Annotated in this window: 79 protein-coding genes, 2 other RNA genes and 4 pseudogenes; 60 read left to right on the top strand and 25 right to left on the bottom strand. The window is 53.3% G+C overall.

Annotation, left to right across the window (positions count from 1 at the left end; all coding sequences use genetic code 11):
- Nucleotides 1-86 precede the first annotated feature (86 nt).
- Nucleotides 87-215: a hypothetical protein gene (locus DPQ22_RS09255; RefSeq protein WP_256371532.1), complete on the bottom strand. Its 129-nt coding sequence runs from the start codon at nt 213-215 to the stop codon at nt 87-89.
- 469 nt (nt 216-684) lie between these two features.
- Here DPQ22_RS09255 and DPQ22_RS02005 point away from each other — a divergent pair, with 469 nt between their 5' ends.
- Nucleotides 685-963 (top strand): DUF1153 domain-containing protein, encoded by a 279-nt coding sequence (locus DPQ22_RS02005; RefSeq protein ID WP_150212918.1) that lies wholly within the window; start codon nt 685-687, stop codon nt 961-963.
- A gap of 425 nt (nt 964-1388) precedes the next feature.
- On the opposite strand, the gene DPQ22_RS02010 is transcribed toward DPQ22_RS02005, so the two are convergent.
- Complete coding sequence (locus DPQ22_RS02010; protein ID WP_150212919.1) at nt 1389-1778, bottom strand: flagellar export protein FliJ; 390 nt, start codon at nt 1776-1778, stop codon at nt 1389-1391.
- A gap of 531 nt (nt 1779-2309) precedes the next feature.
- Between DPQ22_RS02010 and ctrA the strand changes: the two genes are divergently transcribed.
- The gene (gene ctrA / locus DPQ22_RS02015) at nt 2310-3017 is read left to right on the top strand and encodes a response regulator transcription factor CtrA (protein WP_150212920.1); all 708 of its coding nucleotides are present in this window, start codon (nt 2310-2312) and stop codon (nt 3015-3017) included.
- Nucleotides 3018-3197: 180 nt separating this feature from the next.
- Here ctrA and DPQ22_RS02020 read toward each other — a convergent pair whose 3' ends face one another.
- Entirely contained in the window at nt 3198-3878 is a 681-nt protein-coding gene (locus DPQ22_RS02020; RefSeq protein WP_246681433.1) for a histidine phosphotransferase family protein, read from the bottom strand.
- Between the two features lie 307 nt (nt 3879-4185).
- Here DPQ22_RS02020 and DPQ22_RS02025 point away from each other — a divergent pair, with 307 nt between their 5' ends.
- From DPQ22_RS02025 to DPQ22_RS02035, 3 genes and pseudogenes are all read left to right on the top strand, one after another.
- Entirely contained in the window at nt 4186-4722 is a 537-nt protein-coding gene (locus DPQ22_RS02025; RefSeq protein WP_246681438.1) for a DUF1134 domain-containing protein, read from the top strand.
- Nucleotides 4723-4799: 77 nt separating this feature from the next.
- Nucleotides 4800-5729 (top strand): hypothetical protein, encoded by a 930-nt coding sequence (locus tag DPQ22_RS02030; RefSeq protein ID WP_150212921.1) that lies wholly within the window; start codon nt 4800-4802, stop codon nt 5727-5729.
- 197 nt (nt 5730-5926) lie between these two features.
- Nucleotides 5927-7220 (top strand): annotated as a pseudogene (locus tag DPQ22_RS02035) (NCS2 family permease).
- A 124-nt stretch (nt 7221-7344) separates the two neighbouring features.
- Here the strand turns inward: DPQ22_RS02035 and DPQ22_RS02040 are convergent.
- On the bottom strand, nt 7345-8688 hold the full coding sequence (locus DPQ22_RS02040) for a CCA tRNA nucleotidyltransferase (RefSeq protein WP_150212922.1): 1344 nt from the start codon (nt 8686-8688) through the stop codon (nt 7345-7347).
- 173 nt (nt 8689-8861) lie between these two features.
- Between DPQ22_RS02040 and DPQ22_RS02045 the strand changes: the two genes are divergently transcribed.
- The 4 genes from DPQ22_RS02045 (at nt 8862) to DPQ22_RS02060 (ending at nt 16455) form a co-directional block, all read left to right on the top strand.
- The gene (locus tag DPQ22_RS02045; protein ID WP_150212923.1) at nt 8862-10028 is read left to right on the top strand and encodes an AAA family ATPase; all 1167 of its coding nucleotides are present in this window, start codon (nt 8862-8864) and stop codon (nt 10026-10028) included.
- Nucleotides 10028-10927: a DUF58 domain-containing protein gene (locus tag DPQ22_RS02050; RefSeq protein WP_150212924.1), complete on the top strand. Its 900-nt coding sequence runs from the start codon at nt 10028-10030 to the stop codon at nt 10925-10927. The genes DPQ22_RS02045 and DPQ22_RS02050 overlap by 1 nt, the downstream gene beginning before the upstream one ends.
- 67 nt (nt 10928-10994) lie before the next feature.
- Nucleotides 10995-14054, top strand: coding sequence for a DUF4159 domain-containing protein (locus tag DPQ22_RS02055; protein WP_150212925.1), 3060 nt, complete (start codon nt 10995-10997; stop codon nt 14052-14054).
- Between the two features lie 82 nt (nt 14055-14136).
- A complete protein-coding gene (locus tag DPQ22_RS02060; protein WP_150212926.1) occupies nt 14137-16455 on the top strand; it encodes a hypothetical protein in 2319 nt (772 codons plus the stop codon).
- Between the two features lie 135 nt (nt 16456-16590).
- Here the strand turns inward: DPQ22_RS02060 and DPQ22_RS02065 are convergent, their stop codons facing one another.
- Complete coding sequence (locus DPQ22_RS02065; protein WP_150212927.1) at nt 16591-16860, bottom strand: hypothetical protein; 270 nt, start codon at nt 16858-16860, stop codon at nt 16591-16593.
- A 268-nt stretch (nt 16861-17128) separates the two neighbouring features.
- On the bottom strand, nt 17129-18118 hold the full coding sequence (hemF, locus tag DPQ22_RS02070) for an oxygen-dependent coproporphyrinogen oxidase (RefSeq protein ID WP_150212928.1): 990 nt from the start codon (nt 18116-18118) through the stop codon (nt 17129-17131).
- Nucleotides 18119-18361: 243 nt separating this feature from the next.
- Here hemF and DPQ22_RS02075 point away from each other — a divergent pair, with 243 nt between their 5' ends.
- From DPQ22_RS02075 to DPQ22_RS02095, 5 genes are all read left to right on the top strand, one after another.
- Nucleotides 18362-20266 (top strand): ABC transporter ATP-binding protein, encoded by a 1905-nt coding sequence (locus tag DPQ22_RS02075; RefSeq protein WP_150212929.1) that lies wholly within the window; start codon nt 18362-18364, stop codon nt 20264-20266.
- A gap of 74 nt (nt 20267-20340) precedes the next feature.
- Complete coding sequence (petA, locus tag DPQ22_RS02080) at nt 20341-20949, top strand: ubiquinol-cytochrome c reductase iron-sulfur subunit (RefSeq protein WP_150212930.1); 609 nt, start codon at nt 20341-20343, stop codon at nt 20947-20949.
- A 136-nt stretch (nt 20950-21085) separates the two neighbouring features.
- Nucleotides 21086-22354: a cytochrome b gene (locus DPQ22_RS02085; protein ID WP_150212931.1), complete on the top strand. Its 1269-nt coding sequence runs from the start codon at nt 21086-21088 to the stop codon at nt 22352-22354.
- Nucleotides 22354-23268 carry a cytochrome c1 gene (locus tag DPQ22_RS02090; protein WP_150212932.1) on the top strand — a complete coding sequence of 305 codons (915 nt, stop codon included), beginning with the start codon at nt 22354-22356 and terminating at the stop codon, nt 23266-23268. The genes DPQ22_RS02085 and DPQ22_RS02090 overlap by 1 nt, the downstream gene beginning before the upstream one ends.
- Before the next feature lie 82 nt (nt 23269-23350).
- Nucleotides 23351-23890 carry an adenine phosphoribosyltransferase gene (locus DPQ22_RS02095; protein ID WP_150212933.1) on the top strand — a complete coding sequence of 180 codons (540 nt, stop codon included), beginning with the start codon at nt 23351-23353 and terminating at the stop codon, nt 23888-23890.
- Nucleotides 23891-24246: 356 nt separating this feature from the next.
- Here the strand turns inward: DPQ22_RS02095 and DPQ22_RS02100 are convergent, their stop codons facing one another.
- Together DPQ22_RS02100 and DPQ22_RS02105 are read right to left on the bottom strand one after the other, a co-directional pair.
- Nucleotides 24247-25050 (bottom strand): cytochrome b, encoded by an 804-nt coding sequence (locus DPQ22_RS02100; RefSeq protein ID WP_150212934.1) that lies wholly within the window; start codon nt 25048-25050, stop codon nt 24247-24249.
- 688 nt (nt 25051-25738) lie between these two features.
- On the bottom strand, nt 25739-26566 hold the full coding sequence (locus tag DPQ22_RS02105) for a cytochrome b (RefSeq protein ID WP_150212935.1): 828 nt from the start codon (nt 26564-26566) through the stop codon (nt 25739-25741).
- A 454-nt stretch (nt 26567-27020) separates the two neighbouring features.
- Here DPQ22_RS02105 and DPQ22_RS02110 point away from each other — a divergent pair, with 454 nt between their 5' ends.
- Nucleotides 27021-28076 carry a DUF475 domain-containing protein gene (locus tag DPQ22_RS02110; protein ID WP_150212936.1) on the top strand — a complete coding sequence of 352 codons (1056 nt, stop codon included), beginning with the start codon at nt 27021-27023 and terminating at the stop codon, nt 28074-28076.
- A gap of 19 nt (nt 28077-28095) precedes the next feature.
- On the opposite strand, the gene DPQ22_RS02115 is transcribed toward DPQ22_RS02110, so the two are convergent.
- Nucleotides 28096-28716: an isochorismatase family protein gene (locus tag DPQ22_RS02115; RefSeq protein WP_150212937.1), complete on the bottom strand. Its 621-nt coding sequence runs from the start codon at nt 28714-28716 to the stop codon at nt 28096-28098.
- A 128-nt stretch (nt 28717-28844) separates the two neighbouring features.
- Here DPQ22_RS02115 and DPQ22_RS02120 point away from each other — a divergent pair, with 128 nt between their 5' ends.
- Nucleotides 28845-30242: a UDP-glucose/GDP-mannose dehydrogenase family protein gene (locus DPQ22_RS02120; protein WP_320411409.1), complete on the top strand. Its 1398-nt coding sequence runs from the start codon at nt 28845-28847 to the stop codon at nt 30240-30242.
- A gap of 862 nt (nt 30243-31104) precedes the next feature.
- The gene (locus DPQ22_RS02125) at nt 31105-32961 is read left to right on the top strand and encodes an ArnT family glycosyltransferase (RefSeq protein WP_150212938.1); all 1857 of its coding nucleotides are present in this window, start codon (nt 31105-31107) and stop codon (nt 32959-32961) included.
- A gap of 234 nt (nt 32962-33195) precedes the next feature.
- On the opposite strand, the gene DPQ22_RS02130 is transcribed toward DPQ22_RS02125, so the two are convergent.
- The 3 genes from DPQ22_RS02130 to DPQ22_RS02140 form a co-directional block, all read right to left on the bottom strand.
- Entirely contained in the window at nt 33196-33537 is a 342-nt protein-coding gene (locus DPQ22_RS02130; RefSeq protein ID WP_150212939.1) for a lipid-A-disaccharide synthase N-terminal domain-containing protein, read from the bottom strand.
- Nucleotides 33538-33586: 49 nt separating this feature from the next.
- Complete coding sequence (locus DPQ22_RS02135) at nt 33587-34342, bottom strand: glycosyltransferase family 2 protein (protein ID WP_150212940.1); 756 nt, start codon at nt 34340-34342, stop codon at nt 33587-33589.
- A 237-nt stretch (nt 34343-34579) separates the two neighbouring features.
- Nucleotides 34580-34900 carry a hypothetical protein gene (locus tag DPQ22_RS02140; RefSeq protein WP_150212941.1) on the bottom strand — a complete coding sequence of 107 codons (321 nt, stop codon included), beginning with the start codon at nt 34898-34900 and terminating at the stop codon, nt 34580-34582.
- A 165-nt stretch (nt 34901-35065) separates the two neighbouring features.
- Between DPQ22_RS02140 and ettA the strand changes: the two genes are divergently transcribed.
- The gene (gene ettA, locus DPQ22_RS02145; protein ID WP_150212942.1) at nt 35066-36715 is read left to right on the top strand and encodes an energy-dependent translational throttle protein EttA; all 1650 of its coding nucleotides are present in this window, start codon (nt 35066-35068) and stop codon (nt 36713-36715) included.
- Nucleotides 36716-37147: 432 nt separating this feature from the next.
- Here the strand turns inward: ettA and DPQ22_RS02150 are convergent, their stop codons facing one another.
- Both DPQ22_RS02150 and DPQ22_RS02155 read right to left on the bottom strand, forming a co-directional pair.
- Nucleotides 37148-37510 carry a DUF2293 domain-containing protein gene (locus DPQ22_RS02150; RefSeq protein ID WP_150212943.1) on the bottom strand — a complete coding sequence of 121 codons (363 nt, stop codon included), beginning with the start codon at nt 37508-37510 and terminating at the stop codon, nt 37148-37150.
- Nucleotides 37511-37614: 104 nt separating this feature from the next.
- A complete protein-coding gene (locus DPQ22_RS02155; protein WP_320411411.1) occupies nt 37615-38349 on the bottom strand; it encodes a glycoside hydrolase family 25 protein in 735 nt (244 codons plus the stop codon).
- 351 nt (nt 38350-38700) lie between these two features.
- Between DPQ22_RS02155 and DPQ22_RS02160 the strand changes: the two genes are divergently transcribed.
- From DPQ22_RS02160 to DPQ22_RS02300, 30 genes and pseudogenes are all read left to right on the top strand, one after another.
- Nucleotides 38701-39078: a hypothetical protein gene (locus tag DPQ22_RS02160; protein ID WP_150212944.1), complete on the top strand. Its 378-nt coding sequence runs from the start codon at nt 38701-38703 to the stop codon at nt 39076-39078.
- 119 nt (nt 39079-39197) lie between these two features.
- Complete coding sequence (locus tag DPQ22_RS02165) at nt 39198-39944, top strand: peptidoglycan recognition protein family protein (protein WP_190323100.1); 747 nt, start codon at nt 39198-39200, stop codon at nt 39942-39944.
- Between the two features lie 266 nt (nt 39945-40210).
- Nucleotides 40211-40909 (top strand): lytic transglycosylase domain-containing protein, encoded by a 699-nt coding sequence (locus DPQ22_RS09310; RefSeq protein ID WP_320411410.1) that lies wholly within the window; start codon nt 40211-40213, stop codon nt 40907-40909.
- 161 nt (nt 40910-41070) lie between these two features.
- An RNA gene (gene rnpB / locus DPQ22_RS02175) (RNase P RNA component class A) lies at nt 41071-41459 on the top strand.
- A 188-nt stretch (nt 41460-41647) separates the two neighbouring features.
- Nucleotides 41648-42910 carry an Nramp family divalent metal transporter gene (locus tag DPQ22_RS02180; RefSeq protein ID WP_150212989.1) on the top strand — a complete coding sequence of 421 codons (1263 nt, stop codon included), beginning with the start codon at nt 41648-41650 and terminating at the stop codon, nt 42908-42910.
- Nucleotides 42911-43123: 213 nt separating this feature from the next.
- The gene (gene rsmH / locus DPQ22_RS02185; protein WP_246681434.1) at nt 43124-44218 is read left to right on the top strand and encodes a 16S rRNA (cytosine(1402)-N(4))-methyltransferase RsmH; all 1095 of its coding nucleotides are present in this window, start codon (nt 43124-43126) and stop codon (nt 44216-44218) included.
- A complete protein-coding gene (ftsL, locus tag DPQ22_RS08750) occupies nt 44215-44838 on the top strand; it encodes a cell division protein FtsL (protein ID WP_190323096.1) in 624 nt (207 codons plus the stop codon). Before rsmH ends, ftsL begins: the two co-directional genes overlap by 4 nt.
- Nucleotides 44835-46556 (top strand): peptidoglycan D,D-transpeptidase FtsI family protein, encoded by a 1722-nt coding sequence (locus tag DPQ22_RS02195; RefSeq protein ID WP_150212946.1) that lies wholly within the window; start codon nt 44835-44837, stop codon nt 46554-46556. Before ftsL ends, DPQ22_RS02195 begins: the two co-directional genes overlap by 4 nt.
- 85 nt (nt 46557-46641) lie before the next feature.
- Entirely contained in the window at nt 46642-48108 is a 1467-nt protein-coding gene (locus DPQ22_RS02200; RefSeq protein WP_150212947.1) for a UDP-N-acetylmuramoyl-L-alanyl-D-glutamate--2,6-diaminopimelate ligase, read from the top strand.
- Nucleotides 48109-48254: 146 nt separating this feature from the next.
- Nucleotides 48255-49751, top strand: a complete 1497-nt coding sequence (locus DPQ22_RS02205) for a UDP-N-acetylmuramoyl-tripeptide--D-alanyl-D-alanine ligase (protein ID WP_246681435.1) — start codon at nt 48255-48257, stop codon at nt 49749-49751.
- 67 nt (nt 49752-49818) lie between these two features.
- Nucleotides 49819-50886: a phospho-N-acetylmuramoyl-pentapeptide-transferase gene (mraY, locus tag DPQ22_RS02210; protein WP_150212948.1), complete on the top strand. Its 1068-nt coding sequence runs from the start codon at nt 49819-49821 to the stop codon at nt 50884-50886.
- A gap of 183 nt (nt 50887-51069) precedes the next feature.
- A pseudogene (gene murD, locus DPQ22_RS09100) lies at nt 51070-51393 on the top strand (UDP-N-acetylmuramoyl-L-alanine--D-glutamate ligase); the annotation flags it as partial.
- Nucleotides 51394-51438: 45 nt separating this feature from the next.
- Complete coding sequence (gene murD / locus DPQ22_RS02215; protein ID WP_246681439.1) at nt 51439-52749, top strand: UDP-N-acetylmuramoyl-L-alanine--D-glutamate ligase; 1311 nt, start codon at nt 51439-51441, stop codon at nt 52747-52749.
- A 389-nt stretch (nt 52750-53138) separates the two neighbouring features.
- Complete coding sequence (locus DPQ22_RS02220; protein WP_150212950.1) at nt 53139-54266, top strand: FtsW/RodA/SpoVE family cell cycle protein; 1128 nt, start codon at nt 53139-53141, stop codon at nt 54264-54266.
- Between the two features lie 67 nt (nt 54267-54333).
- Nucleotides 54334-55461, top strand: coding sequence for an undecaprenyldiphospho-muramoylpentapeptide beta-N-acetylglucosaminyltransferase (murG, locus tag DPQ22_RS02225; protein WP_150212951.1), 1128 nt, complete (start codon nt 54334-54336; stop codon nt 55459-55461).
- 109 nt (nt 55462-55570) lie between these two features.
- Entirely contained in the window at nt 55571-57016 is a 1446-nt protein-coding gene (gene murC / locus DPQ22_RS02230) for a UDP-N-acetylmuramate--L-alanine ligase (protein WP_150212952.1), read from the top strand.
- A gap of 39 nt (nt 57017-57055) precedes the next feature.
- Nucleotides 57056-58030: a UDP-N-acetylmuramate dehydrogenase gene (gene murB / locus DPQ22_RS02235; protein WP_150212992.1), complete on the top strand. Its 975-nt coding sequence runs from the start codon at nt 57056-57058 to the stop codon at nt 58028-58030.
- 679 nt (nt 58031-58709) lie between these two features.
- Nucleotides 58710-59630 carry a D-alanine--D-alanine ligase gene (locus tag DPQ22_RS02240; protein WP_150212953.1) on the top strand — a complete coding sequence of 307 codons (921 nt, stop codon included), beginning with the start codon at nt 58710-58712 and terminating at the stop codon, nt 59628-59630.
- Nucleotides 59618-60640 (top strand): cell division protein FtsQ/DivIB, encoded by a 1023-nt coding sequence (locus DPQ22_RS02245; RefSeq protein WP_150212954.1) that lies wholly within the window; start codon nt 59618-59620, stop codon nt 60638-60640. Before DPQ22_RS02240 ends, DPQ22_RS02245 begins: the two co-directional genes overlap by 13 nt.
- Nucleotides 60637-61971 (top strand): cell division protein FtsA, encoded by a 1335-nt coding sequence (gene ftsA / locus DPQ22_RS02250; protein ID WP_150212955.1) that lies wholly within the window; start codon nt 60637-60639, stop codon nt 61969-61971. Before DPQ22_RS02245 ends, ftsA begins: the two co-directional genes overlap by 4 nt.
- A 63-nt stretch (nt 61972-62034) precedes the next feature.
- Nucleotides 62035-63012 (top strand): annotated as a pseudogene (ftsZ, locus tag DPQ22_RS09405) (cell division protein FtsZ); the annotation flags it as partial.
- A 1156-nt stretch (nt 63013-64168) separates the two neighbouring features.
- Nucleotides 64169-65089, top strand: coding sequence for a UDP-3-O-acyl-N-acetylglucosamine deacetylase (gene lpxC, locus DPQ22_RS02260; protein WP_150212957.1), 921 nt, complete (start codon nt 64169-64171; stop codon nt 65087-65089).
- Nucleotides 65090-65414: 325 nt separating this feature from the next.
- Nucleotides 65415-66188 (top strand): annotated as a pseudogene (locus DPQ22_RS02265) (outer membrane protein assembly factor BamD); the annotation flags it as partial.
- A gap of 382 nt (nt 66189-66570) precedes the next feature.
- On the top strand, nt 66571-68253 hold the full coding sequence (gene recN, locus DPQ22_RS02270) for a DNA repair protein RecN (RefSeq protein ID WP_150212959.1): 1683 nt from the start codon (nt 66571-66573) through the stop codon (nt 68251-68253).
- Nucleotides 68254-68525: 272 nt separating this feature from the next.
- Nucleotides 68526-68735: a DNA ligase LigA-related protein gene (locus tag DPQ22_RS02275; protein ID WP_150212960.1), complete on the top strand. Its 210-nt coding sequence runs from the start codon at nt 68526-68528 to the stop codon at nt 68733-68735.
- Nucleotides 68736-68769: 34 nt separating this feature from the next.
- The gene (gene ligA / locus DPQ22_RS02280) at nt 68770-71010 is read left to right on the top strand and encodes an NAD-dependent DNA ligase LigA (protein WP_246681436.1); all 2241 of its coding nucleotides are present in this window, start codon (nt 68770-68772) and stop codon (nt 71008-71010) included.
- 48 nt (nt 71011-71058) lie between these two features.
- Nucleotides 71059-71865, top strand: coding sequence for a hypothetical protein (locus DPQ22_RS02285; RefSeq protein WP_150212961.1), 807 nt, complete (start codon nt 71059-71061; stop codon nt 71863-71865).
- 204 nt (nt 71866-72069) lie between these two features.
- On the top strand, nt 72070-73101 hold the full coding sequence (locus tag DPQ22_RS02290) for a DMT family transporter (protein WP_150212962.1): 1032 nt from the start codon (nt 72070-72072) through the stop codon (nt 73099-73101).
- 34 nt (nt 73102-73135) lie between these two features.
- Nucleotides 73136-74191, top strand: a complete 1056-nt coding sequence (locus DPQ22_RS02295) for a DMT family transporter (protein ID WP_150212963.1) — start codon at nt 73136-73138, stop codon at nt 74189-74191.
- A 216-nt stretch (nt 74192-74407) separates the two neighbouring features.
- A complete protein-coding gene (locus tag DPQ22_RS02300; RefSeq protein ID WP_190323097.1) occupies nt 74408-75082 on the top strand; it encodes a YrbL family protein in 675 nt (224 codons plus the stop codon).
- Between the two features lie 242 nt (nt 75083-75324).
- Here DPQ22_RS02300 and DPQ22_RS02305 read toward each other — a convergent pair whose 3' ends face one another.
- From DPQ22_RS02305 to DPQ22_RS02320, 4 genes are all read right to left on the bottom strand, one after another.
- Nucleotides 75325-75630, bottom strand: a complete 306-nt coding sequence (locus tag DPQ22_RS02305) for a hypothetical protein (RefSeq protein ID WP_150212965.1) — start codon at nt 75628-75630, stop codon at nt 75325-75327.
- Between the two features lie 466 nt (nt 75631-76096).
- The gene (locus DPQ22_RS02310; RefSeq protein WP_150212966.1) at nt 76097-77989 is read right to left on the bottom strand and encodes an aminopeptidase P family protein; all 1893 of its coding nucleotides are present in this window, start codon (nt 77987-77989) and stop codon (nt 76097-76099) included.
- Nucleotides 77990-78059: 70 nt separating this feature from the next.
- Nucleotides 78060-78941 carry a 50S ribosomal protein L11 methyltransferase gene (locus DPQ22_RS02315; protein ID WP_150212967.1) on the bottom strand — a complete coding sequence of 294 codons (882 nt, stop codon included), beginning with the start codon at nt 78939-78941 and terminating at the stop codon, nt 78060-78062.
- Between the two features lie 78 nt (nt 78942-79019).
- The gene (locus DPQ22_RS02320; RefSeq protein WP_425305137.1) at nt 79020-79583 is read right to left on the bottom strand and encodes an SCO family protein; all 564 of its coding nucleotides are present in this window, start codon (nt 79581-79583) and stop codon (nt 79020-79022) included.
- A 258-nt stretch (nt 79584-79841) separates the two neighbouring features.
- Here DPQ22_RS02320 and DPQ22_RS02325 point away from each other — a divergent pair, with 258 nt between their 5' ends.
- Nucleotides 79842-81560, top strand: coding sequence for a thiamine pyrophosphate-dependent enzyme (locus tag DPQ22_RS02325; RefSeq protein ID WP_150212969.1), 1719 nt, complete (start codon nt 79842-79844; stop codon nt 81558-81560).
- Between the two features lie 73 nt (nt 81561-81633).
- Nucleotides 81634-82407, top strand: a complete 774-nt coding sequence (locus DPQ22_RS02330; protein WP_190323098.1) for a DpnI domain-containing protein — start codon at nt 81634-81636, stop codon at nt 82405-82407.
- 34 nt (nt 82408-82441) lie between these two features.
- Here the strand turns inward: DPQ22_RS02330 and DPQ22_RS02335 are convergent, their stop codons facing one another.
- The 3 genes from DPQ22_RS02335 to ssrA form a co-directional block, all read right to left on the bottom strand.
- Nucleotides 82442-85015 (bottom strand): ATP-dependent helicase, encoded by a 2574-nt coding sequence (locus tag DPQ22_RS02335; protein WP_246681437.1) that lies wholly within the window; start codon nt 85013-85015, stop codon nt 82442-82444.
- A 164-nt stretch (nt 85016-85179) separates the two neighbouring features.
- Nucleotides 85180-85842, bottom strand: coding sequence for an SspB family protein (locus DPQ22_RS02340; RefSeq protein ID WP_150212971.1), 663 nt, complete (start codon nt 85840-85842; stop codon nt 85180-85182).
- A 224-nt stretch (nt 85843-86066) separates the two neighbouring features.
- Nucleotides 86067-86459: a transfer-messenger RNA gene (ssrA, locus tag DPQ22_RS02345) on the bottom strand.
- 107 nt (nt 86460-86566) lie between these two features.
- Here ssrA and DPQ22_RS02350 point away from each other — a divergent pair.
- From DPQ22_RS02350 to DPQ22_RS02390, 9 genes are all read left to right on the top strand, one after another.
- Nucleotides 86567-86878 (top strand): DUF2853 family protein, encoded by a 312-nt coding sequence (locus tag DPQ22_RS02350; protein ID WP_150212972.1) that lies wholly within the window; start codon nt 86567-86569, stop codon nt 86876-86878.
- 271 nt (nt 86879-87149) lie between these two features.
- Entirely contained in the window at nt 87150-87956 is an 807-nt protein-coding gene (locus DPQ22_RS02355) for a thymidylate synthase (RefSeq protein ID WP_150212973.1), read from the top strand.
- 106 nt (nt 87957-88062) lie between these two features.
- The gene (locus DPQ22_RS02360) at nt 88063-88695 is read left to right on the top strand and encodes a dihydrofolate reductase (RefSeq protein WP_150212974.1); all 633 of its coding nucleotides are present in this window, start codon (nt 88063-88065) and stop codon (nt 88693-88695) included.
- Nucleotides 88696-88892: 197 nt separating this feature from the next.
- Complete coding sequence (gene hflK / locus DPQ22_RS02365) at nt 88893-90161, top strand: FtsH protease activity modulator HflK (RefSeq protein WP_150212975.1); 1269 nt, start codon at nt 88893-88895, stop codon at nt 90159-90161.
- Between the two features lie 2 nt (nt 90162-90163).
- On the top strand, nt 90164-91033 hold the full coding sequence (gene hflC / locus DPQ22_RS02370; RefSeq protein ID WP_150212976.1) for a protease modulator HflC: 870 nt from the start codon (nt 90164-90166) through the stop codon (nt 91031-91033).
- A 178-nt stretch (nt 91034-91211) separates the two neighbouring features.
- Nucleotides 91212-92864, top strand: a complete 1653-nt coding sequence (locus DPQ22_RS02375) for a Do family serine endopeptidase (protein WP_150212977.1) — start codon at nt 91212-91214, stop codon at nt 92862-92864.
- Between the two features lie 11 nt (nt 92865-92875).
- Nucleotides 92876-93055, top strand: a complete 180-nt coding sequence (locus tag DPQ22_RS02380) for a hypothetical protein (RefSeq protein ID WP_150212978.1) — start codon at nt 92876-92878, stop codon at nt 93053-93055.
- Nucleotides 93056-93196: 141 nt separating this feature from the next.
- Complete coding sequence (miaA, locus tag DPQ22_RS02385; protein WP_190323099.1) at nt 93197-94138, top strand: tRNA (adenosine(37)-N6)-dimethylallyltransferase MiaA; 942 nt, start codon at nt 93197-93199, stop codon at nt 94136-94138.
- A gap of 321 nt (nt 94139-94459) precedes the next feature.
- On the top strand, nt 94460-95593 hold the full coding sequence (locus DPQ22_RS02390; protein WP_150212996.1) for an ATP-dependent DNA helicase: 1134 nt from the start codon (nt 94460-94462) through the stop codon (nt 95591-95593).
- 269 nt (nt 95594-95862) lie between these two features.
- Here DPQ22_RS02390 and DPQ22_RS02395 read toward each other — a convergent pair whose 3' ends face one another.
- The 3 genes from DPQ22_RS02395 to DPQ22_RS02405 all read right to left on the bottom strand — a co-directional run bounded on the left by DPQ22_RS02395 (nt 95863) and on the right by DPQ22_RS02405 (nt 99335).
- Nucleotides 95863-97167, bottom strand: a complete 1305-nt coding sequence (locus DPQ22_RS02395) for a dicarboxylate/amino acid:cation symporter (protein ID WP_150212979.1) — start codon at nt 97165-97167, stop codon at nt 95863-95865.
- Between the two features lie 290 nt (nt 97168-97457).
- A complete protein-coding gene (locus tag DPQ22_RS02400) occupies nt 97458-98759 on the bottom strand; it encodes a dicarboxylate/amino acid:cation symporter (protein ID WP_150212980.1) in 1302 nt (433 codons plus the stop codon).
- Between the two features lie 162 nt (nt 98760-98921).
- Nucleotides 98922-99335, bottom strand: a complete 414-nt coding sequence (locus DPQ22_RS02405; RefSeq protein WP_150212981.1) for a BA14K family protein — start codon at nt 99333-99335, stop codon at nt 98922-98924.
- 268 nt (nt 99336-99603) lie between these two features.
- On the opposite strand from DPQ22_RS02405, the gene DPQ22_RS02410 reads away from it, so the two are divergent.
- The gene (locus tag DPQ22_RS02410; protein WP_150212982.1) at nt 99604-101109 is read left to right on the top strand and encodes an alanine/glycine:cation symporter family protein; all 1506 of its coding nucleotides are present in this window, start codon (nt 99604-99606) and stop codon (nt 101107-101109) included.
- Nucleotides 101110-101315: 206 nt separating this feature from the next.
- Here the strand turns inward: DPQ22_RS02410 and DPQ22_RS02415 are convergent, their stop codons facing one another.
- A complete protein-coding gene (locus DPQ22_RS02415; protein WP_150212983.1) occupies nt 101316-101726 on the bottom strand; it encodes a hypothetical protein in 411 nt (136 codons plus the stop codon).
- Nucleotides 101727-102317: the final 591 nt, after the last annotated feature.

Below are 102317 nucleotides of genomic sequence, written 5' to 3' on the forward strand. Positions count from 1 at the left end.
ATCTTGACTATCAGCCTGCGGGCGGGGCGCTTATAGTCTGGTTTTCGGCTATCGCAAAACCCTGCCGGTTTTGCGGCTGTGATTTTTTATTGTTTTGGGTCACAAGCGCCCAAAACTGCCGGCCCGCCCGACATGGCCACTACCACGCGGGTCTCGCTCGGCTTTTTAGGCAGGCCGAGGCTGTTTAATAATGTTTCCGTCTGTATCTCAGGCATAATCTTCACTTTTAATCTTGACTATCAGCCTGCGGGCGGGGCGCTTATAGTCTGGTTTTCGGCTATCGCAAAACCCTGCCGGTTTTGCGGCTGTGATTTTTTGTTGTTTTGGGTCACAAGCGCCCAAAACTGCCGGCCCGCCCGACAGCTTTGCCGCCTGCCTGTCTTCCGTCCGCAAACTACCGGCCCAGGGCGCTCCTGTTTGACCGAAACGCCGGCTTTGCTCGGCGCAAAAAGACGGTTTTATTTTATAATATTTCACAAAAAAATAAACCTGTATCTTGTTATCATGTTTATCCTTTTTCAATTATTTTAGCAAGTCTATGTTTTTAAAAGGCAATTTTTGTCGTGTTTTGTCTTTTCCCGGTTTAAGGTTAATGTTTCTTTGCCGGGCCTTTAGCTAAATTTTAAAGCTGAACTGCTAGATTTCAACTCTGAAGTATTTGAGACAAACCAAGTAGAGAGTAGCATGACAGGTCTGACAGGATCCCGCGTAATAAAATATGTTATAGGCCCGGACGGCAGCCCGTTGACTATAACAGATCTGCCGCCGGCCAATACCAGGCGGTGGGTTATCCGGCGCAAAGCGCAGATTGTAGCTGCGGTTCGCGGCGGGCTGTTAAGTTTGGAAGAAGCGTGCGGGCGCTATAAACTGACAGTAGAAGAATTTTTATCCTGGCAAATGTCTATTGATGAATATGGGCTGGCGGGGCTGCGCACAACGCGCATTCAGCAATATCGGCATTAAATTGTTCCAGCCCTGCCGTTTCTGCCCATGTCTTGCACGGGCGAAAACGGCGGGCTTGGCTGACCCGCCGGCGCGGCCAAGCCTTATAAATTGCCGCTTTGGTCTTCTGCCAGGCTGCCTTTTTCCTCTGAAATTATGCCGATACAGACCGCCGGGCTGCGCCTTGACCGCCTTTCCCGATTGGCTGCCCTCTCCGCCATTATCGGCTTTTTAGGCCAAATTGCGGTGCCGCCTGGCCGCCTTTTTCGATAATCATGATTTTGGCGCGCGCAAAAGCATGGCAGCAATATTGCTCCCGGTGATGCCATGCTTTATCCGGCGCGCTGCCGCGGCGGCATAAGGCACCGGTTTATTGGCCTGCCGGCCGCCAGATGCCGCCTGATACAGGCAGTGAAAGGCGGCAAATATTCCGCTTATTCTGCTCTTTAGCCGATCATTGCCCGGCGGCGGATAAATTGTATCTCTTCGGGCGGGGTTATCATTTGGCCTTCGCGTTTTTCCAGTTCCCGCGCTTTTTCCAAATCGCCGTTTGCGCGCTGCAATAATAGCCTGGCTGCTTCTTTTCGCTCTTGCAAATTGTTAATTGAATGCAGCAAATTGTCGCGGCGATTGGCGGCTGCTTTGGCAAAAATAGAATAAGCGAAATGGGTATTATCGACTATGCCGCTTTTGCGCTCTTCCTCTTGAATCTGACTGTTCAAGGCCGCTACCATGCGCTGAAACTCGCGCTCCATTGTTTCCAGTTGCTGCAAATGCCGCTGTTTTTCCCGCAGGTGAAAAGTTTTTAAACGCACAAGGCTTGTCGGCGATTTCATAACGCAATACTCCCTTCGCCTTGTCCGGCCTTTAACACCGGAAAAAGCATAAATAACAGACAAATCGGCCGGGTAAAGCCGGCAGGCTTCCCTGAGCGATTCGCAGATTAACAGGCACAGAGTGTGAGGAAATTATTCCTGTCTCCCTGGTTCAGGCACTATAAATGACGAATTTTAAAACAGGGTAAACATATCCACAGGCGATAAAAAAGCCGGCAATGTTTTTTATGATTCAAAATCAAACGGAAAGCGCGGCACAAAAAATACGGCCGCATTTTTTTGCAGTTTATGGCAAATAAATTTTTAATTCTCTTCCCAAGGGAATCATGATTTGTTAACCTTTTTTCGCCATTCTGGTGAAGCGGCAATGCTTCATATGTATCGTGTCCTGCCGATTGCAAAGGGAATTGCCCCTTTTGACTTCCGGGGTTATTTTTCGTTATTTTATTTGAGAGGCAAAGGGGCGTTATCCCCCTTGAGCTGCTGGTTTGCCGGCTGTTAATACAGGCGGAGGAAAGGGAATCTGACAAAATGCGTATATTGCTGATTGAAGATGATAAGGCAACGGCGCAAAGCATAGAGCTTATGCTGAAATCGGAAAGCTTTAATATTTATACCACTGATCTGGGTGAAGAAGGCGTGGATTTAGGCAAATTATATGATTATGATATTATTTTGCTGGATCTTAACCTGCCGGATATGTCGGGCTATGAGGTTTTGCGCTCATTGCGCCTGTTAAAGGTCAAGACACCTATTTTAATTCTTTCCGGCATGGGCGGGACAGAAGATAAAGTGCGCGGCTTCGGCTTTGGCGCTGATGATTATTTGACCAAACCCTTCCATAAAGACGAGCTGATTGCTCGCATTCATGCTATTGTGCGCCGCTCCAAAGGGCATGCCCAATCGGTTATTGCCACGGGCGATCTCATTGTTAATCTTGATGCCAAAACGGTCGAGATTGCCGGCCACCCCGTGCATTTGACCGGTAAGGAATATCAAATGCTGGAATTATTGTCGCTGCGCAAAGGCACAACCTTGACCAAGGAAATGTTTTTGAACCATCTTTATGGCGGCATGGACGAGCCTGAGCTGAAAATTATTGATGTTTTCATTTGCAAATTGCGCAAAAAGCTTGATGCCGTTGCCGGCGGGCAGGATTATATTGAAACTGTCTGGGGGCGCGGTTATGTGCTGCGCGATCCGGTGGTGCAAACGGCCAATATGCGCCAGACAGCATAATATAACATAATCAAGACCCTCTGCCGCGGCGCCGGGTAATATAGGCTTTTCCGCCCGGTTTTTCGGTAAGTGCCGGCTCTCCCGCAAACCCCGCTTTGCCGGCGGGGTTTCGTTTATCTGCTTGATCGGCCCGGCGCATAGCGCCGCGCCTGTGCCGGCCGGCAAATAATATTTCGCTGTTTATTGCGCCAGAAATTCAATAAATTCTGCCTGTTGGGCAATAGCAAGCGGCATGGCAGTTTGGGCGCTGAGCAAAATCAGCCAGTAAAACTGGATATTATGGGCGCTTATGGCTGCTTTTTGTATCAAACCTTGATAAATTTCGGCAAAGGCTGCGGGCAGGCGCAAAAGCGACCCTTCCACATGCAGCAGGAAAAGCGGCTTTTCCTGTTTTTCTTCAATCAGGACAAAAATTTTCCCGCCGCGCGGAATGCTGCCTGCGGCCGCCACAAGCATATTCAGCAGCAATTTTGCCTTATCCTTGGGCAAATAAGGCATTTTTGTCTGCCAGTGCAATTCCGTTTTGTCACTATCCAGATAATGGCGCGCCAGTTTTTCTGCCTCAAGGCTGCTGACAGCATCGCCGGCGCTGCCGGCTGTGCCATAGGCCAGGCGGGCAAATTGCAACCGGGCCGAGGCCTTGGCTGCCGACAGGCGGATAAGGCTCAATGCTTCTTCATCGCCCAGACCTTCTTCATAAAGCTCCATAGCATTATTGATAGCTCCGACAGGAGAAATAAGATCATGGCACAAGCGGCTGGCCAGTAAAGATGCAAGCTCGGCAGGATCCAGCGAAAAATCAGGTTGAGCCTGTGTCATATTGGACCGGAAAGCAGAAAAAGCGGAATAATCAACAGGCATAAAAATCTCCGATTGTATTTTGAAGGCTCTTCCCATAAAATTTTGTCTGGCGCGGCACCCAGGCTCAATTTATAGGCGATTCCGGGCAGATTTGCCAAGCGCAAAAGGGGGGACAAAGTTCATTTTTCGTAAAACACTCTGTCATATTATGCGGTAAATTTTATGCTTCAAGCAGTTCATGCCGTTCAAGCGGCAGCAGGGGGCGGCATTAGGGGGTGAGCGGAAAAGAGGTGAAGGAATGTCTTATCTGGTAAAATTTATCCGCCTGGGCAGGCTGGGCCTGGTTTTGGCCTGCCTTGCTTGGGTGATGCCTTTCTCTGCCCGGGCGGCGGCCCCTGCCAATCCCGATTCGCAGTCGCCCGGCCAATATTCCATGCAGGAGATTATTGATTCCGGCAATAATTTTTTTGGCAGCACCAGCGGCGGTCTGGCCAAAGCGGTGGAGACTATTTTTAAAAAATACGGTATGCCTAATGGTTATATTCAGGGGCAGGAGGCTTCCGGCGCTTTTATTGTCGGCCTGACTTATGGCGAAGGCATTCTTTATACCAAAAATGCGGGGGATCATAAAATGTTCTGGCAGGGGCCTTCGGTCGGTTTTGATGCCGGCGGTGACGGCTCCCGCGCCATGATTCTGGTCTACAAGCTGAGTAATATTGACACAATGTGGGGGCGCTATGGCGGTGTTTCCGGCTCGGCCTATTTTGTCGCCGGTGTCAGCTTTAATGTCCTTTCGCGCCAGGGCGTGCTGCTGGTGCCGATACGCACCGGCATTGGCGCCCGCCTTGGTGTCAATATCAATTATCTGAAACTGACCCGCAAAGCTACCTGGAATCCGCTGTGATAAAACGCCGCTGTCCCGGGAGCCGGCAAGGAATATTGCGCCTTGGCGGCAGCGGTAAATTTAAGGATTGAGCCGCTATGTTTTCTGTGCAATCTGTCCTCGGTTTTATTCTCGGTTTTGCCGCTGCGGTCTTTGTTCTTATCCTGTGCGCGCCGATAATCTGGCGGCGCGCTTTGTTTCTGGCGCAAAAAGTCGTGCGCACCGAATTGCCGCTATCGCTAAAAGAGGTAGAGGCGGATCGCGATTTTTTGCGCGCGCGCCATGCTGTTATTGTCTGCCGCCTGCAAGAGGAGCTGGCGCAGGAAAGGCGGGAAGATTATGCCCGTAAACTGGCCTTGAGCCAGGCGCGTGAGCGGCTGCAACAAATAGATGCCATGGCGGCGCAGGATAAAGCGCGCCGGGCTGAGCTGGAAAAGCGGGATAAAAAAATTGCCGGGCTGGAAGAAACCTGCCGCAATTTGCAGGAGAAGGCCGATAAAGCCTTGCCGCTGAAAAAGGCTGATTTGGCGGAATTTCGCCGGCAGATAAAAATAATAGCCGCTCAGACAGCAGGGTTTATCGCAGCAGAAGAAGGAGAAAATTCTCCCGTTTTGCATTTTGTCGCACCGGCAGAGGAGGCGGAAACGGCAAAGGCCGCTGCCGCTGCCGGCGGCAAGCCGGGGCGGCGGGCGGCGCTTCGCACAGTAAAGGCGGGAGATAAGCCTGCTTTGGCTAAAAATCTGGCCGCCGCTATTTATGAGCAAGCGCAACTGGTTGCGGCAAAAAGCCCGGTAAAAACAGCAAATAGCGGCGAGGAAAAAGAGACAAGCGCTCTTCTGCCGGCGGCAGCCAATATTTTGCCTGTCGCCAAAGCAGAGGGTGAGGCGCAGCCTCCGGCGGCGGCAAAACCGGCCGGGAGCAAAATAAAAAACAGTAAAAAAAAGGCCGGTTTTTCAGATACAGCCAAAATTGCCAAAACCCGCAGCCGCTTAAAGGCTGAAACTGCCGGCTCGCGGGAAAATTCTTGAAAAACTGCTCATAAAGCCGCTATAAATACTCTTCCTGCCGGCTATTACCGGCGGGGAGAGAGGCACAAACAGGCAAAGCTGCGCTTTGCCTGCGTCAAACGCCGTTGCAACGGCGTTTTGTTTGCCGGCGTACTATATTCCCGGCTACAACCATGCCTGCCTTAAACCGGCAATGGGCCATAAATGCAGGAGAATCCATGCTGGAGAGGCTTTTCCATCTCAGCGTTCATAAAACCACACCGCGCATTGAGTTTGTTGCCGGGGTGACGACTTTTTTGACCATGTCTTATATTCTGGCTGTTAATCCCAATATATTGGGCGCTGCGGGCATGGATAGAGAGGCTGTTTTTGTGGCTACCTGCCTGGCCGCCGCCTGCGGCTCACTGATTATGGCTTTTGCCGCCAACTGGCCTGTCGGCCTTGCTCCGGGCATGGGGCTTAATGCTTTTTTTGCTTATAGTGTTGTGCTTGGCATGGGCTATACATGGCAGCAGGCTTTGGGCGCTGTTTTTGTTTCCGGTCTGGTTTTTATTATTTTGACAGCCACGGGCTTGCGCCGCAAATTGCTTGAGGGGGTACCGTCCTCGCTGCGCAGCGCCATTATTGCCGGTATCGGCATGTTTCTGGCGGTTATCGCGCTGACAACAGCCGGTATTATCGCCCCTTCAACCGCTACTTTTGTAAAATTAGGCAATCTGGCTGATTTTGCGCCGCTTATGGCGCTGCTCGGCCTGTTTATTATTGCCGGGCTGGAAGCCTGGCGTGTGAAAGGCGCCATTCTTATCGGTATTCTGGCCATAAGCCTGCTGGCTTTTATAACCGGGAAGAGCGAATTTCACGGCCTGGTTTCTCTGCCGCCGTCACTGGCGCCCAATTTTTGGCAACTGGATATTAGCGGTATTCTCGGCAAGGGCTTTTTTCATATTTTGCTGGTTTTTGTGCTGGTGGAAGTTTTTGATGCTACCGGTGTTTTGCTGGCTGTCGGCACAAAAGCCGGCTTGCTGGGCGAGGGGGAAAAGGGCAAAAACAATCTGGATAAAGCGCTGTTTGCCGACAGCACAGCCATTCTTGCCGGGGCAGTGCTGGGCACAAGCAGCACTACTGCTTATGTAGAAAGCCTGTCGGGGGCGGCCGTGGGCGGGCGCACCGGGCTTACCGCCTGTATAGTCGGCCTGCTCTTTGTCGCCGCTTTGTTTTTTTTCGCCGCTTATTCTGGCTATTCCATCTTATGCTACAGCGCCGGCTTTACTGTTTGTCGCCTGCCTGATGATGCAGGAATTTGCCGAAGTGGACTGGAAAAATATCAGCAATGCCGTGCCCGCCGCTTTGACAGCCCTGATGATGCCGCTGACTTATTCTATCGCCAATGGTCTGGCTTTCGGCTTTATTTCTTATGTGCTGCTTAAGGCGATGACCGGCAAAAGGCGCGAAGTCGCAGGCGCCACCTGGCTTATTGCCGCTTTATTTATTATCCGCTTTGCTGTGGAATAAAAGGTAAAAGCCGAGCCTTTTGGGGGTGCTCCCCGCTATCTTCTGTGGCTGCCTCCTTCGGCTGAGGCGTGTCTGCTGCCTTTCCGGCGTGACACAAGCTCTTGAGGCGGCTCTTATGCGTCTGCTATAATTTTGCCAGCAAGGCGCCTTTATTCAGACTGAAGCCGGAATCCACCCACAAGCCTTCGAGCCTGCGCCGGGCTTTGCCAATAGCAGCGCCGTGCAGGCCTGTTGCCGCCAGATCGCCGCCGCTTAGCGGAAATTGTGGAATCTCCCAGCTTTGGGCCAGTTCCAATAGTCGGCTATAGCTTTGATAATCCTCCTGCTTGTGATAAACATAGGCTTGGGCTGCCGCCAGGCGCAAATTATCCAGAACGGCCTGCAATTTTGGCGCGTATATTGCCAGCTCGCCGCCGCTTTTTGCCTGGCCTGCGGCTTTATCCTGATTGTCCGTTTTAAAGCTGCCGGCCAGATAAAGGCGCCTTTTCATTGCCGCTATATCTATATCCGGCGCAATCGGCTTGACCGCGGCCCAGTTGGCCAGGCGGCGTTTTTCCGCCCCCGACAGGCGCAGCCTTTTGGCCAGGCTTGTCACCCGTTCCGCCCAGGGCGGGACAAGCGCCATCAGCCGCAGCAAGGCGTCAGCTGCCTCGGTCTCTCCTCTCGCTATTGCCGCTTGTTCATCAGCAATCACGCCCGGCATAATATCAAGGCCCCATTTGGCACTTTCCGGCAGGATAATATCCAGAACACCGCAACTGCGCAGCCATAACAGGCTTCGATATGGGTCGGGCACAGTGAGCAGTTTTTTAAATTCGTCCCATATACGCTCGGCCGAGAGCTGTTTTAATCCTTCTTTTAAGGCAGCAATAGCCATTATGGCGCCTTTATCGGGGCGGCCGCGGCCAAAAGCCGCATAAAAGCGGAAAAATCGCAAAATACGCAAATAATCTTCCTTTATCCGGGTTTGTGCCTCGCCGATAAAACGCACATGGCCGTCTTTTATATCGTCTACCCCGCCGCTATAATCATAAAGCCGGCCATCTTTATCAACATAAAGAGCATTGACGGTAAAATCGCGCCGGGCGGCGTCCAGGCTCCAATCGCGGCAAAAGGCTACTTTGGCGCGGCGGCCGTCTGTGGCAATATCGGCGCGCAAACTGGTTACCTGAAAGCGACTGTTCCTGCTGATAACCAGCACAGTGCCAAATTCCACTCCCAAAGGCACAATGCGAAAACCATGCTTTTGGGCGCGCTCAATCACTCGCTCCGGCGTGGCGGTAGTGGCAATGTCAATATCGGTAACCGGTCGCTGCAACAGCGTGTCGCGTACGGCGCCGCCAACCACACGCGCCTCTTCTCCCGGCTCGGCCAAAGCGGCCAGCAGGTTTTGCAAATCAGGCCGGTAAAGCCAGGCGGCCTCCGGCGTTTTTTGTAAAAAAGCATTATGTGTTGAAAACCGTTTCATGCCGATAATCTTTTCTGCTCAGGCCGGGTTTTATATGCTAATCAAAGCGCACAGGCCGTTTTGCCCGGCAGCCCGATTCCGCCGCCGGCGCGCCGGCTGGCGGGGGCAGGCTTTGCGATTCCCCAGACCCCGCGCTATATTACATTTAGGACAAGCAGGAGCAACAGCAAACCATGGCCGCAACACCCAATTCTGCTAAAACTGCTCGCGTCAAGGCACCGCAGACTGCGCCAAAGGCCAGGTTGTCAAAAACCGCGGCGGCAAAGCCGGCCAAAGCTTCACCGCAGCCTTATGATACGCCGCTATTTGCCGCTGCTGCCCCGCAGGCGGGGGATATTGTCGCCGCGGCTGATAAAGCGCTGGCGCTTTTGGCTGAATTGCGTAAAAATCTTGCTCAGGTGATTTTTGGGCAGGATAAAGTGGTGGAGCAGGTTTTGACGGCGCTGCTGGCGGGCGGCCATGCGTTGCTGGTGGGGGTGCCGGGGCTTGCCAAAACCAAATTGGTGGAAACTCTGGGCATTGTTTTAAGCCTTGATGAAAAGCGTATTCAATTTACGCCTGATTTAATGCCTGCCGATATTATCGGCTCGGAAGTGATGGAAGAAGATGCCAAAGGCCGGCGCTCTTTCCGCTATATTCAAGGCCCGGTTTTTGCCCAGTTGCTCATGGGTGATGAAATCAACCGTGCCAGCCCGCGCACCCAGGCGGCTCTCCTGCAGGCCATGCAGGAATATCATGTAACTATTGCCGGCAAGCGCTATGATTTGCCGCGTCCTTTCCATGTTCTGGCCACACAAAACCCGCTGGAGCAAGAGGGCACTTACCCGCTGCCGGAAGCGCAGCTTGACCGGTTTTTAATGCAGATTGACATTTCCTATCCCGACAGGGAGACAGAAAAGCATATTGCCCTGGCGACAACCGGGGCGGCACCGGCACACCCGCAGGCGGCGCTTGTCCCCGCCCGGCTGGTGGAAATGCAGGAGCTTGTCCGCTATATGCCAATGCCGGAAAATGTATTAAATGCCATTGTGACTCTGGTGCGCGCCTGCCGCCCGCCTGAAGAGGAAGAGACAGAGACAATAAGGCCGGCAGCGGCCTTGCGCGCGGCTGAGACAGGGCAGTTTATTGCCTGGGGGCCGGGGCCGCGCGCTACCCAGGCTTTATCGCTTTGTGTGCGGGCGCGCGCTTTGCTGCAAGGACGCCTGGCCCCTGCTATAGCTGATGTGCGCGCTTTGGCGTGCCCGGTATTGCAGCATCGTATGGCGCTTAACTTTGCCGCCCGGGCGGCCAATATCCGACTGACGGCATTGATTGATAATCTGGCCGGGGGGCTGGAATAATGACTATGGGGGCAAACAGCCGCCGGCCGGTGCTGCCCTCGCTGCTGGCAGAGGCAGGGGCGCAGGCCGCACGGCTGGAACAGGTGCTGTGGCGGGCGCGGCGGCTGGCAGAAACTGTGGCACAGGGGCAGCGCCGGCAGCGCAAGCGCGGCCAGGGAGAAAATTTCCGCCAGTTTCGCCTGTATCAGGCAGGAGAAGCAAGCAGCAGCATTGACTGGCGGCGCTCAAGCCGCGATGATGAATTTTATATTCGTGATAAAGAGCATGAAATTGCGCAAACTGTTTATCTGATGCCGGATTTGAGCGCCTCAATGCACTATTGCTCGCGTCAGGCGCTGTGCTCTAAAGAAGAGCGCGCTTTGCTGTGGCTGTTTATGCTGGCGGAGTTTTTTGTGAAAAGCGGCGAGCGCGTGGCCGTGCCGGGGCTGTTGCCGCCAGGCCTTGGCCGCAATGCCGCCGAAAAACTGGCTGCCGCTTTGCTTGAGTATAAATCCTACCCGCAAACAAGCGGCATAAAGGCAGATTTTGCTGCTGTCGGCAGCAAGGCTCATTGTATTATTATCAGCGATTTTTTGGATAAGGTCGAAGATTGGGAGAGAATTTTTGCCTTACTGGCAGAGAAGGGAGCCCATATCGGCCTGATTATTATTGCCGATCCGGCCGAGACTGATTTTCCCTTTAGCGGCGATACGGTGTTTTGCGACCCCGAAAGCGGAGAGGAAGTCTATTTCGGCCAGGTGCAGACTATGGCCGCCGCTTATAGAGAAATTTATCAGCAGCAGCGGCAGAGCCTGGCCCGGCAGGCTGCAGCTTTTGGCGGAACGCTGCTTGAAGACGAAACCAATGCGCCGCTGCAAAACAGAATAGAAAAACTGGAGAGATTTTTGCAGCGCGATTGACAGATTGCAAATTGCTTTTATGCTTTAAGGCCAGTGTTTTTGGGCGCGAATATTTTCGGGATTGCGTATGAACGGCTTTAGCTTTGCCGCCTCTTATATTTTGTGGGCATTATTGGCTTTGCCGGCTTTATGGTGGCTGTTGCGCCTGACACCGCCCCGGCCGCAAGTGGAAATATTCCCGCCATTGCGCCTGTTGCGCGGCCTGCAGGGGGCAGAGACACAGGCTTTGCGGTGCCCGTGGTGGCTGATAATGCTGCGGCTGGGGCTTGCCGCTCTGCTGATTCTGGCTTTTGCCCGGCCGGTGCAAAACCGCGGCCTGTCCTTTGCCGTGAATGGGGGGCCGGTAATAATAATGCTGGATAACGGCTTTGCCGCTTATCCGCATAAAGACAGGGTCAGAGCAGAGGCACAAAAATTGCTTGCTGCGGCGGCAGCGACAAACAGCCTTGTTTATATTATCCCCACAGCCGGGGCAATGGGGGCAGAAATCGGCCCTTATAGCAGTATTGAGGCAAAATCAGTTATTGACCGGCTGAGCTATTCTGCCATTGCGGTGCGCCGTGATCGCGCCTTTGCCCGGCTGGCGGAAATTGCCGCCCAAAATCCGGGCGGAGCCGGGCTGCATAGTGCCTATCTGACGGACGGTCTGGCCGCGGCAGGAGATAAAAAAGCTTTTGCTTTATTGTCAAACCTGCCTGTCGCCGAGCTGCTGTGGTATCAACCGCAGGTGGATCTTATTGGCATTACTGCGGCGGAAAACGGCGCAGACGGGCTGCATTTCACCGTGATACGGGCGGCTGACAAGCAAGAGGCAAGCGGCCGCCTTGCTGCTTATGACGAAAAAGCGCAAATAGTGGCTGAGCAGGATTTTCATTTTGCCGCCGGGGCAGAGACAGCACAGGGGCTTTTTGCCCTGCCGGCGGAAATTCGCAATGATATTGCCTGGCTGCAACTGCTGCCTGCCGGGCAAAACGGCCGGAGCGGCCTGCATAATGCTGCCGGTTTGCGGCTGCTGGATACAGGCAAAAAGCAAAAAACTGTGGCGATTTTGGCGCCGGCGCAAAGCCGGCTGGCACAGCCGCTTTTATCGCCGCTTTATTATGTCGCCAAAGCATTGGAAAAGGCGCCGCAAGTGGCCGGCGGCAAGGTTTTGCAGGCTGATAGCGGCAGTTTTGAGCAAAATATTGATATGCTGCTTAAGGCCCGGCCGGCTTTGCTGATTATGGGGGATATTGCCGCTATCCCCGCGCCGGCGCAACAGAAATTACGCCGCTTTGTGGAAAAAGGCGGCACTTTATTGCGCTTTGCCGGGCCGGCGCTGGCCAATGCCGATAACAGCAAAGCCGGCAGCGGCCCGGCTGCTGCGGCAGCGGCGGCAGAGAGTTTGCTGCCTGTGCCTTTGCGGCGCGGTGAGCGCAGTTTTGGCGGCGCGCTAAGCTGGGAAAAGCCGCAAAAACTGGCGCCTTTCCCGCCGGACAGCCCGTTTTACGGGCAGGCGCTGCCGCAAGATGTGCTGGTTTTTCGCCAGATTCTGGCCGAGCCTTCGGCCGATTTATTTGATAAAAGCTGGGTCGCACTGACAGATGGCACGCCGTTAGTATCGAGCGCTGCGCTGGGCCGGGGGCGGCTGGTCTTTGTCCATACCGGGTTAGACAGCGGCTGGTCAAACCTGGCTTTATCGGGCTTTTTTGTTGATATGCTGCAAAAACTGGTAGCGATTTCCGGCAGTAGCGGGCGGGTTATGCGCCGGCAAGGTGACGCTGTGCTGGCACCTTATCGTATTATTACCGCAGAGGGCGTATTGGCCGCAGCACCCGATTATATTCGCGCGCTCAAGCTGCAAGAGGCCAAGGCAGAAGCGCCGGATTTTTATCACCCGCCCGGTTTTTACGGCACGCGCAATGCTCTTTATCCTCTTAATCTGCTGGGGGATAAGAGCCGGTTTGCGGCTTTGCCTTTGCCGCTTTTGCCGGCGGTAAAGCCTATGTCTTATGCCGGGCCGGAGACAAATTGGCAAAACCGCTTATTGATTGCCGCTTTTTGCCTGTTTATTATGGATATAATTTTAAGCCTGCTTAAAACCGGTAATATTGGCTGGCGGATTTTTAGACCGGGCCGCCGCAGCAAGGCCGTGGGCGCGGGGTGGCAGGCCGGGCTGCGCCGCAAAATGGGTGATTGGCGCGGCAAAAGCAGGCTAAAAGCTCCCGGCAGCAGTAAATTGCTGTTTATCGGCCTGTTTTTCGGGCTGACTGCCGCTTTTGTCGGTATTATTGCTGCGCCAGTGCCGGCGCAGCCGGCTGCGGCCAAAACAGCACAAATTATTGCGCTAAAGGCGCAAAACAGCGCAGAGCAGGAAGATAGAATATCGGATAAAGCGCCCAGTGCGGTTTTGGCCGGTAAAACGCGTTTGGCCTATGTGTTGACCGGCAAAGCGGAGCTTGATGCTGTCAGCAAAGCCGGTTTGCAAAATTTAAGCCGTTTCATTGAGCGGCGCACCACGATTGAGCCGGGCAATATTGTCGGTATTGACCCGGCCCGTGATGAACTGGCCTTTTATCCGCTGATTTACTGGCCGATTGATGCGCAAACGCCTATGCCGGCGCGGCAGGCGATTGATAATATGGATTCTTATATGCGCCGCGGCGGCACAATTTTGTTTGACACGCGCGATGCTTTGCAAACCGGCCTGCAATTAGACGGTGCCGGTGCCAATACAAGCCGCTTGCGCGCGATTTTGGCCGGGCTTAATGTGCCGCCGCTTATCCCCGCTCCGCCGGAACATGTCATTGCCCGCTCTTTTTACATTATGCCGGATTTCCCCGGCCACTATCGCAATTCGCCATTATGGATAGCCGCCGGCGCCGATTCTGCCGCCACAAATGGTGAAACGCCGCTTATCCGCGCCGGTGACGGTGTCAGCCCTATTTTGATTACCGCCAATGACTTTGCCGGCGCCTGGGCCGATGACGGCAAAGGCGGTTTTTTATTTCCGCTGGTGCCGGACGGTGAGGAACAGCGGCTTTGGGCTTTTCGCGGCGGTTTAAACATTATCATGTATATATTGACCGGCAATTATAAGGCTGATCAAATGCATATGCCGGAATTATTGCGCCGCTTAAGCCCGTAAAACGGCATGGCAAACGCTTCGCGGTAAAACGCCCTGCGGCCAAAAGCTGCGGCACAGATTGAGAAAGTTCAAGGCCTGTTTGATGAGCTATTCCTTGTATTTTGAGCCTGTATTGCGCCTTGTCCCGCTTGCGGCTCTGGCGCTTGCCGGCTGTCTGCCTTTGGCTTTGGCGCTTTATAGGCAAAGCCGCAGTGCCTGGTTGCGGCTTTTAACTTTCGGCTTTTTTATTTGTCTGCTGTTAAACCCGATTATGGTGAAGGAAACAAGCCGGCCGCTTTCCACTATTATTGCGGTGGTGATTGATAATAGCCGGAGCCAGAATTTCGGCACGCGCAAGCGGGATACAGAGCAGGCGCTGGCGGCTCTGAAACAGGGGCTCGGCCGCTTGCCGCAAATTGAAGCGCGTTTTGTGCAGGCAGCGCGGCAGGACAATAATCCAGACAGCGATACTCTATTGGCAACGCGGCTTTTTACCCCGCTACAGGAGGCGCTGGCCGATGTGCCGCCGGCGCGTATTGGCGGAGCGATTATAATAACAGATGGACAAGTGGCTGATATTCCCGCTTTATCGGCAGCAGATTCCGCCGCTGCCCTTGCCGAAGCGCCAGACGAAGGCAATAGAGGATTTGTCGAAGCGTCAGACGAAGGTAAAAGCAGACTTGCCGAAGCGTCAGACGAAGGCAAAAGCAGACTTGCCGCCAGATTGGGTTTTGATGCGCCTGTCAATGCGCTTATTAGCGGCAATGGCCAGGAATATGATCGCCGCCTGCGCTTTATTAAGGCGCCGCGCTTCGGCCTTGCCGGCAAAGAAGTGCCGCTTTCTTTCACTGTGCAAGATGAAGGGGCTATGCCTGCCGGTCTGCCGCCGCCGATAATAGAGCTGTTTGTCAATGGTGAAAAACAGGGGAGCTATCCGGTGCGGCCCGGGGCAGAAACAGCGCTGACCGTCACTCTGCCCCGAACCGGCAGCAATATTATTGAGCTGAAAACGCCTGAAATAGAGGGGGAAGTGACGGCTGTTAACAATCATGCCGCTATTATTATTGACGGTGTGCGTGAAAATTTGAAAGTGCTGCTGGTTTCCGGCGAGCCGCATAACGGCCTGCGTGTCTGGCGGGATTTGTTAAAAAGCGATACCGGCGTTGATCTGGTGCATTTCACCATTTTGCGCCCGCCGGAAAAACAGGATAATACGCCAATATATCAATTATCGCTGATTGTCTTCCCCACGACTGATTTATTTGTCAACCGGCTGAAGGATTTTGATCTGGTTATTTTTGATCGCTATCAGCATTATGCCGTGCTGCCGCTGGCCTATTATGATTATATGGCGCGCTATGTTGAAAATGGCGGCGCTTTGCTTATGGCTGTCGGGCCGGAATTTTCCGGCGGCAGATCGCTGGCTTTAACGCCACTTTCCCGCATTCTTCCGGCGCGACCTACCGGCAATATTTTTGAAAAGCCGTTTTTGCCGCAACTGACTGAGGCCGGCCGGCGCCACCCGGTTACTCAAAATCTGGAGGGCGGCGCCACTACTCCGCCCAAATGGGGGCCGTGGCTGCGGCAGATTGAGGTAGAAGCCGATAAAGACAGTATGGTATTGATGCAGGGGGTTGATAAAGCGCCGCTTATGCTGCTTGCCGCCAAAGGCCGGGGCCGTGTTGGCATGCTGCTTTCTGATGAAGGCTGGCTGTGGGCGCGCGATTATCAGGGCGGCGGGCCTTATGCCTCGCTTTACCGGCGCATGGCGCATTGGCTGATGAAAGAGCCGGAGCTGGAAGAGGAAAACCTGACCGCCAGAGCGCAGGGTTACACAATATTTGTTGAGCGGCGCACCATGAAAGAGGAGACGCTTGCGTCCCCGCCCGCTGCCGCTGCAAAGGATAAAACGGCGCCATACTCTGCGCCTTCCGCATCGGCTGCCAATAGCCCGATTGGCCGGTTTCATATTACTTTGCCGAGCGGCAGGACAATGGAGATACAGCCGCAAAAAGCGGCAGACGGGCTGTATAAAGCCCGCTTTGACAGCCCGGAAACAGGGCTTGTCCGCATTGGCAATGGTGATAAAAATGTAATTGTGCATGCCGGAGTGCCCAATCAGCCGGAATATGAGGATATTATCTCAACGCCGGAGAAGCTTGCCCCTATTGCTGCCGCGACCGGCGGCCATGTGCTGCGGCTGCGGCCAAAAGCACAAGATAATGTGCATATTGGCGCGATAAAATTGCTGAGCGCCAAAGCAGGCCTGAGCACCGCCGCAGCCGATAGTCTGGTTTTGCGCCAAAGCGCGGCCAGCGCCCCGGTGGCGGAAGAGCGGCTGCCGCTTATGCACAATATTTGGGCGCTGCTCATTGGCCTTGGGCTGCTGGCGCTGACCTGGTGGCGTGAAGGCCGCGCGTAAAGCTGAAAAGCCTCTTGATGTAAACAGAGGAGTGAAAACAAATATTTGCAATAAAATCAATAAATAAGATTGATGATAAAGAGTGGCGATTGCGGGGTGCGGCCGGCCGCTGCCGCTGCTTTAATGCAATATATGTTACTTCAAGCGCCACGGACCGCTTTCTCTAATTTGTTCTACAGCACCTTCTGCTTCAAGCTCACGCAGGAGAGCGACTACCCAAAATTGCTGCTGGGAACTAAAAGCTTTAGCGTAATCTCCCCAATCGAGGCCGCAAAGGCGAAATATTTCAGCTTGCCTGATACCTTTACCGTTTTTGTGCCCTTCCGGATATTTTTTCAAAGCCGATAGCGCCAATTCTTTGGCCTTTGAACGAAGCTCAGATCCCTGCTGCTGTAACGCATTCATAATGATATTTTCCTGTTAACCAAGACAGTCATCATATTACCCCTAAAATTTCAACAGCGCATACCCTGTTCCTGAAATATTTTTCTTGTTCCACAGCCGCAAAAACAGGCTCTGCTGGCCAGGATAATTTGACCCGCAGGGCTGCGCTGTTTAGTTTAAGGCCATTTCACCATGGGCGGCAGTTTTGCCCGCCTGAAAAGGAGATTTTCAGGATTAAGAGGCAAAACAAAGGAGAGACTCTCTGCCGCTTTCAGCAGCGGCAAATTTGTTAGGGCCATTTTACCATGGGCGGCAGAGAGGATAAAATCGCCTCTGTATTGCCGCCGGTTTTAAAGCCGAATAAAGTGCCGCGATCATAAAGCAGGTTAAATTCCACATAGCGGCCGCGGCGGATAAGCTGCTCTTCCCGCTCGGCTTCGAGCCATGTTTTATGATAATTATTGCGCACAATTTGCGGATAAACGGCAGCAAAACTGGCGCCGACATCGCGGGTAAAGGCAAAGCGCCGGTCAAAGCTGTCTTTTTCTGCCGAAAACTGCATTTGATCATAAAATATGCCGCCAATGCCGCGCGGCTCACGCCGATGCGGCAAATAAAAATAGTCGTCACACCATTGGCGCATATGGGCATAATCAGCAACAGCTTTGTGCCGGGCGCAGGCTGCCTGCATGGCCTGGTGAAAAATCTGCGCATCGGGATCGGCCTGTGAGCGGCGGGCGGCCAGCATGGGGGTTAAATCCGCCCCGCCGCCAAACCAGTGTCTGGCGGTGAGAATCAGGCGTGTATTCATATGCGCTGCCGGCACATGCGGGCTGCGCGGGTGGGCAATGACCGATATGCCGGAGGCCCAATAGCGCGGATCTTCTTCCGCTCCGGCGATCTGGCTTTGATATTCCGGCGCAAATTCCCCATAAACGGTGGAAATATGCACGGCGGCTTTTTCAAAAACCCGGCCGTGCAAAACCGCCATGACACCGCCGCCGCTATGCTCCCCCGGCTGTTGCCACGGGGTTTTGACAAACCCGCTCGCGGATCGGCCGGCCGGACAGGCTGGCCTGTGGCCAGGCCGCCCTGTGACTGCGCCGGCAAAACAGGAATCTCCCTCAGGCAAGTCAGCCTGCCGGTTGACGGGGTGGCCAGGTTGAAGTTCCGGCAGCGCGGCTGCCTCTTCTTCCAGTTTTTCAAAGGCGGTGCAAATTTTGTCACGCAAGGCGGCAAACCAGTCTTGTGCCTGTTGTTTTTTCTCTTCAATCTTCATAGAGTTTGCGCTATTGTTGGGACAGGCGCGCCCGGCCGGAACCGCCGGCTATTGCGTATGCGCTGTCGTGCCTGGGTCAATACAACCGCTTGTTTAGAATACCTCCAGCATAAAAGCAAGAAAGCCGAAGGAATTCAAACGCAGCTAAAGCTAATTGCCGCTCAAATGCTTGCCGGCGCCGCTTATACCCGGCTCGGCGGCCGAGAGCGGGCACTGTTTCGGCCAGGATAAAGCAGGTGATGTATGTTTCAATGGTTTGAGCAGCGCTTAAACCCCTTTCCCGCAGAAGCGGAAATAAAAGCGGGGAAAGCGCGCCGCCGGGCAAAAGCGACAGCCGGCGGAAAAACCGGGGCTGTGGCCGCTGCCGGATTTGAGACACCGCCGCGCGGGCTTGTTGCTTTTTGCCTCTATTATACGCGCGGTGTCTGGCCGTGGCTCGCCTGCATGTCGGTTTTTACCGCCCTTATTGCGGCAATGGAAGTGCTGCTTTTCGGCTTTCTCGGCCAGGTGGTGGATTGGCTTTCGGCTGAGACTCCGCAGACATTTCTCGCTAGTCAGGGGACAAAATTTATTGCTATCGGCTTTGTCATTCTGGTGGTTTTGCCGCTGATTGTGCTGCTGCATTCGCTGTTTTTGCACCAGACTTTGCTTGGCAATTATCCCATGCGTATTCGCTGGCTTTTGCATAATTATCTGCTGGGGCAATCTCTTGACTATTTCCAGAATGAATTTGCCGGCCGGCTGGCCGCTAAATTGATGCAAACCGCGCTGGCCGTGCGCGAGACAGTGTTAAAACTGTTTGATGTGCTTAATTATGTCATTGTCTATTTTTGCGGCACGCTTATTCTGGTGGCTTTGGCCGATTGGCGGTTAATGCTGCCTTTTATCGGCTGGCTGGCGCTTTATGCCCTGCTTTTGTATTATTTTATCCCGCGTTTGCAACGCGCTTCAACGGCGCAGGCCGATGCCCGCTCAATGATGACCGGGCGGGTGGTTGACAGTTATACCAATATTATGACCGTCAAGCTGTTTGCGCATAATGCGCGCGAGGCCGCCTATGCCAAAGAGGCATTCAAACAGTTTCAGGGCACGGTTTACCGGCAAATGCGGCTCATTAGCCTGTTGTCCAGCGCTGTTTATTTTATCAACTGCCTGTTGCTGTTTATTGTCGGCTTTACCGGCATTTTTTTGTGGCTGCACGGCGTTCTTGCTGTTGGTGCGGTAACAGTCGGCATTGGTCTTGCCTTGCGGCTTAACGGCATGGCGCAGTGGATTATGTGGGAAATGTCGGCTTTGTTTGAAAATATCGGCATAGTGGCAGACGGTATTAACAGTTTGAGCGTGCCGCACCGGGTGACCGACCGGCCAAAAGCCGCGGTGCTGAAAGTGGATAAAGGCGCTATTCTGTTTGATAAAGTGACCTTTCATTATGGCCGGGAAAAGGGCGTGATAACAGGGCTTAATCTGGCGATAAAAGCCGGGCAGAGAGTGGGCATTGTCGGTCGCTCCGGCGCCGGTAAATCCACCCTGGTGAGCCTGCTTTTGCGTTTTCATGATGCGGAAGGGGGGCGTATCACTATTGACGGGCAGGATATTGCCGCAGTGACACAGGAATCCTTGCGCGCCAATATTGGTGTGGTGGCACAGGATACATCGCTCCTGCACCGCTCTCTGCGCGATAATTTGCGCTATGGCAGTGAAAATGCCAATGAGGAGGCCGTGTTACGAGCTGTCCGCCAGGCGGAAGCGGGCGATTTTATTGCCCAACTGGCAGATTATCGCGGTCAGACCGGGCTTGATGCCTATGTCGGTGAGCGCGGGGCCAAACTTTCCGGCGGGCAGCGGCAGCGTATTGCCATTGCCCGGGTTATGTTGAAAAATGCGCCGATTCTGGTGTTGGACGAAGCTACCAGCGCGCTGGATTCTGAGGCGGAATTTGCTATTCAGGAAAATCTGGTGCGTTTAATGCGCGGCAAAACAGTTTTGGCCATTGCCCATCGCCTGTCAACGATTGCGGCTATGGACAGGCTGATTGTCATGGAAAAAGGCAGGATTGTTGAAGACGGCACGCATGAGCAATTACTGGCCAAAGGCGGTATTTATGCATCTTTATGGCGGCGACAAGTGGGCGGCCTGATTGGCGATTAAGGCAATAAAGCTTGCCGCCGGCCGCAAAAAAGCTATACTGCGGGAGAAATGTGACACAATAGCGGGTGTGAGCTATGAGCAGCGAGCAAGATGACAGGCAAAAGGCGGCCGGCGCCGGCCGCGGCGCTGCCTGCCCGGCAGATTATGGCAGCCTTGAGCGGCGTGATTTTTTGCTCTCCAGCCTGGGGCTTGTCGGCGCTTGCAGTGCGGCGGCGCTGGCTGTGCCCTTTATTGCCCAGTTGCGGCCGGATAAAAGCCAGGCCGGCGCTGCGGTGCTGGAGGTAGATATTTCTGCGATTGCGGCGGGCGAGCAGATTACCGTCACCTGGCGCGGGCAGCCGGTAATTATCCGCAATCGCAGCCGGGCAGAAATGGCGGCAGCGCAAAAAACAGCGCCGTCTGAGTTGAAAGACAGGCTGGCGCGCAATGCCAATCTGCCTGCCGGCGCGCCGGCTGATGATGCAGCGCGCTCCGGCGGCAAGGAGCATGAAAACTGGCTGGTTTTTATCAATATTTGCACGCATTTGGGCTGCCCGACACAGAAAGTGGCAGAGGGCTGGTTTTGCCCCTGTCACGGCTCGCGCTATGATATGGCGGCGCGGGTAGTAAAAGGCCCGGCCAACCGCAATATGGCGATACCGCCTTATCGTTTTTTAAGCGATAAAGTAATTGAAATCGGTTAGGCTGCAAAAATGGGTAAAATGGGAATACAGCCCGCGGGTTGGCCGGCGGCGCGGGCAAAACAAAAACGCCCGCGGGTTGGACAGACTGGCCTGACAGAACTAGCCTGTGACGGCGCGGGCAAAACAGGTGGAGGCTATGGCTAAGGAAGATCAGCAGGATTTGCCGGGCGGGCAGCAAAGCCGCCTGATGCGCTTTATCGAGGCGCGACTGCCGGTTTGTTCTTTTTTTCGCCGCCATATTTGCCGCTTTCGCGTGCCGAATAATCTGAATTATTTTTACACTTTCGGCGGTATTTTAACCCTGGTGCTGGTGGCGCAAATACTAACCGGTCTGGTGGTCGCCATACATTATGTGCCGGATACGGCGCAGGCTTTTGCCTCACGGCAAGTGCTTATGCGCGATGTGCCTTTTGGCTGGCTGTTTTTGCCGTGGCACGCGGTTGGCGCTTCATTTTTCTTTATTGCCGCTTATATTCATCTGGCGCGCGGGCTTTATTACGGCTCACACCGCGCCCCGCGCGAGCTTGTATGGCTTATCGGCATGGCTATTTATTGCACCATGATGGCCACAGCTTTTTTCGGCTATGTTCTGAGCTGGGGGTTGATGTCTTCTTCTGCTGCGGCGGTGATAATCGGCCTGTTCAAAGCGGTGCCGTTTATCGGCCCCTGGCTGGGTGAGACGCTGCTGGGCGGTTACAGTATCGGCCAGCCTTTGCTCAGCCGTTTTTATGTTTTGCATTTTCTCTTGCCCTTTATTTTGCTGGCGTTGGTGGGGCTGCATATTGTTGCCGTGCATTATGTCGGGCAAAACAACCCCACCGGCCGGGCTTTGCCGCCGCAGGAAACTCTGCCTTTTATCCCTTATGCTCTGGCCAAAGATTGTCTGGCTATTTGTGTCTTTTTGCTGTTTTTTTGCTGGTTTCTGTTTTATATGCCGGATTATTTTGGCCAGCCGGATAATTTTACCCCGGCGGATACGCTGAAAACCGCGCCCCATATTCTGCCGGAATGGTATTTTTTGCCCTTTTATGCCATGCTGAAGGCGATAAACTTTGATCTGGGCTTTATTTCTTCCACTCTTGGCGGGGCGTTTGTCATGTTTGCCGCTATTGCCGTGCTGTTTTTTGTGCCGTGGCTTGACCGCTCTCCGGTTTATTCGGCCCGCTCACGCCCGCTTTATCGGGTTTTTTATTGGCTGTTTGTCGCTGATATGGTGGCGCTGGGCTGGCTGGGCGCCTGCCCGGCTGAGCCGCTTTATATTGCTTTGGCGCAGGCCGCCACCGCTGCTTATTTCGCCTTTTTTTTGCTGATTATGCCCTTCTTGCCGCGGCTGGAAAAGCGGCTTTATGGCCAAAAGGGCGGACAAGCGGGCAAAGCCGGCGCGCCGCATATGGGGGCAGGCTGATGGGGCGGATTCATAGCGCGGCAAAACGGTTTTTAGTCGGCGCTGTCCTTCGGCAGGGGTGCCGGCGCTGTTTGCTGCTGCTTGTCTGGGCGTGGCTATCGGCGTTTATCGTCACTGCGGCGCGGGCGGAGATTTATTCGCCTTTGGTGCCGCCCCGGCAAAACTGGAGCTTTAGCGGCATTTTCGGCATTTATGACAAAGCGCAATTACAACGCGGGCTGAAAGTTTTTACCGAGACATGCCATAGCTGCCATAGTTTGAATTATGTCGCTTTTCGTGATTTGCAGGCGCTGGGCTATTCAAAGCCGGAGATAAAGGAATTTGCCGCCCGTTTTCGCTATAAAAGCCTGAATTATCGCGGTGAAGAGGTTGAGCGGCCGGGCACGGCGCAGGATTATTTCCTCCCGCCTTATGCCAATGCGGCGCAGGCCGCTTTTGCCAATAATGGCGCCGCGCCGCCGGATTTGTCGCTAATAGCGCGGGCGCGCGCTGTCAGCCGCCCTTTCAGTTTTATTACTGATGTGGTAACGCATTATGACACAGGCGGGGCGGATTATATTTATGCCCTGCTGACCGGCTATCAAAACCCGCCGCCAAATATTACTATAGCAGAGGGGCAATATTATAATCCTTATTTTATGGCCGGCAATTCCCTGGCCATGCCGCCGCTTTTGCAGGACGGGCTGATTGCCTATAATGACGGCACAAAACAGACCGCAGCGCAATATGCCAAAGATGTGACCGCTTTTTTAAGCTGGGCCGCCGATCCGCAACGCGAAAAGCGAGAAAAAACCGGTTTTGCTATCGGTGTTTTTTTGCTTGTACTGGCTGCTCTGCTTTATGGCCTGAAGCGGGAAATCTGGGCAAAAGCGCCAAAATCACAGACCGGCAGGAAAAAACAGCCGGAAGAGTAACAGCCGCTTTGTTGCCGGCAAGGGTGAAGCGCCGGCCAAACAGTAATTAACAGGTGACAGAAGCAAGCTGCCAAGGGGTTTTATGTCGAATTTTGAAACCGAATTGCAAAATTCTATCCGCATTATTGCCGATTACCCGAAAAAGGGAATCCGCTTTTATGATATTACCACATTATTGGGTGATGCGAAAATATTTGCCCGCACTATAGACAGGCTGGCAGAGCCGTTTAAAAACCAGGGTATTGATAAAATTGCCGGCATTGAGGCGCGCGGTTTTATCCTTGGCGGGGCAATGGCCAAGGCGCTGCATGCCGGTTTTGTCCCCATTCGTAAAAAGGGCAAGCTGCCTTATAAAAAAGTGCATATTGCCTATAGTCTGGAATACGGCCTTGACGAAATGGAAATGCACCGCGATTCCATAAAAAAGGGAGAAAAAGTGCTGCTGGTTGATGATTTGATCGCCACCGGCGGCAGCGCTGTGGCGGCGGTGCAGCTTATGAAAAAAATTGAAATTGTCGTTTCTGCCGCCTGTTTTGTGCTGGCTATGCCGGAACTGGGCGGAGTAGAAAAACTGCGCAAGGCCGGGGTAGAGACTCATTCTTTGCTGGCTTTGCCGGCCTAAGGGCCTTAGGCTCTGGTAATTCTTTGCTGCTTGTTTTATCGGCCCGGAGGTTTAAAATTGAGCCGCCTGCTGCGGTTAAATAGCGGTGCGGGCGAGCCGGAACTGGGCGGCTCTGCTTCGATTTGCCGTCTTTGGGCCGGGCTTAATCTATATGCTTCGTCAGGCCTGGTTTTCGCTGTTTCCGGCCTGCCGGCCGGTGGGCGGATCAAAGCTCGCAAGCGCCGCCAGTTCCGTTTTTGCTGTTTCAGGCGCTGTCTTTGCTTCTTCGCTATATTATCCGGGCAGGAAGCCTTTGGGCGGCCCCCTTATCGCGCCGGGAAATTTCGTAACATAGATAAGAGCAGGCTGTGAATAGCCTATTGCCTGATGTGATTATTGGCCGCAGGCGCCGTGATTGGCGCGGCGCCTGGCAGCGCCTGGCCTTCTTGCGCGGGCAGAGTCGCTGTTTGCGCTGTTTCAGCCTGACGCTTTGCGATGGAAGCACAATAAATCACCATGGCGGCCAGACAGAAAACAGCCAGAAACAGCAGCAGGAACACGGTTTTGCTTGCTTTTTGGGCCTGTAAATTGTGGCCTGGCAGCATGCGTGCCATTATCGGTATATGGCTGTAAAACTGGTGTTTTAACGCGCCGCCTATATGCAGAAATAACAGGAAAGCCAGGCTATAAGCCAGCACGAGATGCAGCCATTCAGCCTGCAAATGGGAGAAAAGTGTAAGCTGTGGCGGCAAGAGCGGCCAGACAAAATGGGGATTGCCGAATAACAAAATGGGAAGCTTCCTGGCTGTGGTGGAGCTCACAGCCCAGCCAAGCAGCGGCACCAGAATCATCAGGGCATAAAACAGGAAAGTGGCAATTTGCGTTGCCGCTTTTTCTGCTTTGCCTATTGGCGGCTCCACCGGCGGTTTATAGAGAAAACGCCAGGCAAGGCGCATAAGCGTCAGCAGCAAAATCATAATGCCGAATGTTTTGTGCGATTGATAAAAAGTGAAACGCGATTGATAAAAGGCGGAGGCAAGCATTTCCGGCAGAATAGTATAATGCTTCATTAAATAGCCAAGGCTTAATTCCGCAATAATCAGTAAGGCAATCAGCCAGTGCAACAGCATGGCGCCGTGATTATAGGCGGCAACGGATTGGCGTCCGGGGGCGAGGGACATTATGCTTTCCTTGCAAACGGGAAATTTACCGGCAGCCGGAAAATCATGCCGGATTGTAACAAAGGGAGGAGAATATAACGGGAAAGAGGGAAGCCGCCTAACGCTTCTTTACTTTTATACACATATGTTTTACCCGGCAACAGAGGGGGCGGCTCTTGCCGCTTTCGGCCGGGTTTAAGAGCCGGCTCCGGTAAAAACAATGACCTTTAGCGCCGGCAATCTTGCCCCTGATTCGTAATAGAGAATTAATGTCAGCCGAAACAGTGCGGCCTTTGGCTCTTTATGGCCTGACCTGCTCGCTTATGCTGCCTGACGCATGCCCGCTTTGCCCCGCTCCGCCTCTTTCCCTGCTTCTCTCACCGGCCTGAGAGCCGGAAGCTGAACAATCAGAAGCTCTCAGGCCGCGCGGGCCGGGACGCTGCCAATCTCTTTGCTCTCCATTGCTTCAGAACCCCGCTTGCGGCCTGTTGCTGTTTTACGGGCGCGGCGGAACGGATCCTGGCTATTTCCATTTGGCTGCCGGTTCAAATCGTTCTGGACGGCTTTCTACAAGCAATAAGGTGTATTTTAACATAGATAAATTCACCTGGTTTTTCCGCTTCCGGGTCAAAGCAGACACTGACCTGCCCGGCGCCGATAATGCCGTTTTCCAGCGTGCCGGAAACTTCATTGCGCCAGCGGCAGAAGATTACCTATAATCCGCCGCCTGACCGGCATTGCCAAAACCGGTTGCGGCTGCTGCCCGGGCAGCAGCATCTGCCAAACCCTCCTGCTGTGTGCCGACAAAGCCGAAATAAATCATCACGGCGGCCAGACAGAAAACAGCCAGAAACAGCAGCAGAAAAGCTGATTTCCCCGCTTTTTGAGCCTGTAAAATGTGGCCTGGCACCATGCGCGCTATCATCGGCATATGGTCGTAAAACTGGTGCTTTAAAGCGCCGCATATATGCAGGAATAATAAAAAGATAAAGCTGTAAGCCAGCACAGTATGCGCCTGCTCGGCCTGAGAGTGAGAGATAAACACGAATTGCGGCGGCAAAGGCGGCCAGACAAGATGCGGATTGCCAAATAATAAAGTGGGTATATTTCTGGACGAAGTAGAAACTATCGCCCAGCCGAGCAACGGCACCAGAATCATCAGGGCGTAAAACAGGAAAGTGACAATTTGCGTTGCCGCTTTTTCTGCTTTGCCTATTGGCAGATCCGCCGGCGGCTTGTAGAGAAAACGCCAGGCAAGGCGCATAAGCGCCAGCAGCAGAACAAGAACGCCGAATGTCTTGTGTATCTGCCAGGAAACGGGAATAAAAGACTCCGGTAAAGAATGCGTATGCCGCATCAAATAGCCGAAGACCAACTGCCAGACAAGCAGAAAAGCCATCAGCCAGTGCAGCAGCATGGCGCCGTGATTATAGGCGGCAACAGATTTATATCTGGGGGAAGCGGGCATCAAACTCTCCTCAAACAGGGAAGTTTTGTAGATGGTTGAGAGGCGAAAGAACCCGAAATTGTAATACATAACTGCAAGCCTGCCTAATGGCTATTTTCTGTTATGCACATTTCTTTCAGTCTTTGCCTGTTTTATCTCAGTCTGCCGGTAATGTCCGGGGCAAGAATAATTCTGCCTCAGTTCTGTTTTCCTCTTTGCCTGTATTTGCTGCTTTTTCACGGCTGCTTTATGGGTGGATTTATGATAAATTCAGCCTTGATTGTTCCTTTAATTTGTCTCTATTGCGCAACACGCCGCAAAATATCGGCACGGGCTTTGGCCGGCAAATATTTCTCCGCATTCCCCCGCGGGGGGATTAAAGGCTGCTTCCGTGCCGATAATATTGCCGGCCAAAGCCCTATGGCCGGCCTGGCGGCGGCAATAGGGCCGGCAAAATCATGCGGCCGCGAATTGCGGCCTATAGGATTTATTGCATTTTTGCGCTATATGCTCAGTCTTATAACTGTTTTACGGAGCTTTTCCCTTGGCTATTGCCGGTTATTTTCGCCCTGCTTTTTTCTTTACTGCGCTGGGGCTGGCAATGGCCGCGGCTCTTGGCTGGTTTTATACCGGCCATTGGTTTGGTGCCGGGCGCTTTTTGTTTATTGCCGCAGTTCTGGCAGTGCTGGAAATTTCGCTTTCTTTTGATAATGCCATTGTCAATGCGCGTATTTTGCGTGATATGGCTGAGCCCTGGCAGCGGCGCTTTTTAAGCTGGGGCATTATTATTGCCGTTTTCGGCATGCGCATTGTTTTTCCCCTGCTTATTGTGGCGGCGGCAGCGCATATTAACCCGTTTGCCGCCTTCAGGCTGGCTTTGTTCCGGCCGCAGGATTACGCCCATATTATGGCCGAGGCGCATTTGAGCATTGCCGCTTTTGGCGGCACATTTTTGCTCATGGTCGGGCTGAGCTTCTTTTTTGACAGTAATAAAGATACGCATTGGATAAAGCTGATTGAAACCGGGGCACAAAAAATGGCCAAAGCCCGCGGAGTGGAAACAGCCATTACTATTCTGATTATTATATTTTTTTCCTCTTTTATGGCAGAGGGAGAACAGACGGCTTTTATGACCGCAGCACTTTACGGGCTGCTGACCTATATCGGGCTGGGGGCTTTAGGCGCTTTTCTTGACAAAAGCAAAGAGGAAGTCAACGCCCTGAAAAAAGCCGGTTTAGGTGCTTTTCTGTATCTGGAAGTGTTGGACGCCGCTTTTTCTTTTGACGGTGTGATTGGCGCTTTTGCCCTTTCCGACAATATTTTTATTATTGCCATTGGTTTGGGCATTGGCGCTTTTTATGTCCGTTCCCTGACTATTATGCTTGTCGCCCGGCAAAATCTGCTGCGCTACCGCTATTTGGAGCATGGCGCTTTTTATGCTATTCTGGCGCTGGCTTTGCTGATGTATGGGCAAATTCTGTTCTCCGTGCCGGAGGCGATAACCGGCCTTATCGGCGCTTTGTTTATCGGCGCGGGCTATATATCCTCCCTGCGGTACAGGCGCGACAGCAGCAAGGCTAAAACAGGCAGGGCGGAATAATAGCAAAGGCAAAACCCGCTCAGGCCAGCAGCCCCAATTCTACGCCGTTCCGGCGCATAATAGTTAAAGCGCGTGCATAAGAGCCGTTAATATCTATCGCCTGGCAGGCCGCCAGCGCTACCCGCGCTTTAAACCCCGCTTTTACTGCGTCCAGCGCTGAGCAGCTGACGCAAAAATCTGTCATCAGGCCGCAAAAGCTCAGTTTTTCAAAGCCGCGCTCGCGCAAAAAGCCGGCAAGCCCTGTCGGCCTGCCGCTCGTGTCGCAAAAGGCAGAAAGAGCGTCATAATCGCGGCAGGTGCCCTTGCGGATAATGAGAGCGGCCTTGTCCTGCCGCAAAGCCGGGTGGAAGGCGGCGCCTTCAGTGCCGGCCAGGCAATGTGTCGGCCATAAAATCTGTCGCCCGGCCGCTGTTTCCACAGTGTCATAAGCGGCTTTTCCTGCATGTGCGGCGGCAAAGCTGACATGACCGGCAGGGTGCCAGTCCTGCGTTAAAATAATGTTGTCACAGGTTTCTGTCAGGCGATTGATTTTGTCGATAAAGGCATTATCACCCCCTGCAGCCAGCGCGCCGCCGGCGCAAAAATCATTCTGCACATCAATAATAATCAGCGCTTCATCTGTTTTTTGCCCGCCGGCCATAAATATCTCTCTGCTTTTTGCTGCATTCAGGCTGAAGACTGCATGTTTTCAGGTTTTAATCGGCGAAAAAATCTGTATAAAGGGTAAGAAGTTTACAATAAATTTCGAATCTGGGATAAAGATAGGCGGTGCCTGATTTGGTTGCCGCTGCCGGCCCGGAAATATTGCCGGCGCAAAACCGGTTTGCTGTAAAGGAATTAAAAATGCGTATTGCCGTAATCGGCACAGGTTATGTTGGTTTGGTGTCGGGCGCCTGTCTGGCTGATTTTGGCTTTCAGGTTACCTGCATTGATACAAATGCCGATCTTGTCGCCGCCTTAAATCGAGGGGAATCAATATTTTACGAACCGGGGCTGGCGGAAATTTTGCAGCGCAATATTGCGGCGCAGCGTTTGGCTTTTTCTACAAATATGGCGGCAATTATTGCCGAAGCCGATAGTATTTTGCTGGCTGTCGGCACGCCCTCACGCGATAAAAGCGGCGAGGCGGATATGTATTATATCAATACGGCGATTGAGCAGCTTGTCCCCCATTGCAAACAAGGTGTTGTTATTGCGATCAAATCCACTGTGCTGGTGGGGACTAATGCTGCTTTGCGGGAAAAAATTGCCGTTTTGCGCCCTGATCTGGATTTTTCGCTGGCCTCCAATCCGGAATTTTTGCGCGAGGGCCAGGCCGTGGCTGATTTTACTGCGCCTGACCGGGTGGTTATCGGCGTGAAGGCGGGCGATAATCGCGCGCATGAGGTTCTGGTGCAAATTTATGCGCCTTTGGCAAGCCGCAATATTCCGATTATTATTACCACGCCGGAAAATGCCGAAATGATAAAATATGCCGCCAATGCCTTTTTGGCGCTGAAATTGACCTTTATCAATCAGGTAGCGGATTTATGCGAAAAACTGGGCGGCAATATTGATGAAGTTGCCAAAGCTATCGGCCTGGACAAGCGCATTGGCAGTGCTTTTTTGCAGGCCGGGCCGGGCTTTGGCGGCTCATGCTTCCCCAAGGATACATTGGCTTTTGCCGCCACCGGCAACAAGGCCGGCGCGCCGCAAAAACTGGTGGAAAATCTGATAGAAATCAATCATGAACGGCGGCAGCAGACGGCTCACCGTATTATCGCCGCGGCTGATGCGGCGCAGACAAAACTGGTTGCGGTTTTCGGCTGTGCCTTTAAGGCCGATACAGACGATATAAGGGAAAGCCCGGCCATTGATGTCATTGCTGCTTTGTTGGAAAAAGGGCTGACAGTGCGCCTGCATGATCCGCAGGCGATGAAGGCGGCGCAAGCGCTGTTTCCTGCTGTGCAATGTTGCGACAGCCCTTATGAAGCAGCAAAAGGTGCGGGGGTGAGCGTTATTATGACCGAATGGGATATATATCGTCATTTGGATTTCCAGCAATTACGGCAGGCGATGGAAGGTGATGTTTTGCTGGATATGCGCAATCTCTATTCTCTGGAAGAAATGGCGGTGCGCGGGGTGAAATATTATTCTGTCGGCCGCCCGCCGGTTGCGGGCAGCTAGGTTTTGTTTATCCGGCACGGCAGAGCGGCGCTGATTCATTATCGGTTTTCCGACAGGTGGGGCGTTACACTGTCGCAATTTACGCCGGCAAGGCGGCCTGGCAGTGGTTTTACTGCTGCCTGCCGGTGGTTGCCTGCTGCGAGAGGAAATACGGCATAGAGGCGGTGTTTTGGCGGTAATTTCTTTGTCCCGGCCGGCGGCGGTTATTTATTATCCGGTGTATTGCGGCCGGTTGTTGCAGCCCTGCCGAGCGGGCTCTGTCTTGTATCGCGACCGGTTTGTTGTGGCTATGCCGCGCCTTGCGCCTGACATTCTCATGCTCTATCATAAGGCCTGCGCTGCTGCCGGGCTTTTGCGGGCTTGTGGCTTATGCTTTTGCAAGCTTGTGCCGGTATTATGCTGTTATATACCCGGTCGGTTGCTGGAGAAACACCTTGTATCGGCGCTCCTGGGGCTTATGCCTTGTTCCGGCCGGAGCGGCGGAATCACAAAGAGAGGGAATTATGAAGGGGTTTCCGGCAATGAGGTTCCGGGGCAGCCTGGCGATAATCTGTTTCAGTGAGCCGGCGGCAATGGTGCTGCCGTTTTTGGCCTGCGGAGGCAGAGCCGGGCAGTTACGGCTGTTTCAGCCTGGCCTTTACCTGATTTTGGCGTTTGTTTTTGCCCGGCCGCTCTGGTTTTTGGTTTTATCATCAGTCTGGTTAAAATTATCAAACCTGAAACCTGGATTACCAATATCAGGCGGCCGGGATCGGGATTTTGCTTAAGGAGGCGGAATTATCATTCTGCCGGGAGAGGGTGGGGAGGCTGCTTTGCCCGGCAAAGCGGCAGCGACCTGTGCCGGTAAAGGGAAAGGCTGATTATGGCAGCAAAGCATAAAACAGCGCGGGGAAATGGGTATTTTTTTATTTTTCTCATTGCCTATTTCCTGTTTGAGGCCTGTTTTGTCAGTTTTATCTCTTTGGGCGCAGGGCTTGATGATGCTGAGCTGATTTCTAATCTAAGCTTTTGGAACTGGGGCTATGGCGGGTCGCAACCGCCGCTTTATACCTGGCTGGCTTATGGTCTGACCGCAATTTTCGGCCTTCATTTTACCGTGCTGCAATTTTTGCGCTTCAGCCTGTTAGGTTCAAGCTTTTTTGCGGTTTATCTTGGTTTGCGCCTGTTGCAAATAGCGCGGCCTTTGGCGGCTTTTGCCTGTCTTTCCATGTTTTTATTGCCGCAGATCGGCTGGGAATCGCAGCGCGCTTTGATTCATTCCGTCTTGGGCACGGCCGGTTCGGCCTGGAGTTTTGCCGCTTTTATCTGGTTTGTGCACAAGCCCGGTTATAAACGCGCTTTCAGCCTGGCTGTGGCGATTACAGCCGCGGTTTTGGGCAAATATAATGGTCTGATTTTTATTGCTGCTTTGTTTATGAGCGGTTTTTTCTTGCGCGCCGTGCGCCGGGCCTTGTTGACGCGGTATTTTGTTGCAGCGGTGGCAGCGGCCTTAGCTTTAATGGCGCCGGCACTGGTTTTTATGGTTTTGCACCCCGGAGGCGTGGTGGAGCGGGCAGTAAAATTTCGTGCCGGGCAGGGTGAAAACTGGTTTATCGAGCGTGTTGAAGGTTTGCTGGATTTGGTGCGTGCCGGCCTTGCCTTTGTGCTGCCGGCTTTAATAGCTGCCGCTATTCTCAGCCTGATTATTTGGTGGCAGCGCCGGCGGCGGGCGGGCAATGTGCCGCAGGCCGTGCGGCTGGACAGGCCGGCCTGTGGCAGCAAAGTGCCGGCGAGGAATCCGGCAGGCGAGCAACGGGCCGCAGGCCGTGCGGCTGGACAGGCCGGCCTGTGGCAGCCAGACGCCGGCGATGAATCCGACCAGCGGGCAATGGGCAAGATGCCCGCCTCGGCGGGCGGCAGGCCGGCGGCAGAAAATATGCCTGACCCGGCGGGCTTTATGGCGGCGATAAATCAGGGTAATATTCAGGCCGCCATGCGGTTTTTGCAGGTCGTTTTATTGTGCGCTTTGGCAGTTTGTGCGCTTATGGTGCTGTTTTCCGGCGCTACCCATATTAAGGATCGCTGGTTGCAGCCTGTTTTGTTTCTGGCGCCGCCTTATGCTGCTTTATGGCTGGCGCGGCTGGATATTTCCGGCCGGGCGGCCCGCGCTTTCGGCCTTTTGGGGCTGGCGGCAGCCTTGATTGTGCCGCCAATGCTTTATGCCAATCTCTATGCCCGCGGGTTGGCTGTGGGCGGCGCGGGCGAAACAGATAATGCCCGCGGGAGCGGAGTGGGATCGGACAGGCTGGCCTGCGGCGGCTCGTGTAAGACAAAAACAGTGAACGGCAGGGGCAAAGCAAAAAAAGCGCGTGAGGGTAAAACAAAATTGCCGATACAAAATCTGGATTATCCGGCACTTTATGCCGGCTTGAGCGCTAATGGGCCTATTGCCGCCCTGCTGGCGCCGGATCCGTTTTATGCCGGCAATTTGCGGCTTATTAACCCGCAGATAAAAACCCTGTTTACTGAGACGCCTTTTGCCGCCGAGCGCTTGCAGCGGCCATTGGTTGTTTTGTGGAAAAATACACCGGAATTGCCGCAAAAACTGGTACCGATTATGACCGCAGCGGGGATAGACAGGCACAGCCTGCCGCCCGCCCGCCTGGCTATTGTGCCTTATCGCCTGCAAAAAGGGCAAAATCAACAAAGCGAACGGCTGTATTATATATATTTGCCCTGAAATAAGGCCTGCTGGCTTACCGATACGGGCCCGCCGCATAGTGCCGGCGCTTGCCCCGGGGCACGGCCGCTGCCTGACCGCCGGCTGCCTGCTTCCTTGCCGGCTGAACCTTTTGACCGGCATAAGGCTTGCCTGCCGGAATCCTGTAGACAGTCAGAGCCAGATTGCGCAGCAAAGCATGGGAGTCTGTTACACCGCCGTCTTACGGCTGCCGGCGCTGCCGGGCGGCCATTATCAGGCGGCTTTGGTGCTGTGTTTGTTTTTGCCTTTTCGCTCATTATAAATAAGCCAGATATTGCGCAAATAAACGCAAAAGCCGATACTATTGCCCAAAATAAAAACAGCATTTTTAAGATAAATGGAATAAAGCAGTAACAGGCTGCCGCCAATCAGCGAAAATATCCAAAAGGCGAAAGGCACAACACTTTTTTTGGCCAATTCTGACGCCAGCCATTGCACAACAAAGCGCATGGTAAAGCATAATTGGCCAATAAGCCCCAAAATAGCCCAATTATCCCAGCCTGAAAGAAAAACTTCCCGCAGCCAATCCGCCAGATTTTGCGCAAATTGCGTCATAATAAAATGCTCTTATCCTTTATCTATTTATCGCTTGACCCTGTTTTGCCTAAGGCGCTGTTTTATCCGCTTTTGCTTTTGCCGCGCTCATGGCTGTCTCTTCTGCTTTGGGCAAAATCTTCCCCCGCCGCATAAGCCAGCAAACACCGGCAAGATCGGCAATGCCGGCCAGGCCGCGGTCAAAAATACCATATTTGGATTGGCCGAAACGGCGTGGCCGGTCAATAACATCAATATGCGTGGCAGTATATCCTTCACGCTTGACCAAAGCGGGGAAGTAACGCTGCCAGTTTTCAAAAAACGGCAAACGCCGGAAAATATGGGTATAAACGGCTTTCAGACCGCAAGCCGTATCACGCGTATTATCATGCAATAATTTTTGCCGCAGCCTGTTGGCAAAGCGCGAAGCATATTGCTTGGCGGCAGAATCTGTGCGGCTCTGCCGCTGACCGCAGGCAATGCCGCATTGCGGCCCGGCTGCCGCCAGCGCATCGGCCAGTTGCGGCAGGTAAACCGGGTCATTTTGGCCATCACCGTCAATGGTTAAAATAATATCGCCTTTTGCTGCATAAAGGCCGGTGCGCAGGGCGGCTCCCTTGCCGGCTGATTTGTCGTGGCGAATATAGCGTATCGGCGCGCCGCTTAAAGCTTTGCCGCGGATAAGGTCATAGATATTATCGGTTGAGCCGTCATCAATAAGAATAATTTCAAAACGGCGCCCGTGCAGGGCCGCCATAATTTCATCAAGCAGAAAATCCAGATTTTCCGCCTCATTTTTACAGGGAATAAGAACTGATAATATCATAAGCGGCTTGTAACCTCATTCCGGCCTCGTCACTCGTGACAGGCAATAATAAGTCTGCTTTCCTGCCCGGCCGCGGCCTTGGCTGCTCATCACTCCCGCCCTCACAGCACATCTCCGGCAAAATGCCATAAAAGCAGGTCTATGTAAAACAAGTAAAGCATAATCAGGGCGATTAGGCGCAATTTTACTGCCGGGGGCAAGCAAAAGCCGTTAATATTTTGCCATAATGGGTTTTTATTATATTTTTTTATCAAAAGAAGCAAGAAGTCCCAGCCATTGCCCAATATTTAAAGGCGGGAAGAAGCGGTGGAAATCTGCCTTTTTTTGCTGTAAATAGAACTGTTTTTTATAAAGATACGGGCTGGTTACATCGCTGCCAAGGCGCAATCTTTCATAATAAAGCCGTATTTTCAAGACCTGTAGCCGCAATTTAGCCGATAAATTTGCTGTCAGGCCGTGTGCGCGCCGCCTGTCTTCAGGCGCATAGCCGGCCCTGATCAGCCGCCGCAAAAAATCTTGCGCGGCTTCCCTCTGCGCGTGGCTTAAAGGCTGCGGCATGTGCTCTCTCCCAGAGCCGTTTATCGCGCCGCCTTTAAGCTATTATCGCCGCAAAGCGGCAAAAAAAGCTTGAACGGCCAAGGCTTCTGCTTTATTTTGCCCGGCTTGCACCCGGTTATTTGGCTGCCGGGTCACCTTATCTCAAACAGGTTCACAATCAAAGCTATGGCGCGTCAGTTTATTTATCATATGGAAGGCTTGTATAAAGCCTTCGGCAGCAAAAAAATATTGGAAAATATTCATTTGTCTTTTTACCCTGATGCCAAAATCGGCATTTTGGGGCCGAATGGCGCCGGGAAATCCACCATTTTGCGCATTATGGCCGGGCTGGATAAAGATTATACCGGCGAGGCGTGGCTGGCCGAAGGTGCTGCTTGCGGCTATTTGCCGCAGGAGCCGGAGCTGAAAGCCGGCAGGACTGTGCGCGAAAATGTCATGGAAGGCGTGGCCGATAAAAAAGCGATTCTTGATCGCTATAATGAGCTGATGATGAATTATTCTGACGAAACGGCCGAGGAAGGTGCCAGACTTCAGGATATTATTGACAGCCGGAATTTATGGGATCTAGACGCTCAGGTGGAAATGGCCATGGAGGCTTTGCGCTGCCCGCCGCCTGAGGCGGAAGTAGCGAGCCTTTCCGGCGGGGAAAAGCGCCGCACTGCTTTATGCCGCCTGCTGCTGTCACAGCCGGATTTGCTGCTGCTGGACGAACCGACCAATCATCTGGACGCTGAAACTACCGCCTGGCTGGAAAAATATTTGCGCAACTATAAAGGCGCGGTGCTGCTTATTACGCATGATCGCTATTTTCTGGATAATGTTACAGGCTGGATTTTAGAGCTGGATCGCGGCCGGGGCCACCCCTATGAGGGCAATTATTCTGCTTATCTGGCCGCCAAAGCCAGGCGTATGGCCTTGGCCGGGCGAGAAGAAGAAGCGCGGCAAAGAGCGCTGGAGCATGAGCGTGAATGGATTAACGCCAATCCCAAAGCGCGGCAGGCAAAATCACGCGCGCGCGTTAAAGCCTATGATGAGCTGGTAGCGGCGGCTGAGGCGCGCCGCCCGGGTGAGGCGCAGATTATTATCCCCGTGGGTGAGCGGCTGGGGCAGGTGGTGATTGAGGCGGAAGGCTTGAGCAAAGGCTATGGCGACCGGCTGCTGATTGATAATTTAAGTTTCAAACTGCCGGCCGGCGGTATTGTCGGCGTGATTGGTGCCAATGGTGCCGGCAAGACGACTTTGTTTCGCCTGCTGACCGGGCAGGAAAAGCCGGATAAAGGCATAATCCGCCTTGGTGAGACGGTGCATTTAAGCTATGTTGACCAAAGTCGCGATGATTTGCACGCTGATAAAACTGTGTGGGAAGAAATTTCTGCCGGGCAGGATATTATCAAACTCGGCAAATATGAAATGAACAGCCGCGCTTATTGCGGCGCCTTTAATTTCAAGGGTAGTGACCAACAGCAAAAACTTGGCAATCTTTCCGGCGGGCAGCGTAATCGCGTGCATTTGGCCAAAATGTTGAAAGAAGGCGGCAATGTGCTGCTGCTGGACGAGCCGACCAATGATCTGGATACGGAAACATTGGCTGCGCTGGAAGAAGCGCTGGAAAATTTTGCCGGTTGCGCCGTAATTATCAGCCATGATCGTATGTTTCTGGATCGACTGGCCACGCATATGCTGGCTTTTGAAGGTGATAGCCGGGTGGAATGGTTTGAGGGCAATTTTGCCGATTATGAGGCGGATAAAATCCGCCGTTTGGGAGCGGAAAGTGTTAATCCGCGCCGTTTCACCTATAAGCCGCTGACGCGTTAGGAAGCGGGAAGGCCGCCAATATTGGCGGCAAAGGGGCGCTTGTACGCTTTTTGCCCGCCGGGCCGCGGCAGTCAGGCCGCAACCCGGAACAGTGGCCGCTTTAATTTTGCCCGGGATATAGCCAACCGGAGAAACGAGTCAAACCGCAGGGGTGCGCATGAGCCGTGCAAACAGCGCTTGGGGCCTGGCGGGCGGTGGGCGCGACAAAGAACAGGCGCGCGTGAGCTATGCAAAATACGGGGCACACCGCAATGTGCATAGGTCTTTGGCCAATTTTGGGTCGGATATAGTTAATCAGAAAAATACGAAGCGAGCTGCGATACACCGAGGCATCAGGCGGCTTGACACTAAAATAGTGCCAATCAGGCCTTGAGGCTGTTGCCGGCCATATTATGCCCGGCCGGTTATGAAGGCGGCACCGTGTTTACCGGTTCAGATTTTTCTTTCCTGCCCGCTTTTGCCGCGGTGAACCGGCGCCTTATCCGCTGCGGTTTGCGCTTCCTCAATCATTAAGAAGCGGCCGGCGCGCCATTGCTGCAATTTGCTGTTAATGGCATTGCGGACAAAAAAGCGCGCGGCCTCACTTTCATAATTTTCATCACGCAAGGCATCATAATCGGTATAAATATGGCGGATATAGGCGATAATGGTGAGCCAGACAGCTTTATCCGGCGGCAGATTACGCAAATGCTTTTGCGCTGCGCGGCTGCGAATAGCCTCGGCATCATAAAACGGCGCCTGCGGGATAAAACGGGCCACCGCTTTGGCAATGGCGCTTTGTCTTTTGCTGGTCATATTTCCGGAATTTCCTGCAAAATTTTGCCAAAAAGCAGGCCAGCGCCTGCAAAAGCAGGATATACTTGAAAGCCGGCGCTCAGATACACTTCTTCTCACCCGCTTTATGGCCTTATATGTTGCAGCCAGTCCTGCCACTGCCGGCCATTGCCGGCAAATACGCTAATATCGGCATCACCGACAATGCCGGGAACACGCCCTGTCCCCGTATATTGCCAAAACAGCCAAGGGTGGTTATTGTAGCGCGTATCGGGGTGATCGGCAACAGAACGCAGCCAGAAAGGATAAGTTCTGAAAATTCTCAAATTATTGTCATAGAAAAAATCTACTGTTGTATAAATAATCGGCTTTTTGCCGTAATATTTTTCTACCCCCTGCAGGAATATGCGCATATCTTTATGCACCACTGCCGGGGCGGGGCGGCGGCGGCAAGTGGGGGATTTATGATTCCACTCTATATCCAGCACCGGCGGCAAGGCTGTTTTATCTTTCGGCACATTACGGATAAACCAGCGTAACTGGTCTTTGACCGGCCGGCAGAAATAATAAAAATGATAGGCACCGCGGGCAATGCCCGCCGCTTTGGCGCCCTGCCAGTTTTGGGCAAAATTAGGGTCGGTATGATCGCCGCCTTCCGTTGCCTTGATAAAGACAAAAGAAACATGGCCGCGCGCCATTGCTCCCCAATCAATGGTTTTATTATGGCGCGAAATATCGGTGCCATGTATGGCATAATGCCACGGCTTGCGCCGGCTTAGCCAAATATGCGGCTTTCTGTCGCCAAAGCGGGGAAAGGCAGCGCTGCCTTCTACTCCCTGCATAAGAGAGAAGCCCGGCACCGGCCCGGCTGCTGCCTCCGGCGTAAAAACAGGCTTGGCTGTGGGCACAGCTACAGCTATGGGGGCAGAAATGGTCGATTGTGCCTGTCTTAACTTGTCTTGCGCGATAATAGCCGCTATCTGGCTGTCACCGGCGGCAGAATTATGGGCAAAGAGCACATTGCCGCCCGCCGGCAGAAGCAGGATACAAGTAAATTTCAGCCAATAAGGCTTTAAAAAAAACGAAAACGCAGGATTCACACTTTACCTTTCCCGGGTACAATTACGGCATTGTCTCCTGGCCGAAAAGGGGATTATACTGCCTTGCGCTGTTTTAGAAAATAGCTGTATGAAGAATTTGGGCGATTCTTGATGAAAAAAAATCGGAGCGGGCGGCTTTTGGGGCTGTTTATTATGGTACTACTCGCAATTAGCGGCGTTTTTTGGTTGTTTGGTCTTCCGGGCGGAATATTGGATAGAGCAGCAAAGACAAATACCGGGCAGGCGGGTGGCATTGGCGGCCTTTCAGGGCAAGGGGCGGCGTCTAAATTGCCGGAATTGCCGCCGGTTTTTGCCCGCATGAGCGCGGTCAGGCGACAGCAGGTAATTGCGCAGGCGCAGCAAGATGCTGAGGCGGCGGCGCGCGCCGGCGGCCAGAGCGGGGCACAGGCCGCTATAGCCGGGCAAGCGGCAGCAGCAGCGGCGCAAAGAGCTTTTGCCCGGTCTTTTTCTCCTGGCGGTAAACCCTGAAATTGCGGCTTAAAGATAAGAAACGGGCCGAGCCTTGACTGCCCCGGGCGGGAGAAAAGCTGATGACAGAGAATAGAGCCGGCAGGACAAAGGCGGCCGGGCACGGGCGATCGGCCTTTATGGCGGATTATGCCGGTGCCCAAATCCGCCCTTCGCCCAATTTTGACGACAGGCGGGCGGGCAGCCGGGTCTCTATGCTGATTATGCATTATACCGGCATGAAAACGGCAGAAGAGGCCGAACGCCGCCTGACCGACCCGCAATCTCAGGTTTCTGCGCATTATCTGGTGCGTGAAGACGGCGCAATAGTGCAATTTGTGCCCGAAAGCAAACGCGCCTGGCATGCGGGTGTGGCCTATTGGCGCGGTGAGCGCGATATAAATTCCTGCTCTATCGGCATTGAAATCGCTTATCCCGGTGCGCCGGCATTAAAGCCTTACCCTGCTGTGCAAATTGCCGGGCTAATTGCCCTGGCGCATAATATTCTCGCCCGCCATAAAGGTATAAAGCCGGCTTATATTTTGGCGCATAGCGATGTTGCGCCTGAGCGGAAAACTGACCCGGGAGAAAATTTTCCATGGCGAAAAATAGCACAGGCAGGCATTGGCCTTTATGTGCCGCCCAGCCCTGTCACAATGAATGGCGGCACTATTCTCGGCCTGGGGGCAAAAGGCCGGGCTGTTGCTGAGTTTCAGTCAAGGCTGGCGCATTACGGTTATAATATTTGTGTCAATGGGGTGTTTGACAAGCAGACGGAATGGGTGACACAAGCCTTTCAACGCCGGTTTCGCCGGCAAAAAGTGGACGGTTTAGCCGATATATCAACGCTGAAAACCTTGGAGCGGCTGCTTGTCAGGCTGAAATAGCCCATAGGCTTTATGCCGGATAATGTTATATTTTGGCAAAATTTCCCTCAGGCGGTTGCGGTTTTGCTGTCGCAGTTTTGGCCTTTTGCGCCAAAGGCGGCCAATTTCCGGATAAAATAGGCAATTTATGGTTTTTTAGCGCCGGCCTGTATTTCTTTTCGATTATGTTTTGACGCGGTTCCGCTTTTAGCGCGCTGTTATGGCAGGCCAATATAGCGGGGCCGGGGTTATTATGCGTTGAAAAGAAAATTGCGGGATAAGCGAGTATGACATATTTTTATTTAAAAAGCATAAAGGCGATTGCCCTGGTTGCCGGCCTGGCTGTTGCCGGATCGACTATGTCTGTTGCTGTTGCCGCGCCGCTGCATGAAGCCGGCGGCAATTTTACGGCCGGCAAAAGCGGGGCCAAATCTAAACGGCTGATAAATGGCAAAAACAGAAAGCAGATTGTAACAGCGCCGCGCGAAGCCGGGCAAAAAGACAAAGCGGCACCGGCAAAACGGGCGCCGCGCGGGGCAAGGGCGGCACGGCCGCAAAAGGCGGCGGCACAGGGTTTTTATTATTTGGGCAATGTGCAAAAGCCGCGTCCTTATGAAAAGGCTATTCACCATATGGCGCGGAAATATCATGTGCCGGAAGATTTGATTCACGCTGTGGTGCAGACGGAAAGCGGCTATAATTACCGCACACGCGGCGGTGTGGGCGAAATCGGCCTGATGCAGCTTCGCCCTGCCACGGCGCGGCTCCTGGGCTATAAAGGCTCTGTTCGCGGGCTTTATAATCCTGCAATCAATCTGGAATATGGCACGCGTTATCTGGCTCTGGCGCAAAATTTGAGCGGCGGCAATTTGTGCGGCACAGTGCTGAAATATAATGCCGGCCATGGAGCGCAACGCATGAATCCTGTCTCCTTCCGCTATTGCCAGAGGGTCAAGGCCTATTTATCCGCTGTCGGCTACCGTTAGACATAGCGCCTTGGGTTGGACAGGCTGGCCTGACAGACCAGTCTGTGGCGGCAAGGCGCAGGAGATAAGGCCGTGTTGAGAGATGGCGCGCATTGGGGGGTGGCTGCGGCCGGAATGTTTACCTTGCCGGCCGCTGTTTTTTGCTTTATAGAGACAGGCTGTCAGTCGGCCGGGCAGCCGCGCCAGTCATAGGCCGAAAGGCGGCTGGTGAGGAAAGTCCGAGCTTCGCGGAAATACGGTGCCGGGTAATGCCCGGCGGGGGCGACCCCAGGGAAAGTGCCACAGAAAGCAAACCGCCTGGTTACAGGTAAGGGTGAAAGGGTAGGGTAAGAGCCTACCGCATTGCCGGTAACGGCAATGGCAGGGTAAACCCCGCCGGAAGCAAGACCGAATAGGGATAGAAGCGCCTTTTGGCGCAGGCCGATTTCCGGGCCGCTATCCGGGTTGGTCGCATGAGGCATATGGTGACATATGTCCTAGAGGAATGGCTGCCAAACAGGGCGCTGAGGCGCTTTGTGAACAGAACTCGGCTTACAGGCCGGCTGACCTTGTTTTCCTGTTTTACCGGTGCTGTTTTTGCTTGACAGCTTTGCCTGCCTGCTATTTGTTAAAATCTGTGGTGAAAACCGGCTTTTATAATAGTGCCGCCGGGGCTTTAACCCGGCAGGAGAAAACGGAGTGGCAGAGCAGGAAAAAAAGGCAAAACCGGCTTCATTAAGCCGGCGCACGCATGATAAAATGCAGGAAATCCTGGCAGGCGGCGGCTCTGTTCGCCGCCGGGGCGGTTTGCGCTCATTTTTTTTAATGTCAGGGCCGGCTGTTATTGCTGCTATTGCTTATGTTGATCCGGGCAATTTTTCTACCAATATTCAGGCCGGTGCCGGCTATGGCTACACGCTTTTATGGGTGGTATTGCTGGCTAATCTGGTAGCCATGCTGTTTCAGGCGCTGTCGGCCAGGCTGGGTATTGTAACCGGCGCCAATCTGGCCGAATTATGCCGCGATAATTTTCGCAGGCCGGTGGTTATGGCCATGTGGCTGGTCAGCGAAATAGCAGCCTGTGCGACTGATCTGGCTGAATTTCTCGGCGGTGCTATCGGCCTGTCGCTGCTGTTTCATCTGCCTTTGCTGGTCGGCATGGGCATAACGGCCATTATTACTTATGCTTTATTGCTGTTTGAACGCGGCGGCTTTCGCTCAATGGAGCTGCTTATCGGCCTGTTTCTGCTGATAATTTCCTTATGTTATTTGCTGGAAATGCTGGTGACCCCGGTGCAATGGGGGCAGGTGGGGATTCATGTCCTCAAGCCGGAAATCCCGGATAAACAGGCTTTGCTGATTGCTGTCGGCATTATTGGTGCCACAATTATGCCGCATGCGCTTTATCTGCATTCCGGCCTGACACAAAACCGGGTCAAAACCGAAACTGCGGCGCAAAAGGCGCAGCTTATCCGCTTCTCCAATCGTGAGGTGGTGGTGGCGCTGGCGCTGGCCGGCATGGTGAATATGGCTATTCTCATTATGGCCGCCGGCGCTTTCCACCAGGGTCATCAAGACGTAGCCGAAATTGAAACCGCCTATCATACTTTAACGCCGCTTTTGGGCAAAGCGGCGGCGGCGGCTTTTTTGCTGTCTTTGCTGATTTCGGGCATTTCCAGCTCTATTGTCGGCACAATGGCCGGGCAAATGATTATGCAGGGTTTTGTCGGTTTTCATATTCCTGTCTGGCTGCGCCGCGTCATTACCATGATTCCCGCTTTTATTGTGGTCGGGCTGGGGGTTAACACAACTGAAGCGCTGGTAATAAGCCAGGTAGTGCTAAGTTTTGCCCTGCCGGTGCCGATGATTGCTCTATTACTGTTTACCCGCTCGCCGGCTATTATGGGAGTTTTTGCCAATAATATTTTTACCCAGCTTTTGGCCGTTGCTGCCGCGGCGCTGGTGCTGGGGTTGAATATTGTTCTCATCTGGCAGCAATTACGGCTGCCGCCGCATTGGTAAATTTTGCCGGGCGGCAATATTTCGTTAAAGATAATCAGGGATAATGACCGGGCGAGAGCATTTGTGTCGGCATTCCGGCTGTGTAACGGCAAAGCAGGCATTAAAAGCCGGGCGAGCAATGCCGGTAGTGGTGTTGTGTGATGATTTGTATCGAGTTCCTGCCAGGCCACTTGTTACAGGCAGGCCTGGTGGCGTTCATAAGCGGGGTTGCTCATGACAAAAAATAAAGCGGCTGTGGCGGCAGCCGTGCCGGCGGCGCATATTCCCGTTATGCTGGCTGAAGTGCTGGCGGCTCTGGCCGCTCAGCCGGCCAGAGCGGAGGCGGACACAAAAGACAAAAGCGCCGCTCTGGCAGGCTTGCACATTATTGACGGCACATTTGGCAATGGCGGTTATTCCCGCGCTTTTTTGGCAGCAGGGGCGGACGTGCTGGGGCTGGATCGCGACCCGCAAGCCGTGCGGGTCGGCCGGCAACTGGCTGAGGCTAATAGCGGGCATTTTGCTATTATTGAAACAGAATTTTCAAAGCTTGATAAAGCGGCACAGGCTGCGGGCTTTGCTCCGGTTGATGCGGTGGTGCTGGATATTGGCGTCTCTTCCATGCAGATAGATGAGGCGCAGCGCGGCTTTTCCTTCCGCCGGGACGGGCCGTTGGATATGCGTATGTCGGGGCGGGGGGTGAGCGCGGCGGCGGCTGTCAATAGCCTGAAAAGCGGTGATCTGGCGCGCATTTTTCACTTTTACGGCGAAGAGCGCCATGCCGGCCGCATTGCCCGCATGATTGAGCGGCGCCGCGCTGATAAAGCTTTTACCACGACTTTGGAGCTGGCGCAGGCGGTAGAGGCAATGGGCCTGCACCGATATGAGAAAATTCATGCAGCCACGCGTATTTTTCAGGCTTTGCGCATTTATGTTAATGATGAGCTGGGCGAGCTGGCGCGCGCTTTATTCGCGGCAGAGAGAGTGTTGCGCGCCGGCGGCTGCCTGGCAGTTGTCACTTTTCATTCGCTGGAAGATCGCATAGTCAAACGTTTTTTTGCCAGTCGCGCCGGTGAGCGCCCGGCTTCGCGCCATTTGCCGGCAAAAACTTTGCGTGAGGCCGCCTTTACGCCGCTATTTAAGGGGGCAAAACCGGCAAGCCCGGCTGAGGTCGCGCAAAATCCGCGTGCCCGCTCAGCCAGATTGCGCGCCGGCCTGCGCACGCAAAGCCCGCCGCTGCCGGCGGATTTCAGTATTTTCGGTCTGCCGGAATTGCCGGTTTTAGCCGCGCAAAAGCTTAATAATTGTCTGGCAGGAGGGCAGATATGACTCTTTTCCGCACCAGCGATATTATAATGGTTTTGCTCATGTTGTGCACGGCTTTCTGGACTTATGAAATAAAATATGAAGCGCAAAAGCGCTATCAGGAAGTGCGCAGCCTGGAGCGTAAAATAGAAATAGAGCAGGATACGGCCGCTTTACTGCGCGCCCGCTGGGCACTGGCAACAGAGCCGGCGCGGCTACAGCGCCTGGCAGAACATTATCATGACGCTTTGCAGCTGCAACTGATTGAGCCGCGGCAGATTGTGACACTGGAGGCTGTGCCGCCGCGTTTGCCGGACGCAATAGAAATAGCTATTAGAGACAGTGAGGCTATAATCGGCAAAAATGCCGTGCCCCAAGGCAAAACCAGGGCAGATAATCTGGATATGACAGCGACAGGCAGTGTGCCGCCTACAGGCCGCAACAAGGCCGACAAAACGGCAAGGCAAAGGAAAGAGGCCACTGCCGAAACAGCAAAAATCGGGGCGGAATATAAAAATCAGCTCAGCCGGCCGCCTTATATTATACCGGGCAAGGCCGCTGCGCCCGGGACAGGCCAGCCTGTGGCCGGCGGCGGGCGCACAACAGAAAACGCGCCTGAGGCGGCAGGAGGCAAAGCATTATGAGATTTTGGCCGTTTGGGAAAAAAACTGCCGCAATCAGGCAAAAATCGGCTGCGCGCCTGCAAACCGGGTTTAAAAGCCGCCTGGGTTTTACTTTTGTCATATTTTGCTGCCTTTACGGCGCTATTGCCGCCAAGCTGATTTATTATGGCCGAGCAGGCGGCGAAATAGCCGAGGCCAAGGCGCCGCCGGCGCCGGAGAGCCAGGCGCGCCCCGATATTATTGACCGTAATGGTTTGCTGCTGGCAACCGATATTAAAACCTGGTCGCTGTTTGCCGAGCCGCGCCGTATTATTGATATTGGTGAGACAATAGATTTATTGGCCGGGGTTTTGCCGCAAATGAACCGGCATGAAATAACCGCGCGACTGGAGCGGCGCAACGGCTTTGCCTGGGTTGCGCGCGGCTTGAGCGCCCGGCAAAAAGCAGAGGTGATGGCCCTTGGTATTCCCGGCCTGGGGTTCCAGACGGAAACGCGGCGTTTTTACCCGGGCGGGGCGGCAGCCGCGCATATATTAGGCTTTGTCAATATTGACAATCAGGGCATTGCCGGCATGGAAAAATATATTGACGAAGCCGGTCTTGGCGCTTTGCGCAAGGCCGGGCTGGCCGCGCCCGCGGCACTGGAGCCGGTAGCGCTTGCCATTGATATGCGGGTGCAGGCGGTTGTGCATGATGAGGTGGCCAAAACCATGGCGCGTTACCGGGCCGAGGCTGCCGGTGCCGTGGTGCTGAAAGTGGATACGGGCGAGGTTATGGCCATGGTTTCCATGCCGGATTTTAACCCTAACCGCCCGGTTGAAGCTTTGCAAAAAGACCGGCTGAACCGCATAACCGCCGGCACATTTGAAATGGGCTCCAGCATTAAAAGCTTCACCACGGCTATGGCGCTGGATTCCGGCAAATTTCGCCTGGATAGCAAGGTTGACGCTTCACGTCCGTTACGTTTTGGTTCGCAGCAGATTAAAGATTTTCACGGCAAATATCGGCCGCTGACAGTGGAGGAGGTTTTTCGCTTTTCCTCCAATATCGGCTCAGGCAAAGAGGCAGAGGCTGTCGGCATTAGCGGCCATCGCGCTTTTTTAAAGCGTCTGGGCCTGCTGACCCGCATGCAGACACAATTACCTGAAGTGGCTGAGCCTTTTTCGCCGCGTGTATGGAAAAAGGTGAATTCGGCCACTATTTCCTTTGGTCACGGTTTTGCCACCACCCCTATGCAAACAGCAATCGGCGTGGCCGCGCTGGTAAATGGCGGCTTTTTGCTGCCGCCCAGTTTTTTGCCAGTGTCAAAAGCGGCGGCTGAAGCTGGTAAACAGCAGGTGGTTGCGGCAGAGACTGTGCGCGATATGCGCTATCTTTACAAGCGCAATGCCGATATAGGCACCGGCCGGCGCGGTGCGGTTGACGGTTACCGGGTCGGCGGTAAAACCGGCACGGCCGAAAAGGTGATTAACGGTCGCTATTCCAAGGGCAAGAATTTTAACTCTTTTATTGCCGCTTTTCCTATGGATAAGCCCGCTTATGTGGTATTGACCATTGTTGACGACCCAAAGCCGGCAGCGGGAGAATATTCTACCACGGCAGCGTTTAATGCGGCGCCGCTGGCCGCCGGCATTATTCGCCGTTCGGCAACATTTCTGGGTGTTTTGCCGGATTTCACGGCGCAAAACATGCCGATACAAATAGCCGATATAGAGCCGGCCCGGCTGAGGCGCCGGTAAAAGCAGCGCTTTGGCTGGCGGCTTTATGCCGGCAGGAGCGGGTGCCGACCAGTGATAGTGGCAGGCGGCGGCAGAAAGGGAAGAAATGAAAGTTTCGTATTTGCTGGGTGAGGCGATTGCCGCGGATAAAAGCAAAGCCCTGGCTGAGACAATCAGTATTTCCGGGGTGGCTGATGATTCGCGTAAGGTGAAAGCGGGCTATGCTTTTTTTGCCATTGCCGGCAACAGCACCAATGGCCAGGCCTATGCGCAAGCGGCAGAAAAGCAGGGCGCTGCGGTGATTATTGCCGAAAAAGGCGCTGATTTGGGGGCGCGCGCTATTCCCGTTATTTATGTGCAAAATATTCGCCATTTGCTGGCACTTGCCGCTGCCCGTTTTTACCATAGCCGGCCGCAAATAATAGTGGCGGTAACCGGCACAAGCGGCAAAACCTCTGTTGCCGCCTTTTTACGGCAAATATGGGAAAATACCGGTTTTGCCGGTGCTTCCATCGGCACTATTGGCGTGGTTGCCAAAGATTTTTCGCAAAGCGGGGCGCTGACCACGCCGGGGGCAGTGGAGCTGGCACTGCTGCTGGCGCAACTGGCGCGCAAACATATTACCCATGTGGTGATGGAGGCCTCTTCGCACGGGCTGGAGCAGTGCCGCCTGGACGGAGTAAAGCTGACAGCGGCGGGGTTCACTAATCTGGGGCGCGATCATATGGATTATCACCCGACTATTGAGGCCTATTTCAAAGCCAAAATGCGGCTGTTTGATACGCTGTTGCCGGTGGGGGCAAAGGCTGTTGTCTTTGCCGACAGCAAATATGCCGATAAAGCTGTTGCCCATATAGAGGCGGCCGGGCGCAAGGCTTTGACTGTCGGCCGCAAGGGCAATTTTATCAAACTGAAGCGGGTGGAGCATGAACGCTTTCGCCAATATGCGGAAATTGCGTTTGAGGACGAAATTTATGAGCTGGTTTTGCCGCTGGCGGGTGAGTTCCAACTGGCCAATGCTCTGGTGGCGGTGGGGCTGGCACTTGCCAGCTCTGTGCCGCCTGCGGCGGCGTTCCGCGCCTTGGAGCGGCTGCAAGGGGCGCCAGGGCGGTTGCAGCTTGTCGGCGCCACGGCAGCAGGGGCGCCGGTTTATGTTGATTATGCCCATAAGCCCGATGCGTTGGAAAATGTGCTGAAATCGGTGCGGCCCTTTACCAATGGGCGCATTGTGCTGGTTTTTGGCTGCGGCGGCGACAGGGATAAGGGCAAAAGGCCGATTATGGGTGAAATAGCGGTAAAACTGGCTGATATAGTTATTGTGACTGATGATAATCCGCGCAGCGAAAACGCGGCTATTATTCGGAAGCAGATTTTGGCCGGCGCGCATGGGGCGCTGGAAATCGCTGATCGGCGCGCGGCTATTCGCCATGCTGTCGGCCTGTTAGCGCGCGGCGATACATTGATTGTCGCCGGCAAAGGCCATGAAGAAGGGCAGATTATCGGTGATAAAACTTTGCCTTTTTCCGACCAGGCGGAAGTCGCCAATGCCCTGCATCTGAGCCGGGGAGACTAAGCGCCTGGGTTACGCCCTGTGGCTGGGAGGCGGCAGGGCGCAGCAAAGAATTCGGCGGCGGGCGCGGCAAATAATCTCCGCCCGGCCTGTGCCCTGTAACAGGGCCGGCGGCGAAGTGTTGCCAGAGTTTGGGGTCAAGGCAGGATATGAGTGCGATGCGTTTATGGACAGGTGAGGCTTTGAGGCAGGCAGTGGGGGGGCGTGTGCAAGGTGTGCTGCCGCAAAGCATAAGCAATATTGCCATTGACAGCCGCCTTTGCCCGGCGGGTGCAGCGTTTTTTGCCGTTCAGGGCGAGCGGGCAGACGGCCATGCCTATATAGCTGCCGCGGCACAGGCCGGGGCGGCGCTGGCCGTGGTGGAAGAGGCAAAACTGGGCAGCCTGCCGCCGCTTGCTCTGCCGCTCCTGGTGGTGGATAATGTGCTGACAGCGCTGGAAAATCTGGCCAGAGCGGCGCGGGCGCGGTTGCAGCCGGGTGCCTTCGTTTCGGCGATAACCGGCTCTGTCGGCAAGACTACGGTGAAGGAAATGCTGGCACGGGCGCTGGCGCCATTTGGCAGGGTGCATTTGAGCCCGGCCTCTTTCAATAATCATTTTGGCGTGCCGCTCAGTCTGGCGCGTATGCCGGAAAATACGGATTTCGGCATTTATGAAATCGGCATGAATCATGCGGGGGAAATCACTCCGCTGGTCAATATGGTGCGGCCGCATTTGGCGCTGATAACCCGCATTGCTGCCGCTCATATGGGGCATTTTAACAGCCTGGCGGAAATTGCCGCCGCCAAGGCGGAAATTTTTAGCGGGCTTGCGCCGGGCGGCACCGCGCTTATCAACCGCGATGATGAATATTATCAATTTTTGCGAGAAAAGCTGCAAGAGATCGGTTCTTATCTGTTGCAAAGTTTCGGCCGTAACTCTGAGGCGAATTATCATATAATGGCAGGCAGTGACAAACAGCAGGCAGAAAAGCAGGAATTTGCAGTGCAGACGCCTTTTGGGCAGGAAATATTCCACTTACATGTTCAGGGCACGCATATGATGTTGAATGCGACAGCAGTCATTGCCGCTGCGGCAGAACTGGCAATTCGCCCTCAATATGAAAAACAGGGCAGCCATATTGTCAAGCCATATTTGGCGAAAATCAAAACGGCCTTGGCAGATTTTCACGCCGGGGCGGGGCGGGGGGCGCGTTATTATTTGCCGCTGCCGCATAAAAGCGCCGCCAAGGGTGAGTTTTTGCTGATTGATGAGAGCTATAATGCCAATCCGCTTTCTATGGCTTTGGCGCTCAAAATGCTGGGGGAGGCAAAACCGGAGGCCGGCGGCCGGCATATTGCCGTTTTGGGCGATATGCTGGAGCTGGGGCCCGAGACGCAGAGCGCGCATGAGGCGCTGGCGGCCAGGCTGGCGGCAGCAAAAGTGGAGCTTGTCTTTCTGGCCGGTGAGGCTATGCGCTTTTTACAGCAGAAGCTGCAACAGCACCACCCGGCAATAGAGGTGCATTGGCGGCCAACCGCGGCCGAACTGATTGCGCCGGTAGAAAATGCGTTGCAGGCAGGCGATTGTGTTATGGTGAAATCTTCCAATTCCATCGGCACGGCAAAGCTGGTGGCAGCCTTGCTGGCCGGCAGACAGGTGAGATAAAGCAGGCAAAACCTGCTGTTTTTCACAGCAAAATAAAACAGGCATAAGCACAAAGGCGGCAGAGTTCATGTTGTATTTTTTATCGGATTTTATCGGTATTATTCCGGGAACGGGGCTTTTCCGCTATATTAGTTTTCGCGCTGCGGGGGCGCTGATGAGTTCGGCCTTATTTGTGTTTTTATTTGGCCCGGCAATTATTGCTTCGCTGAAAATCCGCCAGGGCAAGGGTCAGCCTATTCGCGCTGACGGGCCGCAAACCCATTTTAAAAAAGCCGGCACGCCGACTATGGGCGGGCTGATGATTTTAAGCGGCATAGCAGTTTCTGCCCTGTTATGGTGTGATTTGAAAAATCTCTATTTCTGGACAGTGCTGGGCGTCACTCTGTCTTTTGGTGCTATCGGCTTTTATGATGATTATTTGAAAGTGACCAAGGAGACAAGCCGCGGCTTTTCCGGCAAAATGCGGCTCTCGCTGGAATTTTGCTTAGGCGCTGCTGCTGCCGCTATATTTATGCGCGCCGGATCCCCCGGCCTGTCTTTCCCCTTTGTCAATTATCTGCTTAATCTGGGGGTGTTTTTTATCCCCTTCGGCGCTTTGGTGATTGTCGGCACCGGCAATGCGGTTAATTTTACCGATGGGCTGGACGGGCTGGCCATTGTGCCGGTCATGGTGGCGGCGGCTTCCTTTGCCTTGATTGCCTATGTTTCCGGCAATAGTGTTTTTGCCGAATATTTGCAGATTCACTTTGTTCCCGGCACAGGTGAGCTTACTGTGCTGCTGGCTGCGACTATTGGCGCCGGGCTGGGCTTTTTATGGTTTAATGCGCCGCCGGCGGCCATTTTTATGGGCGATACCGGCTCGCTGGCTTTAGGCGGCCTGTTAGGATCTGTCGCTGTGGCGGCCAAGCATGAGCTGGTACTGGCGGTGATTGGCGGGGTGTTTGTGATGGAGGCTTTGTCGGTTATTATTCAGGTCGGCTATTTCAAAATGACGCGCAAGCGGGTGTTTTTAATGGCGCCTATTCATCATCATTTTGAAAAAAAAGGCTGGACGGAAAGCCAGGTGGTTATCCGCTTCTGGATTATATCCATTATTCTGGCGCTGCTGGGCCTTGTCAGCCTGAAACTGCGCTAGGCGGAGCAAGGTTGGACAGGCTGGCCTGTGGCGGTGCCCTGCGGCAAAGAAAATGCGCGGGACAGGCCGGCTTGACAGATCAGTCTGTGGCCGGCGGGGCGGGGCGAATAAAGAATATGCGGCGTGCGGCGCCAATGAGAAAGCGTGGCGGTGCCCTCAAATGAAAAACGAAGGTAAGCGGCAATGATTGCGTTGACGAGCTTTAAGGGGAAAAAACTGGCGTTGTTCGGCCTTGGCGGCTCCGGCCTTGCCACCGCCCGGGCTTTGGTTTTCGGCGGAGCCGATATTGTCGTTTGGGACGATAAGCCGCAAGCCGTAGAGGAAGCGCGGCAGGCGGGCCTGCCGGCGCAGGATTTACGCACTATTGCCTGGGGTGAGATAGCGGCGCTGGTGTTAAGCCCCGGTGTGCCGCTCACCCACCCCAGGCCGCATTGGAGCGCCGTTTTGGCGCATAAAGCGGGGGTAGAAATTATCGGCGATATTGAACTGTTTGTGCGTGAGCGCAATGCTTTTCTGCAGAAGCACTATGACAGCCTGCCTGAGAGGCAAAAAATGCAGGCCGGGCGCGCCTTGCAGGCGGGCAGGCCAGCCTGCGGCGGCAAGGCGCCGGCGAAGAATCCGGCAGGCGGCGGCTTGCAACAGGAAAAGGAAACGCAGGCCGGGTTGGACGGGTCAGCCTGCGGCGGCCGTTTGCAACAGGAAAAGAATATAAAAGATTTTTGCCCGTTTATCGCTATTACCGGCACGAATGGCAAATCCACCACTACGGCGCTGCTGGCGCATATATTGCGGCGGGCCGGCTATAATGTGCAAATGGGCGGCAATATTGGCAGGCCGGTGCTGGAACTGGCGCCATTTGCGCTATCAGCCAAACAGGTTTATGTGGTAGAAATTTCCTCTTATCAGATTGATCTGACGCCGTCTCTCAACCCCACTATCGGTGTTGTGCTCAATATTACCCCCGATCATATTGATCGTCACGGCAGTTTTAGAGCCTATGCCGCGTTGAAAGAGCGGCTGGCGGTGCAAAGCGAAACCGCCATTATCGCTTATGATGACGCCCCCTGCCAGGCTATTTATGACCGGCTGAAACAGGCAGGCAAGCGGGTAATCGGCGTGGGCGCCGCGGCTGATGAAAGCGGTATAATAAACCCGCAGGATTGCTTTACTGTGCCGCGCTTTTACGCCTGGCATCTGGGCCGCTTCCGGCGAGGGGACAAGGTTTTGCCTGCTTCTGCCGCTTTGCGCGGGCGGCATAATGGGCAAAATGCGCTCTGCGCCCTGGCGGCAGCTTATGTGCTGGGAGCAAAGGGTTTTGAAAAGGGGCTGGCGGATTTTAAAGGCCTGCCGCATCGTATGGAAGAAATTGGGCAAATACTGTATCAAGGGGTAATAATCCGCTTTATCAATGACAGTAAGGCTACGAATGCGGAATCTGTCGCTCCGGCTTTGCAAAGTTACAATAATATTTACTGGCTGGCCGGCGGCCGCGCCAAAAAGGGCGGGATAAACAGCCTGTTACAGCCTGAATATTTGGCGCAAATGCGCCGCGCCTATTTTTTTGGTGAAGCAGCAGTAGAATTCGGCAAGAGCTTTGCGACCCATAGCCTTTTCGGCGGGCAGTCCTTTGTGGCGGATTTATACCCTTATCGGCCGGCGGAAAACCTGATCGCGGCGCTGGCACTGGCCTGGGGCGATGTAAAGGCGGATATTGCCGCCGGCAAAATTGCCAGAGGAGCAGAAGCGGTGATTTTATTGGCGCCGGCTTGCGCTTCTTTTGATCAATTTAAAAATTTTGAGGAAAGAGGCAAGGCTTTTGCCGCATTGGCGGAACAGTATAGCGGCGGCGGGCGCAGCAAATAGGGTGCCCGGGTTGCGCGAATTGTGGTTGGACAGGCCAGCCTGACAGACTGGTCTGTGGCGGCGGGTGTAACCAATAATATGCCGGGTCATTAAGCTTTTTTTATAATTTGCCTTTTACAAGCTGTTTTTCAGGTGATTTGCGGGGGAGGCCGGGATAAAGATAATTGCCGCCGCCAGGAGCCGCCGGGCCAAATAAATAAAGGGAGTTTATGCTGAGCCGTATGGCGAGAGCCGCTATTGCCGATTGGTGGGTTTTGCCTTTGATCAGCGCGGGTTTGCGCGGGGGTATTTTATGCTTTAAGGCAGGTCGTCCGCGCTTTTCGACGCCTAAACAAAACAAAGGGTAAAGTCCACCAATCGGCGGCGGGTTGAAGGTTCAAGAGGTATTTATGCTGAGCCGTATGGACAGAAGCGCCATTGCCGATTGGTGGTGGACAGTTGACCGCTGGATTTTGGCAGCCTGTTTGCTGTTAATGGGAGCGGGGATTTTATTTTCCTTTGCCGCCAGCCCGGCCGTGGCAATGCGGGTGGGCATTGCCGATAATTTGCATTTTGTCAAATTGCATGTCTGGTTTACCCTTGCTGCCGTGCCGGTAATGATCGGCCTTTCTTTTTTTGCGCCACGCTCTATTCGCCTGTTTTGCCTGTGTCTTTTGCTCATTTCTCTGGTGCTGCTGGTCATGACGCTGTTTTTCGGCGTGGAGACTAAAGGGTCGCGCCGCTGGATTTCGCTGGCCGGGTTTGGCATTCAGCCGTCAGAATTTATGAAACCGGCTTATGTGGTGGTTATGGCCTGGCTGTTTGCCCGGCAAACGGCAAGCGGGTGGAAAAGCCTCTATTTGCCGCCGGTTTTATTATGGGGGCTGTGCGCCGCTCTCTTGGTGGCCGAGCCGGATTTGGGGCAGACTTTGCTGATAACCCTGGTAATGGGCGGGTTATTTTTTATTTCCGGCATTCCTTTATGGTTTGTCGGCCTGCTTGGCGGCCTGGCTGTTGCCGGCGGTTTTTGCGCTTATTATGCTTTTAGCCATGTGCATGAGCGTATTGACGGCTTTTTGCATGGCGAGGGTGATACATTTCAGGTAGATGTCGGGCGTGAGGCTATTATGCACGGCGGCTGGCTGGGGCAAGGCCCGGGTGAAGGCCTGATAAAACGCATTATCCCCGACAGCCATACGGATTTTGTTTTTTCAGTTATTGCCGAAGAATATGGTATTATTCTGTCACTGGTAATTATCGGCCTGTTTGCCTTTATTGTGCTGCGCTCTTTTTATCTCGCCATGCGGGAGCGTGATATTTTTATCCGTTATGCCATTACCGGGCTGGTTTTATTGTTCGGCTTTCAGGCCATTATCAATCTGGCGGTGAATTTGCACCTTATGCCGCCAAAGGGTATGACTTTACCTTTTATTTCTTATGGCGGTTCCTCACTTATTGCTATTGCAATAGTGCAAGGCTGCCTGCTTGGCCTGACCCGCAAGCGGCCGGAAGGCCGGGCTTCACTTGATTTTGATTAGGCTGATTGCAGAGAAGCCTTTTAAAGCTTAAAAGAGATTGAGGCTGGGCAAAGACAGAAGTAACAAGATGGATTCAACCGGCATAAATACAAAAAAAACAGTATTTCTGGCCGCCGGCGGCACTGGCGGCCATGTTTTCCCGGCTGAGGCTTTGGGGCAGGCCTTGCAGGAACGGGGCTTTAATGTGCATATGCTGACCGATAGCCGCGCCCGCCACTTTATCATAACAGGAAAAGGCGGCATTAAAGATGATAAAGTGCATGTTTTATCTGCCGCCACAGTGGCGGGCGGCAATCCGCTGCGTCTGGGCGGGAGTTTGTGGCAGCTTGGCCGCGGTTTTTGCCAGTCTGTGCGCCTGATACGCCGGTTTAAACCCTGTCTGGTCATGGGTTTTGGCGGCTATCCCACGGTGCCGCCGCTGCTGGCGGCGCGTTTTCTGCGCGTGCCGATCCTTATTCATGAGCAGAATTCAGTCATGGGGCGGGCAAACCGCCTGCTGGCGCGTTTTGCCCGGGCGGTGGCGGCGGGCCTGCCGCCGGCGGGGGGGCCGGCTGCCTTTTCTGCCAAAACTGTGATAGTCGGCAATCCGCTGCGCCCTTCCGTGCTGGCTGCGGCGCAAAGACCTTATCAGGCGGCAGGTGATAAGGCACCGTTTAACCTGCTGGTTTTCGGCGGCAGTCAGGGGGCGAGCTTTTTTTCCGCCATTATGCCGCCGGCGCTGGCTTTATTGCCGCCGGCTTTGCGCGCCCGGCTGGTAATCACCCAGCAGGCGCGCGCTGCCGATGAAGCAGAATTGCGCGCTGCCTATGCCAAAATGGCAATAAAGGCGGAAATAGCAGTGTTTTTTAGAGATTTGCCGGCTTTGATTGCCAAAGCGCAGTTTATTATTGCGCGGGCCGGGGCCTCTACTGTGGCCGAAATTGCCGCTATTGGCCGTCCGGCTTTGCTGGTTCCTTATCCGCAGGCGCTGGATCATGACCAGCGGCATAATGCGCAAAGCCTGGCAGCAAGCGGCGGCGCAATAATGGTGGAGCAGGCAGCGCTGACAGCGCCGGGCCTGGCTGAAATTGTGACCAAAGCCATGCAAAACCCGCAAGATTTGGCCAGACAGGCGCAGCTTGCCGCCCGTGCCGGACAAAGAGATGCGGTGGACAGGCTGGCCGCTTTGGTAATAAAACACTGCGCTGCCGGTTAAGCCGGATTCGACAGTCAAAGGGGGGCGAGCCTTCAGGGCAAATTCTGCCCCCTGCCGTGCCGGCAGCGGCAGGAAATGAGAGAAACGAAGCAAAGCGAGGAGTGTCCTTATGAAAATGCCGTTAAATATCGGCCTTATCCATTTTATCGGCATTGGCGGTATCGGCATGAGCGGCATTGCCGAGCTGCTGCATAATCTGGGCTATCAGGTGCAAGGCTCTGACCAGACGGAAAACGGCTTGACCAGACGCCTTGCCGCCAAAGGGATAAAAATTTTTATCGGCCATCAGGCGGCAAATCTGGGGGCGGCTGAAGTGGTGGTGATTTCCAGCGCGGTCAAACCCGATAATGTCGAATATAAAGCCGCGCGCGCCAGATATTTGCCGATTGTGCGGCGGGCGGAAATGCTGGCTGAGCTGATGCGTTTTCGTCAGGCGGTGGCGATAGGCGGCACGCATGGCAAAACCACCACAACGTCGCTGGTCTCGGCTTTGCTGGAGGCCGGCGGGCTTGACCCGACCGTTATCAATGGCGGTATTATCAATGCCCGCGGCACTAATGCCTATTTGGGCAGCGGCGATTTTATGGTGGTGGAGGCTGATGAAAGTGACGGCAGTTTTTTAAAATTGCCGGCCGATATTGCAGTAATCACTAATATTGACCCCGAACATTTGGATTATTACGGTTCTTATGACAAAGTTTGCCGGGCTTTTTGCCAGTTTGTCGAAAATGTGCCGTTTTACGGCTTTGGCGTTTTATGTATTGACCACCCGCAAGTGCGGGCTTTGGCCGGCTCTATTACTGACCGCCGCATTATCACTTACGGCGCTGACAGCCGCGCTGATGTGCGTTTTGCCAATATACGGCGCGAAGGGGCGAAATCTGTATTTGATGTTATCATTTGCCGGCGCAAGGGTGATAAAGAAAAGGTGATAAAAAATATTGCTTTGCCAATGCCGGGCGTGCACAATATTTCCAATGCCACGGCAGCGATTGCGGTGGCGCATGAGCTGGGGGTAAAGGCTGAAGCTATTAAAAAAGGCCTGTTATCCTTTGGCGGGGTAAAACGCCGTTTTACCCATACCGGTAGCTGGCAGGGAGTAGAGTTTTTTGATGATTACGGCCACCACCCGGTAGAAATAAAGGCGGTTTTGCGCGCTGCGCGCGAGGTGGCGGGAGAGCATAAGGTCATTGCGATTATGCAGCCGCATCGCTACAGTCGTCTTGCCAGCCTGTTTGATGATTTTGCCGCCTGTTTTGATGAGGCCGACTATGTCGCCATTGCTCCGGTTTATGCTGCCGGCGAAGAACCGATAGCCGGCGTTGACAGCATACATCTGGTAGAAAAAATACAGCGGGCCGGGCGGCTTGAAGCGCGTGCCCTAAGCGGGGTAGAGGCGGTGGCGCCATTTATCCGCGCAGTGGCAAAAAACGGCGATTGTGTGGTGTTTTTAGGCGCCGGTAATATTACCCAATGGGCGGAAGCCGTGCCGAAAGAGCTGAATGGGGAAGGCGCAGCGGCGGGGATCGTGCAGGGAGAAGCGCGCAAAGATTAAGGCGGCGCAGGGCATGAGGGAGCATGAAAAGGGTTGGATATGGGGCAGTTTCAGGCGATTGACGGCGCGGCTTTATGGCAAAGCGCAGCGCTGCGCTCTATGCGGGCAAAAATGCGCGGCCAGGTTCAGGCCGGGGCGGAAATGAGCAAAATCACCTGGTTTCGCACCGGCGGTTTGGCTGAGCTCTTCTACCAGCCCGCTGATGAGGAGGATCTGGCGCAATTTCTGGCCGGGCTGCCGCGCTCTGTGCCGCTGACTGTGGTTGGCATTGGCTCTAATCTGCTGGTGCGGGACGGCGGCATAAAAGGCGTGGTGCTGCGCCTGCCGGCCAAAGGCTTTGGTCACATAGAGCCGGCGGGGGCAATGCGGCTTTTGGCCGGCGCTGCGGCCTCAGATAAGCGGCTGGCAGCAGCGGCGCTGGCAGCCGGGATTGGCGGTCTGGAATTTTATCACGGTATTCCCGGCAGTGTAGGCGGTGCCCTGCGCATGAATGCCGGCGCCAATGGCTGTGAGACGGCGGCAAGGGTGCTGGAGGTTCACGCGCTGGACAGGGCAGGGAAAAAACATGTGCTGACACGGCAGGATATGGGCTTTTCTTATCGCCAGGCAAAGGCCGCGGCCGATTTGATTTTTACCAAAGCGCTGTTTGAAGGGGAAAAGGCTGATAAAGAGCAGATTGGGGCGGCAATGGCGGCGGTGCAAAGCCATCGTGAGGCTGTGCAGCCAATACGTGAAAAAACCGGCGGCTCCACTTTTCAAAATCCGCCGGGGCATTCAGCCTGGAAGCTGATTGACGCGGCCGGCTGCCGCGGCCTGACCATTGGCGGGGCGCAAATGTCACCCCTGCATTGTAATTTTATGATCAATACCGGCACTGCGACAGCCTATGATTTGGAAATGCTGGGGGAGACTGTGCGCTGCCGTGTTTTTGAGCATTGCGGCATAAAGCTGCAATGGGAAATTAAAAGATTAGGGCAGTTTTTGCCCGGGCAATCAATCCTGCCGACATTTTGAAGCAAAGAGCAGCAAATAAAAAGGAAAAGAGGTCTATAAACGGTTCAATATTATGATGAACACACAGAAGCTGTCTTTTACAAGCCGGAGATTACGGCAGAGCAGCTAAAAGCTGCGCGGCCGGCCGCTATCGGCACCGCCAAAAGAAATTATCACTTTGCCTATAAATAAGCGGATTATATAAATATAATTATACGCTAATATAATGCGCAATTCAGCCGGCAATATAGTAGCAAATGTTGCTTTTTTGCCATGAAGCCGGGCTCATTTGCTGCCGGCCCGTTTTTTAGCTTGTGCTTTTGCTGTTTCAGGCAATACTTGTTTTTGCCCTTCTGCAACTGATTCATCTGTTTTGTTTATTCGACTCTCCGGTCGCACGGGGCTGGGTTGAATCAGAGTATGGCGTTGTTGTTTCCGAATTATTTTTCAGACGCTGTTGCCGCGATATTTTATGTAAAAAGAGCAGAATTTTTTTCGCGAATCTTTTCAGTATGATGAGTCTTTTTAGCCCGTTTGCGGCGGGCAAGGCAAAGGCAAGGGGGCTTGGCTTTCGGCCAAATCTCTGATTCTTTAGAGAAAGGACGGGCCGTTGTGATTCGCTTGCCGGACACGGGTTTTACGCCTGTTCCAATGGGGTCTATTGCATTTTTTGATCAGCCGAACCGGGAGAGGTTTGACCATGGCAGAAAAACATGTTGCTGTCTTGATGGGCGGGCTGTCGCCTGAGCGTCCTGTCAGTCTGGCCTCAGGCAAAGCCTGCGCCGGCGCGCTGGAAGAGCTGGGTTACCGGGTTTCATCTGTTGATGTCGGGCGCGATATTGCTTTGCGACTGGCAGAATTAAAGCCTGATCTGGCCTTTAATGCGCTGCACGGCCCTTTTGGCGAAGACGGCACTATTCAGGGCATATTGGAATATTTGCAAATTCCCTATACGCATTCAGGTGTTCTGGCTTCTGCCCTGGCTATGGATAAAGCAGCAGCCAAGATTATTGCCGCCGCTGCCGGGGTTCATATTGCGCCCTCGGCGGTGATGAACCGTTTTGATTTGCGCGCCGGCCACCCGCTGCCGCTGCCTTATGTTGTCAAGCCGGTGAGGGAAGGCTCCAGCTTTGGCGTGGTGATTGTGCGGGAGGGCGCAGTGCCGCCGGCGCTGCTTTATGCCGATGACTGGCGCTATGGCGATGAGATAATGGCAGAAGCCTATATTCCCGGGCGCGAGCTGACCTGTGCGGTAATGGACGGCAAGGCGCTCGATGTTTGTGAAATTGTGCCTGACGGCGGCTATAGTTTTTATGATTATGAAGCAAAATATGCGCCCGGCGGCTCAAAACATGTTTGCCCGGCAAAAATTTCATCAAATATTTACCAAAATATACAAAGAATGAGTCTGGCGGCGCATTGTGCTCTGGGCTGTCGCGGTATTAGCCGGTCGGATTTTCGTTATGACGAACAGGAAGGCCTGCTGCCTGTGTGGCTGGAGCTTAATACGCAGCCGGGTATGACACCAACTTCTCTTGTGCCTGATATTGCCAGGGCTTCAGGCTACAGCTTTGTTGATGTTGTGCGCTTTGCGGCAGAGGACGCATCATGTGCCAGATAAAACACAGGCAAAATGTGTTTGTCTTGCCGTTTGCGCAGCATTGGCTGAGAGGCAATGCCGCCGCCGGGAGTTTATATGATTTACGGCCGGCGGGCGGGTTTTGGCCCGGCGGTGCTGCCGGGCAGGTAATGGGAAATATTTTGGTCAAGCGGGCAAATATAATGCGTTTTTGGCAGCGTTATCGCGTCTTTTTAAACCATATAGGCGGCACTGTGCATATTCCGCGTCATGCCGGCTCGATTGCCATGGTCGGCCTTATTGCCGGTATGGGCTGTTGGGGGCTGGTTATTGGCGGTCATGGCTGGCAGGCTTTGAAGCTGGCGGGTTCTGCTGTCGGGCTGGGTGTCGATAAAGTGCAGATAAGCGGCAATAAGCGGGTTTCTGAAATTGATGTGCTCCAGGCTTTGGGGCTTGATGGTGACACTTCCCTGCCGATTTTGAATATTGATGAGGCGCAGGCCGTGCTGGCGCGCCTGCCATGGGTTGAGCATGTCTCTGTGCATAAAATTTACCCCGACAGGCTGGCTGTGGCGCTGACAGAAAAGCGGGCTTTTGCTGTGTGGCAAAAAGCGGGTGCGGTGGATATTATTGACGAACAGGGGCAGGTTATTGTGCCTTATAGCCGGGCAGAAGGGCGAGGCCTGCCGTTTTTTGTCGGCGAAGGAGCGGCTGGGGCCGCGCCGGCTTTTCTGGCTGCCATGCGGCAATTTCCTGAGCTTGGCGCCCGCGCCCGCGCTTATATTCGCGTTGCCGATCGCCGTTGGGATATTTTGCTGGATAATGGCCTGCGGATTAAACTGCCGGAGAAAGAGCCTTTTGCCCGGCTGGAGCTGGCTGCCGCTATGGATCGCCGCACCGGCCTGTTTGGTCGCGATATAGAAGAATTGGATTTGCGGCTTGAAGACCGGATTACCGTAGCTTTAGGGGCTGAAGCCTATGCGCGCCGTCTACAGGCAGTAGCTGCGGCAGAAAAGCGTGAAAAAGCTTTGAAAAACGGGGGGAGAGCATGAATATTGTTTCTTCTTCCCTGTTTGAGCAGGCTGCCTCCGGGCAGAAGACCGGATTATTGACGGTTCTGGATATGGGTTCCAGCAAAATATCCTGCCTGATTGCCCGGCTTGTGCCGCTGCACAAGACATTGCATTTGCCCTGGCGCACCCATAAAGTGGAAGTTCTCGGTTTTGCGGCGCGGCAATCGCGCGGTATACGCGCCGGCCTGGTTATCGATATTGCTGCGGCTGAGCAGGTTGTGCGCAAGGTTATTGATGCGGCCGAGCGTATGGCCGGTTTGATGGTGAAATCGATTATTGTCAATTTTTCCGGCCGGCATATGAAAAGTGAGCGGCTTGAGGCGAAAATTACCCTGAATGAAGAGCGGGTTGAGCTGGCCGATATACGCCGCGTTATTGCCGCAGCCTGTGTGGCGCGCCGGGCCGTAAAGCGGCCGATTATTCACGCCGTGCCTTTGGCCTTCACCCTGGACGAAGATCGCGGCCTGGAAGATCCGCGCAATATGGCCGGCACGCAGCTCGGCATTGATATGCATTGCCTGGCGGTTGATACGGGGGCAGCGCGCAATCTGGAGCATTGCCTTAATCGCGCTTATCTGAAAGTGGAGGCGCTGGTGGCCACGCCTTATGCGGCCGCACTTTCCACTTTGCTGCGTGAGGAAACAATATTTGGCGCTACATGTGTAGATTTTGGCGGCGGCACAACCTCTTTTGCGATTTTTCGTAAGGGGAAATTTGTCCATGCGGATAGTCTTCCTGTTGGCGGGCAGCATATTACCGCCGATATTGCCCAGGGGCTTGCCATTTCGATAGAAGAAGCGGAGCGGTTGAAAATTATGCATGGATCTGTTGCGGATTATGCCGGCAGTGATGACAGTTATATTGCTGTCAATAGGCCTGCTTATGCCGGGACACGGCGCTTTAGCCGCAAGGAGCTGGCAAAAATTATCCGCGCCAGGGTGGAGGAAATCGGCGAAATGGTGCGCGATCGCAGTAATCGCGCCGGGTTTCGCCCGGTTGCGGGGCAGCGGCTGGTCTTGACCGGCGGCGCTTCACAGCTTGCCGGCCTGCCCGATATTATGCACATGATTTGCCGGATAAAGCCGCGTATTGGCCGCCCATTGGGGATTTCCGGCCTGCCTTTGGAGGCGCGCAGCGGTGCTTATGCCGCTCTGGCCGGCCTGTCTGTTTATCCGCAATCTTTGGGGTTTTCTGAACAGGAATTTAACTTGTCGGGGGCAGAATATGAACCGGGCAAAAAATTGAAAAAGGCAGGTCAGCGGTTTTTACAGTCGGTTAACGGCTGTGTGAAGGTTTTTAAAGGTTTTTAACGCAACGGAATTTCGCGTCTCAAAGGCATTTTTGGCGCGGGCAATGGTGAGAGAGGTAAGACTATGACAATCCAACTGCAAAAGCCGGATATAACCGAGCTTAAGCCGCGTATTAGTGTTTTTGGTGTCGGCGGCGGCGGCGGCAATGCTGTCAATAATATGATCAATGCCGGGTTGCAGGGTGTTGAATTTGTCGTCGCCAATACGGACGCCCAGGCTTTGACCATGTCCAAAGCGGAAAGACGCATTCAACTGGGTGTCAATGCGACAGACGGGTTAGGCGCCGGTTCTCACCCTGAAATCGGCCGCGAAGCGGCCGAAGAATGCCTTGATGAAATTATGGATCATCTGGGCAGCTCGCATATGGTTTTTGTAACCGCCGGCATGGGCGGCGGCACCGGCACCGGGGCGGCGCCGGTTATTGCCCGCGCGGCGCGCGAAAAGGGTATTTTGACTGTCGGAGTGGTGACCAAACCTTTTCATTTTGAAGGGCAGCGCCGCATGAAAACGGCAGAGGCAGGCATTGAGGAATTGCAGAAAAATGTCGATACATTGATTGTCATTCCCAATCAGAATTTGTTTCGTATCGCCACGGAGCAAACAACTTTTGCCGATGCTTTTTCTATGGCTGATCAGGTTTTATATTCCGGTGTGGCCTCTATTACCGATTTAATGGTGCATGAAGGCCTGGTTAATCTGGATTTTGCCGATGTGCGCTCGGTTATGCAGAAAATGGGCAAAGCCATGATGGGCACAGGCGAGGCTTCTGATAATGGCCGGGCACTGGCGGCGGCGGAAGCAGCCATTGCCAATCCGCTGCTGGACGAAACCTCAATGCGCGGGGCGCGCGGCCTGCTGATTTCTATCACCGGCGGGCGCGATATGACTTTGTTTGAGGTAGATGAAGCGGCTAATCGTATTCGCGAGGAAGTAGACCCGGACGCCAATGTTATTTTCGGTGCCATTATTGATGAAGCGCTGGAAGGCATTATTCGCGTTTCCGTGGTAGCAACCGGCATTGATGCCCGCTCTGCCGATGCTGTCGGCAGTAATGATTTTGTCGGTTCTGCCGCTTTGTCGGCAGGGCAGGCCGCCGCTTCGCTTTTAAAAAAAGACTCTCCGGCTGTAGCAGCAGCGGCAGTAGCTCCGGCTAATATCGGTTATGATGAAGAAGAGGATTTTGACGCCGATAAAGAAGCGGCAGAAGACTCTTATGCCGAGGCCGGCGTGAGCGATAATCGGGCTGCGGGCCGGTTTCCCGGCAATGGCGGGCGCGCCAATACAGGCAGCCAGAGCCGCATGAATATACAGGCTTCTTTTAACGGCAATCGCTCAGGTCTTGTTACTGCTCGTGAGGCAGAAGCAATGCCGGCGGAATTACCGCCGGAAATTGCAACGGATAATGCTGCTCCGGCTGAGGAAAATGCCGCTGTTTCTGCCCGCGCGGCTCAGACTATGCGTGTCTCGGCAGAGATGACTATGAATGCGCCGGCGCCTAATGCGCTTCATGGTGGCGGCGGCCTGGGTCAGCCTGTCTCGCGGCACACTATGCCGGCTGCAGGGCAGCCGAGCCTGGCCGGGCAGCGCGAGGCAGATCCCTTTTCTCTTAAGGACAGGGAAGATTTCTCTGCTGAATTGCGGCAGAATTTTTCGCCGCGAGACAGGGAAGAACGGGCGGAATCGGTAAACGGCGCCCGCGGTTTTATCAAAAAACTGCAGAGCTTTTTTGGCGGCGGTGATGATAATGCCGCCCGGCTGGAGCCGGCAGAAGAAGAGACTGACAATCAGGCTAATGGCCGCCGCAACGGCCGCGCCGGCCGGCCTGATGCGGCTTTTACTGAGATGACAGTGCGTGCGCCGGGCCGCCCGGCCAATATGGCGCGTCCGGCTGCCATGCAGCGCCCGGATACTATGCTTTACGGCAATCAGCGGGTGCAGGCGCGTATGGCGCTGCAGGAAGATAAAGAGGAAGAAAAGCTGGAAATCCCGGCTTTCTTACGCCGGCAAAGCCATTAATTTGCCCTTTTTGAGTTTTTAATCCTTAAGCCCCGTTCCTCAACTATAAGGAGCGGGGCTTTAATTTGCCCGGTCGGTTGCGGCTCAGCCGCAATCTGTTTCTCCGCTCCGCTTATGTGCTTGATTTCATGCGGCCGCCAGTGATAAATATAATAGAGTGAAACAGGCCGACAGGGTTATTATGCAGGTTTTTCAAACCACTTTAAAACGCAGTATCAGGCTGGAAGGTATCGGCGTTCATAGTGGCGCCGCAACGGTTGTGACATTGCACCCGGCGCCCGTCAATCACGGTATTATATTTGCCCGTTATGACCGGCAGGGGCGGCCTGTTCACTTCCCCGCCCTGAGCCGCTACAGCCGGCCGGCAGATTTATGCACGGTTTTAACGGCAGAAGGAGAGCAAAAAGGGGAAGGGCTGCGGGTAGAGACAATAGAGCATATTATGGCGGCTTTGTCAGCCTGCGGCCTGGATAATGTGCTGGCCGAAGTCTCAGCCGGTGAGGTGCCGATTTTAGACGGCAGCGCTGCGCCTTATATGGCGGCACTTGCCGCTGCGGGTATAGAAGAGCAATCGGCAAAACGCCATTATCTGCGCATTATCAGGCCGGTTGCGGTTAAAGCGGAGCGGGGCGCCGGTTTTGCCGAATTTTGCCCGCTTGGCTTTGGTGCCGCGCCGGCGCAGCTCTTTGCGGTGGAAATTGACTTTGCCGCCAAGGCTATTGGCCGTCAAAAGCTGGAATTTGCTTTAACCCCCCGCTATTTCACTGACAATCTGGCAGCGGCGCGCACTTTCGGCTTTTTGGCTGAGGCTGAGAAATTGCGCGCTTTAGGCCTGGCACAGGGAGCAGATGAGGAAAATTCGGTAGTGATTGACGCTAATGGCGCGGTGATGAATCCGCAGGCTTTAACTGCGCCGGACGCTTTTGTCCGTCATAAAGCGCTGGACGCAGTGGGCGATACGGCTTTGTTGGGGCACCCGTTTATCGGCCTGTTTCGCTCTTATCTTGGCGGACACAGGTTAAATTCTGCTGCGGTGAAAGCCCTACTGGCCGATAAAACTGCCTATGAAATAATTGAATTGACCGAGAACAGGCAGGCCTGACCTGTTTGGTCGCTATTGGTTGCGGCCTTTGGCGCCAAAAAGCGGGCGCAGTGCCGTGCCGTCCGCTGCTGTTTTTATAGCGGAACAGGTGCCGTGTCGGGGAAATATAAAGTTAATTTGTGTAAAAAGCTGATAGCGGCGCGGCAGATATTGACCTTGGCTATGAAAATCGGCTAAGCCAATGATTTGCATAATAATTGCAGCCTTTGTCCGTGGGTTACGGATTTTTGGCAGAAGCTGTTGCAAGCGGAGATATATCATGCCTGACCGGTTAAATTTACCTGTTATCTGGCGCAGTGTTTGTCATAAGGTTTTGCCGGCTGTAATGCTTGGCTGCGCCCTTATTATCGGCGGCTGCTCGGGCAAAAATAAAAGCTCCGATGATTTTGTTGAAATGAAAGAGCCGCCAGATGTCCTCTACAATCAGGCTTTGGCCAATATGGACGCCGGCCGGCTGAAAGAGGCCTCCAAAAAATTTACCGCTATTGACCGCCAGTATCCTTATTCGGAGTGGGCGCGCAAGGCGCTGATTATGGGGGCCTATAATTATTACAAGCAGAAGAAATATACGGATTCCATCAATATGGCCAGGCGCTATATTGCGCTTTATCCGACATCTAATGAAACAGCCTATGCTTTTTATGTTATCGGGCTTGATTATTTCCGCCAGATACCTGATGTCAGCCATGATCAGGGGGATTCCGCCAAAGCGGCTGAGGCTTTGCAGGAGGTGGTGAACCGTTTCCCCAAATCGGAATATGTCGGCGATGCCAAAGCCAAAATCCGTTTTGCACGTGAGCAGATGGCCGGCAAGGACATGCAGGTCGGCCGCTATTATCTGGAGCGCCGCCAATATTTGGCTGCTATTAAACGCTTTCGCTATGTAGTGGAAAATTATTCCAATACGAATCAGGTAGAGGAGGCGCTTTACCGCCTGGTAGAGGCTAATTATGCCATGGGTATAGTCTCGGAGGCGCAGGCAGCAGCGCATGCTTTGGGGCAAAATTATCCCGAAAGCGTCTGGTATAAAATGGCCTATAAACTGTTGCAGAAAAAAGGCTTAAGCCCGAAAGAAGATAAGACCGGCTGGATTGCCAAAATTTTCGGTTCGCGCAAAGCCGATGAAAAAGAAGCAGGCCCTGTGACCCGGGGGCAGGATATTGCGCCTGATGCTGCTGTGCGCGGCAGTGCAAAAGCGGTGGCAACGGGCGGCAGGCAAAACGGAAAAGCAGGAAAAGGCCGGTAAAAGCCCGGATAAGGGGCTGCTTGTCTGTTAAAGCTGTTATATGTGCTATATGCGCCGGCAGGGTTCTGGGCGTGTTGTGTCGTTTGGATAATTGCCTTGCTGCTGTGTTTCCCGCCGAGGTGTGATGCTGATGCTATAGCCGTGGCCGGCAGTGTGGCGGTGCCGCGCTTGCGGGTAAACGCTGTTGAGGCCGTAGCGGCTTGTCGCAATAGCGCAAGTAAAGTGATATGAGGTTATGCTCGTTCAGCTTTCTATTCGTGATATTGTGCTTATTGACAGGCTTGAGATAAAATTCGGCAGCGGTTTATCTATTTTAACCGGAGAAACCGGGGCCGGTAAATCTGTTTTGCTGGATTCTCTGGTTTTGGCCCTGGGTGCGCGCGGTGATGCTTCTCTGGTGCGTCATGGGGCAGAGCAGGGGCAAATAGAGGCGGTTTTTGATGTGCCGCTGCACCACCCGGTGCGGCAGATTTTGCGTGATAACGGGCTGGAAGATGATGGTGATATTATTTTGCGCCGCCTGCAATCGGCTGACGGCCGCTCACGCGTTTTTATCAATGATAAAATAGCCGGCCTTGCCGTTATGCGGGCTATTGGCAGCCAGTTGGTAGAAATTCACGGCCAGCACGCTGACCGTGCTTTTGCCGATATTGAAACGCATCGCGCTTTGCTGGACGCTTTTGGCAGCCTGCTGCCGCAAGTGGCGGTGCTTGGCCGTTTGCATCAGAGCTGGAAAGAGGCTGTACGGGCGCTGGCCGGGCAGCGGCAGAAAATGGCAGAAGCGGCAAGAGAAGCGGAATATTTGCGCAATAGCGCGGAGGAGCTGGCAAAACTGGCGCCGCAGGCGGGAGAAGAAGAAAGCCTGTCTGCTCGCCGCAGCCTGATGATGAAAGCAGAAAAAATCGCCGGTGATATTATAGAAGCAGGCGAGTTGTTGTCGGGTTCGCAATCGCCTGTGCCGGTTTTATCTAATCTGGTTCGCCGGCTGGAGCGGAAATCGGCAGAAGCGCAGGATTTGCTGGCGCCTGTTGTGCAGGCTTTGGATAAAGTTTTGCAGGCTCTGGCTGAAGCACAAGACCATATTGAGACTGCCGGCCGCAGCCTGGATTTTGACCCGCAGGAAATGGAAAGAGTAGAAGAGCGCCTGTTCAGCTTGCGGGCAGCGGCGCGGAAATATGCGGTAGCGGTGGAGAATTTGCCGGCATTGCAGGCAAAAATGGCTGCTGATTTGCGCTTGCTGGAGGCGGGTGAAGAAAGCCTGCAACATTTGGAAAATGAGGCGGAAAAGGCTCGCTCTGCCTATGATAAAGCGGCAGAAATTTTGTCACAGCAACGGGCAATGGCGGCCGGACAATTAGAGCAGGCAGTGCAGGCGGAATTGCCGGCTCTGAAGCTGGAAGGCGCTGCTTTTCTTGTCAATCGGCAGGTGGATCAGGAAAATCGCCGCGCCGAGGGTATTGATAATGTGGAATTTCAGGTGCAAACCAATCCCGGCACCAGAGCCGGGCCGATGATGAAAACTGCCTCAGGTGGGGAATTATCGCGTTTTTTGCTGGCGCTGAAAGTGGTTGTGGCTGAAAAAACATCAGCTCCTACCCTGGTATTTGATGAAATTGATACGGGCGTTGGCGGCGCGGTGGCCGATGCTATTGGCAAAAGGCTGCAAAAATTATCGAGCCGGGTGCAGGTTTTGGCCATAACGCATGCACCGCAAGTGGCTGCCCGGGCTGATGCGCATTTTCTCATTAACAAGGCAGAGCAGCCGGTGCCCAATTCAGGCAAAAAAGGCCGGCTTGCCACGCAAATCCGGCTAATGGCGGTGCCGGAGCGGCAGGAAGAAATTGCCCGTATGCTGGCGGGAGAACATATTACTGACGAAGCGCGCGCCGCCGCAGAAAAATTGCTGGCGGCAAAATAGCCGGGAGTAAAGCCGCCAGACAAGCCGGGGATAGCTTAAAACCGGCCTGGCGGGTTGTCTGCCGGCGTGAATGGGCGTATTTTGGCCGCAATCCGGCGTAATCTGGCGCGTGAGCCGGCTTTTATGCCGGTTTCCCGGCCAGGTTTGGCGCATATCTGCCCCAGGCCGGGCAGCGGGTGTGTGAGCTTGGAGAATATCTTGCTTGCCCGGGGCAAATATGCTATAAATGGAAACCGTATATACTGCCTTGATTTCACGGAAAGGCCTTCGCTATGACACGACTGCACTATTTGGCCAAAGAAATTGCCCGCCATGATACGCTCTATCACGGGCAGGATAATCCTGAAATTTCTGATGCGGAATATGATGCCCTGCGCCGTGAATATGCTGATTTGCGCACCGCTTTTATGAAAGAGCGGTCGGCAGAATTCAAAGGTTTTGCCAGACGATTAGGCGCTATGGCAAAGAAAATTGCCGCCTGAGACGGTTTCCTTTTAGCGCCGGTGGTAGAGCTTTGTGGTCAACGCAGGAGATTTAAGCAAAGAAAAAGCGCAAGCGGAGCTGGAAGAGCTTTGCCGTGAGCTTGTTGCTGCCGGCAAAGCTAACGCCGGGGCGCTGTTTTATGCGGATCTGCCGCAGCGTTTTGCGGCTTTTGAGCAGCGCTTTCCCCACATTGAGCGACAATTTCCGGAACTGTCCGAGCTGGTCTTGGAGGTGCGGTCTTTTTTGACGCAGCGCGCGGCTAAAGATGCTGAATTATTGCAGGCCGATAGTGAGCTTGGCCGTGTCGGCGCGCCGGTTTCAGAAAAATTCGCCAAAATAGCGCATAAGCTGCCGATGCTGTCGCTGGATAATGCTTTTAGCGCGCAAGATGTTGAAGATTTTGTCGCCCGTATCCGCCGCTTTTTGCGCCTTAAAGCCGAGACAGAGCTTGACTTTACGGCTGAGCCGAAAATTGACGGCCTCTCTTTAGCACTGCGTTATGAGCATGGCGCGCTTGTTCAGGCGGCGACCCGCGGTGACGGCACGACCGGTGAAAATGTAACCAATAATGCCCGCACAATAGCCGATATTCCCGCCCGCTTAAGCGGCAACCCGCCAGCCGTGCTGGAAGTGCGCGGCGAAATTTATATGAGCAAGGCCGATTTTGCCGCTTTAAATGCCGCACAGGCTTTGGCCGGCCTGCCGGGTTTCGCCAATCCGCGCAATGCGGCAGCCGGCAGTTTGCGGCAGTTAGATTCCCGCATTACGGCCGGGCGCAATTTACGTTTTTTCGCCTATGCCTGGGGGGAGGTAAGCCGCTTGCCGGCTGATACGCAATGGGGCATGATGGAAGCCTTCCGCTCTTACGGTTTTATCACCAATCCGCTGACAAAATTATGTCGCAATGCGGCGGAATTGCTGGCGCAATATCGCCTGATTGAAGAAGGTCGCGCCGGGCTGGATTATGATATTGACGGCGTGGTTTATAAGGTTAATGCGCTGGCTTTGCAGCAGCGGCTGGGCTTTGTTTCACGCTCGCCGCGCTGGGCGATTGCGCATAAATTCCCGGCTGAGCGAGCTTTTACAGTTTTAAAATCTATTGATATTCAGGTGGGGCGCACCGGCGCACTCACCCCGGTGGCGCGGCTTGCTCCGGTTAATGTCGGCGGTGCCGTGGTGACCAATGCGACCTTGCATAATGAGGATTATATTAAGGGTGTTGATTCGCATGGCGGAGAGTTGCGCCAGGGGCGCGATATTCGCGTTGGCGACACGGTTATTGTCCAGCGCGCCGGTGATGTGATTCCGCAAATTGTTGATATTGTGCCGGGCAAAAGGCCGGCAAAGACTGAGCCTTTTACCTTTCCTGCGCTTTGTCCTGTTTGCGGCAGCCATGCCGTGCGGGAAGAGGGAGAGGCAGTCTATCGCTGCATGGGCGGGCTGGTATGCCCGGCGCAGGCGGTTGAGCGCATACGCCATTTTGTTTCGCGCAATGCTTTTGATATTGAAGGCCTGGGTGAGGAAAGAGCAGAGTTTTTCTTCAAAGTGGAAGATAAAAATTTGCGTATCCGCAACCCGGCCGATATTTTCACTTTGCAGCAGCGGCAGAAAAATGCGTTGAAAAAGCTGGAAAATCTGGAGGGTTTTGGCACCAGATCGGCACAGAAAATTTATGATGCTATTGATGCGCGGCGCAATATTGCTTTAAGCCGTTTTATTTATGCTTTGGGTATCCGCCATGTCGGCGAGGTCAATGCCCGCCGCCTGGCGCGCGCCTATCACAATTATGCCGCTTTTGCCCAGGCTGCTGCGGCGGCAGAAAAGCCGCGCAACAAAAACATGGCGGAAAAGCCGCAGGACAAAGCAGATAAAGGCAATGCCGCCTGGCAGGTAATGGTGGCGGTGGAAGGCATTGGCGCGGTGGTGGCAGAAGCGGTAGTAGATTTTTATGCCGAAGAGCATAACCGCGCTGTGCTGGCCTCTCTGCTGGAGGAAATCACGGTAGAGAAAGAAGAGCCGCTTGTCAGCGCCGATTCACCGGTAGCCGGGCGGATTGTGGTTTTTACCGGCAGTCTGGAATATATGTCGCGCGATGAAGCCAAAGCCATGGCCGAACGTTACGGCGCCAAACCGGCTTCCAGTGTTTCGAGCAAAACGGATTTGGTGGTGGCAGGAGCAAAAGCCGGGTCAAAGCTGGATAAAGCGCGGCAGTTTGGCATAAAAATAATTGATGAGCGGCAATGGCTCGATTTGCTGGGGGAAAAGCTGCTTTAAGCAGCAGGGGGCAGTGTAAGCAGTGCAAAAAATTTAAATAAAAATCGCATGGCTTCTATCGAGGCTGTTTTAAATGATGCTTTGCAAATTCTGGAATCTTGTAAAAATAAAACAGCTTCCAGTTTTTGCCGTCAGGATATTGCTAAACTTGTTAAAAGTTTAGAGAAAAAACATTTTTCGTCTGGAATAAAAAGAGATAGTGCTGGAATTGATACCGCTTCAGAAGCATTTAAAAGGAAATTAAAAAATAATTACAGGAACTCTGAAGATAGAGTTTTATATAATTTTCTGCAAACTTATATTCTGGGAGAACCGTTCCCGTTTAGCTGGCCTGTAGCAATTATAAAACAGGAAAGCCCGGATTTTGTTATAAAAGACAAGCATAAAACCATAGCGATAGAGTGCACGCAGCTTATGAGCGATTTTGAAGCCGAACATTGCATTCCGTATCAGAGTGCGGTGATTGAGGCTTTTTGCCAAGGTGAACCGCCTCCGAATAAAAAGGATTTTGGCATTGATGCAGACATAGGCCGAACAGGTAGAACTCTCCCCTTGACTGATGGTGTTATAAATATTTTCATACTGCCAAATAAAATTGATGCAACGGCAATTATAGCAAAAGCAAAAAAGCTGATAGAACAAAAAGAAAGCAAAGCCAAAACTTATAAAGCAAATGGTGATTTTGATGAAATATATTTGCTGATTTATGTTAGAGGCATGAGTGCAGTGCAGATGGAAAAAATTGAAAAAGCGGTTAAAACTTCCGTTGCTGGTGCCTTCAATGCACTTATCTTTCTGAACCTCTCAGGCGCATATGAAATTGAAATTCATGCGCCTTATGACAGCCTGGCTTGATGATGGCGCTTTGATGCGGCCGGTAACGGAATAAATCTGCTTGCTGTTTTGCCGGCTTGCTTTGCGGGATATTTTTTGTGATGATGGCGGGGTTTGCACTTTTTGCCATGGTTTCTTTGGCTCTATATGCGCCGCGTTTTCAGTATATTTATTAAACCGCAATGAATATGGGCCTGAGCTTCTGCCCTGTTTAGAGTTATACACATGAAAAAAACAAAATATTCTGAAAAAAGCAATATTAAACTTATTAAATCGGCGAAAGCCGCCGGCCCTGCGCCCAAGCCGGATAAAGACAGTATAATCTGCCCTGCTGCGGTAGAGAAACTGGAGGCAGAGGGTAAAACCCGTTATGGCCTGGGCATTATTCTGGTCATTATTGCGACCTTTATTTTCGCCTGGCAGGACGCGGTGACCAAAACGCTGGTAAACCATTATCCTATCAGTTTTATTGTGTTAATCCGCGGCTGGATATTTCTGGCTGCCGGGCTGGCCTTTCTGGCTTTTTCCGGCAGGGGCGGCATAAAAGCCAATATTAAAACCAAAAGGCCGGTCTTACAGGTTTTTCGCGGTTTGCTGGTGACATGCCAGTGGCTGGCGGCGGGGGTGGGCGTGCATTATCTGGGGCTGGCGGAATCTACCGCTCTTTATGAAGCCTATCCGCTGTTTGGCACCGTGCTGGCCATATTTATTTTGCATGAGCAAGTAGGCTGGCGGCGCATTTGCGGGGTTATTATCGGTTTTATCGGTATTCTTATTATGGTTCGCCCCGGAGCGGGGATAATGTCGGGCGGGGCGCTTTATGCTTTGGCCGGAGCGTTTATTTTTGCCGTTTATATGGTGCTGACCCGCTTGGTGGCCGGCTCAGATCAGCCGCCGACCTCGTTTTTTTATATGGGTGCCGTGCCGGCTGTCGTGATGACTCTGGCGGCGCCTTATGTCTGGGTGGATATGGCGGCAAAGGATATTTGGCTGTTTGCTTTATTGGGGCTTTTTGCTGTTTCGGCGCATTTTTGCATGATAAAAGCGCTCACTCTGGCGCCGGTAGCCATACTCCAGCCGTTTAATTATTTTCAGCTTGTCTGGTCAATTTTTGTCGGTTTGGCCGTTTTCGGCGATTTGCCTGATAAATATGTTTTTATCGGCGCGGCGCTGGTGGTGTTGAGCGGATTATTTGTGCTCTATCGCGGGCAGGTGCGCAAACCGCGTATTTTTGTTGAAGCCAAGGCTGATTCATGACCAAAAGCAGCCGGAGCAAATATAAGGAAGCAGTATGGCGGCAGCAGATAACAGGCCGGGCGGCAAAAATATGCACCGCCGCTTAGGGGCGGCGGCGGCGCGCCTGGCGCGCCTGTTGGCGCATAAAGGACGCGTGCCGGCAAAAGCGGCGGCGGCGGCACCGGTGCGGCAGGCAGAAATGGCGGTTGAGGCGGCAACCGGCAATCTCGATACAGGCCGGCTTGGCTGGGGTATTGCTTTTCTGGTAACCGGCACTTTTATGTTTGCCCTGCAAGATGCTGCCACCAAAAGCCTGGTGAGCAGCTATCCGATCAGCTTTATTATTATGACGCGCTGTTTTGCGCTGTTTATCGGCTCATTTTTGCTGTTATCAGCCTCACCCGGCGGGATAAAAGCCAATATTAAAACCAAAAAGCCGGTTTTGCAGTTTTTGCGCGGCGCTTTGGTGATGAGCCAATGGCTGCTGGCTGCTTATAGTATGCGTGAGCTGGGGCTGGGGGAAACAACGGCGCTTTATGAGGCCTATCCGCTGTTTTGCACGATTCTGGCTGTGTTTATCCTGCATGAAACGATTGGCTGGCGGCGGATAGTCGGCCTGATTATCGGTTTTTGCGGTATTTTGATAATGGTGCGTCCGGGTTTTGGCGCTGTCTCGCTCGGCACTTTATGTGCTTTAAGCGGTGCGCTTCTATTTGCCTTTTATGTGGTGCTGACCCGGCTGGTGGCAAATTATGATCAGCCGCAAACCTCATTTTTTTATATGGGATCCGTATCAGCGGCTTTGATGCTGCCGGCGCTGCCTTTTATCTGGACACAAATTGCCTGGGGAGATATTTGGCTGTTTGCGGCGCTGGGCCTGTTTTGTGTCAGTGCCCATTTTTGCATGATTAAAGCTTTGTCACTGGCGTCTGTTGCGGTGTTGCAGCCGTTTAATTATTCGCAGCTTATATGGTCTATTTTGATCGGCTTTATTGTTTTTGGCGATGTGCCTGACAAATATGTGTTTATCGGCGCCGGTCTGGTTGTGTTTAGCGGCCTGTTCGTTATTTTCCGCGGCCATATGCGCAAACCGCGCATTTTTGTTGAATAAAAGCGCCTGAACGCGGTGAAAAAGTCTGACAGGGGCGGTTGCCGCAAAATTGCTGTTGCAAAACCGGCAGGGCTGCCTTAAGGTCATAAACAGCAGAGGATTGTTGCGCCGGGCGGTGATGCGGCTATGTTCGGCTGTTGGAATGCAGGCAGGAGCTGTTTGCCGCACCAGGCTTGTTTATTACACAATTTTGGGTCAGGCGGCGGGAGATTGAATATGCGTCACTTTCTGGATTTAACGAATCGCAAGCCGATTTTTTACGGCAGCAATCGTGTTGTTTATGTCCACCCGGAGGATCCGGATTTTTTCGTTAAAGTAGCGCGCCCGCGTGCCGTTAAAAATTATCTTGACAGAATTCCGAAATGGAAACGCCGCTTCAAAATTCTGGGTGGCGGTCTGCCGCAGAGTTTTCGTGAATTCAGAGAATATATGCGTCTTAATTTGCCCGCGGCTCCGGTGCTGCCTTATATATTTGTTTCTGCGGGTTTTGTCGCGACATCAGAAGGCTGGGGACATGTGGTAAAAGCTGAACGCGGGGAAGACGGCAATTATGCGCCGACTCTGGCCTCAATCATTAATGAGCCGGGAAAATATGAAAAACCGCTGGCGGATTTCCTTAGCTGGGTGGTGGATACGCCGGCTGCTTTCACCAATCTGCAGCCGTGGAATCTTGTTCTCGCCCAAAGAGACGGCAAAAATCAGATTGTTTCTATTGACGGCCTTGGTGAGCGCTGCTTTATCCAGTTTCGCGCTTATTTCCCCTCTATCAATAAACGCAAAAATCGAAGAAGAGTGCGCAAGCTGCTGTGGCGGATAGAAGAATTGAAAGCCGGAAGAATTGGTGTTGAAGCGCAAGAAAAAATGAAAGGCACTGTAGCCTCTACGGTTTAAAAAATGCTAAACTCACGGCGTTTTGCCGGCGCGGTGAAGGCGGTGCCGTGTGGGGAGTAAAGGGCGCGCCTTGACCTCAGTGGGCGAGTGCGCTGGAGATAGAGCAGCAGGGTGCTCGGGTGAAGAGCGGTTTCCCTGTTATTTAAAAATCAGCCGGCTCGCTATTGTGAAGAATGCCTTGGGTGTAGCCTGCCACGCGGTTTTGGAATCCTTAAGCGGCAAAAAAGGCCGTTAAACAGCCCTCAAAGCCCATTTAAAAGCCCTTTATTAGCCTGCTCTTCAGAAACGGCAGAGATAGGCAGTTGCCCGTCTGTCTCTTGCGCTCGCTCAATAATATACGGAGCGGCTTGCCGCCGGGCTGCGGCTTCTGTATCAGCATCATATGCCTGGCCTGTGCGGCGCTCATTATGCCGTAAAACCCACGCGCCTAAACGGCCGTGCCGCAGCTTGAAACCGCCGCAATCAGCAATAAAAGCCGCCGCCTCTTGCCCGCAAAGCCCGCAGGCCGGCATTTCACCATGGTTGCTGTAAAGCGCATAAGTTCTCATTTTTTCTGCTCCGATAAGCTTTTATTATCGCTCTCGGAGTTAGCTCGCTTCCGCTTTTCAGAGCCAGCCTTTATTCGCGCTCTCCCGGGCTTCCCGTCACATTCCAGAAAAGCACTCACCCTTCGCCTTTTCTTAAGCGGCGATTCCCGCATCTCCCCACTTATTCTAAAACTGTGTGTCAATTAACCTTGGGCAGATTGTGGTGCCTTAAAGGCGCAACGGGTGCAATGTAAGGCGCAAGAGCATGTCATTGCCACGCTTTGGCGCTCTGTGTGGGTGCTCCAGGCCTATGAGGGCAAAGCGGCGCTCTCAGATACCGCTGCCGCTTTGCGAAATTGTGCGCCATTTTGCGCAATTATGGCGGGCAAAGTGCTCAAAGACCGGGGGAGTGATCCTTCTCTTTGTTTGTCTTTCATTCTTTTTGTCTTGCGGCTCCTTGCCCTTTTATTGCGCTGCTTTTCTCCCTTTATTGTGCCGCTATTTCTGCCGTTGCCTGTTTGAGCCATTGCTGTGTGCTGCTGTCTGTGATAAAGGGCCGCAGTGTTTTACGGACATGGGCATGATAGGCATTAAGCCAGGCTAATTCTTCAGCACTGAGCATCGCTGCCAAAACAAGCCTGTTGTCCATAGGGCATAAAGTCAGCGTTTCAAAACTCAGCATCGGCGTGTCACCGCCGGGGATTGCGCTTGCCGGGCTAATAATCAGCAGATTTTCCAGCCGAATGCCAAAAGCGCCTTCACAATAATAGCCCGGCTCACAGGAAATAATCATGCCGGCATATAATTCCTGCGCACCGGCGCGGGAGATTGTTTGCGGCCCTTCATGCACGTTGAGAAAACTGCCAATACCATGGCCGGTGCCATGGGCATAATCCATGCCGTTTTGCCATAAAGCATAACGCGCCAGACTATCCAGATCCCGCCCGCGCGTGCCCTGCGGAAAGCGCGCCCGGCTTAAGTTTATCAGACCTTGCAAAACCAGGGTAAAGCAGCGTTTTTCTTCTTCTCCCACAGTGCCGATGGCGACAGTGCGGGTAATATCCGTGGTGCCGTCACGATATTGGCCGCCGGAATCGGTCAGATAAAGCTCTCCTTGCTGAAATTGGCGATTGCTGCCTTCTGTCACGCGATAGTGAATAATGGCGCCATTGGCGCCAATGCCGGAAATTGTATCAAAGGAAATATCTTCCAGCCGGCTGCCCATGGCGGCGGCTGTGTCACGGCGGAATGCTTCCAATTTTTCGGCGGCGGTAATTTCATCAAGATCGCTATTGTTTTTGGTTGCTGCTGCGTCCAGCCAGGCCAGAAAACGCACCATGGCCACGCCGTCACGCAAATGTGCCTGCCGCGCGCCGGCAAGCTCGGCTGCTGTTTTAACCGCGCGCGGCAGCTCGGCCGGGTCATCGGCCGCTATCACCTGCCCGCCCGCTTCTTCCACCAGCAGGCGAAAGGCCTCCGCACAGCCCGCTATATCCAGCATTATTGTGCTATAATGTTTGATATAGGAAGCCATATAATCGCTCAAGCTGCCTATCGGCACCATCATAGCCACCGGCGCCAGCGCTTCTTCGATAGCGGCATCGCATTTGGCTTCATCAATAAAAACGACTGCTTTGCCAGCCGGCGGCGCGCTATCATCGACCGGGATAAGGGCAAAGCCTAAAGCTACCGGCGTATGCGCCACATCGCTGCCGCGTATATTCAGCGCCCAAGCAATAGCAGCCGGTTCGGTCAACAAACAAGCGCCGGCGCCGGCTTTTTTTACCTCAGCGCGGATTGCCGCCAGCTTATCAGCGGCGCTGCGGCCGGTATATTCAGCCGGCTGGAGCGTAACCCGGCCCTGCGGCGCCGGCGGGCGATCCTGCCAGATAAGATCGATGAGATTTTCCGGCGCGGCGGTCAGCTCGCCCTGCGGCGCTAAGGCCTCACGCAAGGCGGCGGCTTCTTTTATACTATGCAGCCACGGATCAAAGCCGATTTTCAGCCCGGCCGCCGGCAGAGAGCCGGCTTGCGCGCGGCTGGCGCTATAATGCCGCAGCCAGGCAGCCGGTGGTGTTGCAATTAAATCTTCATAGGTGAATAGTGCCGGATCTGTCTGTTGCCGCGCCTGCAATTTGTAGCGGCCATCGACAAACAGTACGGCTGTTTCCGGTAAAATAACAGCATAGCCGGCCGAGCCGTCAAAACCGGTGAGCCAGGCCAGTCTTTGCGCACAGGGCGGCACATACTCCCCTTGATATTCATCATTATGGGGAACCAGAAAAGCATCAAATCCCTGCTGCTTCATAATCTGACGTAAAGCGCTGAGCCGGTCGCCGGCCTGCTGCGGATTAGTCTCTGTCGTGAAAGACTGGAACATATTTACCCTTTCCCCGTTTTATTGGCATAGCGGCCGGTGCCGCCTGCCGCTTTCCGCGGTGGCAGCTCTTTCAGCCTGCCGCCGGCCGCCGCAAATGCAGTGTTGCCCAGCCTTGTTTGAAGAGCTTGTCGACGACCGCCGCCCCATATGCTTGATAAGCGGCGGCGACAGCATCACTCTGTTCAGTCAGCAGGCCGGAAAGCAGCAGCGAGCCACCCGGTTTGAGCGCCTTTACCATTGCTTCCGCCATAGCAATTATCGGCCCGGCCAGAATATTAGCCATAATCAGATCAAACGGCGCCGCCTGAGCAATAGAGGCGCCGGCAAAACCTTCGGCACAGGCAAGGGTGATGGTCTTGCGCACCCCGTTGAGCGCCACATTTTCAGCGGCAATAGCAATAGCCAGCGGGTCATTATCGGTGGCCAGCACATGGTTTTTGCCTAATTTGGCCGCGGCAATGGCCAAAATGCCGCTGCCGGTGCCAATATCGAGAATATGGGTCGGTTTTTCCGCCGTAATAATTTTTTCCAGCATTTCCAGGCAGCCGGCTGTCGTACCGTGATGGCCGGTGCCGAAAGCGCGATTGGCCTCTATTTCTATGCCGATAGCACCCGGGGGGAGCCTGGCGCGATCATGAGCGCCATGAACAAAAAAATGCCCGGCGCGCACCGGCTTAAGCCCGGCCAGGCTGTGTTTGACCCAGTCAATTTGCGGCAAAACTTCGCGCTTTACCGCGGCAATATCCGTTGCGGCCAGGGCAGAAAGCCGTGCTCGCGCTGCTTTTTCCTCTTTTTCGGTTACATAAAGGGAAATTGCAAAAATGCCGTTTTCTTCATCATCAAATGAGGCCAGCGGCCAGCCTTCTTCTTCAAAAGCGGCTTCCGCTCTGGCATAGATTTCTTCCCCCTTTAATTTGGGCAGATCAAGGAAAAGACGAATCTGCTGGGTCATAAAATATTACCCTTTGATATAAAGTTCTGCGCGCCTTTAGCGGCTGCGAATAGCGGCCAAACCGGCCGGCCTGGTTCATTAACTGTCGGCCAGGGCTTTAAGCTGCTCGATGGCGATGGAATCTTTTTCCTGATAGGGGATCATACCGCGCAAGCGCCCGCCTTTATTCAGCAGCAGCACCGCTGCCGTATGGTCATAAGTATAATCGCCATCTTCCCCCGCCACTTTGCGGGCGGCAATATTGAAAGATTCCACCATTTTATGCACGGCCTGCGGCGGGCCGCTAATGCCGATAATCCGGCCGGAGACATTGGCGAGATAATCATGCAGAATTTGCGGCGTATCGCGCTCCGGATCAACAGTTACAAACCAGACATTAATATTATCAGCGCTTTTGCCCAGTTTTTGCAGCCAGTTTTGCAGATCAAACAGGGTAGTGGGACAAATATCGGGGCAATGCGTGTAGCCGAAAAAGACGGCAGCAGGCTTGGCGCGCAGATCGGCCTGTGTTACTTGTCGGCCATTGGAATCTGTGAGGTTGAAATTGCCGCCCAGAGCACCAGGCATGGTAAACCAGACATAAAAGCTGAGAAGAACGGCAAAAAGCGCAATAATGCCGGCAATACGGGCAGCCGCAGCCAAGGGAGAATCCTGTTGCATAATGTGATCTGCCTTTCTGCCTGTTGTCAGACATGGTTTCCAAGAGCAGGACAGTTCCCGTTTTAAAGCTCTATGCCGTTGAAAACAAGCTTTATCGCAAAATTCTGCCCAGGTGAGCGGCAGTGCAAGATAAATTGGGGGAATAAGGCACTATGCCCCAATTATGTCACAGGTGAAATTTAAACCGTATCTCGCGGGCGGTTTGATCCGGGCGCGTCCTGTAACATAAAGGAAAATATCATGGTTAAAAAGAAAGTTGCCGATTGGGTTGTAGATATACTGGAGCGAGCCGGTGTTAAAAATTGTTTCGGTATTGTCGGCGATTCCCTTAATTATGTGACAGATGCCATTTATCGCAGCAAAATCAACTGGGTGCATATGCGCCATGAAGAAGCAGGTGCTTTTGCTGCCGGGGCAGAGGCCTATTTGACCGGCGGGCTGAGCGCCTGCGCCGGCTCTTGCGGGCCGGGCAGCCTGCATTTTATCAATGGTATTTTTGAGGCGAATCGCAACCGTGCGCCGGTAGTGCTGATAGCGAGCCAGATTGCCACCGACAAAATCGGCACGGATTTTCCGCAGGAAGTGGATTTCAAGAGTATTTATGCCCAATCTTCGGTCTTTTGCCGTGAAATCGCGCGGCCGGAACAGGCACAGTATATTACCGCTATGGCTTGTCAGGCGGCGTTGGAAAAACGCGGTGTGGCGGTGATAATTTTATCTTCCGATATTGCGGCGCAGAGTGTAGCGGGCGCGGCTGATTATCCGCTGCACCGGCAGAAAACGCTGATCCGCCCTGAGGATTCGCAGCTTAAGGAGATTGCGGCGCTGCTGGCCAAAGGCAAAAAAATCGGTATTTTTGCCGGGGCGGGCGTAGAGGGTGCCCATGAGGAATTATTGCAACTGGCCGGAAAATTGCAGGCCCCTGTAGCTCATACATCACGCGCCAAGGATTTTGTTGAATATGATAATCCCTATAATATGGGTATGACCGGGCTTTTAGGGGTGAAATCCGGCTATGATATGATACAGAATTGCGACACATTGCTGCTGCTGGGCACAGATTTTGCTTATCCGCAATTTTATGCCGACAAAACGGTTTTTATCCAGATTGATGAAGATCCGACCCATATAGGCCGCCGCCGGCCGGTGCAGCTTGGTGTGGTTGGAGATATTAAGGCAACATTGCAGGCTTTATTACCGTTTTTGCCGCAAAGGGAGGACACGGCATTTTTGCGGGAATGTCTGGAAGAGCGGAAAAAGACAGTAGAAGCTCTGGCAAAAGAGGAAGAAAAGGTTGGGAAAGATATTATCCACCCGCAATATCTTGTTGGCCTGTTGAGCAAATATGCTGCTGATGATGCTGTTTTTACGGCTGATGGTGGGTCGTGCTTTGCCTGGGGGCTGCGCCATTTTACCACGAACGGCAAAAGGCGCACTTTGATGAGTATGCGGCACGGGACAATGGCCAATGCCATGCCGGAAGCTTTGGGGGCGCAAAAGGCCTTTCCCGGCCGGCAGGTGATTTCCCTTTCTGGTGATGGCGGGCTGGCTATGCTGCTGGGTGATATGCTGACCGCCATGCAGGAAAAACTGCCGATAAAAATTGTCGTGCTAAATAATCGCTCTCTTAATTTTGTTGAGCTGGAGCAAAAAGTAGACGGTCTGGTCAATCATTATACGGATTTGCATAATCCGGATTTCGGCAAACTGGCGGAAGTGATGGGCTATAAAGGCTGGACAGTAGACAAACCGCAGGAGCTGGCAGATATTGTGCCGCAATTTCTTGCCGTTGACGGCCCGGCGCTGCTTGATGTCAAAACCACGCCCTATGAGCTGGTTGTGCCGCCGCATGTCAATGTGAGTCAGGTGGCTCATACCGCCCTTTATGGCGCCAAAGCGCTGGCTGCCGGCCGATTGAAAGATGTTGAAAAACTGCTGACCGATAATTTTGTGAAATAAGGGCCGGCGCGGGCGGCGGGGGATTTTCTCCTGCCGCCTTTTATTGTCACCCTGTCAGGCTGCGATACTTACGGTGAATAAGGATTTTGATCTGAGTTTAGGGGCGGGATATAAAAGCAAAGCGCAAAAAGTTCGGGTGATGAGCGAAGCATGGGTAGAAAATAATATAGTCTGCCCGGCTTGCGGCAGCGCCTTGCAGAAAGTGAAAAATAATAGCCCGGTGAAGGATTTTCATTGCGCGCAATGCCCTGAGCAGTTTGAGCTGAAAAGCAGCGGCAAAAAATGGGGGCGGAAAATTATGGCCGGCGCCTATGCCGCTATGCGAAAGCGGCTGCAATCGCCGCAGCCGCCCAATTTTTTCTTTTTGCACTATAAAGAGACTGCTGCAGGCTGTCGGGTAGAAAATTTCTTTTGTCTGCCGAAGCAGTTTTTCACCGCCAATATTATTGAAAAACGGTGCTCTTTACGAGCGACAGCGCGGCGCGCCCGCTGGGTCGGCTGCAAAATATTGGTCGATAAATTGCCGGAAAGCGGCAAAATTTTCTATATGCGCGATAATATTTGTGCCCCTGATGCCGATGTCAGAAGAAATTTTGCTAAAATCCGATTTTTGAATGCACAAAAGACAGAAGCGAAAAGCTGGCTGATCGATGTGATGAAGCAAATTGAATTGCTGGCGCAACGGCGCTTCAGTCTGACAGAGTTTTACGCCAAGGCTGAGGCAGATTTACAAAAGAAGCACCCCGATAACAATAATGTCAAAGCAAAAATCCGCCAGCAATTACAAACTCTGCGTGATCAAGGCTATTTATCCTTCAAAGGCGGTGGTATTTATGAATTATGCTAATACTCTGTTTTTCGCGATTTCGAAATAAAGCGCGCTACAGCTTTTCCACATAGCCGGCGAGGACGCGTTTTTGCCCGGCTTTGTCAAAATCTACCGTTAATTTATCATCTTCCATCGCGCTAATAGTGCCGTTGCCGAATTTAAGGTGAAAGACACGGTCGCCGGGCTTTAAGCCTGCCGCCGCTGTTTTGCCGCTGCCGCCCTTTCTGCCGCCTGTTCCCTGCTGCAATATTCGCTCTTCCAATAGCGGCGTGCGGTCTGTTGCCGATTTGCCTCTCTCTATGCCGGTTTCAATATCAGCGCCGGAGCGGCGGCCCCAATTATTGCGGGTAGCTTCCGTTGCATTGCGCTTGCCGCGCTGAAAGCCCGGGGTCTGATAATTGCCGCCAAACGGATCCGGCATATGGAAAGCACTGCCTGTATGGCCGCTCGCTGCCGTGTAAGGCATGGCATAGCCGCCGTAACTATTATCAGGCACCATAATTTCCACTTGTTCTTCCGGCAGCTCGCCTAAAAAGCGTGAAGGCATGGTGTTTTGCCACAGGCCGTGAATGCGCCTGTTCTGGCTAAACCAGATATATTCCCGCTGCCGCGCGCGCGTCAGGCCAACATAAGCCAGCCGCCTTTCTTCCTCCAGCCCCTTCTTCCCGCCTTCGTCCAGCGCTCGCTGATGGGGAAACAGGCCTTCCTCCCAGCCGGGCAGAAAAACAGCGTCAAATTCCAGCCCTTTGGCGGCGTGCAGGGTCATGATATTAACAGCTTCTCTACCGCTTCTATTATCATTTTCCATTACCAGCGCAATATGCTCCAGAAAGCCGCGCAAATTTTCAAACCCTTCCATAGAGCGGGCAAGCTCTTTTAAATTTTCCAGCCGGCCGGCGGCATCGGCCGATTTATCATTTTGCCACATTTCCGTATAGCCGGATTCGTCCAGAATAATTTGCGCTAATTCTGCCGGCGCTGTTGTATCGATTATATTGCGCCAGCGGCGGAAATTTTCTACTACCTCACGCAGGGCGCTGCGTTGTTTGGCCGGCAGCTCCGTGCCCGCTATCAGCTCTGCCGCTGCCGCCAATAGCGGCATATGCAGCCGGCGCGCTGTATCATGCAGCCGGCGCAGGCAGGCATCGCCCAGGCCGCGTTTCGGCAGGTTGAAAATCCGCTCAAAGGCCATATCATCAGCCGGCTGTGCTGCCACGCGCAAATAGGCAATGGCATCGCGGATTTCCTGCCGCTCATAAAAGCGCTGCCCGCCAATAATACGGTAATCAAGGCCGATTATACCGAAACGCTCTTCAAATTCGCGCGTCTGAAATGAGGCGCGCACCAGAATGGCAATAGCGCCCAGTGCCGTGCCGCTGCTCAGCAGCGCCTCAATTTCATCGCCAATAGCGCGCGCTTCTTCCTGGCTGTCCCAGGCGGCGTATAATCGAACTTTTGCCGCATCATCAGCCACTTTATCGGGGAACAGGGTTTTGCCCAGCCGGCCTTGATTATAGGCAATAAGATGCGAAGCTGTGGCCAGAATAGGCGCGGTAGAACGATAATTGCGCTCCAGACGGATAAGTTTTGCCCCCGGAAAATCATGCTCAAAGCGCAGAATATTATCGACCTCTGCCCCGCGCCAGCCGTAAATAGACTGGTCATCATCGCCGACACAGCAGAGATTGACGCTCTGCCGCTCCCCTGTCTGTGGATTGGGCAGCCTTTGCGCCAGCAGCCGCAGCCATAAATATTGCGCCAGATTGGTATCCTGATATTCATCAACCAGAATATAGCGGAATTTCTGCTGATATTTTGCCAGAATATCCGGGCGCTTTTTAAAAACGGCAATCGGCAGCAGCAGCAAATCGCCAAAATCGCAGCTATTGGTAGTTTTCAGCCTTTCCTGATAGGCTTGGTATAAGATCCGTCCTTTGCCGTCACCAAAAGAACGGGCATCACCTTCCGGCACTCGCTCCGGTGTCCAGCCTTTGTTTTTCCACTCATCAATTTTATGCGCCAGGCTGCGCGCCGGCCATCTTTTATCGTCCAGTCCCTCAGCGCGAATCAGTTGTTTGAGCAGGCGCTGGACATCATCACTGTCTAAAATAGTGAAATCCGGCTTTAATTCCGCCAATTCGGCATGAATGCGCAAAAATTTTGCCCCGAGCGCATGAAATGTGCCCAGCCACGGCATGGCTTGCACGGCTTCACCAACAAGCCTGCCAATACGCTCTTTCATTTCGCTGGCAGCTTTATTAGTAAAAGTCACGGCCAGAATCTGTTTTGGAGCAGCCAGTTTTTGTGCCAGAATATAGGCGATACGCGTAGTCAAAACCCGCGTTTTCCCTGTTCCGGCGCCAGCCAGCACCAATAACGGGCCTTCGGTTGTTTCTACCGCTTCACGCTGTTGCGGGTTCAAATTTTTTAGCGAAAAATTCGGGCAGACAGGCGGCAGCCCGCGTGCCGCTATAGCGCGCTCGGCAAGATTCACTGCCGGCTGCGGCGTGACGGCAGAATTTTCATCGCCGCTGCCGTCCGCTACATTTTCGGCCGGGTTTTGATCTGCCTCATTGCTCTCATAATGGCGGGGAATATTAGCGGGAGGAGAATTATCGGGCATCATTAAGCAGGATTTAATGGTTTTCGCAGCAAAAAGCGAGGGGCCGGCTGCTTTATCCCGCGCTTTATTTAAAACCGCATCAGAAGATTCCGGCCTGGAGGTGAAGGAGAGGCCGCTTCTGCCGCCTGCCTTTGTGCCGGCGCGGCAATCCCCCCAGGCTCTTATGGTTATTTTTTACGGAAAGCGTCCAGCGAGACAATACTGGCGGAGCTTTCACGCTGTTTCCCGGCCTGGTTTGCCGGCGCTGTGTCATTATTCCGCTCTGCCTTTTCCGACCCGCCGGCCTGCTCATATAGAGCATTTTCGGTTATGGCATTGGTGTAATTTTGCGGCACGGGCACCGGTGGCGAGAGATTTTTTTCTGTTTTTTCAGTATAGTCTTTTTCTCGCTTGTGCTTTGGCGGCGGAAAAGTGACAATAGCGTTTTCTTCATCTCTCTGCTGTTCTGCCGCCAGCGCCTCTTCATCTTCATCGCGAGCCGGTTTTGTAAAAGCCACTTCAAAAGCAGCAGCGGGGTCATAAAAAATCTGCATGGCAGCAAAAGGAACAAGCAGTTTTTCGGCTATGCCGCCAAAGCTCAAAGTAACGGTAAAAGAATCGGCAAAAAGCTGCATATCCCAAAAACGGTGTTGCAGGACAATGGTCATTGTCTCAGGAAAGCGCTCTTTCAGCCGCTCCGAAATTTGCACTCCGGCCTTTTGGGTAGAGAAAGTAATATAGAAATGGTGCTCACCCGGCAGGCCGTTTGCTGCCACATCTGCCAAAATATCGCGAATGACATTTAGCAGGGCATTTTGCACAAGGTTTTCATAGTCTATGCGATCTTGCATGCCTTTTTCCCAAAACAGCGGCAAGCGCCGGGCAAGCGACCCGGCAAAGCTCAATAAATTATCCTGTCTTCTGCCATGAGCAATAATATAATATGGGGAGCCAAAGCAACTGAAAAAGGCATAATCAGCTGCAAAACCACCACCCGGCAGTGCCTTCCACCTGAAAACCGCACCGCATTTGCAATTTTGCGGAAAACAGGATTACCGGCAAATATGGCAAAATAAATGCAGGCTTCTGTTGCCGGGTGCCTGCAACCCCGCTTGCTCCTGCGAGAGAACAAGACTTGAAGTGAGGTTGTCAGCCGCAATTAAGCAGCAAGACGTGCCTCCGCATAATTGTCGTTTGCAATTATACATAAGCCCGATAACGGCGGAACAATGCCGGGTAAAAGAGCAATCTTTACGCCCTTGTCGATCCTGTTTCGCCCCCGCCATAAAGCAACCCAATCTTCTGCCGTCAGGCACGCTTTGCCTGCAAGCGCGCCCGGATTGCTTTATGGTGGAGGCGTCGGGTACTGCCCCCGAGTCCAATGGGTTTATTACACAGTCCGTTTATCACCATAGCCGGCGAGCCGGCAGCCGATAATATAGACCATGGCGGCATAATTTGCAAGGATTATGCCGTTTTATTTTTCCCGCCCTCAAAAGCGGCAACATCTTGCCGCGCGCGTTTTGAGAACCATTTATAAAAATAATCAATCCTGATTGCAAAAGAGGTTTTTTCATGGAAAACGCAAAACAAGATGTCAAAAGATATGATTCTCACCCTGATATGGCGGCCGTTGAAAAATTATGCAAGCATTTGCAGGCGGCAATGCAAAATGATGACGGCAAATGGGTGGCGGTGAGCGATCCTGAGGAAGTGAAACGGGTAGAGCAGTGGGCAGAGAAGCATCTTGGTGCCGGCAAGGAGAAGGCCAAGCACACTGTTGAAGCCGTAGCCAGGGAAATGCACAATGATCATCACAAAAACCGCGTGACCTTTTATTATCTTATGGCTAAAAAACTTGGCAAATTGGGGCATATTCCTTCCTGATAAAGGGGATTTCTCTCAAATCCTGAATCCTTTCCCGCTCATACGTGCAGGCGCCCGGCTCTTGTGCCGACCGGCGCCTGCAATTTTTCTCAGCCGTAGACCGGCGTGATTTTGTTGCTAATTCGCTGTGGATTTGTTAACTGTTTTTTGTGCTTTTGCTGTCTCTTTTATCCGAATCGGATATTTTATAGGGAGTGTAGCATGTGCGTCTGTCTGTTCAGGCGCTTTTTTGTATATTTTTGGCAAAAGGAAAATCTGAGAGTATGGTTTTATGAAACAATATCTTGATTTGTTAAACCATGTTTTGCAACACGGTATTGATAAAGACGATCGCACCGGCACCGGCACGCGTTCGATTTTCGGTTATCAGATGCGCTTTGATCTGGCACAGGGCTTCCCCTTGCTTACCACCAAAAAGCTGTTTGTCCGCGGCATTATTTATGAATTATTGTGGTTTCTGCGGGGCGCTGACAATGGCGTTACCAATATCCGCTATCTGCAGGAACATGGCGTTAAAATATGGGACGACTGGGCTGATGAGGAAGGCAATCTGGGCTGCGTTTACGGCGCGCAATGGCGCTCCTGGCCGGATTATAGCGGCGGTCATATTGATCAGATTACCAATGTAGTTGAACAGATAAAAACCAATCCCGATTCGCGCCGCCTTATTGTCTCGGCCTGGAATCCGGCAAAAATTGATGAAATGGCTTTGCCGCCCTGCCATTGCCTGTTTCAGTTTTATGTTGCCCGCGGCCGGCTTTCCTGCCAGCTATACCAGCGCTCGGGCGATATATTTCTGGGTGTGCCGTTTAATATTGCCTCCTATTCTTTATTAACCATGATGATAGCGCAGATTTGCGGGCTTAAAGCCGGTGAATTTATTCACACATTGGGGGACGCGCATTTATATAAAAACCATTTTGAACAGGCGGCAGAGCAATTAAACCGGGCGCCCGGGCCGCTGCCGATGATAAAGCTTAACCCGACTGTTAAAGATATTTTCGCTTTCGATTATCCGGATTTTACGCTGGAAAATTATCAGGCGCAGCCGCATATCAAGGCGCCAATAGCCGTTTGAGCCGTTTTGAGGTCAAGGCAAACAGCGCAAGCCGCACCGGGGACAAACAGGGGGAAAAGCGGATTTCCCCTTTGCCTGGACGGTATTACCGCATTATAATTGCATTATGGCGAACTTCTTGCACCCCAGACCGCTTATATCCATCATTGTCGCTGCTGCCCGCAACGGTACTATTGGCAGTAATGGCGTCATGCCCTGGCATTTGCCGGGGGATTTACGTTATTTCAAGCGCGTAACTCAGGGCAAGCCGGTCATTATGGGGCAAAAAACATGGCAAAGCCTGCCGCGGCGGCCATTGCCCGGGCGCGCCAATATTGTGCTCACCCGACAGCGCGCTTTTGCGGCGCCGGGCGCTTTTATTGCCCATTCTCTCGAGGAAGCCGTGCAAATTGCCGCAAATTGGGCAGCGGCAAAAAACATAAGGGAAATATTTATTATTGGCGGCGGCACAGTTTTTGCGCAGGCTTTGCCGCTGGCTGACAAAATTTATCTCACGCAAATTCTTGCCGATATTGACGGTGATACATTTTTCAAGCCATCTCTGCCGGCGCATATCTGGCAGAAAAGTGAAAAGGCGGCCCCGGTTTTATCGGCCAAAGACAGCCATGCTTATCATTTTCTGCTGTATCAGCGCCGCCATTGCCGGCGATCTGTGCCAAAAATCAGCAGCTTATGGGCAATTTTCGGCAAAGGCGGCCGGGCTGCTTTGTCGCTCAAACGGCTTTTTTCGGCTGATTGATCGGCCTGCTTGTCGGCTCAACGCGCTTTTCCGGCCTGTCTTCTTTGTCTGTTTTTCCTGCAAAAGGCTGCTTTCAGAAAATATTGCCGCTCTGGCTGCTGATTTTTTGCCGCTGCCATTGAAAACAGGGATTTTCCTGCTTATAAAAAGGCCAGGCAAAACAGGCCTCGGCCGAGACTTGGAATAAGGACACAAATATGCCCTGGAAAAATCAACAGGACGATAAAAACGGCGGCGCTTCCAGCGGCAGCCCGTGGGGCGGGCGCGGCAATTCCAGCGGCGGGAAAAAGATTTTCCCTGTTTCTTCCGGGAAAGGTGGCGCCTCTTCCGGCGATAATAAGGGAGGTGATGATAAAACAGGCGGCCCCGCTGTGCCTGATATTGATGCGCTGCTGCGCAAGGGGCAAAAGCAGATAAAACAGATGGGCGGCGGCTCTCTTGTTTTTGTTATTATGGCGCTGGCTGTTGTTTTTTGGCTGTTTCACTGCTTTTATATTGTCCAGCAAAATGAGCAGGCGGTAGAATTGCGCTTTGGCAAGCCGAAGCAAACAATAGCGGCGGAAGGGCTGCATTTCTATTTCTGGCCGGTTGAGACTTATCGTAAAGTGCCGTTGACAGAACAGGCCGTGACCATTGGCAATGATAATAGTGACGGTTTAATGTTGTCGGGCGATCAGAATATTGTCAATGTCAATTTCTCTGTTTATTATTATATTACCCAGCCTTCCGCCTATTTGTTTAATGTGAAAGATCAAAGCGGCACTGTGCAGCAAGTGGCGGAGAGCGCCATGCGTGAAATTGTCGGCCGCCGCCCGGCCGATGATGTTTACCGCAATCGGCGTGAAATTGTTGCCAATGAAGTGCGCGGCATAATTCAATCTACCCTGGATAAATATGGGCTGGGGGCGCAGGTAAGCCGTGTTTCCATTCGCGAGGCGGCGCCGCCTTATGAGGTGGCTGAGGCCTTTAATGCCGTGCAGCAGGCCGAGCAGGAGCGTAATCGCTCCATTGAGCAGGGTAATCAGGAACGCGCGCGCCTGCATGGCCTGGCCAATGGCCAGGCGGCCGGTATTCGCGAAAAAGCGGCGGCCTATAAAGCCCGCATTGTAGAAGAAGCACGCGGCGAGGCGCAACGTTTCATCACGGTGGAAAGGGAAGCGAAAACTGCGCCGGCTGCAACTCGTTTTCGTCTTTATCTGGAAACAATGGAGCAAATGCTGGCTGTGCCCGGCAAGCTGGTTATTGGCACCGGGGTAAACGGCAATGCTGTTATGCCTTATTTGCCTTTGGATAATTTGCTGCGCTCGCGCCCGCAGCGGGCTGCCTCTGGTGCAGCCATGCCGGGAGAATCTTTATCGGCTTTGCCGGATAGTGATGATAAAGCCGGGGCAATGAGGGAAAAAGCAGCCGGCGCCGCCGGCCTTTATGGTCGCGCCCGGGCTGATTCTGTGACAGAAGTGAGGTAATTATGCGTCGTTTTCCTTTAATTATCGGTTTTTACCTCATTCTGGCGGCTCTTTTTCTTGCCTGGCTGACTGTTTTTATTGTTTATCCGCGCCAGCAAATAGCGGTTAAACGCTTTGGCCAGATTATGCGGGTAGAAACTGTGCCCGGCCTCTATTTCAAACTGCCTTTTATTGATCAAATGGTGATAATTGATGATCGCCTGCGCCGTTATGACCTGCCGACCAAGACAGTGCAGGTGCGCGGCGGTGCTTTTTATGAAGTTGATGCTTTTTTCACTTACCGCATTACCAATGCCAGATTATTTTTGCAGAAAGTGGCTTCAGGCCAGCCTTCTACTGCCGAAGAAGTAAATCTTGCCCCGCGCTTTGATGATGCGCTGCGCGCTGTTTACGGCCAGCGGGATTTTAGCGCCGCTTTATCTTCGGCTCGCGCCGATATGATGCAGGAAGTCAAGCAGCAAATAGCCGGTGATGCGCAATCTTTGGGCATTACGATTATTGATGTGCGTATTCGCCGGACAGACTTGACCAAAGCAGTGTCACAGCGCACTTTTGAGAGAATGCGGCAGGAGCGTGAGGCTGTGGCCGAGCAGTTGCGCGCCCGCGGCAATGAGGAAAAAGACAAAATTATTGCCGCGGCCAATCGCGAATATGAGGAAATTATTGCCGCCGCTACGCGTGATGCCGATATAATGCGCGGGGAAGGCGAAGCCGGGCGGATCGATATTTTGCGCGATGCTATTGCTGTTGATCCGGAATTTTATATGTTCTGGCGGTCGATGGACGCTTATAAGAAAATTAAAAATCTGCCGATGATTATTGCGCCGGATTCCGTTTTTTTTAAATATTTGAAAACACCGGACGGGCAATAATCATAGTGGAATAGTGGCAAGGCCCGGCGGTAATAGGGATTTTGGCCTTCTATTGTGTTGAGGCAAATGTCAACAGGCAGGCGGTGCGCACGCCTTCTGAAAAATACTTGATTGGCAAAGGCGGCAGCCGGACAAGGGGTGATCCCTTTTGTGAATTTTAAATCAGGGGATAGGCATAATGTCCTTAGGCATACGCGGTCTTGTTATATTTCCGGTTATTGCGGGCGCTGTTTTTGCGCTGTGCCTGCCGGTGCCGGGTGGCAGGCTTTATGCTGCTCAGCCTGTTGCTGTTGTCAAAACGGTTTTATCACCGGCAAATGCTGCGCCAAATAAAACGGCACTGTCGCCGGTCGCTCCGGCCTTGCCGCCTGAAGAATCGGTTGCCCCTTCGCGATGGTCAAATTATGAAGCGCCGCAATCTGTGGCTGATCTCGCTGCTGCCCTTATCGGTGCTGTGGTTAATATTTCTACTTCGCAAACAGTAAAGGGAGTAGAGGATAGCAGTAATTTATCGGTGCCGCCGCCGGCTGCCGCACCGGACAGCTCGCCGTTTCAGGAATATTTTCAGGATTTCTTTGCCGATAAAGACGGTAAGGGCACAGTGCGCAAAACACAATCTCTGGGTTCCGGTTTTATTATTGATGCCGAACGCGGGCTGGTTGTTACCAATAATCATGTTATTGCCGATGCTGATGATATTGAAGTGAATTTTTCTGACGGCTCCAAGCTGAAAGCCAAATTACTGGGCAAAGATGCCAAAACAGATATTGCTCTCTTGCAAATTGACCCAAAGGTTAAAAAATTGCAGGCTGTATCTTTTGGCAATTCCGTTCATGCCCGTATTGGCGATTGGGTCATGGCTATCGGCAATCCTTTCGGCTTTGGCGGCTCGGTGACATTGGGCATTGTTTCTGCCCGCAACCGCAATATTAATTCCGGCCCTTATGATGATTTTATCCAGACAGATGCGGCCATTAACCGCGGTAATTCCGGCGGGCCGCTTTTTGATATGGAAGGCAAGGTTATCGGCATCAATACGGCGATTGTTTCCCCTTCCGGCGGCTCTATCGGCATTGGTTTTGCCATTCCTTCAGAATTGGCCTTTGGCGTAGTGCGGCAATTACGTGAATTTGGCGAAACACGGCGCGGCTGGCTGGCGGTGCGCATTCAGCCGGTGACCGCTGATATTGCTGCTTCTTTCGGCCTGCCGGCGGCGGAAGGTGCCATGGTTTCCGGCCTGATTGCCGGCGCTAAAGATGTCGATAATAAAGAATTGCGAGACGGTGATATTATTATGCGTTTTGGCAATAAGCCGGTCGCAAGTGCCCGTTTATTGCCGCGTATGGTGGCGGAAAGCCCTGTCGGCGTGGTTGTCCCGGTCACAATCTGGCGCAATGGCAAAGAGCAGACAGTAAAAGTGAAGCCTGGCCTGCTTGACGAAAAAATGGACGATAGCAGCGCTGATGATGAGCCGCCGCCAGGTGATGCCAAACAAAGGAAAAAAGACAAAGACAAGCCGAAAACGGCGACTACGGGGTTTATTCTGGGTATGCAACTGGCGGAATTGACTGATGATATTCGCAATCAATATTCTATTGTCAAAGAGGTGGAAGGGGTGGCCGTGCTGGCGGTTATACCTGATTCCAATGCCGCAGAAAAACGCATTGCCGCCGGCAATGTGATTGTCGATATCAATCAGGAGGCGGTTAAAACGCCGGAAGATGTTGAAAAAAGACTGGCAGTGTTAAAGGATTCCGGCCGCAAAAATGCTTTGCTAATGCTGGCCGCGCCGACAGGTGAATTGCGCTTTGTTACTGTGTTGCTGGATTAAGGCTATGCCCTATGCGCTTTGATGAAGCTGCCTCTGTTTTAAAGAAAATTTATGAAGAAATGGCGCAAAGAAAGGAAGCCGGTCAGGCGGCGCTTCTGTTTGGCCTGTATTGTGCTGAAGAAATAAAAGCTATGAATTACAAAAACTTTGTAACCAGGCTGGTATTTCTGAGAGTTACGCAACAGAAATGAGAAGGGGGGGTAAAAATCGCCCCTTACATAGAGTTGAAGCCTGTGCTGAAAGAGCGCTTGTTAAATTATGTGAAAATCTGACATATATTTTACAGAGACAAATTTTTAAGCGAAATTTACGAGAATAAGGTCAGATAATTCTTGCCTGAAAAATTTAACAATAAAGTGATTTTGATAGCAGGCTTGACGGCTTCCGGCAAATCGCAACTGGCGCTGGATATTGCCCGCTCTATGAATGCCGGCAAGGGGGGGGCGCAGGAAGCGGTGATTATCAATGCCGATTCCATGCAGGTTTATGATGGTTTGCGTGTTCTGACCGCCCGCCCGCCGGCGGCAGATTTGGCGCAGGCGCCGCATTATCTTTATGGTTTTGTTGATGCTGCCTGCCGCTTTTCCGCCGGAGCGTGGTTGAAAGCGGTAGAAAAACTGCTGCAACAGCCGGAAATGCAGGGTAAAATCTGTATTTTTGTCGGCGGCACCGGGCTGTATTTCCACGCTTTGCTGGGGGGGCTGGCAGAAATCCCGCCAATTAGCGCCGCTGTGCGGCAAAAAGGGCAAAATTTACTGGCGGAAAAAGGGGTAGCCGGCCTTTATGCTGCGTTACAAAGCAGCGATAGCACTATGGCAGCCAGGCTTTCGCCGCAAGACAGCCAGCGCATTATGCGCGCCTGGGAAGTATGGGAGGAAACGGGAAAATCGCTCGGCCACTGGCAGAGCGAGACTAATCCGCCATTGATACAGGCAGAAAAAGCGCGCAAATTGGTGCTTTTGCCGCCGCAAGCGGCTATTTATGCGCAAATCAATGCCCGGGTCGATAAAATGGTGGAGCAGGGAGCGCCGGCTGAGGTGGAAGTTTTGCGCGCCCGCCGGCTTGACCCGCAATTACCGCTGATGAAAGCTGCCGGTGTGAGAGAATTTTACGCTTATCTGGACGGCGAAACAGATTTGCCGGCCGCTATTGACAAAACCAAACAGGCAACACGGCATTACGCCAAAAGGCAGCGCACCTGGTTTAGCCGCCGCTTAAGTCTTGACTGGCAGGTTTTTGTCAGTGCCGCCGCTGCCGGGCGCGCTATTTTTTAAGTTGCCGCTGCTCCCGGCCGAAAATACCGCTAATCGCTTTATTGCAGGAATTGCGTTATTCAGGCGCGGCCGATTGTGTTGATTGGGTGAAGCGCTCTATTGTGAGAGATTCGGCCTGAAGGCAAATAAAGGCCTTGTTTTAACCGGGGGCGCTGCCGCATTATTTTTAGCCTTGCGCTTTTCCGGCCCGATTCCGGCGGGTGCAGCCCTATTACCAGGCTTTTGCTAATCAGGCAGGGCAGAAAATGGGCTGGGGAAAGACACTGTTACAAGCACTATTTCTGCTTGCTTTCCGGCATGGAATCCTGTTTTGTTCCACATATGCAATTTTCACCGCAACAAGAGCAGGCGCTGGATAATGTCGGCGCCTGGCTTAAGCGCAAGGACAGCCCGGTTTTTCGTCTGTTCGGCTATGCCGGCACCGGTAAAACAACGCTTGCCCGCCATTTTGCCGAGGGGGTAAAGGGTGATGTGCTGTTTGCCGCTTTTACCGGCAAGGCGGCGCAAGTATTGCGCGCCAAAGGCGCACGCAATGCTCGCACTTTGCATTCGCTGATTTATCGTCCGCGCGGTGAAGATAAGGAAAAAGACGAAAAAACCGGCAAAACATCTATTGTGCCGACTTTTTCGCTCAATCGCGACAGCCCGGTGGCACAGGCTGATTTGGTTATTATCGATGAATGCTCAATGGTAGATGAAAAACTGGGGCGCGATTTATTGGGCTTTGGCACACCGGTTTTGGTATTGGGTGATCCGGGGCAATTACCGCCTGTCTCCGGCGGCGGCTTTTTTACCGAAAGCAAGCCGGATTTTTTATTGACGGAAATTCATCGGCAGGCGCGAGATAATCCCATTATCCGTCTGGCCTTGGCGGCGCGCGAAGGCAGAGAAATTGCCCTTGGCGATTATGGCAAAGCGCGGGTTATTTCTCGCTATGCTATGAGTAAAGAGGATATGGCTGCCGCCGTATTGGCGGCCGATCAGGTGCTTATCGGCACAAATCGCTCACGCCGCCTTTATAATCAGCGTCTGCGGGATTTGAAGAATTTTACTGCTTTATATCCGCAGGCGGGCGACAAGCTGGTTTGTCTGCGCAACGACCCGGCCAAAGGGCTGCTGAACGGCTCATTGTGGAAAGTGATACAATCTTCCCGCGAAACAGTGAAACCGGGGATAAATTTGCTGGTGCGACCGGAAGAAGAGAGCGGTGAAGTGGTAAAAATCAAACTGCTGAAAACGGCGTTTGAACTGACGGGAGAAGAAGTGCCGTGGGCGGTGAAAAAGCGTTATGATGATTTTGATTACGGCTATGCTTTAACCGTGCATAAAGCGCAAGGTTCGCAATGGGATAAAGTGGTGCTGTTTGACGAAACTTATGCTTTTCGTGATATGAGCGAACGCTGGCTTTATACTGCCATTACCCGCGCTGCCGAAGAAATTGTGATAGTGCGGTAGAGCCTGTAGGGCGAAATCAGGCTGTTTTGCGCTTTTCTGTCCGGCCGATGTAATCGGCGGGGAGCGCCGTGATGCGGCGGGCTTGGCTCAACAGGTGAGGAAGGGTGACAGCGCAGAGCTGCCAGTGGGTAAAGAAGGCGGCAGAGAGCGGGATAAGGCAGCAAGGAGCGCCGTGAGTGCCACAGGCTGGCCTGTGGCACGACAGGGACGAGGAATCAAGCGGCGAGGAGGGCACTATTCCGGCGGGAATAAAAGGCCTTTGCCCGGCTTTATTGCCTGTCATTCAGGGCTTGGTGCAGTTGTTCCTCATTCAGCTCATTTTCCCATTTGGCCACAACAATACAGGCGACAGCATTGCCGATAATATTGGTGAGCGAGCGGCACATATCCATAAAACGGTCTATCCCCAATATTAGCGCCATGCCGGCTGCCGGCAAAGCGGGGACAACCTGCAAAGTAGCAGCCAGCGCAATAAAGCCCGCACCGGCTACCCCGGCCGCTCCTTTGGAAGACAGCATGGCCACCAGCAAAATCAAGAGCTGCTGGCCGAGAGAAAGATGTATATCCAAAGCCTGGGCAATAAATAAGGCGGCAAGGGTCATATACATATTAGTGCCGTCAAGATTAAAGGAATAACCTGTCGGCACTACCAGCCCAACTACTGATTTTCTGGCTCCGGCCTTTTCCATTTTCTCCATCAGGCTGGGCAAGGCAGATTCAGAGGAAGAAGTGCCTAATACGAGCAGCAATTCATCTTTTAAATAGCGTAACAGGGCAAAAACAGAAAAGCCGCAACGGCGGCAAACCGCGCCCAGCAGCAGGGCAACAAACAGAAAAGCCGCCAGATAAAAGCTTAGCACCAGATAAGCCAGATTGACAACTGAAGCAATGCCGTAAGCGCCAATAGTGAAAGCCATGGCGCCAAAAGCGCCGATAGGCGCTGCTTTCATGATAATAGCCACTAATTTGAAAATCGGGCTTGTCAACGCCTGGATAAAATCCAGAACCGGTTTGCCTTTATCCCCCGCTGCGCCAAGGGCAATGCCGAACAGCACCGAGAAAAACAGCACTTGCAGAATATTGCCGGAGACAAAGGCAGAAACGACAGTAGCCGGAATAATATTAAGCACAAAAGCGATAAAAGAGAGATCATGCGCCTGTTCAAGATAATGCGAGACAGTGTTGCGATTAAGCGTGGCCGGGTTAATATGCAGACCATGCCCGGGCTGTAGCAGATTGCCGATAATCAGGCCGATAATCAGCGCCAAAGTGGAAAAAGTGAAAAAATAAAGCAGCGCTTTACCGGCCACCCGGCCGACTTTGCGCAAATCGCTCATGCCGGCAATGCCGCTGGCAATGGTTAAAAAAATAACCGGGGCGATAATCATTTTAACCAGCTTGATAAAAGCATCACCCAGAGGTTTGAGCGCTTCGCCCAGGCCGGGCCAGAAATAGCCGACAATAATGCCGCAAATAATGGCAAAGAAAACCTGCACATAAAGGCGGCGATATAAAATGCGAAAATTATAGGCTACCCCGTTTTCAAGGATAATTTTCGGCTCTTTTCCCGGCATAGGCTTCCCCTTTACCTCTTGTGCAACAGACAAGGCTGCCGGCCTTTGCCGCAGCCGCAATAATGCCAATAGCACAAAAGGCGGGAGAGCGCCAGTCCGGCGAATATTGTGGCGGGGAGGGGCGCGGCCCCGACAGGGACAGATAATATTATTGCCTGCTTTATGTGCCGCCCAAAGTCTTGCGCAGCCGTGATTCGTCCAGCTCGTTTTCCCATTTGGCCACAACAATGCAGGCACAAGAGGCGGGGAGGGGCGCGGCCCGACAGGGACAGATAATATTATTGCCTGCTTTATGTGCCGCCCAAAGTCTTGCGCAGCCGCTTTTCGTCTAACTCATTTTCCCATTTGGCCACAACAATGCAGGCAATAGTATTGCCGATAACATTGGTGAGAGCGCGGCATTCCGACATAAAGCGGTCTATCCCCAATATCAGGGTCAGCCCGGCCACCGGCAAATCGGGAAGAACCTGCAAAGTCGCCGCCAAAGTGATAAAACCGGCACCGGCAATGCCGGCCGCACCTTTGGAAGACAGCATGGCCACCAGCAGGAGCAGGATTTGCTGCCCGAAAGGCAGGTGAATATCCAGTGCCTGGGCAATAAATAATGTTGCCAGCGTCATATAAATATTGGTGCCGTCGAGATTAAAAGAATACCCTGCCGGCATAACCAGCCCGACTACAGTTTTTTTTGCCCCGGCTTTTTCCATTTTCTCCATCAGGCTGGGCAAAGCGGATTCAGAGGAAGATGTGCCCAGCACCAGCACCAGCTCATCTTTAATATAATTGAGCAGCGAAAAAATGGAAAAGCCGCAGCGGCGGCAGACAGCGCCGAGAACAAGCACAATAAACAGCAGGGAAGTAATATAAAAAGTCAGCACCAGATAGGCCAGATTGGCAACAGAGCCAAGGCCGTAACGGCCAATAGTAAAGGCAATAGCGCCAAAAGCGCCGATGGGCGCTGCTTTCATCAATATGGCCACCAGTTTGAAAAAAGGCACAATCAGCGCCTGAATAAAGTTTAAAACCGGCTTGCCTTTATCTCCCACAGCGCCGAGCGCAATGCCGAACAGCACGGAGAAAAACAGCACTTGCAAAATATTACCTTCGGCAAAGGCAGAAACAACAGTTGCAGGGATAATATTCAACAGGAAAGCGATAATTGAAGTATCATGCGCTTTTGCGGCATAAGCGGCAACGGCCGCCTCGTCCAGCGTGGCCGGGTTAATATGCAGGCCGTGCCCGGGCTGCAGCACATTGCCGACAATCAGGCCGATAATCAGTGCCAAAGTGGAAAAAGTGAAAAAATAGGCAAAAGCCTTGCCCGCCACCCGGCCGACTTTGCGCAAATCGCTCATGCCGGCAATGCCGCTGACAATGGTCAAAAAAATAACCGGGGTAATAATCATTTTAACCAGTTTGATAAAAGCATCGCCCAGAGGTTTGAGCGCTTCACCCAGGCCGGGCCAGAAATAGCCGACAATAATGCCGCAAATAATGGCAATAATAACCTGCGCATAAAGATGGCGATAAAGATTGCGGAAAGAATAGACTTTCTTGCCTTCTGTTATACCGGTTTTTATTTTTTGTACCATAGCGCCTCTTGTTTCTTTTTGCCGCTGCCAGGCCAGCGGATCACGGCCGGAAAAACAGATTACAAGAATTTATGACAGGTAAAAAGCGTAAAAGCAAATACAAAATCGCAGCCCGGATTGCCGCCTTGCCGGCTCTGCGTAAATGCCGGCCGGGCCGAGCCACTATGGCCGGCTGTAAGGTGAAACACAGGGGACGCGCGCCGGCCGCAAAGTGCCGCTTTTGTCAAATGGACGGTAGCTGTTATCTGTCGCCCGATAAGAGGGGTGGTTGTTCTGGCACCATTGCCGGTGATTAACGGCTTTATTTGGGTCAATAATCCGGGCAGGGCGGTAGCGCACCCCCGGCGCGGTAAATTGCGGCCTTGCTGCGGCTTTGCCGCTGCCGCCCGCCTGCCCGGCAAAAGACTGCCGCGCCAGGGGCGGCGCGTGATAAGGCGCGGCTTTAATATAGGGATTGCCGCTTAAATCTACCGCCTGCGCCGCGGGAAAGCCGCCAATAATGGCGGAATTTATGATCAAAGCGGCAAGGCACCGGGCTGAAGATAAAATATTATAGAAATGGGGCGTTAACAGCATAATTGGTCTCTCAAATTTGTTGCCTTACCTTAACCGGCTGTTTGTGTTTTATTTTGCCAATAAAAGTCAATTTTGGCAGCAGCAGCGGCAGGGTCAGGCTACAATTTTGCACAAAAAGGCGGATATATAGTAAAAAACGCTAGGAATTCCACCGCAATCATGCCAAAAAGACGAGAGCGGGCAGGGGTATGCAGCAGCCAAAAGGCGCTTTGCGCTGCGTTGCAGCGGGTGAAAGCTTGCTGCCAAGGAGAGAGGAATACACCTGATAATGGAGCAGATAACGGCTTTTTTCAAGGATATAAGCACAGCTATAGTCCCGCTGAATAATTTTCTCTGGAATTATATTCTGGTGGTTGTGCTGGTGGGGCTGGGGCTGGTTTTTACCCTTTCTTCCCGTTTTGTCCAGTTTCGCTATTTTCGGCGTATGTTTGCCCTGCTATGGCGCGGCCGCGCTTTTGAAGATCAGGGCAAGGAGCATTTAAGCTCGTTTCAGGCCTTGATTGTGTCGCTGGCCGGGCGGGTCGGCGGCGGTGCCATTGTCGGTGTGGCGGCGGCTATTTCACTGGGCGGCCCGGGTTCAATTTTCTGGCTTTGGGTGGCCGGGCTTATCGGCATGGGCACCAGTTTTATTGAATGCACTTTGGCGCAGGCCTATAAGCGCTTTGGCACAGAGGGGTCTTTCCGCGGCGGGCCGTCTTTTTATATTACTTACGGTTTGGGCAAAAACTGGCGCTGGCTGGCAGCAGTAGTATCTGTTTTTCTGTTTGTCACTTATGGTTTTTGCTTTAACGGCGTGCAGTCTTATGCTGTAGCCAATTCCGTGCATGAGGCTTTTAATGTGCCGCTATGGGTTTTGTCTCTCGCTTTGGGTGTTGCCGTGGCCGGCATTATTATGGGTGGTTTGCAGCGTATTGCCAGAATATCGGATATTCTGGTGCCGATTATGATTTTCGGCTATATGGCTATGGCTATTGTGGTTATTGCGCTGAATATCAGCGCTGTTCCCGCTATGTTTCATCTCATTATCAGCAGTGCCTTTGGGCTGGAGCCGATGATTGGCGGCGGCATTGGCGCCGCCGTGGCCATGGGGGTGCGGCGCAGCCTGTTTTCCAGCGAGGCAGGTCTTGGCTCTGCCCCCAATGTGGCAGCTACGGCTGACGTCAACCACCCGGCTGATCAGGGGGTAATGCAGGCTTTTTCAGTATTTATTGATACGGTAATAGTGTGTTCGTGCACGGCTTTTATTATTTTGCTTGGCGGTGTTTATGCCCCCGGTATGGATAGCAGCTTTTCCGGCATTGTGCTGACGCAGGAATCCCTTGCCGCCAGTGTGGGTGACGGGGGCAGGATTTTTGTCAGCCTGGCTTTAATGCTGTTTGCCTTTACCACGATTATTTACAATTATTTTCTGGGTGAAAACAGCCTGAGCTATTTCGGTATCAAAAGCAAAGGGGCAATTTTTATTTACCGTGCTGTTGTGGTGGTGATTTGTATGATTGGCGCTTTTGCCGATCTGGCTACCGTATTCAGCTTTGCCGATCTGGCGATGGGGCTGCTGGCCTGTTCCAATATTATTGCTCTGGCGCTGCTTATCAAGCCGGCTTTGCGCCTTATTCGCGATTATGACCGGCAGTTGAAAAACGGTGTCAAAGATCCGATTTTTGACGGAGCGGCCTTTGGGCAGCAAGGTATTGACCTTGAAGTCTGGAATAAAGAGCGGCTGGAAAAAGCGCTGATCGAGCGCAATGCCTATGAACGGGCCGATATAATGTGACCGGCAACCGGCGCCGGGCGGCTTGAGACAGGTTGTTTTTGCCGCCCTTGCCGCCCTTGCCGGCTGACGCGCCGGTACTGTGTACAGGTGCTCCGCCGCTGTATAAGCGCGCGCCGGCAAGCCCCGCGCAGTTTTATCTGGAAATATTGCGGATTATCCGCCGGCGCTGTATAGATGCGCTAGCAAACTTGCCCGGGCCGGAGCAGTTAATGCAATGTCGGCGGAGTATTGGCAGAAGAGCCGCCGGAGCGCGGGCAAAAAGCGGCAGCGGTAAACAGGAGCCAGCCGCCAATCATTAACAGGCCGCCAAGCGGTGCCGCATAAGGGAAAAGCGGCCGGCCATAATATTGCAGCGCCAATAGCGTTGCGGTAAACAGGCTGCCGCCCAAAAAAATGAGCAAACCGGCCAGCCGCGGCAGGCAGCTTTCTGTTTTGCCTAACCCCAAAAGCAAAAAGACCGGGGCATTGCCCAGCAGAATCGGGGCAAAATCACCATAAAAGCCGCCAATATGTTTGGCAGCGGCAAAAGCGGCAATACCGCCGGCGCCAAAAATACCGCCGACCAGACAGAAGAAGCGATGACAGAACAGGCGGCGGTAAAGGGGAAGAGTGGGCATGATTTTCCTTAAGTCAAAATTGGGCAATGCGTGTTTGAAAGGCGAGCTGTGCGCTCACAAGCGGCTTTGCTCTTGCCGGGCGTGCTGCTCATTATGCCGGTTTTAGCGTGTAACAGCAAGCGCCTCATTATTTTATCGGCACCGGGCCGGCGGATAGAGGCCGTTCTTGCTGTTTTCACTTTACCACTTTGCCGGGGTAGCGCGCTCTGGCCGATGATGGGCCGGACTTTCGCCGGGAATTACAGGCAATTCGAAAGGCAATCAAGCCGCAACGCTGCTGCCCGTGAGCGCGCAGCCAAGGGTAGCATAGCTCATCAGAAACCGAAGGGGCACGCGGAGCGTGCAAACCGAAGGGGCGCGCGGAGCGTGCAAAACGCGGTCAAGCCGCAACAAGCCGGCGGTGTAGTATCATTTATCAGGAAATATAGCGGATATGGCGCGGCATGGCCATATGGCTTATCAGAAAAATGGCTTAAAGCCTGGCCGGTGAGCAGTGCGGCCGTGGCGCGCCGGGGCGGCCGTTCTGCTGCCGCCGGCACAGCAAATAATTTTGCATAAAAGCGGCCACAGCCTTGCTTGCGGCAGCAGTCG

This window comes from Candidatus Tokpelaia sp. (assembly GCF_008636115.1).
Lineage (GTDB): Bacteria > Pseudomonadota > Alphaproteobacteria > Rhizobiales > Rhizobiaceae > QLZD01.

What these genes read in the sequence shown, in the direction of transcription:
- recN (WP_150212959.1), top strand. Translation starts at nt 66,571, where the DNA reads ATGCTCGTTCAGCTTTCTATTCGTGATATTGTGCTTATTGACAGGCTT.
- lpxC (WP_150212957.1), top strand. Translation starts at nt 64,169, where the DNA reads ATGCAGGTTTTTCAAACCACTTTAAAACGCAGTATCAGGCTGGAAGGT.
- hflK (WP_150212975.1), top strand. Translation starts at nt 88,893, where the DNA reads ATGCCCTGGAAAAATCAACAGGACGATAAAAACGGCGGCGCTTCCAGC.
- DPQ22_RS02055 (WP_150212925.1), top strand. Translation starts at nt 10,995, where the DNA reads ATGAACGGCTTTAGCTTTGCCGCCTCTTATATTTTGTGGGCATTATTG.
- DPQ22_RS09255 (WP_256371532.1), bottom strand. Translation starts at nt 215, where the DNA reads ATGCCTGAGATACAGACGGAAACATTATTAAACAGCCTCGGCCTGCCT.
- DPQ22_RS02115 (WP_150212937.1), bottom strand. Translation starts at nt 28,716, where the DNA reads ATGGCCGGCGGGCAAAAAACAGATGAAGCGCTGATTATTATTGATGTG.
- DPQ22_RS02045 (WP_150212923.1), top strand. Translation starts at nt 8,862, where the DNA reads ATGGCCGCAACACCCAATTCTGCTAAAACTGCTCGCGTCAAGGCACCG.
- DPQ22_RS02105 (WP_150212935.1), bottom strand. Translation starts at nt 26,566, where the DNA reads ATGTATTACAATTTCGGGTTCTTTCGCCTCTCAACCATCTACAAAACT.
- DPQ22_RS02295 (WP_150212963.1), top strand. Translation starts at nt 73,136, where the DNA reads ATGGCGGCAGCAGATAACAGGCCGGGCGGCAAAAATATGCACCGCCGC.
- murG (WP_150212951.1), top strand. Translation starts at nt 54,334, where the DNA reads ATGGATTCAACCGGCATAAATACAAAAAAAACAGTATTTCTGGCCGCC.
- DPQ22_RS02340 (WP_150212971.1), bottom strand. Translation starts at nt 85,842, where the DNA reads ATGCAAGATCGCATAGACTATGAAAACCTTGTGCAAAATGCCCTGCTA.
- DPQ22_RS02090 (WP_150212932.1), top strand. Translation starts at nt 22,354, where the DNA reads ATGGGGCGGATTCATAGCGCGGCAAAACGGTTTTTAGTCGGCGCTGTC.
- DPQ22_RS02100 (WP_150212934.1), bottom strand. Translation starts at nt 25,050, where the DNA reads ATGTCCCTCGCCCCCGGACGCCAATCCGTTGCCGCCTATAATCACGGC.
- DPQ22_RS02405 (WP_150212981.1), bottom strand. Translation starts at nt 99,335, where the DNA reads ATGCTGTTAACGCCCCATTTCTATAATATTTTATCTTCAGCCCGGTGC.
- DPQ22_RS02130 (WP_150212939.1), bottom strand. Translation starts at nt 33,537, where the DNA reads ATGACGCAATTTGCGCAAAATCTGGCGGATTGGCTGCGGGAAGTTTTT.
- murD (WP_246681439.1), top strand. Translation starts at nt 51,439, where the DNA reads ATGCAGGCCGGGCGCGCCTTGCAGGCGGGCAGGCCAGCCTGCGGCGGC.
- DPQ22_RS02025 (WP_246681438.1), top strand. Translation starts at nt 4,186, where the DNA reads ATGCCTTTCTCTGCCCGGGCGGCGGCCCCTGCCAATCCCGATTCGCAG.
- DPQ22_RS02245 (WP_150212954.1), top strand. Translation starts at nt 59,618, where the DNA reads ATGTGCCAGATAAAACACAGGCAAAATGTGTTTGTCTTGCCGTTTGCG.
- ftsA (WP_150212955.1), top strand. Translation starts at nt 60,637, where the DNA reads ATGAATATTGTTTCTTCTTCCCTGTTTGAGCAGGCTGCCTCCGGGCAG.
- DPQ22_RS02005 (WP_150212918.1), top strand. Translation starts at nt 685, where the DNA reads ATGACAGGTCTGACAGGATCCCGCGTAATAAAATATGTTATAGGCCCG.
- DPQ22_RS02415 (WP_150212983.1), bottom strand. Translation starts at nt 101,726, where the DNA reads ATGCCCACTCTTCCCCTTTACCGCCGCCTGTTCTGTCATCGCTTCTTC.
- DPQ22_RS02060 (WP_150212926.1), top strand. Translation starts at nt 14,137, where the DNA reads ATGAGCTATTCCTTGTATTTTGAGCCTGTATTGCGCCTTGTCCCGCTT.
- DPQ22_RS02305 (WP_150212965.1), bottom strand. Translation starts at nt 75,630, where the DNA reads ATGAGAACTTATGCGCTTTACAGCAACCATGGTGAAATGCCGGCCTGC.
- DPQ22_RS02395 (WP_150212979.1), bottom strand. Translation starts at nt 97,167, where the DNA reads ATGCCGGGAAAAGAGCCGAAAATTATCCTTGAAAACGGGGTAGCCTAT.
- DPQ22_RS02065 (WP_150212927.1), bottom strand. Translation starts at nt 16,860, where the DNA reads ATGAATGCGTTACAGCAGCAGGGATCTGAGCTTCGTTCAAAGGCCAAA.
- ctrA (WP_150212920.1), top strand. Translation starts at nt 2,310, where the DNA reads ATGCGTATATTGCTGATTGAAGATGATAAGGCAACGGCGCAAAGCATA.
- DPQ22_RS02030 (WP_150212921.1), top strand. Translation starts at nt 4,800, where the DNA reads ATGTTTTCTGTGCAATCTGTCCTCGGTTTTATTCTCGGTTTTGCCGCT.
- DPQ22_RS02200 (WP_150212947.1), top strand. Translation starts at nt 46,642, where the DNA reads ATGAAAGTTTCGTATTTGCTGGGTGAGGCGATTGCCGCGGATAAAAGC.
- DPQ22_RS02075 (WP_150212929.1), top strand. Translation starts at nt 18,362, where the DNA reads ATGTTTCAATGGTTTGAGCAGCGCTTAAACCCCTTTCCCGCAGAAGCG.
- DPQ22_RS02040 (WP_150212922.1), bottom strand. Translation starts at nt 8,688, where the DNA reads ATGAAACGGTTTTCAACACATAATGCTTTTTTACAAAAAACGCCGGAG.
- DPQ22_RS02410 (WP_150212982.1), top strand. Translation starts at nt 99,604, where the DNA reads ATGGAGCAGATAACGGCTTTTTTCAAGGATATAAGCACAGCTATAGTC.
- DPQ22_RS02360 (WP_150212974.1), top strand. Translation starts at nt 88,063, where the DNA reads ATGGCGAACTTCTTGCACCCCAGACCGCTTATATCCATCATTGTCGCT.
- ettA (WP_150212942.1), top strand. Translation starts at nt 35,066, where the DNA reads ATGGCGCGTCAGTTTATTTATCATATGGAAGGCTTGTATAAAGCCTTC.
- DPQ22_RS02050 (WP_150212924.1), top strand. Translation starts at nt 10,028, where the DNA reads ATGACTATGGGGGCAAACAGCCGCCGGCCGGTGCTGCCCTCGCTGCTG.
- DPQ22_RS02335 (WP_246681437.1), bottom strand. Translation starts at nt 85,015, where the DNA reads ATGATGCCCGATAATTCTCCTCCCGCTAATATTCCCCGCCATTATGAG.
- mraY (WP_150212948.1), top strand. Translation starts at nt 49,819, where the DNA reads ATGTTGTATTTTTTATCGGATTTTATCGGTATTATTCCGGGAACGGGG.
- DPQ22_RS02165 (WP_190323100.1), top strand. Translation starts at nt 39,198, where the DNA reads ATGGCGGATTATGCCGGTGCCCAAATCCGCCCTTCGCCCAATTTTGAC.
- DPQ22_RS02355 (WP_150212973.1), top strand. Translation starts at nt 87,150, where the DNA reads ATGAAACAATATCTTGATTTGTTAAACCATGTTTTGCAACACGGTATT.
- DPQ22_RS02085 (WP_150212931.1), top strand. Translation starts at nt 21,086, where the DNA reads ATGGCTAAGGAAGATCAGCAGGATTTGCCGGGCGGGCAGCAAAGCCGC.
- hemF (WP_150212928.1), bottom strand. Translation starts at nt 18,118, where the DNA reads ATGAAGATTGAAGAGAAAAAACAACAGGCACAAGACTGGTTTGCCGCC.
- DPQ22_RS02285 (WP_150212961.1), top strand. Translation starts at nt 71,059, where the DNA reads ATGGCTTCTATCGAGGCTGTTTTAAATGATGCTTTGCAAATTCTGGAA.
- DPQ22_RS02160 (WP_150212944.1), top strand. Translation starts at nt 38,701, where the DNA reads ATGAAAAAAAATCGGAGCGGGCGGCTTTTGGGGCTGTTTATTATGGTA.
- DPQ22_RS02010 (WP_150212919.1), bottom strand. Translation starts at nt 1,778, where the DNA reads ATGAAATCGCCGACAAGCCTTGTGCGTTTAAAAACTTTTCACCTGCGG.
- DPQ22_RS02195 (WP_150212946.1), top strand. Translation starts at nt 44,835, where the DNA reads ATGAGATTTTGGCCGTTTGGGAAAAAAACTGCCGCAATCAGGCAAAAA.
- murB (WP_150212992.1), top strand. Translation starts at nt 57,056, where the DNA reads ATGGGGCAGTTTCAGGCGATTGACGGCGCGGCTTTATGGCAAAGCGCA.
- DPQ22_RS02275 (WP_150212960.1), top strand. Translation starts at nt 68,526, where the DNA reads ATGACACGACTGCACTATTTGGCCAAAGAAATTGCCCGCCATGATACG.
- DPQ22_RS02290 (WP_150212962.1), top strand. Translation starts at nt 72,070, where the DNA reads ATGAAAAAAACAAAATATTCTGAAAAAAGCAATATTAAACTTATTAAA.
- DPQ22_RS02390 (WP_150212996.1), top strand. Translation starts at nt 94,460, where the DNA reads ATGCAATTTTCACCGCAACAAGAGCAGGCGCTGGATAATGTCGGCGCC.
- DPQ22_RS02310 (WP_150212966.1), bottom strand. Translation starts at nt 77,989, where the DNA reads ATGTTCCAGTCTTTCACGACAGAGACTAATCCGCAGCAGGCCGGCGAC.
- DPQ22_RS02350 (WP_150212972.1), top strand. Translation starts at nt 86,567, where the DNA reads ATGGAAAACGCAAAACAAGATGTCAAAAGATATGATTCTCACCCTGAT.
- DPQ22_RS02205 (WP_246681435.1), top strand. Translation starts at nt 48,255, where the DNA reads ATGAGTGCGATGCGTTTATGGACAGGTGAGGCTTTGAGGCAGGCAGTG.
- DPQ22_RS02380 (WP_150212978.1), top strand. Translation starts at nt 92,876, where the DNA reads ATGCGCTTTGATGAAGCTGCCTCTGTTTTAAAGAAAATTTATGAAGAA.
- DPQ22_RS02400 (WP_150212980.1), bottom strand. Translation starts at nt 98,759, where the DNA reads ATGGTACAAAAAATAAAAACCGGTATAACAGAAGGCAAGAAAGTCTAT.
- rsmH (WP_246681434.1), top strand. Translation starts at nt 43,124, where the DNA reads ATGACAAAAAATAAAGCGGCTGTGGCGGCAGCCGTGCCGGCGGCGCAT.
- DPQ22_RS09310 (WP_320411410.1), top strand. Translation starts at nt 40,211, where the DNA reads ATGACATATTTTTATTTAAAAAGCATAAAGGCGATTGCCCTGGTTGCC.
- DPQ22_RS02240 (WP_150212953.1), top strand. Translation starts at nt 58,710, where the DNA reads ATGGCAGAAAAACATGTTGCTGTCTTGATGGGCGGGCTGTCGCCTGAG.
- DPQ22_RS02020 (WP_246681433.1), bottom strand. Translation starts at nt 3,878, where the DNA reads ATGCCTGTTGATTATTCCGCTTTTTCTGCTTTCCGGTCCAATATGACA.
- DPQ22_RS02315 (WP_150212967.1), bottom strand. Translation starts at nt 78,941, where the DNA reads ATGACCCAGCAGATTCGTCTTTTCCTTGATCTGCCCAAATTAAAGGGG.
- DPQ22_RS02140 (WP_150212941.1), bottom strand. Translation starts at nt 34,900, where the DNA reads ATGCCGCAGCCTTTAAGCCACGCGCAGAGGGAAGCCGCGCAAGATTTT.
- murC (WP_150212952.1), top strand. Translation starts at nt 55,571, where the DNA reads ATGAAAATGCCGTTAAATATCGGCCTTATCCATTTTATCGGCATTGGC.
- DPQ22_RS02150 (WP_150212943.1), bottom strand. Translation starts at nt 37,510, where the DNA reads ATGACCAGCAAAAGACAAAGCGCCATTGCCAAAGCGGTGGCCCGTTTT.
- ftsL (WP_190323096.1), top strand. Translation starts at nt 44,215, where the DNA reads ATGACTCTTTTCCGCACCAGCGATATTATAATGGTTTTGCTCATGTTG.
- petA (WP_150212930.1), top strand. Translation starts at nt 20,341, where the DNA reads ATGAGCAGCGAGCAAGATGACAGGCAAAAGGCGGCCGGCGCCGGCCGC.
- DPQ22_RS02325 (WP_150212969.1), top strand. Translation starts at nt 79,842, where the DNA reads ATGGTTAAAAAGAAAGTTGCCGATTGGGTTGTAGATATACTGGAGCGA.
- hflC (WP_150212976.1), top strand. Translation starts at nt 90,164, where the DNA reads ATGCGTCGTTTTCCTTTAATTATCGGTTTTTACCTCATTCTGGCGGCT.
- DPQ22_RS02375 (WP_150212977.1), top strand. Translation starts at nt 91,212, where the DNA reads ATGTCCTTAGGCATACGCGGTCTTGTTATATTTCCGGTTATTGCGGGC.
- DPQ22_RS02125 (WP_150212938.1), top strand. Translation starts at nt 31,105, where the DNA reads ATGGCAGCAAAGCATAAAACAGCGCGGGGAAATGGGTATTTTTTTATT.
- DPQ22_RS02095 (WP_150212933.1), top strand. Translation starts at nt 23,351, where the DNA reads ATGTCGAATTTTGAAACCGAATTGCAAAATTCTATCCGCATTATTGCC.
- DPQ22_RS02180 (WP_150212989.1), top strand. Translation starts at nt 41,648, where the DNA reads ATGCAGGAAATCCTGGCAGGCGGCGGCTCTGTTCGCCGCCGGGGCGGT.
- DPQ22_RS02135 (WP_150212940.1), bottom strand. Translation starts at nt 34,342, where the DNA reads ATGATATTATCAGTTCTTATTCCCTGTAAAAATGAGGCGGAAAATCTG.
- DPQ22_RS02300 (WP_190323097.1), top strand. Translation starts at nt 74,408, where the DNA reads ATGCGTCACTTTCTGGATTTAACGAATCGCAAGCCGATTTTTTACGGC.
- DPQ22_RS02220 (WP_150212950.1), top strand. Translation starts at nt 53,139, where the DNA reads ATGCTGAGCCGTATGGACAGAAGCGCCATTGCCGATTGGTGGTGGACA.